Annotated in this window: 107 protein-coding genes, 2 tRNA genes and 1 pseudogene (1 of these 110 cut by a window edge); 42 read left to right on the top strand and 68 right to left on the bottom strand. The window is 66.4% G+C overall.

Annotated elements, in window-relative coordinates:
• The 8 genes from SLQ30_RS23000 to lepA form a co-directional block, all read right to left on the bottom strand.
• Positions 1 to 57, bottom strand: partial view of an acyl-CoA dehydrogenase family protein gene (locus SLQ30_RS23000; protein WP_319449058.1) — the start only. It extends 1182 nt beyond the left edge of the window; 57 of the gene's 1239 nt are visible here — the first part of the coding sequence; its start codon is at positions 55 to 57; its stop codon lies off the left edge, out of view.
• Positions 50 to 1048, bottom strand: a complete 999-nt coding sequence (locus tag SLQ30_RS22995) for a GNAT family N-acetyltransferase (protein ID WP_319449057.1) — start codon at positions 1046 to 1048, stop codon at positions 50 to 52. The genes SLQ30_RS23000 and SLQ30_RS22995 overlap by 8 nt, the downstream gene beginning before the upstream one ends.
• Positions 1045 to 2604, bottom strand: coding sequence for an APC family permease (locus tag SLQ30_RS22990; protein WP_319449056.1), 1560 nt, complete (start codon positions 2602 to 2604; stop codon positions 1045 to 1047). Before SLQ30_RS22990 ends, SLQ30_RS22995 begins: the two co-directional genes overlap by 4 nt.
• 136 nt (positions 2605 to 2740) lie before the next feature.
• Positions 2741 to 4093: an LLM class flavin-dependent oxidoreductase gene (locus tag SLQ30_RS22985; RefSeq protein WP_413468144.1), complete on the bottom strand. Its 1353-nt coding sequence runs from the start codon at positions 4091 to 4093 to the stop codon at positions 2741 to 2743.
• Positions 4094 to 4095: 2 nt separating this feature from the next.
• Positions 4096 to 5403: an NtaA/DmoA family FMN-dependent monooxygenase gene (locus SLQ30_RS22980; protein ID WP_319449054.1), complete on the bottom strand. Its 1308-nt coding sequence runs from the start codon at positions 5401 to 5403 to the stop codon at positions 4096 to 4098.
• Between the two features lie 99 nt (positions 5404 to 5502).
• Positions 5503 to 5709: a hypothetical protein gene (locus SLQ30_RS22975; RefSeq protein WP_319449053.1), complete on the bottom strand. Its 207-nt coding sequence runs from the start codon at positions 5707 to 5709 to the stop codon at positions 5503 to 5505.
• A 134-nt stretch (positions 5710 to 5843) separates the two neighbouring features.
• The gene (locus SLQ30_RS22970) at positions 5844 to 6563 is read right to left on the bottom strand and encodes a sensor domain-containing protein (protein ID WP_319449052.1); all 720 of its coding nucleotides are present in this window, start codon (positions 6561 to 6563) and stop codon (positions 5844 to 5846) included.
• Between the two features lie 26 nt (positions 6564 to 6589).
• Positions 6590 to 8542: a translation elongation factor 4 gene (lepA, locus tag SLQ30_RS22965; RefSeq protein ID WP_319449051.1), complete on the bottom strand. Its 1953-nt coding sequence runs from the start codon at positions 8540 to 8542 to the stop codon at positions 6590 to 6592.
• Here lepA and SLQ30_RS22960 point away from each other — a divergent pair.
• On the top strand, positions 8541 to 9152 hold the full coding sequence (locus tag SLQ30_RS22960; protein ID WP_319449050.1) for a type II toxin-antitoxin system PemK/MazF family toxin: 612 nt from the start codon (positions 8541 to 8543) through the stop codon (positions 9150 to 9152). The genes lepA and SLQ30_RS22960 overlap by 2 nt on opposite strands.
• A 33-nt stretch (positions 9153 to 9185) precedes the next feature.
• Here the strand turns inward: SLQ30_RS22960 and SLQ30_RS22955 are convergent, their stop codons facing one another.
• Together SLQ30_RS22955 and SLQ30_RS22950 are read right to left on the bottom strand one after the other, a co-directional pair.
• A complete protein-coding gene (locus SLQ30_RS22955) occupies positions 9186 to 9794 on the bottom strand; it encodes a GNAT family N-acetyltransferase (RefSeq protein ID WP_319449049.1) in 609 nt (202 codons plus the stop codon).
• 49 nt (positions 9795 to 9843) lie between these two features.
• Positions 9844 to 10272 carry a CBS domain-containing protein gene (locus SLQ30_RS22950; RefSeq protein ID WP_319449048.1) on the bottom strand — a complete coding sequence of 143 codons (429 nt, stop codon included), beginning with the start codon at positions 10270 to 10272 and terminating at the stop codon, positions 9844 to 9846.
• Between the two features lie 131 nt (positions 10273 to 10403).
• Between SLQ30_RS22950 and SLQ30_RS22945 the strand changes: the two genes are divergently transcribed.
• Both SLQ30_RS22945 and SLQ30_RS22940 read left to right on the top strand, forming a co-directional pair.
• Entirely contained in the window at positions 10404 to 11414 is a 1011-nt protein-coding gene (locus SLQ30_RS22945; RefSeq protein ID WP_319449047.1) for an aldo/keto reductase, read from the top strand.
• A gap of 46 nt (positions 11415 to 11460) precedes the next feature.
• Complete coding sequence (locus SLQ30_RS22940; protein WP_319449046.1) at positions 11461 to 12318, top strand: ribonuclease Z; 858 nt, start codon at positions 11461 to 11463, stop codon at positions 12316 to 12318.
• Here the strand turns inward: SLQ30_RS22940 and SLQ30_RS22935 are convergent.
• The 3 genes from SLQ30_RS22935 to SLQ30_RS22925 are packed head-to-tail and all read right to left on the bottom strand — an operon-like array spanning position 12302 to position 15742.
• Positions 12302 to 13141, bottom strand: a complete 840-nt coding sequence (locus tag SLQ30_RS22935) for a transglutaminase family protein (RefSeq protein WP_319449045.1) — start codon at positions 13139 to 13141, stop codon at positions 12302 to 12304. The genes SLQ30_RS22940 and SLQ30_RS22935 overlap by 17 nt on opposite strands.
• Positions 13141 to 14118 carry an alpha-E domain-containing protein gene (locus tag SLQ30_RS22930; protein ID WP_319449044.1) on the bottom strand — a complete coding sequence of 326 codons (978 nt, stop codon included), beginning with the start codon at positions 14116 to 14118 and terminating at the stop codon, positions 13141 to 13143. The genes SLQ30_RS22935 and SLQ30_RS22930 overlap by 1 nt, the downstream gene beginning before the upstream one ends.
• Positions 14119 to 14143: 25 nt before the next feature.
• Positions 14144 to 15742 carry a circularly permuted type 2 ATP-grasp protein gene (locus SLQ30_RS22925; protein ID WP_319449161.1) on the bottom strand — a complete coding sequence of 533 codons (1599 nt, stop codon included), beginning with the start codon at positions 15740 to 15742 and terminating at the stop codon, positions 14144 to 14146.
• Positions 15743 to 16035: 293 nt separating this feature from the next.
• On the opposite strand from SLQ30_RS22925, the gene rpsT reads away from it, so the two are divergent.
• Positions 16036 to 16296, top strand: a complete 261-nt coding sequence (rpsT, locus tag SLQ30_RS22920) for a 30S ribosomal protein S20 (protein ID WP_319449043.1) — start codon at positions 16036 to 16038, stop codon at positions 16294 to 16296.
• Positions 16297 to 16299: 3 nt separating this feature from the next.
• Here rpsT and holA read toward each other — a convergent pair whose 3' ends face one another.
• From holA to SLQ30_RS22905, 3 genes are read right to left on the bottom strand one after another with little or no spacing between them, the layout of a single operon-like run.
• Positions 16300 to 17253, bottom strand: a complete 954-nt coding sequence (gene holA, locus SLQ30_RS22915) for a DNA polymerase III subunit delta (RefSeq protein WP_413468134.1) — start codon at positions 17251 to 17253, stop codon at positions 16300 to 16302.
• Positions 17254 to 17266: 13 nt separating this feature from the next.
• Positions 17267 to 18808 carry a ComEC/Rec2 family competence protein gene (locus SLQ30_RS22910; protein WP_319449042.1) on the bottom strand — a complete coding sequence of 514 codons (1542 nt, stop codon included), beginning with the start codon at positions 18806 to 18808 and terminating at the stop codon, positions 17267 to 17269.
• Positions 18805 to 19632, bottom strand: coding sequence for a ComEA family DNA-binding protein (locus SLQ30_RS22905; protein WP_319449041.1), 828 nt, complete (start codon positions 19630 to 19632; stop codon positions 18805 to 18807). Before SLQ30_RS22905 ends, SLQ30_RS22910 begins: the two co-directional genes overlap by 4 nt.
• A gap of 162 nt (positions 19633 to 19794) precedes the next feature.
• Between SLQ30_RS22905 and SLQ30_RS22900 the strand changes: the two genes are divergently transcribed.
• The gene (locus tag SLQ30_RS22900; RefSeq protein ID WP_319449040.1) at positions 19795 to 20853 is read left to right on the top strand and encodes a dihydrodipicolinate reductase; all 1059 of its coding nucleotides are present in this window, start codon (positions 19795 to 19797) and stop codon (positions 20851 to 20853) included.
• Here SLQ30_RS22900 and SLQ30_RS22895 read toward each other — a convergent pair.
• The 9 genes from SLQ30_RS22895 to SLQ30_RS22855 form a co-directional block, all read right to left on the bottom strand.
• On the bottom strand, positions 20843 to 21457 hold the full coding sequence (locus SLQ30_RS22895) for a maleylpyruvate isomerase family mycothiol-dependent enzyme (protein ID WP_319449159.1): 615 nt from the start codon (positions 21455 to 21457) through the stop codon (positions 20843 to 20845). The genes SLQ30_RS22900 and SLQ30_RS22895 overlap by 11 nt on opposite strands.
• A 5-nt stretch (positions 21458 to 21462) precedes the next feature.
• Positions 21463 to 22302, bottom strand: a complete 840-nt coding sequence (locus SLQ30_RS22890; RefSeq protein ID WP_319449039.1) for a DegV family protein — start codon at positions 22300 to 22302, stop codon at positions 21463 to 21465.
• A 2-nt stretch (positions 22303 to 22304) separates the two neighbouring features.
• Entirely contained in the window at positions 22305 to 23117 is an 813-nt protein-coding gene (gene octT / locus SLQ30_RS22885; RefSeq protein ID WP_319449038.1) for a diglucosylglycerate octanoyltransferase, read from the bottom strand.
• Positions 23107 to 23775, bottom strand: coding sequence for a glucosyl-3-phosphoglycerate phosphatase (gene gpgP / locus SLQ30_RS22880; protein ID WP_319449037.1), 669 nt, complete (start codon positions 23773 to 23775; stop codon positions 23107 to 23109). The genes octT and gpgP overlap by 11 nt, the downstream gene beginning before the upstream one ends.
• The gene (gene rsfS, locus SLQ30_RS22875; protein ID WP_319449036.1) at positions 23772 to 24176 is read right to left on the bottom strand and encodes a ribosome silencing factor; all 405 of its coding nucleotides are present in this window, start codon (positions 24174 to 24176) and stop codon (positions 23772 to 23774) included. Before rsfS ends, gpgP begins: the two co-directional genes overlap by 4 nt.
• Entirely contained in the window at positions 24173 to 24787 is a 615-nt protein-coding gene (gene nadD / locus SLQ30_RS22870) for a nicotinate-nucleotide adenylyltransferase (protein ID WP_413468143.1), read from the bottom strand. The genes rsfS and nadD overlap by 4 nt, the downstream gene beginning before the upstream one ends.
• 80 nt (positions 24788 to 24867) lie before the next feature.
• Positions 24868 to 26316 carry a VWA domain-containing protein gene (locus SLQ30_RS22865; RefSeq protein ID WP_319449034.1) on the bottom strand — a complete coding sequence of 483 codons (1449 nt, stop codon included), beginning with the start codon at positions 26314 to 26316 and terminating at the stop codon, positions 24868 to 24870.
• A gap of 13 nt (positions 26317 to 26329) precedes the next feature.
• Positions 26330 to 27205 carry a MoxR family ATPase gene (locus SLQ30_RS22860; protein WP_319449033.1) on the bottom strand — a complete coding sequence of 292 codons (876 nt, stop codon included), beginning with the start codon at positions 27203 to 27205 and terminating at the stop codon, positions 26330 to 26332.
• 16 nt (positions 27206 to 27221) lie between these two features.
• Positions 27222 to 28514, bottom strand: a complete 1293-nt coding sequence (locus SLQ30_RS22855) for a glutamate-5-semialdehyde dehydrogenase (protein WP_319449032.1) — start codon at positions 28512 to 28514, stop codon at positions 27222 to 27224.
• A 56-nt stretch (positions 28515 to 28570) separates the two neighbouring features.
• Here SLQ30_RS22855 and SLQ30_RS22850 point away from each other — a divergent pair, with 56 nt between their 5' ends.
• Together SLQ30_RS22850 and SLQ30_RS22845 are read left to right on the top strand one after the other, a co-directional pair.
• Entirely contained in the window at positions 28571 to 29437 is an 867-nt protein-coding gene (locus SLQ30_RS22850) for a PfkB family carbohydrate kinase (protein WP_319449031.1), read from the top strand.
• Positions 29438 to 29444: 7 nt separating this feature from the next.
• Positions 29445 to 30269, top strand: coding sequence for an enoyl-CoA hydratase/isomerase family protein (locus SLQ30_RS22845; protein ID WP_319449030.1), 825 nt, complete (start codon positions 29445 to 29447; stop codon positions 30267 to 30269).
• Position 30270: 1 nt separating this feature from the next.
• Here SLQ30_RS22845 and SLQ30_RS22840 read toward each other — a convergent pair whose 3' ends face one another.
• Positions 30271 to 31077: a GntR family transcriptional regulator gene (locus SLQ30_RS22840; RefSeq protein ID WP_319449029.1), complete on the bottom strand. Its 807-nt coding sequence runs from the start codon at positions 31075 to 31077 to the stop codon at positions 30271 to 30273.
• 85 nt (positions 31078 to 31162) lie between these two features.
• Here SLQ30_RS22840 and SLQ30_RS22835 point away from each other — a divergent pair, with 85 nt between their 5' ends.
• Genes SLQ30_RS22835 through SLQ30_RS22810 form a run of 6 tightly spaced genes read left to right on the top strand, consistent with a single transcriptional unit; the run spans position 31163 to position 35822 of the window.
• Positions 31163 to 32587 carry an MmgE/PrpD family protein gene (locus tag SLQ30_RS22835; RefSeq protein ID WP_319449028.1) on the top strand — a complete coding sequence of 475 codons (1425 nt, stop codon included), beginning with the start codon at positions 31163 to 31165 and terminating at the stop codon, positions 32585 to 32587.
• 8 nt (positions 32588 to 32595) lie between these two features.
• Entirely contained in the window at positions 32596 to 33474 is an 879-nt protein-coding gene (locus SLQ30_RS22830; protein ID WP_319449027.1) for an isocitrate lyase/PEP mutase family protein, read from the top strand.
• Entirely contained in the window at positions 33474 to 34721 is a 1248-nt protein-coding gene (locus SLQ30_RS22825; RefSeq protein ID WP_319449026.1) for an aconitase/3-isopropylmalate dehydratase large subunit family protein, read from the top strand. Before SLQ30_RS22830 ends, SLQ30_RS22825 begins: the two co-directional genes overlap by 1 nt.
• Positions 34722 to 34729: 8 nt before the next feature.
• Positions 34730 to 35278, top strand: coding sequence for a 3-isopropylmalate dehydratase (locus tag SLQ30_RS22820; RefSeq protein ID WP_319449158.1), 549 nt, complete (start codon positions 34730 to 34732; stop codon positions 35276 to 35278).
• The gene (locus SLQ30_RS22815; protein WP_319449025.1) at positions 35275 to 35637 is read left to right on the top strand and encodes a YbhB/YbcL family Raf kinase inhibitor-like protein; all 363 of its coding nucleotides are present in this window, start codon (positions 35275 to 35277) and stop codon (positions 35635 to 35637) included. The genes SLQ30_RS22820 and SLQ30_RS22815 overlap by 4 nt, the downstream gene beginning before the upstream one ends.
• Entirely contained in the window at positions 35631 to 35822 is a 192-nt protein-coding gene (locus SLQ30_RS22810) for a hypothetical protein (RefSeq protein ID WP_319449024.1), read from the top strand. Before SLQ30_RS22815 ends, SLQ30_RS22810 begins: the two co-directional genes overlap by 7 nt.
• A gap of 156 nt (positions 35823 to 35978) precedes the next feature.
• On the opposite strand, the gene SLQ30_RS22805 is transcribed toward SLQ30_RS22810, so the two are convergent.
• Positions 35979 to 38021, bottom strand: coding sequence for an NAD(+) synthase (locus SLQ30_RS22805; RefSeq protein WP_319450771.1), 2043 nt, complete (start codon positions 38019 to 38021; stop codon positions 35979 to 35981).
• Positions 38022 to 38056: 35 nt separating this feature from the next.
• Between SLQ30_RS22805 and SLQ30_RS22800 the strand changes: the two genes are divergently transcribed.
• Positions 38057 to 38881, top strand: coding sequence for an NAD-dependent protein deacetylase (locus SLQ30_RS22800; protein ID WP_319450772.1), 825 nt, complete (start codon positions 38057 to 38059; stop codon positions 38879 to 38881).
• A gap of 35 nt (positions 38882 to 38916) precedes the next feature.
• Here the strand turns inward: SLQ30_RS22800 and SLQ30_RS22795 are convergent, their stop codons facing one another.
• On the bottom strand, positions 38917 to 40185 hold the full coding sequence (locus SLQ30_RS22795; RefSeq protein WP_319450773.1) for a cytochrome P450: 1269 nt from the start codon (positions 40183 to 40185) through the stop codon (positions 38917 to 38919).
• Positions 40186 to 40252: 67 nt separating this feature from the next.
• Between SLQ30_RS22795 and SLQ30_RS22790 the strand changes: the two genes are divergently transcribed.
• Positions 40253 to 40882, top strand: coding sequence for a TetR/AcrR family transcriptional regulator (locus SLQ30_RS22790; RefSeq protein WP_319450774.1), 630 nt, complete (start codon positions 40253 to 40255; stop codon positions 40880 to 40882).
• Positions 40883 to 40936: 54 nt separating this feature from the next.
• Here the strand turns inward: SLQ30_RS22790 and proB are convergent, their stop codons facing one another.
• From proB to SLQ30_RS22730, 12 genes are all read right to left on the bottom strand, one after another.
• The gene (proB, locus tag SLQ30_RS22785; RefSeq protein WP_319450775.1) at positions 40937 to 42040 is read right to left on the bottom strand and encodes a glutamate 5-kinase; all 1104 of its coding nucleotides are present in this window, start codon (positions 42038 to 42040) and stop codon (positions 40937 to 40939) included.
• The gene (gene obgE / locus SLQ30_RS22780; RefSeq protein WP_319450776.1) at positions 42037 to 43482 is read right to left on the bottom strand and encodes a GTPase ObgE; all 1446 of its coding nucleotides are present in this window, start codon (positions 43480 to 43482) and stop codon (positions 42037 to 42039) included. Before obgE ends, proB begins: the two co-directional genes overlap by 4 nt.
• A gap of 83 nt (positions 43483 to 43565) precedes the next feature.
• The gene (gene rpmA, locus SLQ30_RS22775) at positions 43566 to 43832 is read right to left on the bottom strand and encodes a 50S ribosomal protein L27 (protein ID WP_319450777.1); all 267 of its coding nucleotides are present in this window, start codon (positions 43830 to 43832) and stop codon (positions 43566 to 43568) included.
• Positions 43833 to 43846: 14 nt separating this feature from the next.
• Entirely contained in the window at positions 43847 to 44170 is a 324-nt protein-coding gene (rplU, locus tag SLQ30_RS22770; RefSeq protein ID WP_319450778.1) for a 50S ribosomal protein L21, read from the bottom strand.
• 178 nt (positions 44171 to 44348) lie between these two features.
• Positions 44349 to 47105, bottom strand: a complete 2757-nt coding sequence (locus SLQ30_RS22765) for an Rne/Rng family ribonuclease (protein WP_319450779.1) — start codon at positions 47103 to 47105, stop codon at positions 44349 to 44351.
• Between the two features lie 292 nt (positions 47106 to 47397).
• The gene (gene ndk, locus SLQ30_RS22760; RefSeq protein ID WP_319450780.1) at positions 47398 to 47808 is read right to left on the bottom strand and encodes a nucleoside-diphosphate kinase; all 411 of its coding nucleotides are present in this window, start codon (positions 47806 to 47808) and stop codon (positions 47398 to 47400) included.
• A gap of 10 nt (positions 47809 to 47818) precedes the next feature.
• Positions 47819 to 48214, bottom strand: coding sequence for a DUF4233 domain-containing protein (locus SLQ30_RS22755; protein WP_319450781.1), 396 nt, complete (start codon positions 48212 to 48214; stop codon positions 47819 to 47821).
• Positions 48211 to 49611 (bottom strand): bifunctional tetrahydrofolate synthase/dihydrofolate synthase, encoded by a 1401-nt coding sequence (gene folC / locus SLQ30_RS22750; RefSeq protein WP_319450782.1) that lies wholly within the window; start codon positions 49609 to 49611, stop codon positions 48211 to 48213. The genes SLQ30_RS22755 and folC overlap by 4 nt, the downstream gene beginning before the upstream one ends.
• Entirely contained in the window at positions 49608 to 52274 is a 2667-nt protein-coding gene (locus SLQ30_RS22745; RefSeq protein WP_319450783.1) for a valine--tRNA ligase, read from the bottom strand. Before SLQ30_RS22745 ends, folC begins: the two co-directional genes overlap by 4 nt.
• 86 nt (positions 52275 to 52360) lie before the next feature.
• On the bottom strand, positions 52361 to 52978 hold the full coding sequence (locus tag SLQ30_RS22740; protein ID WP_319450784.1) for a DUF937 domain-containing protein: 618 nt from the start codon (positions 52976 to 52978) through the stop codon (positions 52361 to 52363).
• 104 nt (positions 52979 to 53082) lie between these two features.
• Positions 53083 to 54339, bottom strand: a complete 1257-nt coding sequence (locus tag SLQ30_RS22735) for a trans-acting enoyl reductase family protein (RefSeq protein WP_319450785.1) — start codon at positions 54337 to 54339, stop codon at positions 53083 to 53085.
• 39 nt (positions 54340 to 54378) lie between these two features.
• Positions 54379 to 56367 (bottom strand): S9 family peptidase, encoded by a 1989-nt coding sequence (locus tag SLQ30_RS22730; protein WP_319450786.1) that lies wholly within the window; start codon positions 56365 to 56367, stop codon positions 54379 to 54381.
• 120 nt (positions 56368 to 56487) lie between these two features.
• On the opposite strand from SLQ30_RS22730, the gene SLQ30_RS22725 reads away from it, so the two are divergent.
• Genes SLQ30_RS22725 through SLQ30_RS22715 form a run of 3 tightly spaced genes read left to right on the top strand, consistent with a single transcriptional unit; the run spans position 56488 to position 58600 of the window.
• Positions 56488 to 56898: a helix-turn-helix domain-containing protein gene (locus SLQ30_RS22725; protein WP_319450787.1), complete on the top strand. Its 411-nt coding sequence runs from the start codon at positions 56488 to 56490 to the stop codon at positions 56896 to 56898.
• Positions 56895 to 57425: a PaaI family thioesterase gene (locus SLQ30_RS22720; protein WP_319450788.1), complete on the top strand. Its 531-nt coding sequence runs from the start codon at positions 56895 to 56897 to the stop codon at positions 57423 to 57425. The genes SLQ30_RS22725 and SLQ30_RS22720 overlap by 4 nt, the downstream gene beginning before the upstream one ends.
• A gap of 23 nt (positions 57426 to 57448) precedes the next feature.
• A complete protein-coding gene (locus tag SLQ30_RS22715; protein WP_319450789.1) occupies positions 57449 to 58600 on the top strand; it encodes an FAD-dependent oxidoreductase in 1152 nt (383 codons plus the stop codon).
• 17 nt (positions 58601 to 58617) lie between these two features.
• Here the strand turns inward: SLQ30_RS22715 and SLQ30_RS22710 are convergent, their stop codons facing one another.
• From SLQ30_RS22710 to SLQ30_RS22680, 7 genes and pseudogenes are all read right to left on the bottom strand, one after another.
• Positions 58618 to 59115 (bottom strand): transglycosylase family protein, encoded by a 498-nt coding sequence (locus tag SLQ30_RS22710; protein ID WP_319450790.1) that lies wholly within the window; start codon positions 59113 to 59115, stop codon positions 58618 to 58620.
• Positions 59116 to 59339: 224 nt separating this feature from the next.
• Positions 59340 to 59564, bottom strand: a pseudogene (locus SLQ30_RS22705) (transglycosylase family protein); the annotation flags it as partial.
• A gap of 1152 nt (positions 59565 to 60716) precedes the next feature.
• Positions 60717 to 61289, bottom strand: a complete 573-nt coding sequence (gene mobA, locus SLQ30_RS22700) for a molybdenum cofactor guanylyltransferase (RefSeq protein ID WP_319450791.1) — start codon at positions 61287 to 61289, stop codon at positions 60717 to 60719.
• 16 nt (positions 61290 to 61305) lie between these two features.
• Positions 61306 to 62388 (bottom strand): 2-oxoacid:ferredoxin oxidoreductase subunit beta, encoded by a 1083-nt coding sequence (locus tag SLQ30_RS22695; RefSeq protein ID WP_319450792.1) that lies wholly within the window; start codon positions 62386 to 62388, stop codon positions 61306 to 61308.
• Positions 62385 to 64325 (bottom strand): 2-oxoacid:acceptor oxidoreductase subunit alpha, encoded by a 1941-nt coding sequence (locus SLQ30_RS22690; protein ID WP_319450793.1) that lies wholly within the window; start codon positions 64323 to 64325, stop codon positions 62385 to 62387. The genes SLQ30_RS22695 and SLQ30_RS22690 overlap by 4 nt, the downstream gene beginning before the upstream one ends.
• Before the next feature lie 327 nt (positions 64326 to 64652).
• Complete coding sequence (locus tag SLQ30_RS22685) at positions 64653 to 65477, bottom strand: PfkB family carbohydrate kinase (protein ID WP_413468141.1); 825 nt, start codon at positions 65475 to 65477, stop codon at positions 64653 to 64655.
• Positions 65478 to 65612: 135 nt separating this feature from the next.
• Positions 65613 to 66617 (bottom strand): LacI family DNA-binding transcriptional regulator, encoded by a 1005-nt coding sequence (locus SLQ30_RS22680; RefSeq protein ID WP_319450795.1) that lies wholly within the window; start codon positions 66615 to 66617, stop codon positions 65613 to 65615.
• A 139-nt stretch (positions 66618 to 66756) separates the two neighbouring features.
• Between SLQ30_RS22680 and SLQ30_RS22675 the strand changes: the two genes are divergently transcribed.
• Genes SLQ30_RS22675 through SLQ30_RS22660 form a run of 4 tightly spaced genes read left to right on the top strand, consistent with a single transcriptional unit; the run spans position 66757 to position 70847 of the window.
• Entirely contained in the window at positions 66757 to 67920 is a 1164-nt protein-coding gene (locus tag SLQ30_RS22675; protein ID WP_319450796.1) for a phytanoyl-CoA dioxygenase family protein, read from the top strand.
• Positions 67917 to 68924 carry a Gfo/Idh/MocA family oxidoreductase gene (locus SLQ30_RS22670; protein WP_319450797.1) on the top strand — a complete coding sequence of 336 codons (1008 nt, stop codon included), beginning with the start codon at positions 67917 to 67919 and terminating at the stop codon, positions 68922 to 68924. The genes SLQ30_RS22675 and SLQ30_RS22670 overlap by 4 nt, the downstream gene beginning before the upstream one ends.
• Positions 68921 to 69826 carry a sugar phosphate isomerase/epimerase gene (locus tag SLQ30_RS22665; protein ID WP_319450798.1) on the top strand — a complete coding sequence of 302 codons (906 nt, stop codon included), beginning with the start codon at positions 68921 to 68923 and terminating at the stop codon, positions 69824 to 69826. Before SLQ30_RS22670 ends, SLQ30_RS22665 begins: the two co-directional genes overlap by 4 nt.
• Positions 69827 to 69857: 31 nt before the next feature.
• Positions 69858 to 70847, top strand: a complete 990-nt coding sequence (locus SLQ30_RS22660) for a Gfo/Idh/MocA family oxidoreductase (protein ID WP_319450799.1) — start codon at positions 69858 to 69860, stop codon at positions 70845 to 70847.
• A 10-nt stretch (positions 70848 to 70857) separates the two neighbouring features.
• Here SLQ30_RS22660 and SLQ30_RS22655 read toward each other — a convergent pair whose 3' ends face one another.
• Complete coding sequence (locus SLQ30_RS22655) at positions 70858 to 71040, bottom strand: hypothetical protein (RefSeq protein ID WP_319450800.1); 183 nt, start codon at positions 71038 to 71040, stop codon at positions 70858 to 70860.
• Between the two features lie 117 nt (positions 71041 to 71157).
• Here SLQ30_RS22655 and SLQ30_RS22650 point away from each other — a divergent pair, with 117 nt between their 5' ends.
• The gene (locus SLQ30_RS22650; RefSeq protein WP_319450801.1) at positions 71158 to 71934 is read left to right on the top strand and encodes a TIM barrel protein; all 777 of its coding nucleotides are present in this window, start codon (positions 71158 to 71160) and stop codon (positions 71932 to 71934) included.
• Here SLQ30_RS22650 and SLQ30_RS22645 read toward each other — a convergent pair.
• From SLQ30_RS22645 to SLQ30_RS22625, 5 genes are read right to left on the bottom strand one after another with little or no spacing between them, the layout of a single operon-like run.
• A complete protein-coding gene (locus SLQ30_RS22645; RefSeq protein ID WP_319450802.1) occupies positions 71931 to 72401 on the bottom strand; it encodes an SRPBCC family protein in 471 nt (156 codons plus the stop codon). The two genes, SLQ30_RS22650 and SLQ30_RS22645, sit on opposite strands and share 4 nt — an antisense overlap.
• Positions 72402 to 72427: 26 nt before the next feature.
• The gene (locus SLQ30_RS22640) at positions 72428 to 73624 is read right to left on the bottom strand and encodes an amidohydrolase family protein (protein ID WP_319450803.1); all 1197 of its coding nucleotides are present in this window, start codon (positions 73622 to 73624) and stop codon (positions 72428 to 72430) included.
• Positions 73611 to 74918 (bottom strand): aspartate aminotransferase family protein, encoded by a 1308-nt coding sequence (locus SLQ30_RS22635; RefSeq protein WP_319450804.1) that lies wholly within the window; start codon positions 74916 to 74918, stop codon positions 73611 to 73613. Before SLQ30_RS22635 ends, SLQ30_RS22640 begins: the two co-directional genes overlap by 14 nt.
• Positions 74915 to 76417: an APC family permease gene (locus tag SLQ30_RS22630; protein WP_319450805.1), complete on the bottom strand. Its 1503-nt coding sequence runs from the start codon at positions 76415 to 76417 to the stop codon at positions 74915 to 74917. Before SLQ30_RS22630 ends, SLQ30_RS22635 begins: the two co-directional genes overlap by 4 nt.
• 17 nt (positions 76418 to 76434) lie before the next feature.
• Positions 76435 to 77718: a glutamine synthetase family protein gene (locus SLQ30_RS22625; protein WP_319450836.1), complete on the bottom strand. Its 1284-nt coding sequence runs from the start codon at positions 77716 to 77718 to the stop codon at positions 76435 to 76437.
• Positions 77719 to 77884: 166 nt separating this feature from the next.
• Between SLQ30_RS22625 and SLQ30_RS22620 the strand changes: the two genes are divergently transcribed.
• Both SLQ30_RS22620 and SLQ30_RS22615 read left to right on the top strand, forming a co-directional pair.
• Positions 77885 to 78673 carry a class II glutamine amidotransferase gene (locus SLQ30_RS22620; RefSeq protein WP_319450806.1) on the top strand — a complete coding sequence of 263 codons (789 nt, stop codon included), beginning with the start codon at positions 77885 to 77887 and terminating at the stop codon, positions 78671 to 78673.
• The gene (locus SLQ30_RS22615; RefSeq protein ID WP_319450807.1) at positions 78670 to 79524 is read left to right on the top strand and encodes a MurR/RpiR family transcriptional regulator; all 855 of its coding nucleotides are present in this window, start codon (positions 78670 to 78672) and stop codon (positions 79522 to 79524) included. Before SLQ30_RS22620 ends, SLQ30_RS22615 begins: the two co-directional genes overlap by 4 nt.
• Positions 79525 to 79533: 9 nt before the next feature.
• Here the strand turns inward: SLQ30_RS22615 and SLQ30_RS22610 are convergent, their stop codons facing one another.
• From SLQ30_RS22610 to SLQ30_RS22590, 5 genes are all read right to left on the bottom strand, one after another.
• Positions 79534 to 80901, bottom strand: a complete 1368-nt coding sequence (locus SLQ30_RS22610; RefSeq protein ID WP_319450837.1) for an MFS transporter — start codon at positions 80899 to 80901, stop codon at positions 79534 to 79536.
• A gap of 125 nt (positions 80902 to 81026) precedes the next feature.
• Positions 81027 to 81842 carry an ATP-binding cassette domain-containing protein gene (locus SLQ30_RS22605; RefSeq protein WP_319450808.1) on the bottom strand — a complete coding sequence of 272 codons (816 nt, stop codon included), beginning with the start codon at positions 81840 to 81842 and terminating at the stop codon, positions 81027 to 81029.
• A gap of 5 nt (positions 81843 to 81847) precedes the next feature.
• Positions 81848 to 82906 carry an ABC transporter permease gene (locus SLQ30_RS22600; protein ID WP_319450809.1) on the bottom strand — a complete coding sequence of 353 codons (1059 nt, stop codon included), beginning with the start codon at positions 82904 to 82906 and terminating at the stop codon, positions 81848 to 81850.
• A gap of 31 nt (positions 82907 to 82937) precedes the next feature.
• Positions 82938 to 83924, bottom strand: a complete 987-nt coding sequence (locus tag SLQ30_RS22595; RefSeq protein ID WP_319450810.1) for a substrate-binding domain-containing protein — start codon at positions 83922 to 83924, stop codon at positions 82938 to 82940.
• 209 nt (positions 83925 to 84133) lie between these two features.
• A complete protein-coding gene (locus SLQ30_RS22590; protein WP_319450811.1) occupies positions 84134 to 84865 on the bottom strand; it encodes a GntR family transcriptional regulator in 732 nt (243 codons plus the stop codon).
• A 153-nt stretch (positions 84866 to 85018) separates the two neighbouring features.
• Between SLQ30_RS22590 and iolC the strand changes: the two genes are divergently transcribed.
• From iolC to SLQ30_RS22545, 9 genes are all read left to right on the top strand, one after another.
• Positions 85019 to 86020 carry a 5-dehydro-2-deoxygluconokinase gene (gene iolC, locus SLQ30_RS22585; protein ID WP_319450812.1) on the top strand — a complete coding sequence of 334 codons (1002 nt, stop codon included), beginning with the start codon at positions 85019 to 85021 and terminating at the stop codon, positions 86018 to 86020.
• Positions 86013 to 86894: an aldolase gene (locus SLQ30_RS22580; RefSeq protein WP_319450813.1), complete on the top strand. Its 882-nt coding sequence runs from the start codon at positions 86013 to 86015 to the stop codon at positions 86892 to 86894. The genes iolC and SLQ30_RS22580 overlap by 8 nt, the downstream gene beginning before the upstream one ends.
• A gap of 33 nt (positions 86895 to 86927) precedes the next feature.
• Complete coding sequence (gene iolB, locus SLQ30_RS22575) at positions 86928 to 87794, top strand: 5-deoxy-glucuronate isomerase (protein WP_319450814.1); 867 nt, start codon at positions 86928 to 86930, stop codon at positions 87792 to 87794.
• Between the two features lie 3 nt (positions 87795 to 87797).
• Complete coding sequence (iolD, locus tag SLQ30_RS22570) at positions 87798 to 89756, top strand: 3D-(3,5/4)-trihydroxycyclohexane-1,2-dione acylhydrolase (decyclizing) (protein WP_319450815.1); 1959 nt, start codon at positions 87798 to 87800, stop codon at positions 89754 to 89756.
• Between the two features lie 12 nt (positions 89757 to 89768).
• Positions 89769 to 90674, top strand: a complete 906-nt coding sequence (locus SLQ30_RS22565) for a sugar phosphate isomerase/epimerase (RefSeq protein WP_319450816.1) — start codon at positions 89769 to 89771, stop codon at positions 90672 to 90674.
• A 13-nt stretch (positions 90675 to 90687) separates the two neighbouring features.
• Positions 90688 to 91707 carry a Gfo/Idh/MocA family oxidoreductase gene (locus SLQ30_RS22560; RefSeq protein WP_319450817.1) on the top strand — a complete coding sequence of 340 codons (1020 nt, stop codon included), beginning with the start codon at positions 90688 to 90690 and terminating at the stop codon, positions 91705 to 91707.
• 1 nt (position 91708) lies between these two features.
• Entirely contained in the window at positions 91709 to 92596 is an 888-nt protein-coding gene (locus SLQ30_RS22555; RefSeq protein ID WP_319450818.1) for a sugar phosphate isomerase/epimerase family protein, read from the top strand.
• Positions 92597 to 92603: 7 nt separating this feature from the next.
• Complete coding sequence (locus tag SLQ30_RS22550; protein ID WP_319450819.1) at positions 92604 to 94097, top strand: CoA-acylating methylmalonate-semialdehyde dehydrogenase; 1494 nt, start codon at positions 92604 to 92606, stop codon at positions 94095 to 94097.
• A gap of 78 nt (positions 94098 to 94175) precedes the next feature.
• Positions 94176 to 95024 carry a sugar phosphate isomerase/epimerase family protein gene (locus tag SLQ30_RS22545; protein WP_319450820.1) on the top strand — a complete coding sequence of 283 codons (849 nt, stop codon included), beginning with the start codon at positions 94176 to 94178 and terminating at the stop codon, positions 95022 to 95024.
• Here SLQ30_RS22545 and SLQ30_RS22540 read toward each other — a convergent pair.
• The 5 genes from SLQ30_RS22540 to SLQ30_RS22520 all read right to left on the bottom strand — a co-directional run bounded on the left by SLQ30_RS22540 (position 95021) and on the right by SLQ30_RS22520 (position 100486).
• Entirely contained in the window at positions 95021 to 95638 is a 618-nt protein-coding gene (locus SLQ30_RS22540; RefSeq protein WP_319450821.1) for a TetR/AcrR family transcriptional regulator, read from the bottom strand. The two genes, SLQ30_RS22545 and SLQ30_RS22540, sit on opposite strands and share 4 nt — an antisense overlap.
• Complete coding sequence (locus SLQ30_RS22535; protein ID WP_319450822.1) at positions 95635 to 96708, bottom strand: dihydrodipicolinate reductase; 1074 nt, start codon at positions 96706 to 96708, stop codon at positions 95635 to 95637. Before SLQ30_RS22535 ends, SLQ30_RS22540 begins: the two co-directional genes overlap by 4 nt.
• A gap of 19 nt (positions 96709 to 96727) precedes the next feature.
• Entirely contained in the window at positions 96728 to 97588 is an 861-nt protein-coding gene (locus tag SLQ30_RS22530; protein ID WP_319450823.1) for an SDR family NAD(P)-dependent oxidoreductase, read from the bottom strand.
• Positions 97589 to 97675: 87 nt separating this feature from the next.
• A complete protein-coding gene (locus SLQ30_RS22525; RefSeq protein WP_319450824.1) occupies positions 97676 to 98095 on the bottom strand; it encodes a VOC family protein in 420 nt (139 codons plus the stop codon).
• A 216-nt stretch (positions 98096 to 98311) separates the two neighbouring features.
• A complete protein-coding gene (locus tag SLQ30_RS22520) occupies positions 98312 to 100486 on the bottom strand; it encodes a glutamine synthetase III (protein WP_319450825.1) in 2175 nt (724 codons plus the stop codon).
• Positions 100487 to 100696: 210 nt separating this feature from the next.
• Between SLQ30_RS22520 and SLQ30_RS22515 the strand changes: the two genes are divergently transcribed.
• The 6 genes from SLQ30_RS22515 to SLQ30_RS22490 all read left to right on the top strand — a co-directional run bounded on the left by SLQ30_RS22515 (position 100697) and on the right by SLQ30_RS22490 (position 108748).
• The gene (locus tag SLQ30_RS22515; RefSeq protein WP_319450826.1) at positions 100697 to 101221 is read left to right on the top strand and encodes an IS1096 element passenger TnpR family protein; all 525 of its coding nucleotides are present in this window, start codon (positions 100697 to 100699) and stop codon (positions 101219 to 101221) included.
• 106 nt (positions 101222 to 101327) lie between these two features.
• A complete protein-coding gene (locus tag SLQ30_RS22510; protein ID WP_319450827.1) occupies positions 101328 to 102908 on the top strand; it encodes a 13E12 repeat family protein in 1581 nt (526 codons plus the stop codon).
• Between the two features lie 208 nt (positions 102909 to 103116).
• Positions 103117 to 105438, top strand: a complete 2322-nt coding sequence (locus SLQ30_RS22505; protein WP_319450828.1) for an FdhF/YdeP family oxidoreductase — start codon at positions 103117 to 103119, stop codon at positions 105436 to 105438.
• Positions 105438 to 106262 carry a formate dehydrogenase accessory sulfurtransferase FdhD gene (gene fdhD, locus SLQ30_RS22500; protein ID WP_319450829.1) on the top strand — a complete coding sequence of 275 codons (825 nt, stop codon included), beginning with the start codon at positions 105438 to 105440 and terminating at the stop codon, positions 106260 to 106262. The genes SLQ30_RS22505 and fdhD overlap by 1 nt, the downstream gene beginning before the upstream one ends.
• 99 nt (positions 106263 to 106361) lie before the next feature.
• Positions 106362 to 107429 carry a methyltransferase gene (locus tag SLQ30_RS22495; protein ID WP_319450830.1) on the top strand — a complete coding sequence of 356 codons (1068 nt, stop codon included), beginning with the start codon at positions 106362 to 106364 and terminating at the stop codon, positions 107427 to 107429.
• Between the two features lie 14 nt (positions 107430 to 107443).
• Positions 107444 to 108748, top strand: a complete 1305-nt coding sequence (locus tag SLQ30_RS22490) for a glycosyltransferase (RefSeq protein ID WP_319450831.1) — start codon at positions 107444 to 107446, stop codon at positions 108746 to 108748.
• A gap of 60 nt (positions 108749 to 108808) precedes the next feature.
• Here the strand turns inward: SLQ30_RS22490 and clpX are convergent, their stop codons facing one another.
• From clpX to SLQ30_RS22465, 5 genes are all read right to left on the bottom strand, one after another.
• Complete coding sequence (gene clpX / locus SLQ30_RS22485) at positions 108809 to 110089, bottom strand: ATP-dependent Clp protease ATP-binding subunit ClpX (RefSeq protein ID WP_319450832.1); 1281 nt, start codon at positions 110087 to 110089, stop codon at positions 108809 to 108811.
• 289 nt (positions 110090 to 110378) lie between these two features.
• Positions 110379 to 111026, bottom strand: a complete 648-nt coding sequence (locus SLQ30_RS22480) for an ATP-dependent Clp protease proteolytic subunit (protein ID WP_319450833.1) — start codon at positions 111024 to 111026, stop codon at positions 110379 to 110381.
• Entirely contained in the window at positions 111023 to 111625 is a 603-nt protein-coding gene (locus tag SLQ30_RS22475) for an ATP-dependent Clp protease proteolytic subunit (RefSeq protein ID WP_319450838.1), read from the bottom strand. The genes SLQ30_RS22480 and SLQ30_RS22475 overlap by 4 nt, the downstream gene beginning before the upstream one ends.
• Before the next feature lie 121 nt (positions 111626 to 111746).
• Complete coding sequence (tig, locus tag SLQ30_RS22470) at positions 111747 to 113135, bottom strand: trigger factor (RefSeq protein ID WP_319450834.1); 1389 nt, start codon at positions 113133 to 113135, stop codon at positions 111747 to 111749.
• 39 nt (positions 113136 to 113174) lie between these two features.
• A tRNA-Pro gene (locus SLQ30_RS22465) sits at positions 113175 to 113248 on the bottom strand.
• A gap of 96 nt (positions 113249 to 113344) precedes the next feature.
• On the opposite strand from SLQ30_RS22465, the gene SLQ30_RS22460 reads away from it, so the two are divergent.
• Positions 113345 to 113418, top strand: a tRNA-Gly gene (locus SLQ30_RS22460).
• 722 nt (positions 113419 to 114140) lie between these two features.
• A complete protein-coding gene (locus SLQ30_RS22455) occupies positions 114141 to 114980 on the top strand; it encodes a hypothetical protein (RefSeq protein WP_319450835.1) in 840 nt (279 codons plus the stop codon).
• The last annotated feature ends 68 nt before the right edge of the window (positions 114981 to 115048 follow it).

Here is a 115048-nt window from a genome sequence, read left to right as displayed (position 1 = left end):
CAGTTCGTCGTCGGAGGCCGTGGGCAGCCGTAGGTAGGTGTTGGCGTCGTCACTCATGAACGTGATTCCTTGCTGCCGCGTCGATCCGGTAGGCGTACTGATTCTCCACGGATACGTATCCGAGTCGGCGATACAGCAGGTGCGCCTTGCTGCGGTTGTCGATGTCGGTGCCCAGCGACGCGACCGTGAGCCCACGGCGCAGGGCCGCAAGCCATATCTTGCGCAACAGCAGTTCTCCGATCCCCCGCTTGCGTTGGTCGCTGCGGACGCCGATGTAGTCGGTGTGTGCACTGCGCTCGTCGTCGGGGGCGGCTCCCGCGGAGAATGTGGAACCGAGCACGTAACCCACCACCTCCCCCGACTCATCCACGGCGCCGATGCTGAAATCCGGTGTGAACGAACGACTGTTGACGTGATGATGAAACGCTTCCGGAGACTTCGACATATTCCCGAAGTGCTCGAGGAACGTGTCGTACTGCAGCCGACGGACCTGTTCGGTCAGTCCGCGATCGACCAGCTCCGGCCAACTCAACACCGTAAGACCTGAGCTGGCTGCAGCGGCCAGTTCGACGACGTTCTCATGCTCGAGTGACTTACGGGTCCGGACGAATTCGGCCTCTTGGCCGGCGCCGCGCGCGATCAGCGCGTCGATGGCCGGCTGTTGGTCGGTGCCGATGATCGCCCGTAGGTAGGCCGCCGGGAGATCGGCGGTCTCGGCGTGGAAACGGGCGACGACCGATTCGACCAACCCGTCCACCACGTCGGGCGGGGTGCTCGGGTCGAACACGAAATCGGCCCCGAGCTCGTCGCCGTGCGGTGTGCGCAACAGGGTGTAGCCGCGAACGGTGCCCGAATCACCCCGCAGGACGGTGACCCCGCCGGGGTACACCCCGCCGAAGTGTTCCGCGACGTCGCGAGAGTCGGCTGCGAACTTGCGCCCGCCCAATCCGCCCGTGGTGGCCAGGAAGTCGGCGATGAGCGGATGATCCAGGGTGGTGGCCGCAGTCGCCGACCAGGTCCCCACCCCGCGGTCCTCGATCAGCGTCACGGTGCGACCGACTCCTTCTCGCGGGACGCGTCGGGATCCTCGCGGTCGGCCCCCGTCTGCTCACTCAGCACCGAGACGATGCCTGCGTCGACCAGCCGACGCTGTTCGTCTTCGGAGAGCGTCTGGATCGAGCCGATGCGCGCCGCCACTTCGGGTTTCGCCCATCGCAGGTAGCCGTACCACGCCAGTCCGGCGAGTAGGATCGCGCCATAGATGAACGGCAAGATGTTGAACGGGAACTCCGGCACCGGGTAGAAGTTGCTGAAGATTACGTAGCCCAAACCGATTGCCGCCGCGACCGACACCGCCAGTCGAAGCGGCGTGAGGGCCTTGATTCGGGCCAACCAGAGCGGCGTGGCGATGACCACTAGGAGGTAGGCGATCAGGAAACCCCACGTGGCGACGTAGCCGCCGTACACGTCGAAGACCAGTCGTCCTACCGAGCTGAACGTCGCAACGACCGAAAACACCAGTGCCACTGCACCGACGAAGAGTACGCCGACCCATGGCGTCTTGTGGGTGGGGTGCACCTTCGCGAACACCGACGGCAGTGCGCCTTCGTGCGCGAAGGTGAACAACGACCGCGCGGCCGATGTCGTCACGGCCGTGACGAAGACGATGAACGCGACGGCCACGGCGGCGCTCACCGCGTAATTGACCCAGCCCACACCGACGCTGTCCGCCAACTGCGGTAGCACCGCCTTGTCGCCGTCGATCTGGTTGAAGAACAGGATCTGCGGATATGTCGCGAAGATATAGAGCACACCGAGCAGCAGCACCACTCGGAGCAGCGACCGGGCGATGTTGCGATGAGCGTCCTTCGCCTCGGCGCCGAGCGAGGCGACGCTCTCGAATCCGGCATAGGACCCGACCGCCGTCACGGCGGCGATGAACGTGGCGCTGGAACCCAAATGAGCGGGATTCCACTGCTCCCAGTCAATGTGGAAGCCGTACGCGACGTACGAGCCGACGATGATCACCAGGATGGAGGTGATCGCGATAAGTTCGAAGACCAGTTCGTACTTGGCGGTCAACGCCACTCCGCGATACGGCAGATAGACCGCCGCGGCGACGATCACTGCGACCAGGACCAACTTGAACCACGTTGCCTGCGAACCCAACCCGATCGACTCGAGGAAGGCGTCGAGGTAGAGCACGCCGCCCAGCGTTCCCGTCGTCGCGAAGCCGATGTAGCCAAGCAACAAGCTGAACCCTGCGGCGTAGGCGAATCCGGGACCCAATCCATTGCCCGTATAGGTTCCCAAGGAGCCCGACGACACCGTGCGCTTGGCCTGAAAGCTGATGGTCGCCGCCAACAGCACGGTGATGACCAGCCCGACCAACGCGGCCCACGCCGCCCCCTTGCCCGCGGCAACGAACAACGAGAACGGAACGACCGCCACGGCGACGCTGGGGGCAGCGGCCGCCAGGCCCTGGGCAAACACGCCCCATGGTCCCAGTGCGCCACGCTCCAAGCCAGTGTCCTCGGCCGAGCTCAACGTTCGCCCTGAAAGGGTCACTCCTGCCGATTCTTTGGGCCGTACCGGTGCAGCCATGACTGTCGCCTTTCTCCCACCAATCATCACGGAGTGGCGTAATTCATTGCCACACCGCTCATTAACGCAAACTTGACGTGTAGTCAACGATGGAGCAACACGAGCAATCCTGGGAGGAATCTGATCGCAGAGATTCTTATCGCCGGTATCCTGCCGCCGGATGATCGGCGGGCAACCGGATCGAGTCATGTCCGAAGATTCGCTGCCGCAACGTCACCGGCTCCTCAGGGTCAGCCGCCCGACCTCGTCGCCGCAACTCGGGAATGAGATGTTCGGCGACATCCTGGAAGCTACCGGGCGTCACATGGTAGGCGATGTTGAATCCGTCCACTCCCGAGCGTTCCGCGTAGGCCTCCAACTCCGACGCCACGGTGGCTCCGGATCCGACGAACAACTCGCCGCCGAACCCCCCGAGCCCGCCCACGTAGTCGCGCAGGGTCAGTGGCTTCGAGGTCTGGACGGTCGCCAGAATCGAACGGCTGGCATCGGTGTCGAACTGTTCTATCGGGCGGTCCACCCCGTAGGTCGACCAGTCGACGCCGCTCAGTGCCGACAACAGCACCAGTCCGCCATCGAGGTCGTGATACCGGGCGAGCTCGTCGGCCTTCGCCCTGGCCGCGGAATCGGTTGCCTCGGTGACGATCTCGACGGAAGTGAGGAATTTGATCGAGTGCGGATCGCGACCGTGGCCCACCGCACGCCTACGAATGTCATCGATGTTGGCGCGCAGCACGTCCGGACGCGGATCACTGGAAAAGACCAGTTCAGCGTTGCGGGCCGCGAACTCGCGTCCTGCCGTGGAGGTGCCCGCTTGGAAGAGCACGGGCGTGCGCTGCGGCGACGGCTCCACCAGGTGTGCGCCTGGCACCCTGAAGTAACGGCCCACGTGGTTGATCGGGTGCACCTTGGTCGGGTCGGTGTAGACGCCGTGCCTGCGGTCGCGGACAACGGCGTCGTCCTCCCAGGAGCCTTCCCAGAGCTTGTAGGTCACGTCGACGAATTCCTGCGCCATCGCATAGCGCTCGTCATGTGGGACCTGCCGGTCCCGTCCGATGATGTTGCGGGCGGCGCTGTCGAGCAACGACGTCACGATGTTCCACCCGATCCGACCGCCGGTGAGGTGGTCGAGCGTGCTGAACTTTCGCGCCAGCAGGTACGGGCTCTCATAGGTCGTCGACACCGTGATGCCGAAGCCGAGCCGCTCGGTGACGGCGGCCATCGCCGATACGGCCAACAGCGGATCGGTGACCGGCGTCTGCACACCGCGGGCGAGTGCGGCCGACGCGTCACCGCCGAAGACGTCCAGCTGGCCCACCGCGTCGGCGATGAACAACAGGTCGAATCCGCCTGCGTCGAGCAGCGCGGCCAACTCCGTCCAGTACCGCAGGTCGGTGTACTCCGACGTGCGGTCGTCGGGATGCCTCCACAGCCCGAAGTTGCCGTGCGACGCGGTCGACATGGTGAACGCCGACAACACGAACGGTTGAATGGTCACGCGGGCACCTCGAAGCGCTCGGGTACCGCGAGGCCCAGATGGCTGCGCAGTGTTCGTCCGGCGTACTCGTGACGGAACAATCCGCGCTTGCGGAGCAGCGGAACCACCTCCTCGACGAACAGGTCGAGTTGCCCGGGCAGCCCGGAGTCACCGAGTACGAACCCGTCGGAGGCCCTGGTGTGGAACCACTCCTCGATCTCGTCGGCGAGCTGCTCGGGTGTGCCGACGACGGAGGCGCCCCAGCCATTCACCGTGCGGTAGAGGAACTCCCGCACCGTCGCGGTCTGCTCAGCCAGCGCACGGTAGCCGGCCAGCGCAGTCTGGTGGGTCTCGGTGCTTGCCGGAAACGCCGAAGCAGGCACCGGCCCGTCGAGCGCGGCGCCGGTGACATCGACGTCCACCTCGAGCAGCCAGCCGGCCTGATACTCCGGGCTGAAGTACTCGTATGCGGTGCGTTCGGCGCGCTGTGCCTCCTCCTCGGTCGACCCGACGACGAACCGCAGCGAGGGGGTGATCAGCGGCGGCACGGCACGGCCGAAGGCCCGCGCCTTGTCGTGGATCGAGCGGTAGAAGTCGGCCGCCTTGGCGCGGTTGCCCTGCCCGGTGAAGATCACCTCGGCGTGCCTGGCGGCGAACGCGCTTCCGGTGCCAGAGGATCCGGCTTGGAAGACCACTGGTCTGCCCTGCGGCGAGCGGGCCGCACCGATGGGCCCCGCCACGTCGAAGTAACGACCGTGATGGTCGGTGACCTGGATCTTGCTGATGTCGTTGAAGACTCCCGTCGCACGGTCGGCGACGATCGTGTCCTCACCCCATCCGTCCCAGAGCTTGGTCACCACCTCGATGGCCTCTTCCGCGACGCGGTACCGCTCGTCGTGGTCCACCACGCCCCGTGCGCTGAAGTTGTCTGCCGCCGCGGCCGCGAAGCTCGTCACGAGGTTCCAACCGGTGCGCCCACCGCTGAGGTGATCGAGCGAGAGAAATTGCCTGGCCAGGTGGTAGGGATGCTGCAACGTCGCGGAACCGGTCAACACGAAGCCGATGCGCTCGGTCACCGACGACAACGCCGCCGCGGAGGTGAGCGGTTCGAAGTCCTCCGTGGTCTTGTACGCCCACGTCGCCGGCGGGCCGTAGTTCAGACCGTCCGCGAAGAACAGCGCATCGAAGCCACCCCGCTCTGCAGTGCGGGCACGTTCAATGAGACTGCGCCGCACCCCTTCCGTGCTGTGGTCGACGGCAGGATGACGCCACGGCCCGGCGGAGCGGGTGTTGCCGAACAGCAGTAGATGTAGATCACGGGTCACGATACGACGTTAGGAACGCTGCGGCGGGGTGTCTCCGGTTAGACGCGACACGATCTGAAACCGACTGCCGGGCAGAGTGTCCGACGACTGGTTAGCGCATCACGGAGTTGCTACCGACCCCGACCCAGCGACTCGGGTTGGCCCCGTGTGGTCCTGCGGAGCATCGGCTGCGCCGCCGGAGAACACGACTCCGCCGACGACGATCACCGCCGCTCCCACCGCGACGAGCACCCACGGCCATCGACTGTGCCGGGGCACGTCGTCGGGAGCCGGGGTGAAGAACCCATCGGGCGCTGTAACGGACATGGAACCCTCAACTCTGGTCGAGTTGGACGGGGTGATCCAGGCGCTCCGACGGCGCGAACTCGCGCCACTGCGGAAGCGCCACTCCGATGAGCAGTGAAACTACTTGCAGACTAACGATATTCGAGTGAGCGCGTTCATTGGACCGCCGCCGCACAACTTGCGATCAGGCTGGTTCGAACGGTGCACACCTTGTCGAGCATCGTCTGAGCCACCGCTTCGGCGCGCGACCCAGGCTCGCCTTCGGGCGTGACCGCGAGCGAGACTTCGACGATGGTGTCGGCACGGACGCCGAGCACGCGCCGAGAGAGCGACGTCGGTCCGTCCGGACCGGGACTGGTGTGCAGCGTCGCCGAAAGCGTCGACCCCGCCGCCGCGACGTCGCTGATGTCTGCGTTCGTGGCGCCGCGCACGCGCTTGTCGACGGACTTGCCGTCACAACCTTGCCACTGCCGTACGGCATCGTCGAAGACCCGTTGCGCGTCGTTGGCCGACGCCATGCGGATGACACCGGCGTCGACCCCGGCGACAGCGACGCGCTGGTCCAGCGAGATGTAACTCTCCCGGGCGGCCTCCAGCATCGGCGTCGCTTCGTAGACCAGCCGCGTCGTCGTGTCGGTGACGCCGATGCAGGCGATCGGCGACGCCTGGGCATCGGTCCGAAAGCCGTCGGGCAGAATTTCGGGCCCACCGACGAACGGCCGGAAACCGAAGTTGTTCAACGCGTTTCCGACTGCGGCCGTGAGCTCGCCGTCGGTGGGCAGCACGTGTAGCGCCTTCGCTGCAGGGCTGGCCGTCCCGTCGACCACCTGGCTGCACCCCGCGAGGAGCACCGCCAGGCCCGCGACAGCCGTCATGACTCCTGCCGACCGAAGCAAGCCGGCTACTTCTTCGGCTTGTCGCTGGCCGCGTCGGAGGACAGCGCCGCGACGAAGGCCTCCTGCGGGACTTCGACCCGGCCGATGGTCTTCATCCGCTTCTTGCCTTCCTTCTGCTTCTCCAGAAGTTTGCGCTTGCGGGTGATGTCACCGCCGTAACACTTGCTCAGCACATCCTTGCGGATCGCCCGGATGTTCTCGCGCGCAATGATTCTGGCTCCGATGGCAGCCTGGATCGGCACCTCGAACTGCTGGCGCGGGATGAGCTCCTTGAGCTTGGTGGTCATCTTGTTGCCGTAGGCGGCGGCGCCATCCTTGTGCACGATGGCAGAGAACGCGTCGACCGCCTCGCCCTGAAGCAGGATGTCGACCTTCACCAGGTCGGCCTCCTGTTCGCCCGCCTCCTCGTAGTCGAGGCTGGCGTAGCCGCGGGTTCGCGACTTCAGCGAGTCGAAGAAGTCGAAGATGATCTCGCCCAACGGCATCGTGTAGCGAAGCTCGACGCGTTCGGGCGACAGGTAGTCCATGCCGCCGAGCTCGCCGCGACGGGACTGGCACAGCTCCATGATCGTGCCGATGAACTCGCTGGGCGCGATGACCGTCGTCTTGACGATCGGCTCGAAGACGGCGCGGACCTTGCCCTCCTGCCAGTCCGAGGGGTTCGTCACGATGAGCTCGGTGCCGTCGTCCCGCACGACCCGGTAGACCACGTTCGGCGCGGTCGAGATCAGGTCGAGGTCGAACTCGCGTTCCAGACGCTCGCGGGTGATCTCCATGTGCAACAACCCGAGAAAGCCGCAGCGGAAGCCAAAGCCGAGCGCGACCGAGGTCTCCGGCTCCCAAACCAGCGCTGCGTCGTTGAGCTGCAACCGCTCCAGCGCGTCGCGCAAGTTCGGGTAATCGGAGCCGTCCACCGGATACAGGCCCGAGTAGACCATCGGCCTGGGCTCGCGGTAACCGGTCAGCGCCTCGGTGGCGCCGTTGCGGAAGGACGTCACGGTGTCACCGACCTTGGACTGGCGGACGTCCTTCACCCCGGTGATGAGGTAGCCGACCTCGCCGACGCCGAGGCCCACGCTGGGCTTGGGGTCGGGCGAGACGATGCCGACCTCGAGAAGCTCGTGCGTCGTCCCGGTGGACATCATCTTGATCTTCTCGCGCGGGCTGAGCTTGCCGTCCACCACGCGGACGTAGGTCACCACGCCGCGATAGATGTCATAGACCGAGTCGAAGATCATCGCCCGGGCAGGCGCATCGGCGTCACCCACCGGGGCGGGGATCAGTCGAACCACCTCGTCGAGCAACTCGCGGACGCCGACACCGGTCTTGCCCGACACGCGCAGCACGTCGTCCGGTTCGCATCCGATGATGTGTGCGATCTCGCCGGCGTAGCGGTCCGGGTCGGCGGCGGGCAGGTCGATCTTGTTGAGCACCGGGATGATCGTGAGATCGCGGTCAAGGGCCAGGTACAGGTTCGCCAGCGTCTGTGCCTCGATGCCCTGGGCGGCGTCCACGAGCAGCACCGCGCCCTCGCAGGCCTCCAGCGCACGCGATACCTCGTAGGTGAAGTCGACGTGGCCAGGCGTGTCGATCAGGTGAAGGACGAACTCTTCGCCGTTGACCTCCCACGGCAACCGCACGTTCTGCGCCTTGATGGTGATGCCGCGCTCGCGCTCGATGTCCATCCGGTCGAGGTACTGGGCCCGCATATCCCGGTCCGCGACGACCCCGGTGATTCCCAACATCCGGTCGGCCAGCGTGGACTTGCCGTGGTCGATGTGCGCGATGATGCAGAAGTTCCGAATCTGCGCCGGCGCAGTGAACGTCTTGTCGGCGAAGCTGCTGATGGGAATCTCCTGGTGGGGTGGGGCCCAGACGTGTGTCGACCCATTTCCGAGCGCTACCAGCGTATCGACCAACCGTCGTGACGACACAATCGTGCCTATGCTCGAATCCATGGCGTCGCAGTGGAGTCCGTGGCAGCGGATTCTCAAGAACACCGGAAACGTGGTGTTCAACGAGGCGCCGAGGCTCATCCGCCACCTGCAGAAGCCCGAAAACGTGCCCCGCACCATTGGTCAGGGCATCAAGCTGGGCATCGACGTCGGCATGGCCGTGCTCAACGGCGGGTCCGCCCCGCCTCAGCAGGCAATCTCCGCAGGTCGGCCGGTTACCAAGGACAGTGTGCCCACCGCGCATCGGGCCCGCCGGATTGCCTACGCGCCGGACCTCGACGGCCGCGCCGATCCAGGCGAGATCGTGTGGACATGGGTGGTGTACGAGGAGGACGCGTCCCGCGGCAAGGACCGGCCGGTGCTGGTCGTGGGGCGTGATCGCAGCACGCTGCTCGGGCTGATGCTGTCCAGCCAGGAACGCCACGAGCACGACCGCACCTGGGTCCACATCGGGACCGGTGACTGGGACTACGAGGGCCGCGCAAGCTGGGTACGACTCGACCGCGTGCTCGACGTCCCGGAGGAGGGCATCCGGCGCGAAGGCGCGGTGCTGGCCAAGGAGACGTTCGAGGTCGTCGCAAAGCGCCTGCGGGCTGAATACTCGTGGAGCTAGCGGCGCGCCTCTCGCCGAGACTGCGCTGAGGGACTAGCGCGGTTTGCGCCACATGGGGATCAAGCTGGGCCCGCCGTCGGGCAGCTTCAACTCGCCGGTGACCTCGAAGCCGAACCGCTCGTAGTAGGGCACGTTGTCCGGATTGCTCGACTCCAGGTAGGCCGGCGCATACTCCGCATCGCAGCGATCCAGCCGAGAACTCATCAACGCCTGACCGAAGCCCTTGCCTCGCACGTCCGGATCGCTGCCGATGATCGCCAGATACCAATGTGGTTCTTCGGGGTGGGCCTTCTTCATCAACTCCTCGGCGACCAGGCCCTTGCGCAACGAGCGGCCGAACGCCCAGAGCAGGCCTGGCATCGCCCGCAGTTGCTCACCCTGGGTGTGCTTCCACTCGCCGGGCGGATCCCAGAGCGCGGCCGCGCCGACGCCGTCACCGTTGAGCGCGACCTCGACGCCGCCGCGGGACAGGTGGTGGTGCCGGGTGAGCGACGCAAAGAGGTGGTGCAGTTTGCGTCGGCGCAGGTCTGCGTCCGGCAGCATCCACCCCATCACCGGATCGTCGAAGAAGGCCTTGCCCAGCGTGCGCGACAGTCCCCCGACATCGGCGCGGGCGGCTGGACGAACCTCGACGGTAGTCACCGGCCCAGCCTAATTCCCGGGTCGCTCCGCTCCTGCCCACCGAACCTATTCACCCCTGGGTGATGTATGCCTCCAACGCCTCTCGTTCGGCTTGCAAGGCCTCCATCCTGGTCTTGACGACGTCGCCGATGCTGACGATGCCTGCCAGTTGGCCGTTGTCCACGACGGGCACGTGGCGCACGCGATGGGTCGTCATGAGTCCGCTGAGGCTGTCGACCGAGTCGTCCGGCGTACACGTGACCACCTCGCTGGTCATGATGTCGGCGACGGGGCGCCCGAGCGCGGCCGCGCCGTGTTCGTGAATCATTCGCACGACGTCACGTTCCGACACGATGCCCACAAGCCCATCGGGACCGACCACCACCATCGCCCCGACGTTGCGTGTGACGAGGCCACTCAGCAGGTCGCTGACCGTCGTGTCCGGCGTCACGGTGAGCACGCCTGCGCCCTTGTTCTTCAACACGTCCGCAATTCGCACCGGCGCCTCCGTTGTGAGCTGGCTCACACCAGAGTATGGCTAATTGCGGCGCGGTGAAAGCACTTGGAACAGATAGCCGATGTCGGCGGTTCATAGTGGCCATGGCGCCGGTCCGACAAGGAGAGCAATTGATGACGGAATCCGTTCTACTCGGCGATGAACTGACGGTCAGTGCAATCGGCTTCGGGGCGATGGCCCTGACTCCCGTCTACGGCGAGGTGGACGACGCCGAGTCGTTGGCCACACTTCATCGCAGCATCGACCTGGGGGTCACGTTCATCGACACCGCCAACATCTACGGCGGCGGCGCGAACGAGCGACTCATCGCGGGCCTGTTGGCTGACCGCCGCGACGAGGTCACGCTGGCGACGAAGTTCGGCGTCGTCGGGAACCCGGCGGACCGGGCGGCGGGCGGCGTCCTCGCCTCGCGCGGCGACGCCGCCTACGTACGCCAGTCCATCGACGAAAGTCTGGACCGCCTCAAGACCGATGTCGTCGACCTCTACTACATGCATCGCCGCGACCTGACGGTGCCGATCGAGGAGACCGTCGGGGCGATGGCCGAACTGGTGACCGCGGGCAAGGTTCGTCACCTCGGGCTGTCGGAAGTGACGGCCGACGAGTTGCGTGCCGCCGTGGCAGTACATCCCATCGCCGCGGTTCAGAGCGAGTGGTCGATCTGGAGCCGCGACGTCGAGCAGAACGTGGTGCCCGCCGCGGCCGAACTCGGCGTCGGCTTCGTCCCGTACTCGCCACTGGGCCGCGGATTCCTTACGGGCACCGTGCGGTCGGCGGCCGATCTGGCCGGCGGATCCGACTTCCGAAGCCGCATGCCGCGGTTCGCCGACGACGCGCTGAACGCGAACCTCGCGGTCGTCGACGCGATCCGGGCCGTGGCCCACGAGCGGGAGTCCACCGCCGCGCAGGTTGCGCTGGCGTGGTTGCGCTACCGCGCCGACGAGCTCGGGGTGGCGTCGGTGCCGATTCCCGGTACCCGCCGCGCGGCCCGTGTCCAGGAGAACCTGGACTCGCTGGACGTCGCACTGAGCGACGCGCAACTGGCCACGCTCGATGCGGCTGGGGCCTCCGTGGCCGGGAATAGGTCCCACGATCTGACGTGGGTGTCGGCCGGCCGCGAATAGCGGCCAAAGGCCACGGATTCCGGTTGCGGCCGGTATATCTGGGGCCATGATCGAGGTCACGCTGCTAGGTACCGGAAGTCCTGCCCCCGATCCCAACCGGGCCGGGCCAGCCACGTTGGTACGGGCCGGCGAACAGATCTTCCTCGTCGACTGCGGGCGTGGCGTACTTCAGCGGTTGGCCGCCGTCGGAGTTGGCCCAAGCGGGTTGACGGCGCTGCTTCTGACGCATCTGCACAGCGATCACATCGCCGATCTCGGCGACCTGATCATCAGCGGTTGGATCACGAACTTCGGGACTCCGAAACCGCTGGTGATCATCGGGCCGCCCGGTACCAAGACCGTCGTCGACGCCACGCTCGTCGCGTTCGGTTCCGACATCGGCTACCGCATCGCTCACCACGCGGACCTCAACGCTCCCCCCGAGGTTCAGGTGCATGAGTACACCGACGGGCAAGTGTGGAGCGACGGTGGCGTGACCATCCGGGTCGCACCGACCGACCATCGTCCGGTCGAACCCACCATCGCCTTCCGCGTCGAATACGACGGCGCTTCGGTGGTGCTCGCGGGCGACGGCGTGCCGTGCGCCAGCCTCGACGCGCTGGCATCGGGGGCAGGGGCGTTGGTGCACACCGTGATTCGCAAGGACATCGTGGCGTTGAGTCCGAACCAGCGGGTCAGAGACATCCTCGACTATCACTCGTCGGTCGAGGAGGCCGCCGCCACCGCGGCCCGCGCAGGCGTCGGGACGTTGGTGCTCACGCACTACGTGCCAGCCATCGCCCCCGGCCAGGAGGACGAGTGGCGCGCACTTGCCGCGACCGAGTTCAGTCGCCAGATCGAACTGGGCGACGACTTGCACCGCGTCGAGGTGCACCCGGGGATCGGCGTCAAGCCAGCCGGGTGATCTCCACGACGACGTCGAGATCGGTGGAGCCCTCCCCCGAGTAGATGCCCTTCAACGGCGTCACGTCGGCGTAGTCGCGCCCGACGCCCACGCTGATGTACTGCTCGTTGATCGCCTTGTCGTTAGTTGGGTCGTAGTGCCACCACCCACCCGTCCAGGCCTGAATCCATGCGTGGCTCTGCCCGTCGATCGTGTCGCCGACCTTGGCCCTCGCGTTCGGATGCAGATAGCCCGATACGTAGCGCGATGGAATTCCCATGCTGCGCAACAAGATCAGCGTCAGATGCGCGAAGTCCTGGCAGACACCCTTGCCCTCGCGGAGCGCGTCAAGGCCTGAGGAGTGCACCCCGGTGGTGCCTGGGACATAGGAGAGTTCATTGTGCACCCAGTTGGCCGCCTCGACGATCGCCTGCTGCGGGTCATGGTCTTTGGCGATCCGCTCGCCGACGCGGGAAATGCGTTTGCTTTCAGGCGTATACAGCGTCGCCGTGAGGTACTCATCGAATCGATCGATGACGGCCTCCGAACGCACGTCCTCCCAGCCGAACTTCTCCTTGGGCAGCGGGTCCTTGTCGGTCTCGACGATCGAAGACGACGTCACTTCGAGCTCGGTGTGCGGAGCATGCAAGTCGAATGTCGTGACCGCCGTGCCCCAATAGTCGACATACCGATAGGACCGGGTGGCAGGCACGGTCTCCACCCGGTTGAGCACGACGTTCTGCCGCGAGTCCGAACGCGGGGTGAGCCGGGCCTCGTTGAACGACGCGGTGACTGGCGATTTGTACGCGTAGCCCGTCGCGTGGATGACGCGCATGCGCCACATCAGACCTCACCCTCCTCGATCACCAGCGAGGCGCTTCGACCCGCATCGGTCCACGCCACCCATGGCGCGGAGTAGAAGTATTCCTGCGCCAACGCTTCGCCGACGTCGGCGCACGTGGTCTGCAGCGCCCCGAGCCGTTCTTCGAGGGATTCGAGCAGCACCCCGGGTCGTAGGAACTCCAGTTCGCTGCGGGCCCGACCCAGCAGCCGCTGCGCTTCGGCGGTCGCGCCGACGCGGTTGAGCCTGCGGTGGTGAAGTTCGTCCAGGCTGTGTTCAGCGAGTCTCAACGAGTACATGACCGACCGCGGGAAGAGCCGGTCGAGCATCATGAATTCGACGACACGGCCTGCGTCCAGCACGCCGCGGTACGTGCGCAGATAGGTGTCGTGCGCGCCGGCCGACCGCAACACCGTCACCCATGCCGGTGACGATGCGCTGTCCCCGACGCGGGACAACAGCAGCCGCACGATCATGTCGACGCGTTCGATGGCGCGGCCCAGCACCATGAATCGATACCCGTCGTCGCGCGACAGCGTCGAGTCGGCGAGGCCGGCGAACTGCGCGGCGCGGCCCTCGATGTAGGACAGGAATTCGTGCGGGCCGAGGCGCTTGGCGGCGCGTTCCCGTTCGGGCAGTGCGTTGTACGTGGTGTTGAGGCACTCCCAAATCTCGGTCGACGTGACTTCCCGTGCGCCGCGGGCATTTTCGCGGGCAGCCGAAATGGAATCGACGATCGAACAACCACCCTGGGTGTCCCGGCTGAACGCAACGAGATCAGTAAGGGACCACAAGTCGAGTGCCGTCTTCGGCGGTTCGATGCCGAGCACCTTCAGCAGCGTGCGCGACGCCTGGTCGGGGTCGACGCTGGAGTCCTCGAGCAGTTGGTGCACCGTGACGTCGAGGATGCGTGCGGTGTCATCTGCCCGCTCCACGTAGCGGCCGATCCAGTACAGCGATTCTGCGTTGCGCGCCAGCATTATTGGCTCCTCTTCGCGCAGGCGTTCATCGGCCGTCCATCACTGCCTGCTGTTGCTGCTGCTGTTGTTGACTCTCCAGCGGCCCCACGGCTTGGGACTGCTGCTGTTGTTGCTGCTGGGTCGGGCTGTCCTCGTCGTCCTCGGACTTGCCGTTCTTGTCAGCGGATTTCCCGTTCTTGGCGATCTTGGGCAGCGCACGCACGACTTCGGCGGCGGCGAGTTCGCGGTCGGCGATCGATGCGCGCGACGCCAGCACCCAGGTGTCCTTCGACCCGCCGCCCTGGCTCGAGTTCACCACCAGCGACCCTTCCGGAAGTGCGACCCGGGTCAGTCCGCCAGGCAGCACCCACACGTCGTCGCCGTCGTTGACGCAGAACGGGCGCAGGTCGACGTGGCGAGGCGCGAGTTTGTCGTCGATCTGCGTTGGAACCGTTGACAACTGGACGACCGGCTGGGCGATCCAACCGCGCGGATCGCTGCGGACCTTCTTGGTGATGGCGGCAAGTTCCTTCTCCGACGCGCTGGGGCCGAAGACGATGCCGTAGCCGCCGGAGCCCTCGACGGGTTTGATGACGAGTTCGTCGACCCGGTCGAGCACTTCCTCACGTTCTGCGTCGAGCCAACAGCGGAAGGTGTCGACGTTGGCCAGCAAGGGTTTCTCGCCGAGGTAGTACTCGATGATCGTCGGGACGTAGGTGTAGACGAGCTTGTCGTCCCCGACGCCATTGCCGACGGCGCTGGAGATCACCACGTTGCCTGCCCGGGCGGCGTTCAGGATTCCGGCCACGCCGAGCACCGAATCGGGCTTGAAGTGCATCGGGTCGAGGTACTCGTCGTCGATGCGGCGATAGACGACGTCGACCTGACGCTCACCCTCGGTGGTCCGCATGTAGACGGTGTTGTCGCGGCAGAACAGATCCCGACCCTCGACGAGCTCGACGCCCATCTGCCTGGCCAAGAGCGAGTGTTCGAAGTAGGCCGAGTTGTAGACCCCCGGCGTGAGTACGACGACGGTCGGATCGGCCTCGTTGGACGCTGCGGCGTTGCGCAAGGCGCGCAGCAGATGCGACGCGTAGTCGCCGACGGCGCGCACACGATGCGTGGAGAACAAATTCGGGAAGACCCGCGCCATGGTGCGGCGGTTCTCCATCACGTACGACACCCCGGACGGCGATCGCAGGTTGTCCTCCAGCACCCGGAAGGTGCCCTGAGCGTCGCGGACCAGGTCGATGCCCGCCACGTGGATCCGCACTCCATTGGGTGGCACGATGCCCGCCGCTTCACGGTGGAAGTGCTCGCACGACGTCACCAATCGGCGCGGAATCACGCCGTCACGCAGGATCTCCTGCTCGCCGTAGATGTCGTCGAGATACATCTCGAGAGCCTTGACGCGTTGGGTGATGCCGCGCTCCAACCGCGACCACTCGGCGGCGGAGATCACCCGCGGCACCAGGTCCAGCGGGAAGGGCCGTTCCTGGCCGGAGAGCGAGAACGTGATGCCCTGGTCGATGAAGGCGCGACCCAGCGCCTCGGAGCGGGCGGCGAGATCAGAGGCGTCCGATGGCGCCAATTCGGCGAAGATGCCCTTGTAGGGCCCGCGGACGTTGCCCTCGGCGTCGAACATCTCGTCGAAGGCCGCCGAGTAGTCGCCGGCGCCCCCGACGTTGTTGTACCCGTCGAATATGCCGGCATAGCGTTTCGAGCCCCGGACGTCAGCTCGCGATGGCTTTGCGGTATCGGACGGCACGGTTCGGAGGCTCACCATGGACATGCTGCCGTAACCGAGCCGTTTCGGCAGGCCAGCTGCCATCACTTTGGGGGATTCGTGACGTCGCTGGTAGTCTTACCGAACGCTGTCCGTTACCGGGCACTCATGAGCTTTTCCATCCCAGTACAGATTTAGAAGGAACTACACGCGTGGCCAACATCAAGTCGCAGCAGAAGCGGATTCTCACCAACGAGCGCCGCAGGCTGCGCAACCAGTCGGTGAAGTCTGCACTTCGCACGTCTGTCCGCGGGTTCCGCGAGGCCATCGACGCTGGTGAGAAGGAAAAGGCCGCCGAGTTGCTGGACGCGACCAACCGCAAGCTGGACAAGGCTGCCAGCAAGGGCGTCATTCACAAGAACCAGGCCGCCAACAAGAAGTCGGCGCTGACGGTCGCGCTCAACAAGCTCTGAGCTTCACTTTCCGCCGGCCAGTTCGGCAACCTTGCGGACGGCCGCTTCCAACGCGTAATCGGCATCGGCCGCGACACCCTTGACGTCGCCGTTGAGCGCTGCAACCACGCGGATGGCCTCTGCCACCGAGTCCCGGGACCACCGTCGCGCCTGCCTCTGCACTTTCTCCACCCGCTTCGGAGGCATTCCCAGTTCTGAGGCCAACCGATAGGGATCGCCTGACTGCGGGCCGATGCGGGCGATGGCATGCACGGCCTCGGCCAGCGCATCGGCCAGCACCACGTGTGGCTCGCCGCTGAGCATCGCCCAGCGCAGCGCTTCGGCGGCACCGGCGGTGTCGCCGACGACCGCCATGTCGGCGATATCCCATCCCTTCACTTCGGCCTTGCTCGAGTGGTAACGACGCACCGCGGCGGCATCGACCTGGCCGTCCGTGTCGGCTACCAACTGCGAGCAGGCCGATGCCAGTTCCCGGACATCGGAGCCAACGTTGTCAACCAGCACATTGACGGTCTCGTCGGAGACCTTCACCTTGAGCTCACGGAACTCGCGGCGCACGAAGTCGACGCGTTCGGAGGGCCACTTGATCTTGGGGCACTTGTGCTCTTCGGCGCCGAGCTTCTTCAGTTGATCAGCCAGTGCCTTGGCGCGCCCGCCGCCCGAGTGCACGACGACGAGCACGGTGCCTTCGGGCAGGTCGGCCGCCGTCGCTGCGATGAGCGCGACGGCATCCTTTCCGGCCTCGGCGGCGGCCTCGAGCACGACGAGCCGCGCGTCTGCGAACAACGACGGGCTCAGCAGTTCCGCGAGCTCGCTGGTTCCGACCTCGCCGGCGCGTAGCCGGTCGACGGGAATGTCGTCGGTCCCGGCCTGCAGGCGGGCCGCACGCAGCACGTCGGCGATGGCGCGCTCGATAAGCAGGTCTTCCTCACCCAGCACGAGGTGCAATTGGCTCACGCGCTTGATCGTGTCATGACGACCCGACAGGGCCGCCACCCCGGCCTGCCGACCAGGCCAGCAGACCAAGCAACGCGACGGCCACACATGCGCGGCCCCATCGCCAGCGCCACATCATCACGACGGCCACCCCGGCGGTCGCCAGGCACGCGACGCCGGCCCAGCCCGAAGGCACTGCCACGCTCGCACCAGGGATCGCGGCAGTCCAGTGCGCCATGTGCAAGAGCCACCACAACTCGGGTCCGGTGAATCGGACAAGCAACCGGGCCGCCGACGGCCACAGTGCCGACAGCGTGGCTGCGACGGTGCCGATCACGGTGATAGGCGGAATGACCACTGCAACAGCTAGATTCGCGATGACGGCGACCAGACTGAAGGTGCCCGACATGGCCGCCACGATCGGCGCGGTGACCAGCTGCGCGGCTAACGCAACCACGACGGCGTCCGCGAGCGGCTTGGGCCAACCGCGGCCGACCAGCCGCCGAGACCAGACCGGCGCAATCACGACGAGCGCGGCCGTGGCCGCCACCGACAGCGCGAACCCGAAGTCGACGGCCAACTCCGGCGCGACGATCATCAGCATGATCACACTGGCCGACAACGCAGGCACCGCCTGCCGTCGCCTGCGCGACACGATGGCGAACAAGGCGATGGCACCCATCACCGCCGCGCGCAGCACACTTGCCGACGGTTCAACCACCGCGACGAATGCAATCAGTGCCGCCGCGGCCGCCGCGGCCGCTGCGTGCGGTCCGATCACCGCAGCGCTGAACAGGACCGCCCCGCACACGATGGTGACGTTCGCGCCGGACACCGCAGTCAGGTGCGTCAGTCCGGCCGAGCGGAACTCGGCTTCGGTCTGCGATGGCAGCGCCGATGTGTCACCGAGCACCAGCGCGGGCAACATCGCGGCCTGATCGGCGGGCAGGACCGCACGGGCCGCCTCGCTGAATTCAGCCCGCACCCCCGCGGCCACCCGTTGCCAACCGGGCGCCTGACCGATCGTCGGCTCCCCCGTCGCCGAGAGCATCGCCACGGTGAGGTCGCGCCGCGTAGGCCGGCCGATGCGGGCCCGGAACGTCACGGGGCGGCCCGCGGTCAGCTCGTCGTAGGAGACCGCCGAGGCGAAGACGACCACCCGGCCGTACGCTTCGACGCCGTCCAACACCTGCAAGGAACCACGAAACATCAGCCGCGAGCCAGCAAGGAACCGCGGCGATTCGATCGGGCTGACGACGACGGTGGCCGTGCTGCCATAGCGGCCGACGATGGGATTCTGGGCGACGTCGTGCACCCGAAGACCGATGGAGATCGCGAATGCCACCCCGATCGTCACGACGGCGACGACGCCGGGCCAGCGCGCGTGCGCCGGCGGTGGGCCGGATCGGTTGGCCCACCACGTCGCGGACGTCGTCATGCCCACGGCCGCCAGCACCACCAACGTCGACGACCATGGCGGCCAGACGATTCCAGTGGCCGTCACCGCCCAGCTTGTCAGCGCCGCGGGTACCAGCCGCAGGTCGAGGCCGGTGGAGTGAGCTCCCGGGACGGTCACACATGGACCAACTCGCGTAGCTTCTCCAGCCGCGCCGGGCCGATGCCGTCGACCTCGCCAAGCTGGTCGACGTTGGCGAAGCGACCGTTGGTCGTTCGCCATGCCACGATCGCCGACGCGGTGACGGGTCCGACGCCCGGCAGCGCGTCCAACTGTTCGACCGTCGCCGCGTTGAGGTCGATCGGCGCGTCCGGCGCCGAGCTCGGTTGCCCCACCCCAGGGGTGGCAGGTGCGCCGCCCGGCGGCGTGCTGACCGAACTGCCCATTGCAGGCGGAGCGCCCGGCGCAGCGGCGAGGCCGACCACGAGCTGCTCACCATCGGCGACGCGGCGGGCCATGTTCAACCCCGTCAGATCGGCCCCATCGAGCGCTCCACCGGCAGCGTCGAGCGCGTCGGCAATCCGCGCCTCCGGTCCGAGTGTCACCAGCCCGGGTTCACGCACCAATCCCACCACGCTGACCACCACCTGAGTCTGGGCGGCAGGCGCCTGCCCGGCCGCCGTCGCGCCCGTGGACGAAACAGGCTGAACCGGAGGAAGATTGGCCGAGACGACCCGCGGTCCGTCGTCGTGCGCAAGCGTGAAGATGGTGACCAACACGGCCACCAGCCCGAGCGCACCGAGCGCGATGACGCCGGACCGCCCCGGGTCGGCCCGAATGGCGTCCATCCAGTTGGGTCTGGCGCCGCCGGTGTCGGGTAGCCACCGCGAGAGCGAGGTATCGGTGGGGTCGTCATCCTCGGCAACGGGGTCGACCTCCGCCTCGGCGGTGGCTTCCCCGGCGAGGCGACGGCGCACCCGGTCTGCGGGCAGTTCGGATCGCATGTACGCGACGGTAGGTACGGATACGGACCGAATACGTGGGTGAAGTCGCGATCACCTCGTGCCTGTGCACGAATTCGCGTCTGTGGATGAGCCCACCACGTCGCCCGGTATACATATTTACCAACGGTGTCTACTGATCCGGGCCGCAACGAGGAGGCGCACATGACGACGAACCCAGCTGACCGACCACTGAAGGTGATCCAGTGGACCACCGGGAACATCGGTAGGCGTTCGCTGCACGCGATCATCGGGCGCGACGACATGGAACTGGTCGGCGTGTACGCGCACGGAGCGGACAAGGTCGGTGTCGACGCCGCCGAACTGGCCGGTTGGCCCACACCGACGGGCATTGCGGCGACCAACGACATCGACGCGCTGATCGCGCTGAAGCCCGACGCCTGCTGTTACAACCCGCTATGGCCCGACATCGACGAACTTGCGCGGCTGCTCGAAGCAGGCGTGAACGTCTGCTCCAGCGCAGCCTGGATCACCGGCGGTAAGCAAACGCCCGAAGACCTCGAACGCATCCGGAAGGCTTGCGAGAAGGGCAATTCCACGATCTTCGGAAGCGGCGCGCATCCCGGCATGACGAACATGGTCGGCATGGTGCTGTCCGGGGCGTGCGAGGACGTCACCGAGATCCGGATCACGGAATCGGTCGACTGCTCGACGTACGAGTCGGCCGGGACGCAGGCCGCGATGGGCTTCGGCCGGGATCCCGAGACGCCGGGACTGGCCGAAAGTGTGCGCAGGGAGAGCGAGGTGTTCGCCGAGTCGGCCGCGATGATGGCCGACGCGATCGGCGCCAACCTCGACCGCATGACGTTCGACGTCGAGTTCACCACCGCAACGGGCGACAGCGACCTTGGCTTCATGCAGATTCCCGCGGGCACCGTTGGTGGCGTGTACGGCTACCACCGCGGCTGGGTCGGCGAACGCAACGTCGTCAGCGTCGGTTTCAACTGGACCATGGGCAGCCACGTGACGCCACCCAAGCCGCTCGAGCACGGGCACGTCATCCAGGTGTTTGGAACGCCGAATATGCGCACGGTGCTGCACTGCCTGCCGCCGCGGGACTGGACCGAACCGGGCTTCATGGGGCTGGGCATGATCTACACCGCGATGCCGGTGACCAACGCCGTCCCCGCCGTGGTGGCCGCGGCGCCGGGCATCGTGACGTTGAAGGACCTGCCCCCGGTGGCGGGGCGCTTCACCGGTTGAGCCGGCCCGCCACCGTCGCCACGCCCGGTCCGTCCAGGTCGCCCAGCGCATCTGCGCGCCCAGCCATGACCATGAGCAGCGCCTCGCCGGTGCCGTGCACTTCTGGCCCCTTGCCGTGGGTCCACTCGGGCTCCGTGGCGACCAGCCGCAGCCCACGCACTTGCCACGCACCCCTGATGGTCGGCGCATACCGCACGAAGTCCAGTGCGGCCCTGAGCCGGTCAGCTGGAATCGTCCGCGGCTGCCCCAGCGGGCGTCGAATGTCCTGCTGGTGAATCATGTTGTCGGTCAACGCGACCCGGCCGCCGAAGCCGGCACCGAGACCGTGCGGCAAGGCGTTGTCACGGAGCAGCCCGATCAGGTCGTCAGTCGAAGCCCCCGCGAGGTCCGCGACGGCGAGTGCGTTGATGCGATCCGTCTGCAGCCGACCCTTCAGAAATCGCGCCGCCAGCTGGCCGCCGGACAACCCCTCGAAGCTCACGCAGTGAGCCGCCACGTCGCGCACCGTCCAGCCCGCGCACAGCGACGGGGTGGCCCACTGTTCCGGCGTGAGCCCGGCCAGGAAGTCCGCGAACGCCAACCGTTCGTCGCGGGCCAATTCCAGGGTGGTCACGCCGCGTCGACCGTCACACACACGCCGATCGCGCCCGCACCGAGGTGTACGGAGAGCACGGCGCCCATGTCGCTCACGGTGAGTGACTCGACCTGAGGCAGCCGGGTGGTCAGCGCCGCACCGACGACGTCAGCGTCGTCGTGATTGTCCACGTGGTGCACGGCGATGGCAGCCCGCCGGTCGCCGACGAACTCTGCGACCGACTCGACCAGTGCCGCGTGGGCCTTCGACACAGTCCTGATCCGCTGCTCCAGCACCAGCCGGCCGTCCACGTCCAGACACAGCAGCGGCTTGAGCGACAACGCCGTACCCAACCAGGATGCGGCCGTGCCGATGCGGCCGCTACGGCGCAGGTTGTCCAGCCGGTGCACCACGATGAACGCCCGGGTGTTGGGAATCGTCGCCCTGGCCGCCATCTCGACCGCGTCGAGCGCGTCACCGCCGGCGGCCGCACGTGCCGCGGCCAGCGCGACGAAGCCGACTCCCATGCCCGCTGACCGCGAATTCACCACGCGCACAGCCGGACCGAACTCACGGGCAGCGGCGACGGCTGAACTGAACGTGCTGGAAAGGGGCGCCGACAGATGCACCGCGACCACGCCGTCGCCACCGCTCTCGGCCAGCGCCTTGCGATAGGCCTCGGCAAGCTCCACGGGTGCGGCGCCTGCAGTCGTCACGTGTCCGCGTGCGTGCACGTCGTACGGCACCTGATCGCTGCCGTCGCGCAGATCGGCTCCGTCGACTATGACGTGAAGCGCAACCTGCCCAATACCCCAGCGCTGCAATTCATCCGGGTCCAGTCGGGCCGACGAGTCAGTCACCACCTTGACGGCCACGGTCAGTCGCCGTCGCCGTCGAGTTTCACGCCGGCTTCGGCAAGCCCCTTCAACATCAGTTCCGCGACGGCCTGATGCGCCTCGAAATTCCAGTGAATGCCGTCGGGATTGCCGTGGCCGTTCATCACCTGATCGGCGACGGCGGCCTTCAGGTCGACGATCGGAACCCGCTGCGCCCGACCCCATTCGGTGATCGCGGCGACGGTGTCATCCCGCCAGCGGTGCGATTTTCCGTATGTCTCGGCGATGTGCACCGAAGGAATCGACGCCACGAACGGGATGCCTGGCCGGTTGAAGTCGATTGCGGCCCGGGTCTGTTCGAGATATTCGGCGCTCAGCTTGCCCGGCAGTGCGGGCCGGGCAATCGGCGACAGCCGTGGCTGTGCCCAGCCGTAGCCGTCTCGCACCCAGCGCCGCAACAAGGGTGGCCGGACGTATCGGATCAACTCGCGCAACGCCGTTGGCAACGGCGATGGCAGCGAGTCCATCCCGCTCGTCGCGAAGATCACCGCGCCTGCTCTTGGTAGAGCGGCCCACGCACGGGGATCGCCGATGGCTGCCCACCACACGTCGCGACACGTCCAACCGATCCGGCCGATGAGTTCTAGATCCCAGTCCAACTGGGAAGCAACGATGTTGGGCCAAATGCGCGGATCGTCGGAAGGCAGTCCACCTTTCGGCCCGTAGTAGGACAGCGAATCGCAGAAGACGAGCAGCGTACGGCGGGCAGGAGCGGAGCGACTCGGGGAATCAGTGCGGCGGGCAGGAGCGGAGCGACTCGGGGAATCAGTGCGGCGGGCAGGCTCAGAGGACATCGTTGGCGACCTGGGCCGAGGCGTTCCATACGTCGAGCCGCCACTTGACGTCACCCGGCGCCGCGTCGTCCGCCGAATGTCCAGACAGCTGGACCCAACTGGCGTTGCCCATGCCGCCGAGCACCGGCCAGTTATCGACGGGCAGGCCGAGCAGTGCCCCGGTCAGGGCGGCGATCAGGCCACCGTGTGCGACCAGGACGACGGGGCGCTCGGGATCGTCGACACCCCATTCATCATGTTGCTCAAGCAGTTCCGCCACCAATGGGATGCTGCGCGCGGCGACGTCGACCCTGCTCTCGCCGCTATGGGGAGCCCAGCGGGCGTCGTCGCGCCACGCCAGCCTGGCTCCGGGGGCCAGGGCGTCGACCTCGAGGTGCGTCAACCCCTGCCAGTCCCCCAGATGTGTTTCGCGCAAACGGGTGTCGACGGACACCGGAAGGCCTGCGCGCTCTCCAAGTGCGGTCGCGGTGTCGAGCGCGCGCCGGAGGTCGGACGAAACGATCATCAACGGTTGACGCTTGGCCAGCACCTCGGCGGCCGCAGCGGCCTGCTCACGACCGAGGTCGGACAGGTCGGTGTCGAGCTGGCCCTGCATGCGGTTGCCTGCGTTGTACTCGGTCTGCCCGTGCCGCAGCATGACCAGGCGCCGAATCGTCACTCCGACTCCTCCCGATCAACTTCCCGCGTCGCCTCCAGGCCTGCCTCGAGGTCGACGGCAATCACCGGGCAGTCCCGCCACAGCCGGTCGAGCGCATAGAAGTTGCGCTCGTCCTGGTGCTGAATGTGCACGACGATGTCGACGTAGTCCAGCAGGACCCATCTGCCCTCGCGGGTGCCCTCACGGCGCGCCGGCTTGTGCCCGGAGCCGCGCATCTTCTCCTCGACCTCGTCGACGATCGCGTTGACCTGTCGGTCGTTGGACGCCGACGCAATGACGAAGCAGTCGGTGATGACGAGCTGACCCGATACGTCGAGCACGACGACGTCGTCAGCGAGCTTGGATCCCGCAGCCTGCGCGGCGATCGTCGCCATGGCGATGGCCTCCTCGGACGCCGTCATGCTGGGCAACCCTTCTCCGCGGCGGGGTGCGCCATGTAGAGCCGCCGCTTCGAGACGTACTGCACCACCCCGTCGGGAACCAGGTACCAGATCGGCCTGTCGGCCTCCGCCCGTCGGCGGCAGTCGGTCGACGAGATAGCCAGCGCGGGCACTTCGACCAGCGAGAGCGCGTCGGGGGGCAATTCCTTCATGGCTGCGGCAATGTGTTGACCATCGAGTTCGTATCCAGGTCGGCTGACGCCGACGAAGCGGGCGAGCGAGAACATGTCCTCCCAGTTCTGCCACGACAGGATCGAGGCGAGAGCGTCGGCACCGGTGATGAAGAAGAGCTCCGTCCCGGGGTTGAGCGCAGCCAGGTCACGCAGGGTGTCCTTGGTGTAGGTCGGTCCGCCACGATCGATGTCGACGCGGCTAACCGAGAATCGGGGATTCGCCGCGGTGGCGATCACCGTCATGAGGTAGCGGTCCTCGGCGGCGGTGACGATGTGTTCGCGCTTCTGCCAGGGCTGGCCGGTTGGCACGAACACCACCTCGTCGAGCTCGAACTTGTCGGCGACCTCGCTGGCGGCGACGAGGTGTCCGTGGTGGATGGGATCGAACGTCCCACCCATCACACCCAGTCGTCGAGTCATGAACATGCAGCTTACGGGAGCGGTTCATACCGCCCCTCCCCGCGCCGAACGGCCGGAGATTAGACGGGCAGCAGCTGATCGATCACCGACGCGAGCTGTTTGGCCGACCGGCATTCGTGCATGGTGATGACGCCCTCGTAGCGCGCCGTCGCCGAGTCGCCGCTGCCCCACAGATGCTTGGGCTCCGGGTTGAGCCAGTGCGCGTGGCGACTGGCCGCGACCATGTGCGTCAGCAACTCGACTTCCGGGTTGCGGTAGTTGTTGCGGCCGTCGCCGAGCACCAGCAGCGAGCTGCGCGGTGACAGCGCGTTGGGCCACTTGTCCATGAACGACACGAACGCGTGGCCGTAGTCGGAGTGCCCGTCGCGTGTGTAGACGCCCGCCTCGCGGGTGATGCGCTGCACCGCGACCGCGAGATCGGCGTCCGGTCCGAACAGTTCGGTGACCTCGTCGGTGGTGTCGATGAAGGCGAACACCCGGACGCGGGAGAACTGCTGACGCAGCGCGCTGACGAGCATCAGGGTGAAATGGCTGAACCCGGCGACCGAGCCCGACACGTCGCACAGCACAACCAACTCGGGGCGGGCGGGATGCGGTTTCTTCAGCACGACGTCGATGGGCACGCCACCGGTCGACATCGACTTGCGCAGCGTCTTGCGCAGATCGATCTCGCCGCGACGTGACCTGCGCCGACGGGCCGCCAGCCGGGTGGCCAGGGTGCGCGCCAGCGGGGCGACGACGCGCCGCATCTGGCGCAGCTGGTCACCCGAGGCGCGCAGGAATTCAACGTTCTCGGCCAGCTGCGGAATGCCGTACATCTGGACGTGCTCGCGGCCCAGTTGCTCGGCAGTGCGGCGCTTTGTTTCACCCTCCACCATCCGGCGCAGTTGTGAAATTCGCTTCGCTGCAATGGCTTTGGCGATCTCTTCCTGTGTCGGAGTGGGGTCGTCGCCGTACATCGCGAGCAATCCGGCCAGCAACCGGCCCTCGAGTTCGTCGAGCGCCATGGCCTTGAGCGCCTGATATGACGAGTACGACGGCCCGCGACTGGAGTTGTAACGGCCGAACGATTCGACGATCTGCGCGATCATCGCCGCCAACCGATCGTCGATGTTCCCCAATTCCGGGTTGTCCGAAAGCATCTGAAGGAGCGCGTCCCGCATGGCCTCGACGTCCTGGGGTGGCAGCCCGTCGGGTGCGTCCTCAGCGTCGGCGGCATCGTCGTCGAGCACGGTTCGCGCGCCCAGCGCGGCCGGGAACCACAGGTCGAACATCGCATCGTAGGTTTCGCGGTGGTCGGCGCGGCGTAGCACGGCGCACGCCAGCCCCTCGCGCAGCACCTCCCGGTCGCCGAGCCCGAGCACGGTCATCACCCGGCCTGCGTCGACGGTCTCCGACGGTCCGACGTTGATGCCCACCCCACGGAGCGCCTCCACGAACTCCACCAGATGTCCTGGAAGTCCGTGTGGCGCAAGCGGTTGCGGAGGGCGGGTGCGTCGGATGGCCATCAGATTCGACTCCTCAGTTCAGCCGAAGCTCGCCTGAAGCGCGCACTTGATCGGATTGGTGCTTGAGCACGACACCGAGGGTGGCCGCGATCGTGTGGTCGTCGATGGTGTCGAGTCCGAGGGCCAGGATGGTGCGTCCCCAGTCGATGGTCTCGGCGACCGAGGGCACCTTCTTGAGTTGCATGCCGCGCAGCACGCCGATGATGCGCACCAGCTCCTCGGCGAGCTTCTCCGGCAACTCCGGCACCCGGGACAGCAGGATGCGCCGCTCCAGATCGGGGTCGGGGAAGTCGATGTGCAGGAAGAGGCAACGTCGTTTGAGCGCTTCCGACAGCTCGCGGGTGGCGTTGGATGTCAGCAGCACGAACGGCTTTCGCTCGGCGACGATGGTGCCGAGTTCGGGAACGGTGACGGCGAAGTCGGACAAGACCTCCAGCAGCAGGCCCTCGATCTCGATGTCGGCCTTGTCGGTCTCGTCGATGAGCAGCACGGTGGGCTCGGTGCGCCTGATCGCGGTCAACAACGGGCGGGACAGCAGGAACTCCTCGCTGAACACGTCCATCTTCGTCTGGTCCCAGTCCCCCGAACCGGACTGAATGCGCAAGATCTGCTTGGCGTGGTTCCACTCGTAGAGCGCACGCGCCTCGTCGACGCCTTCGTAGCACTGCAGACGCACCAACCCGGCCCCGGTGGCTTGCGCGACGGCGCGCGCCAGTTCGGTCTTGCCGACGCCTGCAGGCCCTTCCACCAACAGCGGCTTCCCGAGCCGGTCGGCGAGGAACACTGCCGTGGCCGTGGCCGTATCGGGCAGGTAGCCGGTTTCGGTGAGCCGCTTGGAGACATCGTCGATGTCGGTGAACAGCGGTGCCGGGATCGCGGGAACGCTCAAGGTCTTCGTACTCCTGTCAGGCCGGGCGGGTGTGGCCAGTGACAGGCGAGCCCCACACGATCCACTTGGTTGAGGTCAATTCGGGCAGCCCCATCGGGCCGCGGGCGTGCAACTTCTGGGTGGAGATGCCGATCTCGGCGCCGAACCCGAACTGCTCGCCGTCGGTGAACGCGGTGGATGCGTTGACCATCACGGCTGCGGCGTCGACCCGGTCGGTGAAGCGTTGAGCAGCAGCAAGATTGGTCGTCACAATGGCTTCGGTGTGCCCCGTGCCGTACTCGTTCACGTGGGCGATGGCGGCGTCGACACCGTCCACGACGGCCAGCGCGATGTCCATCGACAGGAACTCGGCCCTCAGCTCGTCCTCGCTCGGATCGAGGTGAACGGTCACCCCGGCATGCTGCAGCGCCTCGACCAGTCGGGGTACCGCGTGCTCGGCGATGGCCGCATCGACCAACACGGACTCCGCGGCGTTGCACACGCTCGGTCGACGGGTCTTGGAGTTCAACAGGATTCGCTCGGCGACGTCGAGGTCTGCCGCAGCGTGCACGTAAACGTGGCAGTTGCCGACGCCGGTCTCGATGGTCGGCACGGTGGCATCGCGAACCACAGCGTCGATCAGGCCGGCGCCCCCACGCGGGATCACCACGTCGACGAGCCCGCGGGCCTGGATCAGGTGTGTGACGCTGGCCCGGTCCGCGCTGGGCAGCAACTGCACCGCGTCTTCAGGCAGCCCCTCGGCCACCAGGGCGGCGCGCAGCGCGGTCACCAAGGCCGCATTCGAATGGGCCGCAGACGAACTACCGCGCAACAGCACCGCATTGCCCGACTTCAGCGTGAGTCCGAACGCATCGACGGTGACGTTCGGCCTGCCTTCGTAGACCATGCCGACGACGCCGAGCGGAACGCGCTGCTGCCGGATCTCGAGGCCGTTGGGCAGCGTGCTTCCGCGCAGCACCTCCCCGACGGGATCCGGTAGGCCGGCCACCTGTCGGAGTCCGGCGGCGATGCCGTCGACACGGTTCGGGTTGAGCGCCAGCCGGTCGAGCATCGACTCGGGCGTGTTGGCGGCGCGGGCCACGTCGAGGTCCTCGCCGTTGGCGCTCAGAATCTCGTGGACGCGTGCCAGCACGGAATCCGCCGCAGCGTGCAACGCCCGGTTCTTGGTCGTGGTGTTCAGCGTGGCGAGGGTGCGGGCCGCGACCCGCGCCCGGCGGGCAGCGTCGTGCACCTGCTGTCGAAGCTCGATGTCCGGTTCGATTTCCCGGGTCGCTTCGCTCCTGCCCTCCTGGTGCGCCTGCACACTCATTAGGCCAGCGTATCGAGGTATCCCGACCGCCGCCCCGTCGGGGCTACTGTAAACCCGTGGTGCGAGTGTGCGTGGTCGGCAGCGTGAACCTCGACCAATCGTTTACCGTCGACGCGCTGCCACGGCCGGGGCAGACGGTGTTGGCGTCCGCGCTGTCCTCCGCCCCCGGCGGGAAGGGCGGCAATCAGGCCGTCGCAGCCGCCAGGGCGGGCGCCTCGGTGCAGCTCGTCGCGGCGCTCGGGGACGATTCCGCCGCCACCCACCTGCGGGAGCATCTAGGCGATAACGGCGTAGCGCTCGACGGACTGATGACCGTGCCGGGTCCAAGCGGGGCGGCGGTGATCGTGGTGGACGCCGGTGCCGAGAACACCATCGTCGTCGCGCCGGGCGCCAACGCCCACCTGAGCATGACCTCGCCGCACGCGCAGACCGTCGTGGCAGCCGCCAAGGTGGTGTTGATCCAGTTGGAGATCCCGATCGCAACGGCGCTGGCCGCCGCACGGGTGGCTCGAGCCGCAGGCGCAGTCGTCATCGTCAATGCGTCGCCGGTCCAGGCGGACACCGATGACCTCGCCGCACTGGCCCGCACCACCGACGTCATCGTGGTGAACGACGACGAAGCACGCGAATGGCATTGGCCGGTACCGCATCTGGTGACGACTCGCGGAGCGCACGGTGTCAGCTACGTTCACGACGGCCGCAGCGTGGACGTCCCCTCTCCCGCCGTCGAACCCGTAGACACCACGGGCGCTGGCGACGTCTTCGCCGGAGTCCTTGCGGCGGAATGGCTTTCCGGCGCAGACCAGGCTCTGCGCCGCGCGTGTGCGGCAGGCGCCCTTGCCACCTTGGTAGCCGGGGCGGGCAACTGCGCGCCAACCGCCGAGGCCATCGACGACGTACTCAAGCTGACCTCGACAGATTAGGAGCTCCATGACGACCACCGAGCACGCCCCTCGTCCGCCGGAAGGCGACTGGCTTGGCACCCCGTTTCTGAAGTTCACCCGCGAGGGCGCGTTCGGCCTGTGCACGCTCGACCGCCCCGAAGCCCGCAACGCGATGACGCCTGCGATGTACTTCGGCATCAGATACGCGGTCAGGCACGTCGACGCCGACCCGGACCTCGCGGGGCTGTTGATCACCGGCACCGGCGACGTGTTCGCGCCGGGCGGGGACATGGGTGGCGGCGGCGCCGACAACTGGTTGACCTACGGTTCGGCGCTCGGCATGGACGTCACGCCGTTCGAGACGCTGCGGCAGTCGGTCAAACCCGTCGTATCGGCGGTCAACGGACTGTGCCAGGGCGGTGGCCTGCAGATCGCGATGTGCAGTGACATGGCCGTCGTCAGCGAGCGCGCCACGTTCCGCGTGCCCGAGCTCTACCGCGGCATCGCCGACACCTACTACAGCCACATGCTGACGAGGCTGATCGGGCCCGTCCGCACCCGCGACCTGATGTTCACCGGCAGGACGCTGACTGCTGAAGAGGCCAAGGACTGGGGCATGGTGGCGCGGGTGGTCCCGCACGACGAACTGCTCGGCGAGGCGCGCGAAGTACTGGCTCAGTGTTGTCGCACGGCGCCGAGGGCCAGGACCGTCGTCAAGTCCAGCATCGACAACTACCTCGGCCTCTACGACCGCATCGGCATGCAGGCCAGCCTCGGCGAACCCGAATCCATCGAGGGCTTCATGGCTTTCAAGGAACGCCGCTCCCCCAGCTGGGTACATCCGGAGTTGAGGCTCGACGGCCGGCTCTGAGTTACGACGCCGGCCGACGGACGTCGTGGGCAATCGCCAGTCCGGAATCTGCATCGAGGTCGACGGGCGACTGGTTCAACAGCACGCGACTGCGGTTCGGCGACAGGATGATTGCCATGACGTGGTGTGGCACGCCGCCGGCGAACGCCAGCCTGTTGACGCGAATGAGCGGCGCTCCGATGGACGTGCCCATGAGCTGCGCGTTTCGCGGACCCGCGATTTCCGCCGTCAGTTCATGGTCCATGCGGTCGAGCGTCACACCGGCCTCGGCCAGCAGGCGGTACAACGGCGCCTGTGCCATGGCGGCTTCGGTCACCATGTCGCCGAGCTCGACGGGCAACCAGACCTCGGTGATCATCAGAGGCTCACCCGTTCTGCGCTCACGGCGCAGCCTCAGCACGTGTAGCGCCCGGTCCGGTGAGCCCAGTCGCTCGGCGACGGAACGTGGCACCGAGCGCACGCCGTACTCGCGCACTTCGACCTCGGTCTCGAACTCGACCTGACGAAGCTCGTCCAGGTACGAGCCGCCGACGTCGCGCTGCCGCACCGAGGGGTGGTCGAGTACGAACGAGCCCACCCCGTGCTTGCGTTCGATGAACCCCGCGTCGGCGAGATCGGCGAGCGCCCGGCGAACGGTGATGCGGGAGACCCCGAATTGGTCGCACATCGACTGCTCGGTGGGCAGGGGGTCGCCCGGATCCAATGCGCCGCGCACGATCTCGTCGTGAAGCACTAGGAACAGCTGGCGGTGCAGCGGCACCCCGGCGGCCGTCGTCACCGAAGGCGCGCGGCCATTCCCCTCGAGCACGGTCGCCAATTCTGTCACCTCGGGGCTTGCGAGTCGTCGTTTTAGTTGTTATATGTATATTACAACAGACGAAACGGGAGTAGGGATGGACGACGATCTGGCTGCCACCGACCCGCTCGGGCCGACCGGCACGCTCGCGCACTGGGTGGCCGGATTGACACTGGTCGACGTCCCGACCGTCGTCCAAGAGCGGGCAAGGTACCTGCTGCTCGATGGCATCGGGTGTGCGCTCATCGGCGCTGGACTGCCGTGGTCACGGGTCGCCACCCAGGGCGTGCTCGACTTGGAGGGGCAAGGCGACACCGTCGTCATCGGCACCGGACGGACCACCAGCGCGCCCGCCGCCGCAGTGCTCAACGGCACGTTCATCCAGGGCTTCGAACTGGACGACTTCCACCCGCTGGCACCGCTTCACAGCTGCTCACTACTGATCCCTGCACTGCTGTCGACCGCATCGATTCGGTCGACGCCAACCAACGGCGCTGACTTCTTGCTCGCGGCGATCACCGGCTTCGAGGTGGGTCCGCGGGTCGGCTATACCTTGCACGGCGCCCAGATGCTCGACCGCGGATGGCATTCCGGCCCCGTCTTCGGTACGCACAGCGCCGCAATGGCTTCCGGCAAGCTGCGGGGACTGCCGCCGGCCCAGCTGGAGGACGCGCTCGGCCTCGCGGGCACGCAGTCGGCAGGGCTCATGGCCGCACAGTTCGAGGCCATGAGCAAGCGGATGCATCATGGCCTTGCGGCTCGCAACGGCTTCTACGCCGCCGGGCTCGCCGCGGCCGGCTACACCGGCATCAAGCGGGTCTTCGAGCGCGAGTACGGCGGCTTCCTCAGCGTCTTCGGTGAGGGACACCACCCCGACGCGGCGCTGCTGACCGGCCAACTGGGCGAGCGCTGGGAAACCGAGCTCATCATGGTGAAGTCCTACGCCGCGATGGGTGGGCTGCACGGCGCCATCGATGCAGCGCGCAACATCCGGAAATCGCTTTCCCCCGAGGACATCTCGCGAGTGGACATCACCGTCGGCGAGACCGTCTACAAGCATGGGTGGTGGCGGCCGGAACGGCCGCTGACGCCAATCGGCGCGCAGATGAACATCGGCTACGCCACCGCTGCGGCGTTGCTCGACGGCAAGGTGCTGCCCGAGCAGTTCACGCCAAGTCGGCTGGACGCCGACGACATCTGGCGCTTGATCGACGCGACCGACGTCCACCTCGACGAGTCGTTGCACGACGCACCCATCACGGAACGCTTCCGCACCGACGTCGCGGTCACCACGACCGATGGCACCGTCCACCGCGCCCGCGTCGACCAACCTCACGGCGCACCAAACGATCCCGTCACGAACACCGAACTGGTGGCCAAGTTCCACGCGCTCGCCGACCGGGTGACCAACCGCTCCCGCGCCGAGGCGATCGAACGCGCGGTCACCGGACTCGACGGGCTCGACGACGTCACCGACCTCATCGACCTGCTGGCCGATCCGGTCGCAGGCGCGCTGGACTAGGAGCAAGCATGCCAACCACATCCGCCCGAAACTCCCTGCGCGCGCTGCTCGACCGACGCGAGCTGATCGTCGCGCCGGGCGTCTTCGACGGTATCTCCGCACAGCTGGCCAAGCGCACCGGCCACGTCGGGGCCTATCTGACCGGAGCCGGTGTCGCGGCATCGGGGTTCGGACTTCCCGACATCGGGCTCGTCACAGGCAGCGAGATGGCCGAACGCGCGCGTGTGCTCGTCGAAGCCCTCGGTGACGTTCCGCTGATCGCCGATGCCGACACCGGATACGGCGCTCCGATCAACGTCGTGCGCACCGTGCGCCAGTACGACGCCGCAGGTGTGGCGGCAATCCAGTTGGAGGACCAGGCTTTCCCAAAGCGTTGCGGACACCTGCCGGACAAACAGGTCATCGACGCGGAGGTGTTCGAGCAGACCCTGGCCGCCGCACTGGACGCCAGGTCCGACGATGACCTGCTCGTCATCGCACGCACCGATGCTCGGGCCTCACACGGCTTGGACGTCGCCATCGAACGCGCGAATCGCTACGCCACCGCCGGTGCGGATGTCATCTTCATCGAGGCTCCCCAGGGCAGCGACGAGATCGAGCGCATCGCCCGCGAGGTGGAGGCCCCGCTGCTGATCAACCTGGTGCTGGGCGGCATGACACCGATCGAGTCGGCGGCGCGACTGCAGGAATTGGGTTACGCCATCGCCATTCACCCCAGCGACCCGCTCGGTCGCGCGACCTTCGCGATGCTCGAGGGCCTGTGCGCACTCAACGGCACCGACGTCGCGGACTTTGCGCCCACCAAGCCAGCCGAGTTCTTCAACCTGGTGGGGATGGCCGAGTGGTTCGCACTCGACACCAAGCTCGCAGCCAAGGAGCGCCACTGATGGCCATGACCATCATCGAGAAGATCTTTGCCCGCAAGGCCGGGCTGGAGTCCGTCGGCGTTGGCGACACCGTCGTCGTCGACGTCGACATGACGGTGTTGATCGACCTGCAGTTCGCCACGATGTGGCTGCAGCCCCTCAGGATTCACGATCCGGACAAGCTGGCGATCGTGATGGACCACGCAGTGCCCGCCCCAACGATCAAGGACGCCGAGGGCGGACCACGCGCCCGCAAGTTCGCCGCCGACTTCGGCATCGAACGCTTCTACGACGTCGGCAGGCATGGGATCTGCCACCAGGTGATCGCCGAGAACGGACTGGCCCGCCCCGGAGAAGTACTGGCCTGCACCGACTCTCACACGTGCGCGGGAGGCGCCTACAACACCGCGGCCCGTGGGCTCGGTCCAGCCGAGGTGTACTCCATCATGTGCACCGGCAGCACCTGGTTCCAGGTCGCACCGACCGTCCGCTACGAACTCGAGGGCGTGAAACCCGACTCGGTCAGCGGCAAGGACATCTTCTTGTTCATCGCCAACGAGTACGGCGACGCGGCCAACTTGAATCTCGAATACGGCGGACCCGGATTGTCGAGCGTGCCGATGCACGATCGCCGCACCATCGCCACGCAGGGCGCCGAAGTCTCCGCCGACTTCAGCACCTTCGAGCCAGACGAACTGCTCACGACGTTCCTCGCCGAACGCGGCGTGCGCGAATACCGCTCGGCATCGGCGGATTCCGAGGCGAGCTACCACGACGTCCGACACGTCGACCTGGCCGCTCTTGAGCCATACGTCGCCAAGCCAGGCACCGCGAGTCGCAACGGCGTTCCAGTCTCCGGGCTGGGCAAGCAGCGGGTGGACCAGGCCTTCATCGGCTCCTGCGCCAACGGGCAACTCGAGGACTTGGAGATCGCCGCAAAGATATTGCGCGGCAGGACGGTAGCGCCGGGCGTGCGCCTGCTCGTCACCCCCGCCTCGCAGGCCGTGTATCGCGACGCGATGCGCCTGGGCTACCTGCAAGACATCGCGGACGCCGGTGGTGTCATCACGAACTCGACGTGCGGCGCCTGCTTCGGCTACCACATGGGAGTGGTAGGGGCAGGCGAAGTGTGCATCACGTCGAGCACCCGCAACTTCACCGGTCGCATGGGTAGCACCGAAGCGGAGATCTTCATGGCCTCCCCCGCCACGGTGGCCGCATCGGCGGTCGCGGGCTACATCACCGACGCGAGGAGCGTGAGCGCGTGAGTCTCACCATGACCGGAAAGGTGTGGGTGTTCGGCAACGACCTCAACACCGACGCCATGTACCCCGCCTTCGCGATGAAGCTGGACCCACCGGAGGCAGCCAAACACATCTTCTACGAGGTGCGCCCCGGGTGGACGGACGAGGTGGCGCCCGGCGACATCGTGGTGGCGGGCCACAACTTTGGCGTCGGCTCGTCGCGGCCCGTCGCAACGCTGTTCGCCGAGCTCGGGGTCGCCGGGTTGGTGGCCGAGGAGTTCAACTCGCTGTTCTTCCGCAACGCGGTGAACGCCGGGCTACCCGCGATGACGTTGCCCGGTGCGACACAGTTGTTCACCGAGGGTGACACCGGCACCTTCGACCTGCCCGACGGCACGTGGCGCAACGAGACGACGGGGGCGTCGGGTTCGGTGCCGCGGCTGCCCGAACTGATCCTGGACATCATCGCGTCGGGCGGCGTCATGCCCCGGCTGGCCGCGCAGGGGTACCTGCCGGCCGAACTCGGCGAGCTATTGCGCTCCAGCGCGGTGGCGATGCGCGGTGAAGGCAGCGGCGCGTGAGCATCATCGGTCGGCTACTGCGCGGGTTGCGCGCCGACGCGAGCCGTAGCCCGTTGGCAGCCAAGGGCTTCGATGCGCCCACTACCATCATCGTCACCAGCCCGGCGTTCGTCGACGGCGGCCCGATACCCAGCCGCCACGCAGGCAGCGGCGTCGGCGAGAACGTGTCCCCCGAACTCCATTGGCAGGGCATCCCGTCGGGTACCGCAACGCTGGTGCTACTGGTGGACGACATCGACGTCCCCCTGCGCAAGCCGCTCTTTCACAACGCCGCAGAGTTGGACCCGGACCGCGATCGGTTGACCGAAGGTGAGTTCATGGTCGGAATGCCCGGGTTCGAAACATCGCGACGATGCTGAGCAAGTCTGGCTACTCGGGGCCACGGCCGATTCCTGGTCACGGCGCTCATCGCTACCGGTTCCACGTGTTGGCGCTCGCTCGCCGCTTGCCGGAGGACGCAACGACGGTCAAAGCGGTGCTCGCGGCGGCCTCCGGGCAGGTGCTGGCACGCGGCACGCTCACCGGGCACTACGAACGCACGTAGTGATTTGTGGGGGGGGGGGGGGGGGGGGGGGGGGGGCGAAGACACCCACAAACACCGGGGGGGGGCCCGCCGCCGCGGGGCGGGGCGCCCCCCCCCCCCCCCTTTTTGTTTTGGGGGTTTTTCCCGCCGGGCGCCGGCCCCCAAAAACCCCACAAATCACTCGGTGGGCACCTCACGCTCGATCTCGTCGAGCCACACCCGCGCCGACATGTCCGACGGCGCACGCCAGTCTCCGCGCGGAGACAACGCACCACCCGAGGACACCTTGGGACCGTTCGGCAGCGCCGACCGCTTGAACTGGCTGAACGAATAGAACCGCTGCACGAACACCGTCAACCAGTGGCGAATCTCGCTGAGCGAGTATGCCGGTCGCTTGTCCGGCGGAAAGCCCGTCGGCCAGTCGCCGCGCGCTGCGTCGCCCCAGGCGTGCCAGGCCAGGAACGCCACCTTGGAGGGCCTGAACCCGTAGCGCAACACTTGAAAAAGCGAAAAGTCCTGCAGCGCATAGGGGCCGACCTTGGCCTCGCTGCTCTGGACGGGCTGGTCCGCGGTGGCGGGCACGAGTTCGGGAGTGATCTCGGTATCCAGTACCGATAGCAGCACCTCATTGACGTCGGCTCCGAACAAGTCGGCGGAGATGACCCACCTGATCAGGTGCTGGATAAGGGTTTTCGGCACTCCACCGTTGACGTTGTAGTGCGACATCTGGTCGCCGACACCATAGGTCGACCAGCCCAGCGCCAACTCGGACAGGTCGCCGGTGCCCAGCACGATGCCACCGCGCTGGTTGGCCAGCCGGAACAGGTAGTCGGTGCGCAGCCCGGCCTGCACGTTCTCGAAGGTGACGTCGTAGACCTGCTCGCCCCGTGCGAACGGATGGCCCATTTCGGTGAGCATCAGCTTGGCGGTGTCGCGGATGTCGAGCTCTTCGAACGTGACTCCGAGCGTCTTCCCCAACGCGATCGCATTGCCCTTGGTGCGGTCACCCGTCGCGAAACCCGGCAGGGTGAACGCGAGAATGTCGCTGCGGGGTCGGCCTTCCCGGTCCATCGCACGGGCCGCGACGATCAGTGCGTGCGTCGAGTCGAGACCGCCGGAGACTCCGATGACGATCTTCGGGTAGTTGAGCGCGCGCAGCCGCTGCTCCAACCCGGAGACTTGAATGCTGTACGCCTCGTAGCAATCCTGTTGCAGCCGTTCCGGATCCGACGGGACGAACGGGAATCGCTCGACGTCGCGGCGCAATCCGAGGTCGCCAGCAGGTGGATCGACGACGAACTCGATGCGCCGGAACCCGTCGGTGCGTGCGGCATGAGTCCGGCGGTTGTCGTCGAACGTGCCCATCCGGATGCGCTCGGCCCGCAGCAATTCGGTGTCGACGTCAGCGACCGAGCGTCGCTCCCCCTTAGGGAAGCGCTCGGATTCGGCCAGCAGCGCGCCGTTTTCGTAGATCATCGTCTGGCCGTCCCAGGCCAGGTCGGTGGTCGACTCCCCCTCGCCACCCGCGGCGTAGAGGTAGGCCGCCAGACAGCGCGAGGACGCGGAGCGGGCCAGCAGCTTGCGCTCGTCGGCCCGCCCGATCGTGATGGGGCTGCCGGACAGGTTCGCGAGCACCGTCGCTCCGGCGAGGGCCGCCTCGGCGCTCGGCGGAATGGGCACCCACATGTCCTCGCACACCTCGACGTGCAGGACGAAGTTCGGCAGATCACTGGCGGCGAACAACAGGTCGGGACCGAACGGCACGTCCGCCCCCGCGATGCGGATGTTGCCGCGCACGTCGTCGCCGGGCGCCAGCTGCCTGCGTTCGTAGAACTCGCGATAGGTGGGCAGGTAGGACTTCGGCACCACGCCGAGCACGGAGCCACGGTGGATCACCAACGCGGTGTTGTAGATGCGGTTGCGGTGACGCAGCGGCGCGCCGACGACCAGCACCGGTAGCAGCTCCCGCGAAGCAGCGACCACGTCGGCCACGGCCGCCTCGACGGCGTCGAGCAAGCCGTCCTGCAGGAGGATGTCCTCGATGGAGTAACCCGACAGCGTCAACTCCGGGAACACCGCCAGTGCAACGCCCTCGTCGTGGCACTCGCGGGCTATGCGCAGCACCGATTCCGCGTTGGCCGCGGGGTCGGCCAGCGTGGTGTGGTGAGTGCACGCGGCCACCCGCACGAACCCGTGCCGGTAGGCGGAGAAGAAGTCCACGGCTCAATTGTCGCAGGCCGCCTACGCTGGGCACTGTGGAAGCCCCGGAACTGGTCAGTGTGCTCGCAGGTCAGCGCATCGCGGTGCTCACCGGCGCGGGCGTGTCCACCGACTCCGGCATCCCCGACTATCGCGGCCCGGACGCCCCGCCGAGCAACCCGATGACGATTCGGCAGTTCACCTCTGACCCGGTGTTCCGGCAGCGGTACTGGGCGCGCAACCACGTCGGTTGGCGGCACATGGATGCGACGCTGCCCAACGCCGGGCACCGCGCGCTGGCCAACCTCGAAGCGGCAGGCGCGGTCTCCGGGTTGATCACGCAGAACGTCGACCTTTTGCACACCAAGGCGGGCAGTCAATCGGTCGTAAACCTGCACGGCACCTACGCCCAGGTGGTGTGTTTGGCGTGTGGACACACGTTGACGCGGGCGGAATTGGCGGAGCAGTTGGAGGCGCTCAACCCCGGATTCGGGGAGCAGGCGGTTGGCGCCATCGCGGTCGCTCCGGACGCGGACGCCGTCATCGAGGAGACGGCGTCGTTCCGTTACGTCGACTGTCCGCAATGCGGCGGCATGCTCAAACCCGACATCGTCTACTTCGGCGAGAACGTGCCGAAAGAGCGTGTTGCCGAGGCATATTCGCTTGTCGATGGAGCCGACGCACTGCTGGTCGCGGGTTCGTCGCTGACGGTGTTCTCCGGGCTGCGATTCGTCCGGCACGCTGCGGCCAAGGGTAAGCCCGTCGCGATCGTCAACCGGGGGCCCACACGCGGCGACGCCCTCGCGACGGTCAAGGTCGACAGCGGTTGCTCGGAATTACTGGCCCTGCTCGCCGACGAACTCGCGGTTTGTGCACGCTGAGTCGCGGCCACGGCGACCGAGCGTGCACAAATCACTCAGAAGGTGACGGGCAGCGAGCGGACGCCGTGAATGAAGTTGCCTGCGACATAACTCGGATCCCCGGCCTCGAAATCGGGTAGTTGCGAGAGCAGTTCGCCGAAGATCGCCCGCAACTGGGCGCGCGCGACGTGTGCGCCTAAGCAGAAGTGAAGGCCTCCTCCGCCGAAGCCGACGTGTGAATTGGGCTTGCGGCCAAGCTCGAACCGGCGCGGTTGGTCGAAGGCGCGCTCGTCGAAATTGCCCGACGAATAGAACATCACGACCTTCTCACCGGCGCGGATCGACTGTCCACCGAGTTCGCAATCGACCGCGGCCGTCCGGCGGAACGTCATCACCGGGGTGGCCCACCGGACGAACTCCTCGACGGCGCTGCCGATGCGGTCGTCGAAGTCGGCGGCCAGCCACGTGCGCTGATCGCGAAAGTCGGTGAGCGCCTTGGCGGCATGGCTCATGGTCTGCCGCGTGGTGTCGTTGCCCGCCACCGCCAGCAGCACGAAGAAGGCGGCGACCTCGGCGTCGGTGAGCCGATCACCGTCGACCTCGGCTTCGACGAGGCTGCTGATCAGGTCGTCGCCGGGATTCGCGCGCCGGTCGGCGGCCAACGCTCCGGCGACCTGGTGCAGGTACATCTGGCTGCCGATCAGTACCTCCAACGGGTTGCGCCCGTCCAGGTAGACCGGATCGGCCCACGACACCAGCGCGTCGGCGGCGTGTGCCACCTGTGCCCGTTCGGATTCCGGGATGCCGACCATGTCCGAGAGCGTCCGGATGGGGAGTTCCCTTGCGCAGTGTTCGACGAAGTCGGCTCCGCTGCCCGCGTCGCGCAACTCCCCCACGATCGCGCGCGCGTTCGCCCTGATCGATTCCTCGATGCGCCGCACCTGGCGCGGCGTGAAGGCGGCGTGCGCGAGCTTGCGCAACGTCGTATGTCGAGGCGGATCCATCGCGAGGAACGACTGCGACGCCTCGAGCAGTTCCTCTGGCACGGTTTCGAACAGCACGCCCTTGCCCGACAGGAAGGTCTCGCTGTCGCGGCTGACGGCGACGATGTCGGCGTGACGCGTCACGGCCCAGTACCCAGGATCGCTCGGATCGGGCATCAACGAGTCTTCGACTGGCCGGTGCCAACTCACCGGCCGCTCGGCGCGCAGCACGGCGAAGGACTCCTCACGCTCGGCAGCTGTGGTGGTCCAGAAGGCACGCGAGGAGAGGTCGACCGGGTCGAAGTCGCGAGTCGCAGAAGGTGTGAGCGAGGGCACAGTCATGTGTGTGACGATAAGTCTAGACACTATGTCTAGTCAAGGTGCTAGCCGCCCAGCTAGGCTTGCCCACATGCCATCGGTCACCAGGAAGCCGCAGGCCAAACGCCAGGAGCGGCGCGAACAAATCGAGCGTCACCTGCTCGATGCCACCGAACGGCTGATGGCCGACGGGGCCAGCTTCACCGAACTCAGCGTCGATAGGCTCGCCACCGAAGCGGGGATCTCACGGGCCAGCTTCTACATCTACTTCGAGGACAAGGGCCATCTGTTGCGCCGCCTGGCCGGCCAGGTATTCGCCGACCTCGCCGACGCCGGCGACCGCTGGTGGAGCGTCGCGGGGCGGCGGGACCCCGCCGACGCCAGGGCCGCCATCAGTGGCATCGTCGCGAGCTACCGGCAACACCAACCGCTGCTCGTCGCACTCAACGAGATGGCGGGCTACGACCCGCAGGTCGGCACTGCCTATCGGGAGATCCTCACCGCCATCTCGGCGCGCTTCGCGGCCGTCATCGAGCAGGGCCAGCACGCGGGAACCATCCGCCCGGAGCTCTCGGCCGCGACGGCGGCGAACGCGTTGACATGGATGGTCGAACGGGCCACCCAGCAGAACCTGCCGGGATCGCCACCGTCCTTCGACGCCGAGCTGGCCGAGACATTGACCGAGATCGCCTGGGCCGCTCTGTATCTCGAGGCACCCTAGCCGCGATTTGTGGAGTATTCGCGGCGGTCAGCGCCGCAAATGCTCCACAATTCGCTATGTGGCGACCAGGTCGTCGGCGTGTACTGCGGGTCGACGCAGCTCGGCAGGCAGGTCGGAGGTCGAGCGGCCGATCATGGTGGCCAATTCGGTAGCGTCGTAAGCCACCACGCCGCGGGCCACCGTCACGGCATCGGGCCCGCTCAGTTCGACCACGTCACCACCGTGGAACTTCCCGGAGACTGCGACGATCCCAGCAGGCAAAAGCGACCGTCGCCGGTCGACCACCGCGCGGACCGCACCCTCGTCGAGGGTCAACGCGCCCGAGGCCTCCGCGGCGTAACGCACCCAAAACCGGCGCGCCGACATGCGTTCGGGGCGCGGTGCGAACACTGTGCCCACCGATGCGTCGGCGAGCGCACGTCCAGCGTCCGCGGCCGCGGCCAGCAATACCGGCACGCCCGCGTCGGCCGCCAGCAGTGCCGAGGACAACTTGGACGCCATGCCGCCGGTGCCGAGTTTGCTGCCGCCCCCGGCCACCACCCCGTCGAGGTCATCGGGTCCGTCGACCTCGGAGATGAAGCGTGCGCCGGACTTCCGTGGATCTGAGTCGTAGAGGCCGTCGATGTCGCTCAACAACACGAGGGCATCGGCACCCACCAGATGTGCGACCAACGCCGAAAGCCGGTCATTGTCACCGAATCTGATCTCGTTGGTTGCGACGGTGTCGTTCTCGTTGACGATCGCCACGGCATGCAAGCCGCGCAGCCGGTCCAACGTGCGCTGAGCGTTGGTGTGCTGCACCCGCATCGAGATGTCGTGCGCGGTCAACAAGACCTGGCCGACCGTGCGGTCATATCGGCCGAAGGCCGCGCTCCACGCATTGACGAGGGCGACCTGGCCAACACTGGCCGCGGCCTGCTTCGTCGCCAAGTCGGTGGGTCGCCGCGTCAGCCCGAGCGGTTCGATGCCCGCGGCGATGGCGCCAGACGACACGATGACGACGTCGGAGCCCGCCTTCATGCGCGCCTCGATGGCGTCGGTCAGTGCGGCCAGTCGTCCCGCGTCGAACATGCCCGTCGCGGTCGTCAGTGCGGTGGTACCGACTTTGACGACGACGCTGCGGGCGGTGCGCACCGCGGCGCGATGGGGACTGCTCATTCCTCGCCGTCCGGAAGCCGACGCGCCTTTCGTGCGGCCTTGCGCTCGTCGGCGCCGACGCGGTCGGTCTGCTCCAGCCGGATGTCGGTGCCACGCCCGGACATCGTGACATCGATACCCGCAGGCGTCTGCGGCTCCCAGTCGAACGTGACGTCACCGATGGTGACGGCGCAACCGGGCTTCGCACCCTGCTTGAGCAATTCGTCTTCCACCCCAAGTCGGGCCAACCGGTCGCCGAGGTAGCCGACAGCTTCGTCGTTCGTGAAATCGGTTTGGCTGACCCAGCGTTCGGGCCTTGTCCCGCGCACGGTGAAGCCACCGTCGCCGTCGGGCACAACCGTAAAGCCACTTTCCTTCTTCGCAATCGGTCGGATCACCGGCCGGCGCGGCGCTACGGCTGGCTGCGCGGCCCGGTAGGCCGAGACGATGTCCCACAGCGCAAACGTCAACGGTCGCAGTCCGTCCCGACTGACTGCCGACACTTCGAACACCGGCCACCCGTAACGCCGCTGAACCTCGTCGCGAACGAACTCGGCCAGTTCGCGCGCTTCCGGCACGTCGATCTTGTTGAGCACCACGGCCCTTGGCCGGTCGGCAAGGTCGACGAGCGTCGAATCGCCTTGCAGTGTCGGGGTATACGCGGCGAGTTCAGCCTCGAGCGCGTCGATGTCGGAGATCGGGTCACGGCCGGGATCCATGGTCGCGCAGTCGACGACATGCACGAGCACCGCGCAGCGTTCGATGTGCCGAAGGAAGTCCAAGCCGAGGCCGCGCCCCTCGGATGCGCCAGGAATCAGGCCGGGTACGTCAGCGACCGTGAACGTGTGCTCCCCCGCCGACACGACGCCGAGGTTCGGCGCCAGCGTCGTGAACGGGTAGTCGGCGATCTTCGGCTTGGCCGCCGATATCACCGAGACCAATGACGACTTGCCCGCGGACGGAAACCCGACGAGGCCGACGTCGGCGACGGTCTTGAGTTCGAGCGTGAGGTCGCGGGTCTCGCCCTTTTCGCCGAGTAACGCGAATCCCGGCGCCTTGCGCGCGCGGGATGCCAACGCGGCATTGCCAAGCCCACCGCGACCACCTGCCGCGGCGTCGAATCGGGTGCCAGCGCCGACGAGATCCGCAAGCAGCTTGCCGCGCTCGTCGAGCACCACCGTGCCGTCAGGCACCCGCAGTTCGAGGTCGGCGCCGTTGGCACCTTCGCGGTTGTTGCCCGCGCCGGGCTTACCCGACGGAGCATCGACGTGCGGATGGAAGTGAAAGTCGAGCAGCGTGTGCACCTGCGGGTCCACGACGAGCACGATGCTGCCGCCGCTCCCACCGTTGCCGCCGTCGGGACCGCCGAGTGGTTTGAACTTCTCGCGGTGCACCGATGCGCAGCCGTGACCGCCGTTGCCCGCCTTCGCGTGGATGACGACGCGATCGACGAACCGGGGCATCGGACTTCCTTCCTGCCGTGTGTGAAGCTATCGAGTCGAGAACTCGCGGCAGCTTCACATACGCGGGAAAGTCCTCTTCAGTACTAGCTCTCCGGTCGCGCGACGCGGACGATGTTGATCGTCTTGCGGCCGCGCTTGGTGCCGAACTCGACGGCGCCGGGCGCGGTCGCGAACAGCGTGTCGTCGCCACCACGGCCGACGTTGACGCCGGGGTGGAAGTGAGTGCCGCGCTGGCGGACGATGATCTCGCCTGCCTTGACGACCTGACCGCCGAACCGCTTGACGCCGAGTCGCTGTGAGTTTGAGTCGCGACCGTTGCGTGAGCTGGAAGCGCCCTTCTTGTGTGCCATTAGTTCGCTCCCTACTACTTGATGCCCGTGACCTTGACGACCGTCAGCTTCTGACGGTGGCCTTGGCGCTTGTGATAACCGGTCTTGTTCTTGAACTTGTGGATGCGGATCTTCGGGCCCTTGGTGTGCTCGAGCACCTCGGCCGTGACGGCGACCTTCTCCAGGTCCTTCGCGGCGGTGGTGACGTTCGCTCCGTCGACGACGAGGGCGACGGGCAGCGACACCGTGGCGCCGGCCTCGAGCTCGAGCTTCTCGACCTTGACTATGTCCCCGACCGCGACCTTGTACTGCTTACCGCCGGTCTTGACGATTGCGTACGTGACCTTCTCGGCTGCCATCGTTCTCGTGTTCCTCTACATCGGTGTTGCGGGCGCGCGCCACCCGAAGGCTGCGAGCGCGGGTCTGGGGTGCGGGACGTCCAAATTGCCCCACTGTCGCCGGCCCGGTTGTGCACAGAGCCGAAAGACAACTGCTCTAGGGTACGTGACCAGCACGTACGGGGTCAAACCGCCCCCGTTAGTCGACGTCGGACGGCGGTCCGGCCGGTCGCGCGGCTGCTCGGCGCCGAGGTCGACCCACTCTCACGGCCGCGACCTGCGGTTCCGGGACGTCATCGTCGTCGTCCTCGTCGTCATCTGAATCGTCGTCGTCATCGATGTCGTCGTCATCTTCGTCGTCGTCGTCGATGTCTTCTTCGTCGTCATCGTCGTCGTCGATGTCTTCGTCGTCATCGGACTCGTCGTCCGACTCGGCGTCGATGACCTCGATGTCGTCGTCATCCTCGTCATCGTCGTCGTCCTCGTCGAGTTCGACGTCGTCCTCATCCGACTCGTCGTCAGATTCGTCGGCGACGAGCCCGGCAGCAGCCTCCGCGCCATGCTCGGCGACCTGGCCGTCGGCTTCGTCGGTCGACACGTCGGTGGCGTCCTCGTCGAGCTCGTCGTCCTCGTCTTCGGGCTGAGCTGCCGCAGCCATCGCCTTGAACATCGGATGCTCACCGGACCCGTGGGAGGGCACCTTGGCCACCTGAACTTCGTCGGCCCGGCCACCCTTCTTGCCACGCTTGCTGCGGCGGCTGGTGGGCTCCGACTTGCGGTTCGCGGACGGTGCAGAGTCCACGGGATCGCCGTGCAGCATGATCCCGCGGCCACCGCAGTGCGTGCACGTGGTGGAGAACGCCTCGATCAGGCCAGTGCCGAGCTTCTTGCGCGTGAGCTGAACCAGCCCGAGCGAGGTCACCTCGGACACCTGGTGACGCGTGCGGTCCCTGGCCAGCGCCTCGGTCAGGCGCCGCAGTACCAGGTCGCGGTTGGACTCGAGCACCATGTCGATGAAGTCGATGACGATGATTCCGCCGATGTCGCGCAGCCGTAGCTGGCGCACGGTTTCCTCGGCGGCCTCGATGTTGTTCTTCGTGACGGTCTGCTCGAGGTTGCCTCCCGAGCCGGTGAACTTGCCGGTGTTCACGTCGACGACGGTCATCGCCTCGGTGCGGTCGATCACCAGCGTGCCGCCAGAAGGCAGCCACACCTTGCGGTCCATCGCCTTGGTCAGCTGCTCGTCGATCCGGTGGACCGCGAACACGTCGGGCCCGTCCGGTGAAGCGGGTTCGTACTTCGTCATCCGCGGCACCAGTTCGGGCGCCACGGCATTCACGTAGTCGTCGATGGTCTTCCAGGCATCGTCACCCGAGACGATGAGCCCGGAGTAATCCTCGTTGAACAGGTCGCGAATGACCTTGACCAGGACGTCGGGCTCCTCGTAGAGCGCCACCGCGGCACCCGCCGCCTTACCGGTGACGTCGGTGGCCTTGGCCTCGATCTCGGTCCAACGCTCCTGCAGCCGGTTCACGTCGGTGCGGATGTCGTCTTCCTTGACACCCTCCGACGCGGTTCGAATGATGACGCCTGCGTCGGCCGGGACGACTTCGCGCAGGATCTCCTTGAGGCGCTGCCGCTCGGTGTCGGGCAGCTTGCGGCTGATCCCGGTCGAGGATGCGCCTGGCACGTACACCAGGTAGCGCCCCGCAAGCGACACCTGGGTGGTCAGCCGCGCACCCTTGTGACCGACGGGGTCCTTGCTCACCTGCACCACGACGTAGTCGCCAGGCTTGAGGGCCTGTTCGATCTTGCGCTGTGCGCCGCCGAGTCCGGCGGCCTCCCAGTTGACTTCACCGGCGTAGAGCACGCCGTTGCGGCCACGCCCGATGTCGACGAACGCGGCTTCCATGGACGGCAGCACGTTCTGCACGATGCCGAGGTAGATGTTGCCGACCAACGACGCGGACCCGGCCGACGTGACGAAGTGTTCGACGACAACGCCGTCCTCGAGCACCGCGATCTGCGTGTAACGGGCGCCTTCGTGTGGCGGTTCGGAGCGAACCTTGTCATGTACGACCATCACCCGGTCGACGGCTTCACGGCGCGCCAGGAACTCGGCCTCGCTCAGGATCGGCGGGCGGCGCCTGCCGGCGTCACGACCGTCGCGACGGCGCTGACGCTTGGCCTCTAGCCGAGTCGAACCCGCGATGCCCTGGATCTCGTCGGACTTGTCGCTCTTGTCGGCCCTGCCCGCACTTCGCGGCGCCCGCTCGTGGACGACCGTATTGGGTGGATCGTCCGGCGAGGCGGCCTCGCCGCTCTCGCCTCCGCTGGACTTGCGACGCCTGCGGCGACGGCGCCGACGGTTGGCCGGGTCGCCTGAGCCACCGTCGTCATCGGCGCCCTCGTCGTCATCGGACTCATCCGCGTCGTCGTCGGACTCGGCTTTGTCGCCCGATTCTTCGTCGTCACCGTCTTCGTCGGCACTCTGCTCGCCACGGCCACGACCGCGACCGCGCCTGCCGCGCCGGCGCCTGCGGTTGGCCGGGCGCTCACCCTGGTCGTCGTCATCGTCGACGTCGTCGCCAGCGGCGTCATCGTCGTCTTCGTCGTCCTCTTCTTCGGCGCGCACCACTGGCACGAACGCGACGGGCTGAGGAGCGACGAACAACGGCATGTATGCGGCCGGTTCCGAAGTGCTGGGTGCGGCGGCCTCGAGCAGCAGCCGGGATTCGGGTTCGACCTCCACTTGCACGTCGTCCACCTGCACGGCGTCGTCCTCAGCGGGGGTCGCGTCGTCCACGGGCGCCGCGTCTTCCACGGCGTCTTCCACGGCAAATGGGTCCGAAACGCTGCGCTCCACTGGAGCGGAGTCTGCGCTCAGCTGAGCTGGCACGCCCCCGTCTTGCAGGGCGTTTTCGGATAGGTCTGCGATTTGGGCATCGTCGGCCACGTACTCTCCTCAAGCCCCCGGGCGCGTCTTGATCGACGCGGCCACGCGAGGGCTTCCGCTATGGGCCCGGGGACTTCTCCCGAGCTTGTTGTGGTCTCGCTCCGAGCGGCTCGTAGGGAACCCTCAGTGCCTGGCTGAATGATGGCTGGACTTCGCGCCGCACTCGGAATTGTTCCTTGGTGGTCGCGCTCGTCTTAAGTCTTCATCCGGGCGACAGCCCCACTGTGGAGCAGGTCACCCGAGGCCAGTATCCCACACCGCGGCGCTGAAACTGACGAACCGGCCGGTTCAGCTAACGACCGGGAAACCAGAGCTCGATTTCTCGGGCCGCCGAATCGGGCGAATCCGAGCCGTGCACGAGGTTGTCCTGGGTAACAAGTGCCAGGTCACCGCGGATGGTGCCAGGGGTCGCCTTCTCCACCGGATCGGTGGCCCCGGCGAGCTGGCGAAACGCCGCAACAGCCCGAGGACCTTCCACGATGGCGGCTACGACAGGGCCGGACGTGATGAATTCCAGCAGCGACGGAAAGAACGGCTTGCCCTCGTGCTCTGCGTAGTGCTGCCGGGCCAGGTCGTCGCTCACCGTCTTCAATTCGAGGGCCGCGATCGTCAGGCCCTTGCTTTCAATTCGGCCGAGAATCTCACCGACGAGGCGTCGCTTGACGCCGTCTGGCTTGACCAATACAAGAGTCCGCTCCGTCACGGCGCAGAGCCTACTCGTCAGTAGGCGGAGCCTGTTGCCCGGGCAACAGACCCTGCTTTTGGCGTCGGCTGACCTCGGCCCGCAGGTAGGCGATCAGCCCCCACACCACGGCGAAGACCACTCCTATGAAGCCAATGGCAGCGTGGATGAACCAGCCCGCGATCAACACGGCCTGCATCGCAAGATTGGCCCACAGCGCCCATGGCCGCCCCTGCATCCCCGCCAACAGCACCAGGACCGCCGCGAAGCCGATGAGGAACCCTCCGCTGAGCGGGGTCAACCCGCCCTCGGAATAGGAAACGACCGGCAGCGCGAGCAGCACGACGATGGCCTCGAGGATCAGCGTGCCTGCCATCACCCCTCGAAAGCTCTTCCACGGATCTGGGGGTGCGGGCTGCTCAGTCACGCGGGATCCCTTCCGAACAGGGTCCGCGCCGCACCCGCGGTGAACACCGACCCGGTGATGACCATCCCTGCGCCGGTGAAACCGTCATCGTTGCCGGCCTCCTCGACGAGTGCGGTCGCGGTCTCGATCGCATCGGGCAGGGTGCTGGCGGTGATGACCCGTTCGGGCCCGAACCGTTCCTCGGCCCGCCAGGCGAGCGCCTCGACGTCCATCGCGCGCGGGGATCCGTTGTGCGTGACGATGACCTGGTCGAAGGCGGGCTCCAGCGCGGCCAGGATGCCGTCGACGTCCTTGTCGGCCATCACCGATATCACCCCGACGAGGAAGCGGAAGTCGAACTCCTGATCGAGGGCCTGGGCCAGCGCCTCGGCTCCCGCCGGATTGTGCGCGGCATCGATGAATACCGTTGGCGCGCTGCGCATTCGCTCTAGCCGTCCCGGGGTGGTGACCGAGGCGAAGCCCGCCCTGATGGCGTCGATGTCCAATTGCCTGTCGGCGCCCGCGCCGAAGAACGCTTCGACTGCCGCCAGCGCCACGACCGCGTTGTGGGCCTGATGCTCGCCGTGCAGTGGCAGGAAGATTTCGGAGTACACCCCGCTGAGACCCTGCAGTTCGAGCAACTGGCCACCGACTGCGAGCTGCCTGTCGAGCACCGCGAACTCGGAATCCTCCCGCGCCACTGCAGCATCCGCCCGCACGGTCTCCGCGAGCAGCACCTCCATCGCCTCCGGCAGCTGCCGCGCGATCACCGCCACCGTGTCGATGGGAACCAGGTCGTCGCCTTGCCTGACGATGATGCCGGCCTTCTCGGCCGCGATGTCGGCGACGTGCTCGCCCAGATACTCGGTGTGGTCCAGCCCGATCGGCGTGATGACCGCGACGGGCGCGTCGACGACGTTGGTCGCGTCCCAGCGGCCGCCCATGCCGACCTCCACCACAGCGACGTCGACCGGCGCGTCGGCGAACGCCGCGAAGGCCATGCCGGTGACGACCTCGAACTTGCTCATCCTTGGGCCGCCTGCCGCCTCGGATTGCTTGTCGACGAGCTCGACGAACGGCTCGATTTCGCGATAGGTGTCGACGTACTGGGCAGGGGTGATGGGCACGCCGTCGATCGAAATCCGTTCCACCGCAGACTGAAGGTGCGGGCTGGTGGTGCGCCCGGTGCGGCGGTGCAGTGCGGTCAGCAGCGCATCGACCATGCGCGTCACCGACGTCTTGCCGTTGGTTCCCGCGACGTGAATGCTCGGGTAGCTGCGCTGCGGCGAACCCAGCAACTCCATCAGCGCGCTGATGCGGGTGGTGCTTGGCTCGAGTTTCGTTTCCGGCCAACGCTGGTCGAGCAAATGCTCGACCTGCAGCAGCGCCGCGATCTCGTCGGGCGTTGGTTCACTCATTGCAGGCCGGCCAGGCGGGCCGTGATCCGCTCGACCTCTTCCCCGGCGACCTGCTGGCGCCCCCGGATCTTGTCGACGACGGCGTCGGGCGCCTTGGCCAGGAACTCCTCGTTGCCCAATTTGGCCTCGCTTTGCGCAAGTTCCTTCTGGGCGGCGGCGAGGTCCTTCTGGAGCCTGCGCCGCTCGGCCTCCACGTCAACGGTGCCCGACGTGTCGAGCTCGACGAGCACGGTGGCGCGGGACAGCCGAACCTCAACGGCCGCAGAAGGATTGAATCCGTCATCGGGTTCGGTGAGCCAGGCCAATGATCTGACGGCGTCGACCTGGGTGTCCAAGTCGGCATCGGTGATCGCGGCCAATCGCGCGGGCACCCGCTGCCGGTCGTTGAGCCCTTGATCACTTCGGAATCGACGCACCTCGGTGACGAGCTTCTGCATGTCCGCGATGCGTGCGCCGGCAATGTCGTCAAGCGCGTAGCCGGAAGGTTGCGGCCAGTCGGCAATCACGACCGACTCGCCACCGGTCACGGTCTTCCACAGCGTCTCGGTGACGAACGGCATCACCGGGTGCAGCAGTTTGAGCAGCGTGTCAAGGACTGCGGCCAACACGGCGTTGGTAGGTCCGTTCGGCGCGCCAGCGAGTTGCACCTTGGCCAATTCCAGGTACCAGTCACAGAATTCGTCCCATGCGAAGTGGTACAGCGCCTCGCAGGCGCGACTGAACTCGTATGAGTCGAACGTCGAATCGACTTCCGCGCGAACCTCTTCCAGTCGGCCCAGGATCCACCGGTCGGCGTCGGTGAGCTCGTCGACACCGGGCAGTGGCGCGAGCGCCGCCCCGTTCATCAGCGCGAACCGGGTCGCGTTGAACACTTTGGTAGCGAAGTTACGCGAGGCCCTGGCGGCGTCATCGCCGATGGACATGTCGCCACCGGGGCTGGCGCCGCGAGCCAGCGTGAACCGCAACGCATCCGCGCCAAACGTCTGCACCCAGTCCAACGGGTCGATCCCGTTGCCCTTCGACTTGCTCATCTTGCGACCGAACTCGTCGCGGATCAGGCCGTGCAGAAAGACGTTCTCGAACGGCACCTGGGGACCCCGCTGACCGTCATGCGTGAGCACGGGGTCGTCACCGACGAACGTGCCGAACATCATCATGCGGGCGACCCAGAAGAAGATGATGTCGTAACCGGTGACGAGCACGCTTGTCGGATAGAACTTCTCGAGTTCGGGCGTGCGGTCGGGCCAGCCCATGGTCGAGAACGGCCAGAGTGCCGACGAGAACCACGTGTCCAACACGTCGAAGTCCTGTTCCCAGCCCTCCGGGGGCGTCTCGTCGGGTCCAACGCAGACCTGCTGGCCGTCTGGGCCGTGCCAGATGGGGATGCGGTGCCCCCACCAGAGCTGCCGCGAGATGCACCAGTCGTGCATGTTGTCCACCCAGGCGAACCACCTGGGCTCGAGGCTGGTCGGATGAATGACCGTGTCGCCGTTTCGGACCGCATCACCTGCAGCCTTCGCCAACGACTCGACACTGACCCACCACTGCAGCGACAGCCGTGGCTCGATGGGCTCTCCACTGCGCTCCGAGTGCCCGACGCTGTGCAGGTAAGGTCGCTTCTCCTCGACGATGCGGCCCTGCGCCGCGAGCGCCTCACGGACCGCGACCCGCGCCTCCAACCTGTCGATTCCGTCGAATTCGGTTCCCGTGCCGGTGATCCGGCCCTTCGTGTCCATGATCGACGGCATCGGAAGCTGGTGCCGCACACCGATCTCGAAGTCATTGGGGTCGTGTGCCGGCGTGACCTTTACTGCGCCCGTACCGAATTCGGGGTCGACGTGAGCGTCGGCCACGATGACGATGTCCCGATCCAAGAAAGGATGCGGCAAGGTCGAACCGACCAACGCCCGATACCGTTCGTCATCGGGATGAACCGCGATCGCGGTGTCCCCCAACATGGTCTCGATTCGGGTGGTGGCCACCACGATGTGGGGTTCGTCGTCCTTCATCGAGCCGTACCGGAACGACACCAGCTCGCCCTCGACGTCCTCGTATTTGACCTCGAGATCCGATATCGCAGTCTCGAGCACCGGTGACCAGTTGACCAGGCGCTCCGCCTGATAGATCAGCCCCGCGTCGTAGAGCCGCTTGAAGATGGTCCGGACGGCGCGGGACAGCCCGTCGTCCATGGTGAACCGGTCCCGGCTCCAGTCGACGCCGTCCCCCAGCGCGCGCATCTGCCAGCCGATGGTTCCGCCGGACTCGCGCTTCCAGTCCCACACCTTGTCGATGAACAGCTCGCGGCCGAAGTCCTCCTTGGTCTTGCCGTCGACCGCAAGTTGTTTCTCGACCACGCTCTGAGTGGCGATGCCCGCGTGGTCCATCCCCGGGAGCCACAGCACCTCGTAACCCTGCATGCGCTTGCGGCGGGTCAGTGCATCCATCAGCGTGTGGTCCAGCGCGTGACCCATGTGCAAGTTGCCGGTGACGTTCGGCGGCGGCAGCACGATCGAATACGGCGGCTTGCCGCTCGAAGCGTCGGCAGTGAAGTAGCCCGCGGCCACCCAACCCTCGTACAGGTCGGCCTCTACCGCGCTCGGATCCCACGTCTTGGGCAGCGCTGCTGCCTCGTCGTGTTCGGTGGGCTTGGAGGTGGCAGTCACCTCAACAGTCTAGGAACCACTTGGGTGGGCAAGCGAAAGCCCCCGAAGTCTCGGCGACTTCGGGGGCTCAACGCCGGATCGGGACGCTACTTCTTGCCGCCCAGCAGCCCGCCAAGGATGTCGCCGAGGGCGCCACCGGCACCGCCCTGGCCACCGCCGCCTCCGAGCACGCTGCCCAGGATGCTGCCGAGCGCGTTGTTTCCGCCGCCACCGCCGCCGAGGATGCTGCCCAATACGTCACCAAGACCGCCACCACCGCCGGCGGCCTGCGGCTGAGCCGGCGCCGCCGCGCCTCCGCCCTTGGTCAGCTGCTTGCCGATGTAGGCCAATACGATCGGCGCGAGGATCGGCAGCAGTTGCTTGAGCAGCCCGCTGCTACCGGCGCCACCCCCAGCCAACGCCGAAGCGACCTGGTTGCTGTCGTTGCCGCCGAAGATGTTGGCGACGATCTTGTCGCCCTCGTGCTGATCGACCTGATCGACGCTCACGCCGCCGTCGAGTAATCCGCTGGCGGCCTGCGTGCTGACGGCCGACTCCAGGTTGCTCGAATCGATGTCGTCCGATGCGACGTTGTGCTGCAAGCCACCGACGAGCGCGGGCACCAGGGTGTGAATGGCGCTGTTCACCTCGCCTTCATCAACCCCGAGCTTGCTCGCAATGTCCTTTACTGGGATCTCTGCAAAGAGATCGTCGAGACCAGCCATGCCGTGTCCACCTTCGTCGCTGAAATTGTTGCTATCGCGCCTGCGACACTAGTCGTTTCGATCTTGGCTGACAGGCGTTCCGCGCGCCCCGATGTGAATACCGGTCAGTTCAGCCGCTCGGTCTCCAACACCACTCCAGCAGCGGGCAATCTGGTCAGCAGGGCATCCCCCATGCAGGCTGCCGGGGTCAGTACGCCCCGGAGCTCGGTGAGCCGGTCGCGGTCGAAGGCGAGCGCCAACGCACACTCCCCCAACAACACCGACGTGGCCTTGTATCCGAAGTCGCCCTGCTGGGCCATAGTGGCGCGGTAGCGCACGCCTCGCGAGGTGGTGGTGTAGGTCTCCACCCGATAGTGGCCCTTGTCCCTCGTCCGTTCATTGGGACCGGTGCCTGGCGTCGGCGCGATGCGTTCGACGAGCCCACGCGGCAGCTTGTTGAAGTACCGGCTGCCCAACCCGAGCACCGCGGCGTTGCCTGCGGTTCCCATGGCCGCGGCTACCGGCGCCACCACAGACGAGCCCATGCTCATGTGCTCCGCGTAACGAAACTTGCGGCCGTAGGCCCAGTCGAGCAACGCGTTGCTGCGGCGGACGAGGCGCGAGTTGACCGCGCCCATCACGAAGGCACCCGTCCAGATGCCATCCAACTCGGGGGCGAGCTCGCGGCCGCGCCGCCATGGCGTGTCCGACTGCGGCCCCAGTTCGGGTTCGGCCGCGCGGTCGGTGGTCAGTGTGTAGGGATCGTTCATCAGTCGCCGCGCCTCGGGGTCGGCCGACATCATCGACATCACCTCGATCATCGAGGCGGCGGTACCTCCGGACACGCCGCCTGCCATGGCACGCATCACGAAGTCAGTCTCTCCGAGTTCGCCCGCCTGATCGTCGGACGCCCGCCGATGAAGCGCAAACACCGTGAGATCCGAAGGGATGGAGTCGAATCCGCATGAGGGCACGATGCGCGCTCCGCTGTCCTGCGCCTGCTTGTGGTACAGGTCGATGCTCTCGCGAATGAACAGCGTCTCGCCGGTCAGGTCCGCGTAGTCGGTTCCGGCCTCCGCACACGCGGCCACCAACGGCAACCCGTACTTGATATATGGGCCGACGGTGGTGACCACCACGCGCGTGCGCTTCGCCATGGCACTCAGCGTGGCGGGCGACGAGGCGTCCGCGACGATCAGCGGCCAGCTTCGCGCGGAGGCAGGCAGGCTGTCGCGCACCGCGCTCAGCTTGTCGAGGGACCGGCCCGCAAGGGCCATGCGGGCCGGGCCGCCCGCCGTTGCCAGGTAGTGCGCCGTCAGCTTCCCGACGAAGCCGGTCGCGCCGTACAGGACGATGTCGAATTCACGCTGAGCCTCGGACATGGCCCCAACCTACCGGTCGGTGGGCCCGCCCCAGGAGCGTCAGCCGAGGAGTTCCGGCACCTCGCCCGCGACCCCGCGCAGGTGCTGATCGAGGAATGCCGTGACCACCTGATACCAGATCTTGGCGTGCTGCGGCGCGAGCACCCAATGTCCCTCGGTCGGGAAGTACAGGAACTCGTGCGGGCTGGTGCCGTCGTCGGCAGCGGGCAGCGCGGACTCGGCCAGCAACTGGTACCACAGCCGCAGCCCCTCGCCGATGGGCACGCGATAGTCCTTGTCGCCGTGGATCACCAGCATCGGCGTGCTGATTGCGTCGACGTGGCGGTGCGGGGAATTCTGCTCGGCCATCTCCGACGTCATCTCGCGTCGCCACCAGTACGCGCCGTCGGTCGTCGGCCCGAATTGATCGAGCGCCCACAGGCTGGCGTGGGTCACGATGGCGTCGAAGCGGTCGGTCTGCCCGGCGATCCAGTTGGCCATGTATCCGCCGAACGACCCACCCATCGCCGCGGTGCGCGTCTCGTCCACCCGGGGGTGGGCGCAGGCGGCATCCGTCGCGGCCATCAGGTCGGTGTAGGGCGCGGCCCCCCATGCTCCCCAACCTCGTTGGATGAACTCCTGCCCGTAGCCCGTCGACAGAGCCGGGTCGGGCATGAGCACGGCATAGCCGTGCGCGGTCAGCAGCCACGGATTCCACCGCCAGTGCCACGCGTTCCAGCTGCCGAGTGGACCACCGTGGATCCACAGGACAAGAGGTGCCGGAGCTGTGTTCTCCGAGCCCGCGGGCAGCGTCAGCCAGGACCGGATGGTGGTGCCGTCGGCGGCGGTGGTGACGAGTTCGGTCAAGTCGCCTGGCAGCGTGGGCATTTCGACGCACGGGAGCGCTGAGACGAAGCCGGCCGCATCGATGCGCACCGGATGTGGCGGCACGGCATACGAATTGCGCAGTGCGTAGAGCACGCCGCCGGGAGCGGGCCAGACGTCGGTGTAGCCGTAGCCGTCGTCGACGAGCCCGCTAACCGTCGACGTAGCGGGATCGACCGCGAAGATCGGTCCGCGGCCGTTATCGTCGGCCGTCACGATCAACGTCGCACCGTTGGCGGACCAGCGGACCGAAGTGGGCCACCGGTCCCAGGAGTCGAGTTCGACGAAGGCTTCGCCGAAGTGCATCCAGCACAAGGTGATTCGCGGCGCCTGCAGTGGTGTGGACGTCGTCTCGCGGAGGAATGCGACAGTCGTTCCGGCCGGCGAGATAGCCGGGGCGTACAGGTCGGCGCCCGGGTCGTCGACCAGGACGGTCCGCTCGCCGGTCGCGACGTCGATGCGCATCAACACCGATCGGATCGACGCGCCGGGGCCGGGCACCTGCCACGAAGTGACGACGAACCGCCCATCGCTGCTGACGTCGATGCTCGCGTCACGTAGGCCCTGGGCCGGATCGGCAGTGAGGTCGCGGAGCTCCCCGACGTCGAGCAGGTGCGGCTGCGCCGGGCCGATGTCGTGATCCCAGTGGCGCACTGGATAACCCGTGTGGAGTACGGCAGAAACCTTCGCGTCCTTGCGCAGCGCGCGCAGGCGCTTGTCCTCCTCGGCATCGGCGGCCGACGGCAGCAAGGCCGCGGTGACGAGCGTGACGTCGGCGGCCCGCGCGACGTGGACGCCGTCCACCCCGCCGGCCAGGGCCAGCAATTCGAGCGCCTCACCTCCGGCGGCAGGCAGCCGCCACAGCGACTTGGCCGGTTCGTCGCCGCCCTTGGCCTCCGAACCGGGCCGCACCGCGACGAACAACAGGTCGCCGTTCGCGGTGAAGGTGGGCGCCGATTCGCCCTTCGCGCCCCGCGTGAGCCGACGCGCGGGGCGTTCGCCCGCCGGATCGAGCTCCCATATCGCGCTGATGTATTCGGTGCGCTGCTCGTTGAGTTCGGCGACCGTCGCCACCGCGCGGGTTCCGTCGGGTGACACCACCAGACCGGACACCCGAGGCAGAGCGAGGTAGGCGTCCAGGTCGTCGAACGGGGTAGAAGTCACGTTCCGTTCGTAGCACACGCTTCGGTTGCACTGAGGGTCGTCGGTTCCGCCCAGTCGCCGCCGTAGATGCAATCGAAGCGTCAGTTTGATTTTCAAACTCACTGCTGGCACGCTAAGAAGGTGCCCATCGCGCCGCTCGCCGAGCTCCCTGGACGGCCGTGCCCGATCGCGGCCGCACTCGAGGTCGTCGGCGAACGATGGGCACTGCTGGTCGTGCGCGAGCTCGCGCTGGGGGCCAACCGGTTCAGCGACATCGTGGCTGGCACCGGTGCGCCACGGGATCGCATCGCGGCCAGGCTCAAGACGCTCGAACACGCCGGAGTCGTCACCCGCGTGCCGTATCAGAGCGCGCCACCGCGCGACGAGTACCGGCTCACCGCCTCCGGTCAGGCCCTGATACCCGTGCTCGATGCCCTGCTGGCATGGGGCAAGGAGCACGCCGTCGCCGCCGATGACCCCGAAAGACCACGCCGATACCGGACCTTTGCCGAACAAGCCGAACACCCTTCAAGAAAGGTAAGGACGTCATGACCGCGGAACTCACCGAGGCCACCACCGACAAGGGTTGGGGCGAGCAGCGCTCGAAGGTCATCACCTGGCACGACCCGGCGCCCACCACGGCACGCGGGCTTTCGATGGCGGGCGTCGACTACCTACAGGCGATGATCGACGGCGAACTTCCGCCACCTCCGATCTCCGGACTGATGGAATTCACTATGGCCGCAGCCGAACCCGGCAAGGTCGTGTTCACCTGCCGTCCCGACGAGTCGGCGTTCAACCCCATCGGCGCGATTCACGGCGGTCTGGTCTGCACACTGCTGGACTCGGTGGCCGGTTGCGCCCTGCACAGCACGCTTCCGCAGGGCAAGGGCTACACCTCCATCGAGATCAAGGTCAACTACCTCAAGGCCGTCCGGCCCGGCAGTGGACTCCTGACCGCCACCGGGACAGTGGTCAAGGCCGGTGCGCGCGTCGGCTTCACCGAAGGTGTCGTCACCGACGCCACCGGTGCCGTGGTGGCCACCGCTACGAGCACGCTGCTCGTGTTCGACCTGTAGCCGCCGCACGCTAGTTTCACTATGTGAGCCAGCGGATCCTTGTCGTCGGGGCAGGCATCGCGGGGCTGGCAACGGCCGTCGGCCTGCAGCGAGCGGGCCGCCAGGTAACCGTCATCGAGGAGCGCGCCGACACGTCGCAAGGTGCAGGCATCAGCATCTGGCCGAACGCGCTGGCCGCGCTCGATGAGCTCGGCCTCGGGGACGCCGTACGGGATGCCGGCGGGCAGGTCGCCGCGGGCGCCATACGGTGGCACGACGGATCGTGGTTGCGTCAGCCCGCCCCCGAACGCATGGCCAAGGCCCTCGGCGAGCCCTTGGTGGTAGTGCGGCGGTCGGTGCTCATGGCGATCCTGACCGACGCGCTGGATGAAGGCACCATCGAATCCGGCGTGGCCGCGACTGGCCTCGTCGCCACCGCATCGGGAGTCCGGATCACGTTGTCGGACAACACGACACGCGATGCCGATGCAGTCGTGGGCGCCGACGGAGTGGGCTCGGTGGTGGCCGGTCACCTCAACGGCACCCTGAATCGGCGGTACGCGGGGTACACCGCGTGGCGTGGGGTCGCGGCGCACGCCTTGGACCCGCACCTTGCGGGCGAAACCATGGGCACCGGAACGGAATTCGGCCACGTCCCACTGGGACCCGACCACACCTATTGGTTCGCCACCGAGCGCGGACCTGAAGGCCGCACCGCGCCAGGCGGCGAACTGGCGTACCTGCGGTCGAAGTACGACTCCTGGTCGGACCCCATCCCCTCGGTGTTGGCGGCCACCGATCCGGATGACGTGCTGCGAAACGACCTCTACGACCGCGTCGCGGCCAGGCAGTGGTCACGCGGACCCATCGTGCTCGTTGGCGATGCAGCGCACCCGATGCGCCCGCACCTGGGCCAGGGCGGCTGTCAGGGGCTGGAGGACGCGGCGATCCTCACGCATTGCCTCGAGCACGCCCCCGACCCGGCGACGGCATTCACCCAATTCGTGATCGCGCGGCGACCACGCGCGCTGGCGTTGGCAAGGGAGTCGAAACTGATCGGCCAGGTCGTCAATGTCCGGCCCGCCTTCGTGAGCGCGCTGGCGATGCGCGCCTCACGGCTGGTTCCGGAACCGGTGCTGACGCGTCACCTGGCCTCCGTCGCCGCCCGGTCGGCATTCGTCCTGCCGTCACTCTGACGCTGGGGCCCTAGCGTTCAGCCACGCGGCTGGGCCAGCGTCGCCAGTGGGCTGAGGAACGTCGAGCAGATCTGACGGAGGTCGATGATCCCGAGGATGCCGCCGGGCCGGATCATGCCGCAACCGCCCGCGGCGACGGGTGCGCTCGGCGCGTCCCACAGCACTGGGCTGCCTCCCCGCGAGCCGCACGTGGGCCATGCGCCTGGCCCCTGGCTCGCCAGCACGTTTTCTGCGACGCGGATCTGGTCCTCCCGCGAGGCCATCGAGGGCGAACCGAATCCGCCGTTCGAGGACCAGGTGGACGGCTTGAACTGAAGGCCGCCGAAATGTCCGTTGCCGGTGTTGGCCGCCCAGTTGCCACCCGACTCACACTGGGCGACAGCATCCCAGTTCATGGTGTCGGCACTGGCGGGCGCTGTCGCGAACAGTGCGGACATCCCCATGGCCACCGCGGCGAATGCACCGATCAGAACTGCGAGCTTGATGGTTCTGCGAGTCGTGCTGCGAGCGATCATCTGCGGTCCTTCCCCGACCGTTTGACACGAGGACCGCTGCCAAGTTGCTGGCAATTGACGCGGTCACACGGTAATTCGTGTGACCGAGCTCACCTGTTACACAAGAGGTGGAAGTTCTTTACCGTTATGTGACGGGAAATCGAGAACAGTGAGGTAGAAGGGGAAAAAGAGAAAGCGGCGCCGGGCGTGTCACCTGGCACCGCTTGCTCGCTAGCTGGGAGAAATTACCCCCGACGGCCGCAAACCGGCCACGCCCGAATGCCCTGGGTCTTGAGCACGTTGTTGGCGACGCGGATCTGCTCCTCGCGGCTGGCCTGGTGAGGCGAGCCCGAGCCACCGTTGGCGTGCCAGGTGCCCATGGTGAACTGCAGACCACCGTAGTAACCGTTGCCGGTCGCGGTGTGCCAGTTGCCGCCCGACTCGCAGGCTGCGACGGCGTCCCAGTTCACGTCAGCGTTCGCGGTACCGGCGCCCAGCGCCATCGGAGCCACGACGAGCGCCCCGGCGATGGTGGCCAGTCCAAACGTCTTGCGGATGTTCTTCAACTTCTGTCCTTTCGCCACGCGCGCGCCAACAACGCCGCACTGAGCGGACGCAGGTGCCTGCCTGGGCAGGCGAATGATTTGGGTCGTGCCTTCTCGGTCGGGCTCGACAGCAGGAGGACGGATCGCCTCGCCGGGGAAAAAATGCCCGGCGGCCGCACGGCACCGAGTTCACCCGGACCGGCCGCAGCCCCACTCACACGCAGGTTCGTGGTAATGAAATTATTTGCTCCAATGGAGACGACAGGACGTTACAAATCTTTTGACGCAAAGTCATGTTTCGCGTGGGGCGTGTCGCGATCAGATAACAGATGGATCACGGTCGTGACATTGCGACATTGCGACATCCGTGCAGGTCACCGCAGCCTTTGTCCGCCAAACGGGGATCCTCGGATCAACACGCTCGGGTGAGCCATCTCACCACGATTCTGTGAGGTGGCACACAGGAATCGGACTCCACCTGCTACGACGCGAACGAAATTGCTTGTGCAACAACCCCAAAAAGTGAAATAACCCGATTTCGGTGGTATGGCTTCGCTCGAGCTGCGTTCAGGTGGAGTATCGCCGCGCAGAAGTCAATACCACTGTGGTGCAATCTATTTCGCCTCAAATCTGGATACTGCTCGCGGCCGGGCGGATATTGCTCGCGATCACACCGGACGGTGACTACGGGCGTTATGTCCTTGCGTGCCTGATGTTTTCGTCCTCTTGTTCCAGAAGTGGAGCGCCGCGAAGTCCTGGGCCACGACCCTTGGAACCGGGTTCCGACTGCTGAGCCGCCCATCGCTCGAGCCTGGACATCCCGACGCGGGCCCAGCGCAATTCAAGCCCGAGACCCGCCAAGGATGTTGGCCAAGTGCATCGGCCATCCGACTTGAAAGCGCAAGGGAAGCAACAGATTTGACTACAAGCTCCCGCATCCGCGCGACGACGCCGGGCATTATGCGGCGAATTATCACGTTAACAACACGCCACAAACGTCACATGAATTGCAAATTAGCGCAGCTAGCCATTAATTCACGGAAATTCGTGCACGAATTGACAATTTGCTGGAGAGAATTAAACGAGATCTGCGGCGGTGTTGACGTTGGTCAGCGCCCGTTGCTCCGCCATCACCACGCGCTGAGTGTCCGAGACCGTCACCAACGCCCGCATGCTGCGCTCGCCGGAGGTCACCAACTCGTCGGCCCGTGCGAAAAGGGACGTCCGATAGACGCCGGCCAGGTAGTGGTCGCGGCCATCCCACGGCAGCACGACCTCGGCGCCCAGCCGGAGCGCTGGACCGACGAGCGCATCGATCAGGTCGACGTCCAGATACGGCATGTCCACGGCACACACGAATGCCAACTCGACACCCGCCTCAGAGGCGGCGCGCAGCCCCCGCGCCGTCGCCAGCAGGGGCCCGACACCACGGATGTCGTCGCGGAGTACCTCCGCATCGAGCTCAGGCAACGGCTGGCCCGGCGCGGCGACCACGAACACGGGCGCACAACGGGCTCGCAGCGTCGTCACCGCGCGCTCGACCAGCGTCGTCTCGCCAGTCATCGGGTCGGAAAACGGCAAGGTGGCCTTGTCGCGGCCCATTCGTCGGGACGCGCCGCCCGCCAACACGATCGCGGCGAGCGGGGGCATTACGTGAGGCCGAGAGTTATTCGACGGTCCAGGTGTCTTTTCCACGCAGCAAGGATTGCAGAGCCGCGGTGTCGTGGGGCTTGGAATCCCTCGCAGAGCTGACCTGATCGCGCGCCATCTCGTCGTACGTCGGGCGAATCACCTGACGGAAGATGCCCATCACGGTGTGCTCGAGGTTCTGCTCCGAGATGCGCGACAGCGCGAACGCATAGGCGGGGTCGTCGACGTGAGCGTTGTGAACGACGATGTCGTCGGCAGCGGTGTCGGCCGTCTTGGCGACCTCCAGGCCGTAGCCGGACTTCACGACGCAGAACTCACCGTTGGCGCCGAAGGTGATCGGCTGGCCGTGAGCCACGTTGATCAGCCGCTCCTCGGCGCCTTCCTTGCGGAGCGCATCGAAGCTGCCGTCGTTGAAGATCGGGCAGTCCTGCAGGATCTCGACCAGCGCCGCCCCACGGTGCGCGGCCGCAGCGCGCAGCACCTCGGTCAGCCCCTTGCGATCGGAATCAAGCGCCCGGCCGACGAAGGTGGCCTCGGCGCCCAGCGCCAGCGACACCGGGTTGAACGGATAGTCCAGCGAGCCCATCGGAGTCGACTTGGTGACCTTGCCGACCTCGGACGTCGGCGAGTACTGACCCTTGGTCAGGCCGTAGATCCGGTTGTTGAACAGCAGGATCGTCAGATTCATGTTGCGGCGCAGCGCGTGGATCAGGTGGTTGCCGCCAATCGACAGCGCGTCGCCGTCGCCGGTGACAACCCAGACCGACAGGTCCTCGCGGGCCAGCGCGAGGCCGGTGGCGATGGTCGGGGCACGACCGTGGATGGAGTGCACGCCGTAGGTCTCGAGGTAGTACGGGAAGCGGCTCGAGCAGCCGATGCCGCTGACGAACACCATGTTCTCGCGCTTGAGGCCCAGTTCCGGCAGGAAGTTGCGGATGGTGTTGAGAATGACGTAATCACCGCAGCCTGGGCACCAGCGCACTTCTTGGTCGCTGGTGAAGTCCTTGGCCTTCTGCGGTTCGTCGGTGGTCGGTACCCCGCTGGTCTTCGTCAAACCGGTAGCGGTGATCCCGAGGTCGGACCCGATGAGGTCAGTCATGCGTCAACTCCCACGCCAGTGCCCACGATGGCCGCTGCCAACCGGGCGAACTTGGCCTTGTCAGTTTCCTTGTCGGCAAGCGTTCCGTCCAGCGCCGCGTCGATGATGCCTTCGACTTCGTCGGCGAGGAACGCCATGCCCTCGACCTTGGTGACCGACTGGACGTCGACCAGGTACTTGGCCCGCAGCAGTATCGCCAGCTGGCCGAGGTTCATCTCCGGCAGCACCACCTTGGAGTAACGATTCAGCACGTCGCCCAGGTTTGCCGGGAACGGGTTGAGGTGACGGACCTGCGCGTGGGCGACCTTGATGCCCTTGCGCCTGGCGCGTCGGCAGGCCTCGCCGATGGGGCCGTACGAACTGCCCCAGCCGATCATGAGCAGCTCGGCGTCGCCGGTCGGGTCGTCGACCTCGAGGTCGGGCACCGTGACGCCGTCGATCTTGGCCTGGCGCAACCGCACCATGAGGTCGTGGTTCTTGGGTTCGTAGGAGATGTTGCCCGAACCGTTGGCCTTCTCCAGTCCGCCGATGCGGTGCTCGAGGCCCGGGGTGCCGGGCACGGCGAACTGACGGGCCAGCGTCTCGGGGTCACGCGCGTATGGCTCGAACGGCTCACCCGCCTTGGCGAAGGTGTGCGCGATCGGCGGATACGCCGACGAGTCAGCGATGTCGGGGATGCGCCACGGCTCGGAACCGTTGGCGATGGCGCCGTCGGACAGCAGGATGACGGGCGTGCGGTAGGTCAGCGCGATGCGCGCGGCCTCCACGGCGATGTCGAAGCAGTCCGAGGGCGTCGCCGGGGCGAGCACCACCACGGGCGATTCGCCGTTGCGGCCGTACAGCACCTGCAAGAGGTCGGCCTGCTCGGTCTTGGTGGGCAGACCGGTGGACGGGCCACCGCGCTGCACGTCGACGACGATCAGCGGCAACTCCATGATCACGCCGAGGCCGATGGCCTCTGACTTGAGCGCGATACCGGGACCCGAGGTGCTGGTGATGCCGAGCGCGCCGCCGTAGGAGGCACCGAGCGCCGCGCCGATGCCCGCGATCTCGTCCTCGGCCTGGAAGGTCAGGACGTTGAAGTGCTTGTACTTGGACAGCTCGTGCAGGATGTCCGACGCAGGCGTGATCGGGTAGGTACCCAGCACGACCTGTGTGTCGGCCAACTGACCGGCCGCGACCAACCCGTAGGCCAGCGCGGTGTTGCCGGAGATCTGCCGGTAGTCGCCCGACTTCAGCTTCGCTGGGGCCACCTCGTAGGTGACGGCGAACGCCTCGGTGGTCTCGCCGTAGTTCCAGCCGGCCTTGAGCGCGAGCACGTTGGCTTCGGCAACCTCGGGCTTGCGGGCGAACTTCTCCCGGATGAACGCCTCACTGGCCTCAAGCTCGCGGCCGTACATCCACGACAGCAGGCCGAGCGCGAACATGTTCTTGGCGCGCTGGCCGTCCTTCTTGGTCGCACCGATGGGTTCGACGGCGCCCAACGTCAGCGTGGTCATCGCGACGGCCTGAACGACGTAGTCGGAGAGCTCGTCGCTTTCCAGCGGGTTGGACTCGTAACCGACCTTGGCGAGGTTGCGTTTCGTGAACTCGTCGGCGTTGGCGATGATCAGGCCGCCGCGCGGCAGGTCGTCGACGTTGGCCTTGAGTGCGGCGGGGTTCATGGCGACGAGTACGTCGGGCCGGTCGCCTGCGGTAAGGATGTCGTAGTCGGCAATCTGGATCTGGAACGACGAGACGCCGGGCAGCGTGCCCTGTGGCGCGCGGATCTCAGCCGGGTAATTCGGTTGCGTGGCAAGGTCGTTGCCAAACAGCGCTGCCTCGGAAGTGAACCGGTCACCGGTCAGCTGCATACCGTCGCCAGAGTCACCGGCAAAGCGGATGACGACCTTTTCGAGCTTCTGACGCGGGGTGGCACCGTTGCCGTTTTGGCCCACGACCCCTGCCTTTCAAACTAGTCGGGCTGCGTCACTTCGAGTCGCAAACTAGGCGTTGTATCGCACGATGCGCCGTCGGGCATGACGTCCACCAATTTTGTCTGTCACTGGTAGTACCGATTATTGCACTTCTCTTAGGCTGACCTGGTTCGGGCACGCCGGTTACTCGCAGGTAAACAACCGTGATGATTGCAGGTCAATGGCGTGTACGAGGGAAACATCCGAGCGGATTGTGGTTTTGGTCACTTTTTAGAGAATGTCGTTCTCTAAGGATTCGGTTACTCGCCAGTAGCTGACCGCTAGCAGTCGGTTAGCACTCAGCTAGCACTACACCTGGTCGAGCGACTCGCTCCGCAGTCGGCGCTCGAGTTCACGGGCGACGAGCGCGCTGGCCCGCTCTACCGCTCCTTCTGGGTCGATCCCGGCGGACCGGTGCAACGCGTACGAGGCTGTGAACATGTCGCCCGCCCCCGTCGTCTGGACCCCGTCCACCCGCCATGCCGCAGGCACCCTGACCACCGAGCCGTCGAGATACACGTCGCAGCCCTCGGAGCCGAAGGTCACCAGGATCTCGGGGACGCCCAGTCGGGCCGCGGTCGACGCGTCGAATTCGCCGTCGGCCACTATGACCGCCTCGTCCTCCGCGAGCTTCAGCACGGCGAGGTGATTGAGCATTTCCGGCGCGAAGTGCCGGTCCACGACCAGCGGGCCCACCTGATCGGCGCGCACCAGACCCTGGCCGTCGTAGACGATCCGATGTCCCCGGGCGGCCAGCTGGGCAAGCGTGTGCGCAGGGAAGTCCGTGCGCAACAGCGGTGCGAGATGCAGCCACGTCGTGTTGGGGTCGGCGGCCTCGACCTCGGCCGCACCCCACACCGGCCCAACGGCGTCCACCGACATCCGACGATGGTCGACGTCGACGTAGTCCAGCCGAAACGAACTCGTGCAGTCCGCGGGCAGGATCCGCAGCAGCCCACCCAGGTGCTCGGCCAACGGGTCGAACAGTGCGTGGTCGCGCTCGGCGGCCATCGCCACGATGTGGCCCGACACGTCGGCCGAGGCCAATGCGACGCCCGCGAACGACGCGCAGCCGCCCGGGCTGGGGGGCGCCCCGTTGATCACGTCGACGGCCAGGTTGCCCAGCACGGTCACACCGTTGACGAGCTCTCGCGGCACCTATCGATCTCCAGATCTACGTCGGCGCTTTCGTCGGCGCCGTGGGGCGAAATGGTATCCGGGGTGGCGCCGAACCGACGATTTATCGGCGGCGCGGGACTCACCAGGGCACTACGTGGGCACGTTGTACGGCGTGATGACCTGGATCGGCGTGGGCCGGACGGCCTCTGCCGGCAGTGCGCCATGCTGCGCCAGGATCGACCTGATGGCGACCCTGGCGTCGGCCCGCAAGTCGTTGTGCAAGACCACGGAAATGCGGCCGTCTCGCAGCAGCCGCCGGTTGTCGACGTCGAGGTCGTGGGCAACAAAGACCCTGCAGACGCGTCCGATGCGCTCGAAGGCGGCGACGGTCGCGCTGTTGCCCCCACCAGGCGAGTAAACGGCCTCCACGGTCGGATGACGCTGAAGTGCGTCGAGCACCAGATGTTCGTTGGTGGCGTCAATACCGTCACTGTCACTGACCTCGACGATGTCGCGGCCCGAGCCGCGCAGGCCCGACCGGAAGCCGACCTCGCGCTCACCCTCGCCGCGAAACACTGCGCGGCTCAACGTGATCAGCACGTCGGACCGCTCCGATCCGAGCCACTGGTCCATCAGATAGGCGGCGGTCAGTCCCGCGCCGTGGTTGTCGATGCCGACATAGGCACAACGCGAACTGGTCGGCACGTCGGTCGCGTAGGTGACGACAGGCACCCCGGCTCCGACGAGGCGGTCGACGACCTCGGCCACCTCGGGCTCGTCCTGCGCCTTGAGCACGACGCCGTGACTACCGCGGATCCGGGCCAGCGCGTCGACCATCTGACCCGACGAACCCGATTCCCATAAATGAAACCGCGCCCGCACCATCGCGGGCGCGAACGCGGGTAGCTCCGCCTCCACCGCTGCCCGGAACGCATCGGAGAAGCGCTGTGGCGTCTGCATCACCACGTCGAGCAGGTAGCGCCTGCCGTTGAGCCGCAATTGGGCACGTTGCTTGTCGAGGTCCGCGATCGCCTGCGCAACCTCGGCGCGAGTGTTCTCCCGAACTCCAGGGCGGTCGTTGAGTACGCGGTCGACGGTCGCCTCGCTCAGCCCGGACTGCTGGGCGATCTCGCGAACCTTGTAGCGGTGGGGCACGGCGTCTCCAGCTGTGCGATTTGTGCACCCGCAGTAGCGGTGCGCGCAACCCAGTGTGCACAAATCGCAAGGTGTGTGATGGATTTTTGATGGGTTTATGGTGTTGATTGCGGCGCAGATCACAACAAGACTAGCGGGCATGGCAACACCTCTGGACACAGCGCGCAGACCGTGGATCGAGGCGCCGGACTGCGAGCTCGACGACTTCCGCGCGCTCGTATCAACGGAAACGGACCTCGCCGACTACCCGTTCGCGGGCGACGTCCGTGCGGGCGTGCTCGTCTACTCCGCCGAGACCATGGCCCGCGCCGACCGGCGCGCGCTGCAGGCCGAGTTGATCCGAGCGCTCGCCGACGGCCCGGGCGTCGTGGTGTTCGAGGGCGCCTTCGACCACGATGCCGTCGACCGCGCCAGCGATGCGTTCACCGCGCTCATTGCGGCCCAGCGCGCAGAGGGTGCCGCCGCGGGCGACCACTTCGGCAAGGCCGGCGCCAACGACCGGATCTGGAACGCCGCGCAGAAGCTGGCGCTGCACGCGCCGGAGGTGTTCGCGGACTACTACGCCAACGACGCAACCGCGCTGGTCTCGCAGGCCTGGCTGGGTCCGCGCTATCAGGTGACGTCACAGGTCAATGTCGTCAATCCCGGTGGCGCAGCACAGGTTCCGCACCGCGACTACCACCTCGGCTTCGTCGACGTCGACCAGTTGGCCGACTATCCGGCGCACATGCACCGGATGTCGGCAGTGCTGACGCTGCAAGGCGCGGTCGCGCACTGCGACATGCCGCTGGAGAGCGGGCCGACGATGCTGCTGCCGCACTCCCAGAAATTCGTGGGCGGCTACGTGGCGTTCTACCGGCCCGAATTCATCGAGTACTTCGCCGAGCATCACGTCCAGGTGCCGCTCCGCAAGGGTGACGCGGTGTTCTTCAATCCCGCGCTGTATCACGGAGCGGGCACCAACCATTCGTCCGACATCCGCCGGATGGCGAACCTGCTGCAGATCTCGTCGCCCTTCGGGCGCGCGATGGAATCCCTTGACCGCACGGCGATGGTGCAGGCGGTCTACCCGGCGCTGCTCGCGATGCAGTCCGCTGGCCGGTCCGATCGCGAGCTCGTCAACGCCGTCAACGCGACGGCCGAGGGCTACCCCTTCCCGACCAACCTCGACCACGACCAACCCATCGGCTCCCTAGCGCCGCCAAGCCAGGTCGACACCGTGCTGGCCGCCCTGGCCGACGGACTCACCCCCGAAGCGCTCGACATCGCACTCGCAGCTCAAATCGAACGGAGAATTCCATGACCACCCTCGGCGTAATCGGACTGGGCCGCATCGGCGCATTCCACACCGAAACCCTCAGCGGCCTAGCCGGTCTCGACGGACTCGTCATCACCGACGAGCGCGGCGATGTGGCCGAGGCGGTCGCCGCCAAACACGGAGCCAAGTACGTCGCCACCGTCGAGGAACTGTTGTCCTCCGGCGTCGACGGGGTGGTCGTCGCCGCGGCCACGCCCGCCCACGCGGAGCTGACCCTGGCCGCCGTCGAACGCGGAATCCCGACGTTCTGCGAAAAGCCCATCGCCTCGACCGCCGCCGAGAGCGCGCGCGTCGCCGAGGTGATTCTCAAGTCCGGCGTACCCGTTCAGGTCGGCTACCAGCGCCGGTTCGACGCGGCCTTCGCCGCGGCCAAGCGCGCCGTGGACGACGGGTCGCTCGGCGCCCTGCACACCGTGCGCAGCACCACGATGGACCCCGCTCCCCCGCCACTGGATTACATCAAGGGCTCGGGCGGCATCTTCCGCGACTGCGCCGTGCATGACTTCGACGTGCTGAACTGGATCACCGGGCAGCGTGCGGTAGAGGTGTACGCGACCGGCACCGTCCAGGGCGATCCGCTGTTCGCCGAATACGGTGACGTCGACACCGCCGCCGTGATCGTGAAGTTCGATGGCGGTGCCTTGGGGGTCGTGTCGAACGCCCGCTACAACGCCCGCGGATATGACTGCCGGCTCGAGGTCCACGGTTTCGACGACAGCGTTGCCGCAGGGTGGGACCAGGGCGCGCCTCTGCGAAACACCGATCCTGCCAACGACTTTCCGCAGGGCCCGGCGCACCACTTCTTCATGGACCGCTTCACCGAGGCGTTCCGCACCGAGTTGGCCGCATTCGTCGAGGTGACCAAGGGCGGCCCCATCCCCGGTGCGACGGTCGCCGACGCGGTCGAGGTGGCCTGGCTGGCCGAAGCCGCCACCGAGTCGCTGCGCCGTGGGCTCCCGGTGACGATCGCGGAGGTGCGGAACGCATGAGCGCCATGAAGACCGGCGGGCAGGAGCGAAGCGACCGGGGAATCAAGATTGCGGGAGCACCGATTTCCTGGGGTGTCTGCGAGGTGCCCGGATGGGGCTACCAGCTGGACCGCGAGCGGGTGCTCACCGAGATGCGCGGTGCCGGGCTGACCGCAACCGAACTCGGGCCCGAGGGCTTCCTCCCTACCGACACCGACGAGATGAAATCCGTTCTGCGCGAACATGAACTGGCATGCGTCGGCGGCTTCGTCCCGGTCGTGCTGTTCAAGGCCGACCACGACCCGGTCGACGACCTGGCCGGCCCGCTCGAGTCGCTGGTCGCGGCGGGAGCGGGCGTGGTGGTGCTCGCCGCCGCGACGGGCGCCGACGGCTACGACACGCGTCCCGTGCTCGACGAGACCCAGTGGGCCACCCTGCTTTCCAACCTCGACCGGTTGGCGGGCATCGTCGCCGAGCGTGGGCTGCTCGCGGTGCTGCATCCGCACGTCGGAACCGTCGTCGAGAACCGCGCAGAGGTGGACCGCGTCTTGGCCGGTTCGTCGATCCCGCTGTGCCTGGACACGGGCCACCTGCTGATCGGGGGCACCGATCCGCTGGAACTGGCCAAGGCCGTGCCGAATCGCATTGCACACACGCACCTCAAGGACGTCGACGCGTCGCTGGCCAGCAAGGTGCAGTCCGGCGAATTGACCTACACCGAAGCCGTCAAGGCGGGCATGTACACCCCGTTGGGCACCGGCGACGTAGACGTTGCAGGCATCGTTTCCGTCCTGCGGGACAACGGTTTCGACGGGTGGTTCGTACTCGAACAGGACGCCATCCTGAACGGTGAGCCGACCGACGAGGGCCCGGTGCGCGACGTACTGGCCAGCGTTGGGTACCTACGACAAGTGACCGCATGACGGCCCAGCGAGAAGCAAAGCGGGATCGCGCATGACACTGCGCATTGGCGTACTGGGTGCGTCGCGGATCGCCGAGTCGGCGATCGTGGGGCCCGCTGCCGAACTCGGCCACCGACTGGTCGCGGTGGCTGCCCGCAGCCGCCCGCGGGGCGAGCTATTCGCCGAGAAGTACGGCGTGGAGCGTGTGCTCGACGGCTATCAGGACGTCATCGACGACCCCGAGGTCGACGTCATCTACAACCCGCTCGCCAACTCGCTGCATGCGCCGTGGAATCTCGCGGCCATCGCGGCGGGCAAGCCTGTGTTGAGCGAGAAGCCCTTCGCGCGTGACCAATCCGAGGCGCGCCGCGTCGCCGAAGCCGCGGACGAAGCGGGCATCACTGTGCTGGAGGGCTTTCACTACTTCTTCCATCCGGTCACCCGGCGGGCCTTCGAACTGGCCGCCGACGGCACTATCGGCGACGTGACCCACGTCGAGGTGCGGATGGCGATGCCGACCCCTGCTGACGACGATCCGCGATGGTCGTATGAGTTGGCCGGCGGCGCCCTGATGGACCTTGGCTGCTACGGGATCCACGTGATGCGGTCGCTTGGTCGGCTCGCGGTGCCCGGCCTGGAGGGACGTCCTTCGGTTGTCCGAGCCCATGCCGAGCAGCGCACACCCGACGTGGATGCCTGGTGCGACGTCGATTTCGGCTTCCCCGGCGGGGCAACAGGACTGGCGGCGCATTCGATGGTCGCCGAGGACTATTCGTTCACGATCCGCATCGTCGGCACGCGGGGCGACCTGCTGGTGCACGACTTCATCAAGCCCAACGAGGACGACCGACTGACGATCCGCACGCCCAACGGCACCACGATCGAGCGACTGGGCACCCGAGCTTCGTACACCTATCAACTGGAGGCGTTCGCGGCTCACGTTGAGCACGGCGCTGCGTTGCCGTTCGGCACCGAGGACGCCGTGGCGAACATGGCGATGGTCGATGCGGCATATCGCGCCGCCGGACTGAGCCCTCGGTGAGCCCCGCCGACTACGGACGCTTGCGGGCCCGGCGACCGGCGCGCAGCGGCCTACGGCGGCCGACCGCGTCGGGCTGGCGGCGTTCGTGCCACCGCAACCGCAGCAGCAGCACCTGTCGATGCGCCCGGAACGAGATCGACAGCGGATCACGCCACAGCGGCGTGATTAGCGACCCCTCGCGTTCGATGTCCACATCACCATTGTGGCGCGTTCGCGGTGACGCGCTACTTGACGCGCCCTCCCGTGTCGGTGTCGTGACCGTGAACAACCGCCTAACGTGCGCGAATGGCGCAGATGAATGGGAGCCCAGATGAGCGCGTTCGAACTGGCCGTCTGCGCCGAGATGGTGTTCACCGAACTCCCGTTCGTGGAGCGGGTACGCCGGATCCACGAGCTCGGATTCGCCGCGGAGATTTGGAGCTGGGACGACAAGGACCTCGACGCATTGGCCGCGACGGGCGCCAAGTTCACCTCGATGACCGGCTACCTGCATGGCGACCTGATCGATCCGCTGACGGCCGACGAGGTGATACGGACGGCCGAGCTCAGCATCAAGGCCGCTGAGACGCTTGGGGTTACCCGCCTGAACCTGCACACCGCCGAACTCGTCGACGGGCTCCCCGCCCGCCCGCGGCTGCGCGCGACGGGGACGATGTGGGCCACCGCCATGCGGACGCTGGCCAGACTCGGCGAACTCGGGGAATCCGCTGGCGTGACGTTCGTCGTCGAGAACCTCAACACCATCGTCGATCACCCCGGGGTGCCGCTGGCGCGCGCCAAGGACGTGCTCGCCCTGATCGAGGGCGTCGGGCACCCCCACGTGAAGATGATGCTCGACCTGTACCACGCGCAGATCGGTGAAGGAAACCTCATCGAACTGGTCCGCAGGTGCGGCGACGCCATCGGTGAAATCCAGGTCGCCGACGTACCGGGCCGGTGCGAGCCCGGTACGGGCGAGGTCTACTACCCCGCCGTGGCACGGGCGTTGCGGGACATGGGTTTCCGTGGCACGGTTGGCCTGGAGGGCTGGGCCTCCAGAGACAGCGTGGCGGCCCTCGATGCGTTCCGGGCGGCCTTCACCGTCTAAACGTCGAACCGGTCAGCCAGCGCCCGAAGCGTGGCCTCGATCCCGTCGGCGTTCTTCTTCTGAAATCCGCCAAGCTGGACAATCAACGGAATCTTCGCCGTCGAGTAGTCGAAGGTCTCGGTGACCTTCGTCGTCGCGGGGCTGACCTCGGCCAGTTCCCAACGCCACCGGTGGCCCAACGGATGCTGCCATTCGATGAGCTTGTTCTCTTCGACGGCGATGACCTTCGACGTGATCTTGTACGGCAGCCCGTACTGCGTCATGCCGACGGTGAACTTGTCGCCCTTGCTGAGGTGGTGTGGGCCCTTGACGTCGGCGTCGCGGACGGTGCCCGATCCGTCCAGCTCGGGATGACGATGCGGGTCGACGACGAGGGCGAACACGTCTGCAACCGGAGCAGCCACCTGAATGCTGCGACTGACGGCCTTCGGGCCTGCGTCTTCGGTCTTCAGAGTTGTACTAGTCATATGCCCTTCATACCCCGCTGGCCTCGTTACGACACCAGCGCATACACCCGCTCGGCATTGTGCACGCCGATCATGTCGACGATGCGGATCGCGTCGGCTTCGGTGCAGTCGCCGGTGCGTATCCAACCGCCGAGCACCAAGCCCATGGCGCGCCGCCACAACACCGAGCCCAACACGTGCAGTTCGGGCGGACCGAACGCATCCGACGAGTACAGCTGCTTGGCGAACGGCGCCGTCTCGAGCGCTTCGGCGACCAGTCCGGTCGACCGCACGCCCAGATAGTTGATCGCAAGTCCCACATCGAAGTTCACGTGATCGAACGCCTGCGCCAAATAGCCCGCCTGACGTTGGAACGGATAGCAGTGCAGCAGCAACACCGGCACCGGGCTCATCACGCGCAGCAGTGGCAGTAGCAGCATCGGGTCGCTGCGGTGCAGATCCATGTCGCGATCACCGAAGCCGACGTGCACCTGGATCGGTAGCCCGTGCGCCGCGGCCTCGTGCACGCCGAAGGCGATCAGCACCGCGTCGTCGACGCGCAGTGGCCGAGGCCTCGCGGCGAATTCGCGGGCATGGGCGACCACATCGGCATCGGAGGGTCGAGCCCAGTCGACGTCGAAGCCGATGCGGTAGGCCGCAATGGTCTTGGTGCCCACCACTTCCGGATTCCCGACCGCGGCCTGCAGCGCCGCTCGGAAGGCGTCGGGAAAGTCATCGGGCGACGTGCCGCCCTCCAGCAGATCCTCGGTCAGTCGTTCGAGCCTCAGGATCTCCGACGACGGCACGCCACTGACTTTGGTGAGCTGCTCGGGGGTGGTGATGAGATCGCCCTTGAACCCGGTGTCGACGACCCAGCGGGATACGCGTGCGGCGGGAAGCATGATCGTGGCCAGTTCATCGGGTGTGCACTCGCTGCGTCGCGCCCAGTAGGCGTCGGCGCTTGCCAATGCATCGAGGCCGAGCAGCGGTGCGCACCAACGCCGGATGGAAAGCCCTAGCGGCGAATCGAATTGAGTCATGAAACTTGGGACGGGATCGGTGGAGCCCTCGTTGATGGCGGCCTCGAAGCCCGCCCGGTCGACGGGCTCGTTGAAGGTGCCGTGGACGTGGTGGTCGATCAGCGCGATGGAGTTCAGGTGGTCGGCCAACGCGCCGGGCACCTGATCCTCGAGCCCGGCGAACGCACCGTCCGAAACGCCAAAGGGCAGTTCACCAGCCGGCATACCGTGCGACCTCCTCGGCGTTCACTCTCCCGGCAGCGGCGTCGGCGATGGCGGTCCCGAGTAGCTCCACCGCCCGGCCCGCCTCGGCTTCGGTCAGCACCAGCGGCGGCGTGATCTCCAAGACGTTGCCGCCGACGTAGTAGACCACCGCGCCCAACTCCCACGCACGGTAGACCACTTGCGCTGCAAGCCGATTATCGCGCTCCCCTGTCTCGGGGTCGACGAGTTCCAAGCCGATGGCCAACCCGCGTCCGCGTACATCCCCGATGCGCTCGGCGCCGGGTGAGCCGGCCAGCGCGCGCAGGCCATCGGCCAACAGTGCACCGACCTTGGCCGCGTGCTCGGGTAGCCGATCACCGACGATGGTGGCCAGCACTGCCCGCCCGGCCGCCGTACACACCGGATTGCCCGCGGTGGTCAGTAGGGCTGCCGCCGGCGGATTGTCGAGGATTTCCGCCGGCCCCACCGCCGCCGACAGTGGCAAGCCGCCACCGAGTACCTTGCCGAACGTGACGATGTCGGGTGCGACCCCGTCGTGCTCGAAGGCGTGCAGGGTGCCCGGCCTGCCGAGGCCCATCTTGACCTCGTCGCAGATCATCGGCACGCCGTGACGTCGGCACAACTCGTGCAGCCGGGCGAGGAACCCGTCGGGTGGCACGATCAGGCCGCCGTCGGACAGGATCGGCTCGACGATCAGGCAGGCGATCGAACCGCTGCCCAGCTGCTGCTCGGCTGCGTCCAAGCACGCGGTGACGTCGGCTTCGACATCGTCGCGAACCGGCCGAAAGGAGTTGGGATAGGCCAGGAACACCGCATCCGGGTCAGGTGGTGCGCCCGCGTCGACGTGCACACCCGAGACGCCCATCGCGACGCCGACACCGCCGTGGTAACTGTGCTCGAACGCGATGACAGTGCGTCGTCCGGTGGCATGCCTGCAGGCCCGCAGCGCGACGTCGTTGGCATCGGAACCCGCATGCCCGAGGTAGACCCGCCGGTCACCAGTACCTGGGACCAGGGCGAGCAGGTCTTCGGCCAGTCCCACCGAATCCGGGTGCACTGCGGACAATCCGCCAGAGCCCGGCGCGTCCCGCACCGCCCTGCTCACCGCCTCGACGACGGCCGGGTGGCCGTGACCGAGCCCACTCGCCGTCCACGTCGCCGACAGGTCCAACAGTTCGCGACCGTCGGGCGCGACCAGCGTCGAGCCGTGACCCGACACGACCTCCAAGGGAAAGAAGCGAAGCTTCTCGATCCCCGCGACGGAGCCGGCGTCGCGTTCGTAGAGCGTGCTCATTCTGGCTGCACCGGCGGCGTCTGCGCCAGCTCGGCAGCCAACGACTCCCCGACCCGTTTCGCGATACCGGAGGCCACGATCGCAATGACCAATCCGATTGCACACCAGTACAGTCCGAGCAGCGGGGCGTCCGACCAGGTGACGGCACCCTTGACGTTGAACCACAGCACGGTTGCGATCACGACTGCGCCGAGAATGGGCAGCACCAGCCCGAGCACCTTGCCCTTGCCGCCGTGCACCTCGAGGAACTTGGGTGCGCCCACGAACCACACCGCGGCGATCTCGACCAGCAGATAGCAGACCATCAGGCACACCGAACCGGCGACGGCGAACAGGAAGTAGGTGTTGATCGCAGCGTTGCCGGTGCCCATGTCAGGCCAGCCGATGGCACCGCAGATGAGGTCCACGACCAACGCGACGGCGACGACGAGCCAGGTGGCCAGGCGTGGGCCGCCAGTGCCCGCGTGGATCTGCGCCAATGCCTTCGGGCCGAAACCGTCGCGTCCGAACGCGTAGAGCATCCGGCCCGACGTCGCGGAGCAGGCCAGGTGGCAGCCGAATGCCGACACGATCGCGGTCAAGATGATCAGAAGGCTGAACCACTGCCCGACATAGCTACTACCTAAGTCCCCCAACGTGTTTCCGGAATTCTGGAACGCATCGAGGCCGGCCTGATCGGTTCCGAATCCGACGACCTGGGCGAACATCACGACGACGAAGAGCACACCGGTCAGGATGAGCGTCCCGGCCAGCGCCCGCGGGATGTTGCGCCCCGGATCGTCGGTCTCCTCCCCCATCGACGCGCACGCTTCGAATCCTGCCCAGGACAGGAACGCCGCGACCACGGCGCTGAGCACGGCCGAGGCGGATACCCCGTCGAACGAGAATGCGCTGAAGTCCACTCCGGTCGTCGGCGCCCCGCCCTTCCCGAAGATCACCACCACGAGCACGATCATGGACAAGATCCCGATGCCCTCGATGACGAGCAGAATCTTGGCCAAGAGCCGAATGTCTCGGCCCGACAATAGGAATGAGATCACGGCACCCACCACGACGACCGCCAGCCACGGCACTTGATAGGGGTTGTCGTTGCCTGGTTGCAGTTCGGCGATGAACGCGTTGACGAACGCGGCGGTCAGCGCCAACGTGCCGATGGCGAAGCCGACGTAGGCGCCGAGCATCGCGAAACCGGAGAAGAACCCCGTCCGCGGTCCGATGGTGCCGCCCACCAATCCATAGGCCGACCCGGCGTGGTTGAGGTGGCGGGTCAGCCGGACGAAGCTGTACCCAACCAACGAAACGCCGATCAGCCCGATGATGAACACCAGCGGAATAGCCTTGCCGACGGTGCCGATCAGACCCTGACCGTTGCCCGACATCGCCAGCGTCGGCCCGACCAGGGCGACCGACATCGCCAACGCCACCCAGAACGGCAGCCTCCGGTGGGGAAGCTGATCGGCTCCCTCTGACGGACCTGCCGACGACGTGCTAGTGCTCATCGATGACTCCTTCTCTGTCAACAACTCCACGCGAGGCGCAGCGCCTGGGTGGTCTCGGCCGGCGATAGTTCGCCGAAGGTGTTCAGCTCGTAACGCCGAACTGCGACAAGGCCTTCGACGATCTCCGGGGTGAGCAGTTCCGCCGCGATCGGCGAGTGCTCGAGCGCATCGATCACCGTGCGCTGGCGGGTGTCGAGTGGTGGCGGGGCCGCGGCCGAATCCGCTGGGTTCTCTGGTACCTCTGCCGGTAGCTCGAGCCCGAGGGAGATGCCACGCAAGGCGCTGCCCAGCAGCCCGGTGGCGGCGAGATAGGGGTTGGCGCTTGGGTCGACCAGTTTCAATTCGACGTTTGCACCGTGCGGGTTGCCGGGCGTGGCGGCCACGAACCGTACGGCCGCCTCACGATTCTCCAGCCCCCAGCACGCGGTGGCTCCAGCCCAGTTGCCTGGCTTCAGCCGCGCCGCCGACAACACCGAACCGGCGTACACCCCAAGCAGATCCGGTAGCGCTTCGACGACCCCCGCGATGGCGGACGCGCCTGCGGGGCGGATGCCGTGGGGCCCGTCGCCGCCGGAGAAGAGCGGGCCATCGTCATCGGACAGCGACAGGTGCAGGTGTGCGCCGTTGCCGGCGCCACCCTCGAACGGTACGGGCGAGAACGAGATTCGCAGTCCGTGCCTGGCCGCGGCCCGGCCAATGACGATCCGCGCGAGGATCACCGCGTCAGCGGTGGCGACTGGTGTCTCAGGGGCAAGCGAGACCTCGAGTTGATCGTGGCCGTACTCGGTGTGGAGCTGCTCGATTCGCAGTCCGGCCCGCTCGGCGCTGGTGGCGAGGTCGACCAGGAATGCCGAGCGGTCCAGCGACGTGCGGATGCCGTAGGGCGACCAGGGCTCGGTGGTGGCCGGGCCGCCGTCGGGCGCCAGCATCGTGCACTCCAGTTCCGCGCCGAGAAGTGCGGTGAGGCCGCGGTCGGCCAGTCCCGCTTCGGTGCGCGCCAGGAGCGATCGCACGCACAGTGGCGCCGAAACTCCCTGCTGATCGTCGAGATCACCTGGCGCCCAGGCGACTCCATCGTCGATGAGCCGAACGTCGATCGGGTCGATGCGGATCCGCAGGTCGCCGACGACACCGATCTTGGGGGTGAAGGCGATCCCGCTGTCGACGCAGAACACGCTCCACGACGGCGAAACCCCCATGCCCGAGCGCGCGAACGCTCCGATCCTGCGCAGCGGGACGTACTTGGCGCGAGTGACACCGCCCAGATCGGTGACGGATCCCGCCACCAGTTCGACGCCCATTTCGCGTAGTTCCTCGATGCGATCGTCGCTCGACACTCCGAACCTCCTCGTCCGCAGTTAGAGGGCACTGTGAGTCTGCGAGAAACGTATGTCATAAATGTTTCAGAATCTTTAAATTTCGCGATTTAGGACTCATTCATAAGATTTTGGATGGAGGATTGCCCACATGTGTCGGTTGCTGGGTGTCGTCTCGACCACCCCGGTCGCGGTCGTTGACGCCGTCGGTGACGACGTGCTGAAGGACTTCGTCGCACTGACCAAGGTCCACGGGGACGGGTGGGGCGTGGCGACCGTGGCCCGCTCCGGCGAGCATCCGAAGGCGCAGGTCTCGGCGGGCACCGCACTCGACGACCCCGCCTTCGCCGCCGCGACTCACGACGTGCGGTCGGCCGCCACGGTGGTGCACCTGCGGTGGGCCACCAACGGGCTAGCGGTCGCGCCCCAGAACTCCCATCCCTTCGTCGCCGACGGATTGGCGATGGCCCACAACGGCTCCATCAAGCCGATGGGCCCGCTGGACGACCTACTCGAACCCGACGTAGCGGCGTCGCTGCATGGCACCACCGACAGCGAGCGCTACTTCGCGGTCATCCGCCAATATCGCCGCACCACAACGAGTCTCGCGGAGGCGGTGCAGCAGGCGGTGGCGCAGCTGCGACAGCTCTACCCCGAGGCCAGTCTCAATGCGCTGGTGCTCGGCGAGGACCAGCTGATCGTCGTTCACGCCCATGCCCGCAGCACGCTGCTCGACGAAGACATCGAGGAGATCACGGCCGCGGAGTTGCCCGCCGAACACCTGGAGGACTACTTCTCGCTGCGGGTCGCCCGCCCCGACGACCACACGCTGGTGATCGGGTCCACCGGTTTCGGCAACCTGGCGTGGGAGCCGCTGCCGCCCGAGTGCGTCGTCGCCGTCTCGTTGCACGACCTGTCGATGACACTGCACCCGCTATGACCGACGAAAGCGTGGCTGTGCGCGCGAGTGCCGCCATACCTGCCCTTAGCCGGGCGGAGCGACGGGTCGCGCGGGCCTTGCTCGCCGACTACCCGAGTGCCGGACTGGCCAGTGCGGCCCGGCTGGCCGAGCGGGCCGAGGTCAGTCCGCCGACCGTGCTCCGGCTCGCGCAGTCGCTTGGTTATGACGGGTTCACCGACCTTCAGGTGGCGCTGCGGGCCGAGTTGACCGCACGCTCCAACGGGCCACTCACCCGGCTGCCATCCGCGCCCGCCGCCGACGGTCTGCTGGATCGGCTGTTACGGCAGGCCCGTAGCCAAAATGACCGCGCCGCAGAAACATTGGCCCAGCTGCCGGCCTCAGCGGTCGAAGCGGCCGTGGCACTGCTCTCGGATACCGCACGCCCGCTATACCTGCACGGCGGCAGGTTCTCACACCTGCTGGCGATGCACCTGGCCGCCCACCTCGAACAGCTGCGTGCTGGGGTGCGACTGCTAGCCGACCCCGGCGGCCGAGACATGGGCGCGATGATCGAGCTCACCCGCAAAGACGTCGTCGTGCTGTTCGACTACCACCGCTATCAACGCAGCGCCGCCGACCTCGCGGCTAGGGTGCACCGGGCCGGTGCGACGGTACTGCTGATCACCGACGACCTGGCCTGCCCGGTCGCACCGGATGCGGAAGTCGTACTCGCCGCCTCCAGCACGGTGGGCACCACGTACCAGAGCATGGCGGCAGGCTTCCTGCTCACCGAGTTGCTCATCCCGCTGGTGATGGACTCCGTCGGCGAGCCCGCCCGCACCAGAATGGCGTTGTGGGAGGAGCAACGGAGAGCCGAACTGCTCCCCTAACCTGGAGCGCTAGGCGTTGGTCGTCACCGCGGAGCCGGCGTCACGCGGGAGCCGGAGCGTCTCGACGATGGTCACCACCATCAGCGCCCCGAGCATCAGGAAGGTCAAACCGTATGCGGCACCTGGCCCGTGGCCGTGATCGGCGACCAGCGGCGTGAAGGTGCTCAGCGCCAGCGCGGCGACGGCGATGCCAAGCCCCGCCGCCAGCTCCTGCACGGCCGCGTTGAGGGTGTTGGCATGGGTCAACTCGTCACCGTCGACGTCGGAGAAGGCGAGGCTGTTGTAGGCGGTGAATCCAATCGATCGGAGTGCGCCGCTGACGAAAAGGATCGCCGCGATCACGGCGATCGGCATGGTCGGCGTCAGGACCGCCAGCAGTCCGAAGCAGCCGACCGACACGACGGCGTTGACAAGCAGCACCCGCCGAATCCCGAAGCGCCGCATGAGCGGTGTGGTCGCCGGCTTAATCGCGATGTTCCCTGCGAACAGCGCCGCGACCAGCAGCCCGGAGGCGAAGGGCGTCCATCCGAACACCAGTTGAAACTGCAGCGGCAACAGGAACGGCACCGCGGTGATGACCAGCCGATAGAGCGATCCTGCCGATACGGTGATACGCAAGGTCGGCACCCGCAGTACCCGCAGTTGCACCAGTGGATACCGATAGCGCAGTAGGTGCCACGCCGCAGCCGTCAGCAACACGGTCGCCACCGCCACCCCGGCGGCGACCAGCAGCCAGTCCGTCCCGGTGACCCGAATGCGCTCGAGCGCAAGCAAGGCCGCGGCAATGCCCGCCCCGAGTGCCGTGAGCCCACGCCAGTCCAGGGGCCGTGGCGACGGGATGGCCGCACCGCGTATCAGCTTGAGCGCCAACAGGAATCCGACGATCCCGATCGGGATGTTGACGACGAAGATCCATCGCCACGACCCCAGCGTGGCGATGGCACCGCCAAGGACCGGAGCGAGTACCGGCGCGGCCAACGCAGGCCACGTCAGCAGGGCGATCGCCCGCACCAGATTGGCCTTCCCGCTGAACCTCAAGACCGCCAGCCTGCCGACGGGCACCATCATCGCTCCCCCGACGCCCTGTAGGACACGCATGCCGACCAGCATCGGCAACGACACGCTGGCCGCGCACCCGACCGACGCAAGCGTGAAGATCGCGATCGCGGCGGCGAATACCGGTCGCGCGCCGAACCGGTCGGCCATCCAGCCGCTCGCCGGAATGAGCACCGCGACGGTCACCAGGTAGGCCGAGATGGCGACGCTGACGGACACCGGGTCAACCCCGAATGAGGTCGCCATCAACGGGATCGCGGGGGTGATGATCGTGGCGTCCAGGATCTCCATGAAGAACGCCCCGGCCACCAACAGTGCCATGGCCCTTGGAAATTGGACCGGCTCGGCGGCCGGCTCAGTCGACGACATGGTGGTCCTAGGTTACCGAGCGCGCACCGGCAAGACCCCGCCGACCTGTTCGGTCGACGGGGTCCTGGGTCTTGGGTCTATTTGCGCCCAAGCTCGTGGCTGAGCGCTTCGAGCTCGTTGCCGCCGGCCATCTCCTGGGTCAGGTGCTCCAGCGTGATCTCGTCGAACGTGCAGTCCAGCTTCTGCCGCCCGCGGTTCAGCAACACGAAATGATCGCCGACCATGTGCGCGTGGTGCGGGTTGTGGGTGATGAAGATGACCCCGAAGCCCTGCTCCTTGGCAGCGGTGATGTAGCGCAACACCATTCCCGACTGCTTGACACCCAGCGCGGCCGTCGGCTCGTCGAGGATCAGCACGCGCGCTCCGAAGAACACGGCGCGGGCGATGGCCACGCACTGGCGCTGACCACCCGACAGCGAGCCGATCGGCGCATCGACATCGGGGAGATCGATGCCCATCTTGTGCAGCTCGGAGATGGTCGTCGCCCTCATCGCATTGATGTCCAACGATTTCAGGAAGCCCTTGCGCAGCTCCTGGCCGAGGAAGAAGTTGCGCCACACCGGCATCAGGCCCACGACCGCGAGATCCTGGTACACCGTCGAGATCCCGCTCGTCAGCGCGTCCTTCGGCGAATCGAACGTCATCGACTTGCCGTCAACGAGCAGTTCGCCTTCGGTTTGCTTGTGCAGGCCGGCGATGATCTTGATCAGTGTCGACTTGCCCGCACCGTTGTCGCCGAGCACACCAGTCACTTGTCCGGCACCCACCCTGAGGTTGATGTCCTTGAGCGCGATGATGTTTCCGTAACTCTTCCCTACGCCCTTGAGTTCTATCAGCGGCGTATCGCCACCCGATGGAACGTCGGCGACCGGGGCCTCAACAGTTGTACTCATTCGGTCTACCTCTTCGCTGCGTAATTGCGGACGACGTTGTTGGCGATCACGGCAAACAGGAGCATGGCGCCAAGGAAGAACTTGAACCAGTCGGGATTCCACCCTGCGTAGACGATGCCCTGGTTGGTCATGCCGAAGATGAACGCACCGATCAGCGTGCCGATTGCGGTGCCGTAACCACCCGTGAGGAGGCAGCCACCGATGACGGCGGCGATGATGTAGAAGAACTCGTTGCCAACACCCTGTCCGGACTGAACCGTGTTGAACGAGAACAACAGATGCATTCCGACGAACCAGGCGCAGAATCCGACGAACATGAAGAGCCCGATCTTCACCTTGGTCACCGGCACACCAACCGCACGTGCACTGTCCTGATTGCCACCGACCGCGAATATCCAGTTTCCGGTGCGGGTCTTGAACAGCACGTACGTGGCGATCAGGGCGAACAGGATCCACCACAGCACCGTCACTCGAACGGATATCGGACCCAGCGGAATCGTGGAGGCAAAGACGGCGTGTCCGGAATCGAACCCCTGCATGTCGGACACGCTCGGCGTGGCCACCTGACCGGACAGCAGTTTGGTCACTGCGAGATTGATTCCAGCGAGCATGAAGAACGTGCTCAGCGTGATGAGGAAGGACGGGATCTTCGTCTTCATCACCATGTAGCCGTTGAAGAAGCCGACCGCCAATGACACCATGAGCGCCAGCGCGGCACCGGCCCATAGGTTCAGGTGCAGGTTGTACGCGAGCATTGACGCCGCAAGCGAACTGGTGGTGACCGCGACGCCCGTCGACAGGTCGAACTCGCCGCCGATCATCAGGAGCCCGACACCGACGGCCATGATGCCGATCTGCGAACTCGCGTAGAGCACGGTCGCCACCGATTCGGGTGACCGGAAGGGCGGGGCCACCGCGAGGAACAGGATCACGATGGCGATTGCGCCGACCAGTGCGCCCATTTCAGGGCGAATCAGCAAGCGTTGCAGACGATTCTGCTCCTTGACCCGTTCATCAGTGACGACCTGGTGGGTGCCGAGGTCGAGATCGGCCTGGGTAGACATCAGTTTTCTCCGTTCTTCCCACGAGTGCTCATCACCGAGTCCCGTTCTTTGCGTATTCGGCGACCGCCGCGACATTCGTCTTGTCGATGAACGCCGGCCCCGTCAGTACGGGCTGGTTACCGCCGATGATGTTTCCGTTGTTGAGGTACAGCCATAGCGAATCGACTGCGAGGTAGCCCTGCAGGAACGGCTGCTGGTCGACCGCCCACTGGACGTCGCCGTTTTTGATCGCGTCGACGAGCGCCGCGTTGGTGTCGAAGGTGGCGACCTTGGCGGTGCTACCGGCATTCTTGACCGACTGCACAGCGGTCAGCGCGAACGGTGCGCCAAGGGCAACCACGTAGTCGATGGACGGATCCTGCTGAAGCTTGGCAGTGATGGTCGCCTCGACGGAGGGCATGTCCTTGCCGTTGACGTTCAGGGTCTCACTGGCCGGGAAGGTGTTCTTCAGCCCTGCGCAGCGCGCTTCGAGGTCGACGTGGCCCTGTTCCTGAATCACGCAGACGACCTTCTTCGCGCCGTCGGCGGTCAACCGCTTGCCGGCCTCCTGGCCGGCGATGAATCCGTCTTGGCCGAAGTACTCCTTGACGCCCAACTTCTGCCAATCGTTCAGCCCGGCATTGAAGGCCACCACCGGAATGCCCTTGGCCGTCGCAGCGTCAACGCCAGGCTTCATGGCGTCGGGCTTGGCCAGCGTGACCGCGATGCCCTTGACACCACTGTCGATCGCGGTCTGGATGAGGTTGGCCTGGGCGGGCCCCTCGGGGTCGCTGGAATACCGCAACTCGATGTTGTCCTTCTTGGCAGCAGTCTCCGCGCCCTTGCGCACCAGGTCCCAGAACGTGTCGCCGGGCGCCTCGTGCGTGATCATCGCGATTGTCATCCGAGGGGTGTCGGCCGTGCCCGCCCCCATGCCACCGCCCGAGCTTGCCGGCTTTCCGCCGGTGCTGGAACACGACGCGAGCCCCAGTGCCAGTACCCCGGCTCCCGCGACTGCCGCCAACCGAACAAACTTCATCGTCTCTCCCGTCTATGGACATTCCCGTGTCGCTTCGCTCCTGCCCACCGGGCAAGTGCCGTGCGGCACGACCTTTAGACGATGTAATACGGGTCACAGACGAATGTCAAGACTTTGTTCGGACATTAGGACTGCAAGTCATATGCAACTTTGCGTGCAAAAGTTTGCCGGCTGTCCGAGGTTCGGAGAGCCGGGCGAATCAGAGTCGGTCAGCGGTCGACGAGCGTCGTCTCGAAGTAGTACCGCGACGCTCGATAGCAGTGGTCGCCGTACTCCACGGCCTTACCTGAGTCGTCATAGGCGGTGCGATTCATCGAAAGCAGTGGCGCGCCTGCCTTTTCGGTCAACAGCCGGGCCTCGACGCGCGTCGCCGGGCGGGCCCCGATGCGTTGCCTGGCCAGGCGAATGTGTACCCCACGCGCCCGCAAGGCCTGATACAGCCCGATGTTCTCCAACTCCTCGGGCTCCGGCGCCAAGTCGACGGGGAGGTAATTGTTCATCACCGCGAGTGGCTCGCCGTTAGCCGAACGCAGCCGTTGGATCGTCACGATCTCGTGCCCGCTGGCCAGATTCAGCTCGGCGGCAACCTCGTCGTCGGCCTTGCCGACCTGATAATCGAGCAACTGCGTGGTCGGGTCCTGGCCGGCGCGGGCCAGGTCGTCGAAGAGGCTGGTGAGCTCTACCCGCCGGTGGACCGGGTTCTGCACGACCTGCGTTCCGACTCCACGCTTGCGTACCAACAGGCCCTTGTCGACGATCTCTTGGATAGCCCGCCGGGTGGTGGGGCGGGAGAGGGTGAGCCGCTTGGCCAGGTCGAGTTCGTTCTCGAACCGGTCACCGGGGGCGAGGTGACCATCCCGGATGGCCGCCTCGATGGCCTGGGCCAGTTGGTAATACAGCGGTACGGGACTCGAACGGTCGAGTTCAACGTCCAACGGCACGTGGCCTCCGATCTCGGGTGACCAGACAAGACTGGCCCCAAGCGTAACATCCGCATGACCGCAAGTCAGAATGTCAGGACAAACTATTGACAGAGCGGAGTGACGCAGGGCACTCTCGTAAGCGAGCCCATCAACTACCGCCCGGGAGCTGAATTGTCCACCTCAGAGCCGTTCGACGTACTGGCCATCGGCCGGAGCGGCGTCGACATCTACCCACTGCAGATCGGTGTCGGCCTCGAAGAGGTGGAATCGTTCGGGAAGTTCCTGGGCGGAAGTGCGGCCAATGTCGCAGTGGCCGCGGCTCGGCTCGGCAATCGCACGGCGCTGATTTCCGGCGTCGGCGACGACCCGTTCGGCCGCTTCGTGAGCGCCGAGCTCGGCCGACTCGGGGTCGACAATCGATTCGTCGCCACGCATGACGCGTTCCCGACGCCGGTCACCTTCTGCGAGATCTTCCCGCCGGATGACTTCCCGCTGTACTTCTACCGCAAGCCGAGTGCCCCGGATTTGCAGATCGCGCCATCCGAACTCGACGCCGAAGCGATCCGGTCGGCCCGGCTGTACTGGTCGACGGTCACCGGGCTTTCCGAAGAGCCAAGCAGGAGCGCACATTTCGCTGCGTGGGAAGCGCGTGGGGCGAGCGAAGCGACGGGGGGACGTGGGGGCCGAGCACCCCTGACGGTGCTCGATCTCGACTACCGCCCCATGTTCTGGGACTCACCGGCCGCCGCCACCGAACAGGTGCAGAAGGCACTGCAACACGTCACCGTCGCCGTCGGAAACCGCGAGGAGTGCGAGATCGCTATCGGCGAGCGCAACCCGCACAAGGCGGCCGACGCCCTGCTCGACCTCGGCGTGGAGTTGGCGATCGTCAAGCAGGGGCCGCGCGGCGTGCTCGGCAAGTCCAAGCACAGCTCGGTGACCGTCCTGCCGAATGAAGTAGACGTCGTCAACGGCCTCGGTGCCGGAGACAGCTTCGGCGGCAGCCTGATTCACGGGCTGCTGCGGGGCTGGCCGCTTGAGAAGACACTCCGGTACGCCAACGCCGCAGGCGCCATCGTCGCATCCCGACTCGAATGCTCGACCGCCATGCCGACCGCCGCCGAAGTCGCGGAGTTGGCCGAACTGACCGCCGTGGAGGCCGTGAATGTCTAACCAACTCTGCGCCGACTACGCCGCAGTGACCGATGTCCGCGCTGCCGATCCCGGTGCCGTCGCCCGCGCCTGGGAGGCCCGCACCACCCGCCCGACCATTCAGGGCGACGGCCGACTGATGATCGTCGCCGCCGACCATCCCGCCCGGGGCGCGCTGGCCGTCGGCAACCGCCCGACCGCCATGAACAGCCGCACTGACCTGCTCGACCGCTTGCGCGCCGCGCTGGCCGACCCAGGCGTGGACGGTGTGCTCGCGACGTCGGACATCCTCGATGACCTGCTACTCCTCGGTGCGCTCGAGGGCAAGGTCGTGTTCTCGTCATTCAACCGCGGTGGCCTTGCCGGCGCATCTTTCGAGTTCGACGACCAGATGACCGCCGCCACCGCGGAGTCGACGGCCACCGCGAAGATGAACGGCGGAAAGATGCTGTGCCGCATCGCCCTCGACGATCCGGCCACGGTGACGACCATGGCGGCCTGCGCCAAGGCCATCGACGAACTCGCGGCGCGTGGCCTGATCGCGATGCTCGAGCCGTTCATGTCCTCGCGTGTGAACGGCAAGGTGCGCAACGATCTCAGCCCCGACGCGGTCATCAAGTCGGTGCACATCGGACAAGGCCTCGGGTCCACGTCGGCCTACACGTGGATGAAGCTCCCGGTGGTCGACGAGATGGACCGCGTGATGGAGTCGACCACGCTTCCGACGCTGCTGCTCGGCGGCGATCCGGCCGACCCCGACGAGGCCTTCGCCAGTTGGGAGAAGGCACTGGGGCTCCCATCGGTGCGCGGGCTCATCGTCGGGCGCACATTGCTCTACCCCAGTGACGACGACGTGAGCTCCGCCGTGGCGACTGCAGTCTCGATGGTGCGCTGATCATGGGCGAGCGAAGCGACGGGGGAAATTGAGATGCACAGCAAGCTCTACATCCCGGCCCGCAGCGCCACGCTGCCGTACACCGTCGACGTCACGCCGGAGTCGGCCGGCTGGACCGAATCCAGCTTGCAGGTGGTCGAATTCGAGGCGGGCCAGTCGCTCTCCCTGAACACCGGTGACACCGAAGTGATGATCCTGCCCCTGGCAGGCGGCGGAACCGTCGAGTGTGGAGGCACGTCGTTCGAACTCGCTCCACGCACCTCGGTCTTCGACGGCCCGTCCGACATGGTCTACCTCGGGATCGACCAGAGCTTCGTGCTCGGCGGTAGCGGCCGGTTCGCGATCTGCGGTGCGAGGGCCAAGCGGTCGTTCCCCAACCGCCGGGTCGCCGCAGCCGACGTGTCGGTGGAACTGCGAGGTGCGGGCAACTGCAGCCGTCAGGTCCACAACTTCGGCACTGCAGGCGTTTTCGAGGCCGACTCGCTGATCGCCTGCGAGGTCATCACACCCGGCGGCAACTGGTCGAGCTATCCCGCGCACAAGCACGACGAGAACACCCCGACCGAGTCGGAGCTCGAGGAGATCTATTACTTCGAGATCGCCGGCGGCCCGGACGGGTCGCGTGGATTCGGCTATCACCGCGTCTACGGCACGCCCGACCGACCGATCGAGGTACTCGAAGAGGTGCGGACCGGCGACGTGGTGCTGGTGCCGCACGGCTATCACGGGCCTTCTGTCGCCGCGCCCGGCTACCACATGTACTACCTGAATGTGATGGCCGGACCCGGCGCCGAACGCGCCTGGAAGATCGTCGACGACCCCGAGCATGCGTGGCTCCGCGGTACCTGGGACGACCAGGCCGTTGATCCGCGTCTACCACTTCACGAAACAGGAGCCTGAGCAATGGTTTCCACCGCGCCGAAGAAGGCCGAGAAGACTCCCGACACCGAGGCAGGAGTGCGACTCACCGTCGCGCAGGCCACCATTCGGTTCCTCGGCAACCAGTACGTCGAACACGACGGTGCCCGCACCAAGTTCTTCGCGGGCGCGTTCGGCATCTTCGGACACGGGAACGTGGCAGGTCTCGGCCAGGCGTTATTGCAGGATGAGGTCACCGCCATCGAGTCGGGCACCGAGCCGTCGCTGCGCTACGTGCTCGGCCGCAACGAGCAGGCCATGGTTCATAGCGCCGTCGCCTACGCGCGTCAGAAGGACCGGCTGCAGACGTGGGCCGTCACCGCCAGCGTCGGGCCCGGCTCGACCAACATGCTGACCGGCGCCGCGCTCGCGACTATCAACCGGCTGCCGGTGCTACTGCTGCCCGCCGACACGTTCGCTACCCGCGTCAGCTCCCCGGTGCTGCAGGAACTCGAACTGCCGTCCTCCGGCGACGTCACCGTCAACGATGCGTTCAAGCCCCTGTCGCGCTACTTCGACCGGGTCTGGCGGCCCGAGCAGTTGCCTGCCGCGCTACTCGGCGCGATGCGCGTGCTCACCGACCCCTGTGAGACAGGTGCAGCAACCGTGTCGATCCCGCAGGACGTCCAGGCCGAGGCTCACGACTGGCCGGAATCCCTGTTCGCCGAACGCACCTGGCACATCGCCCGCCCGCTTCCGGAACGCTCGGTGATCGCCCGCGCGGCCGACGTCATCCGGACTGCCCGCAAGCCGCTGATCGTGGCAGGCGGCGGCGTCATCTACTCCGACGCGACCGACGCCCTCGCGGCGTTCTGCGCGCAGACCGGCATCCCGGTCGGGCAGAGCCAGGCGGGCAAGGGGTCACTCCCCTACGACCATCCGCAGTCGGTCGGCGCCATCGGCTCGACCGGAACCACCGCAGCCAATGCGCTGGCCACCGAAGCCGATGTCGTCATCGGAATCGGCACCCGCTACAGCGATTTCACCAGCGCCTCGCGGACGGCGTTCAACAATCCCGACGTCCGGTTCGTGAACGTCAACGTGGCGTCCATCGACTCGGTCAAGCAGGGTGGCGTCAGCGTCGTCTCGGATGCGCGCGAGGCCATCGAGGCACTGAGCGCCGCGCTGGGCGACTACTCCGTCAGCGACGAATACCGCACCCGCACGGCCGAACTCGCCAAGGAGTGGGACGACACGGTCTCCGACGTGTATCAGATCGACGACGGCACTAGTTCTGTTGGCTTGAACCAGAACCAGGTCATCGGACTCGTCAACACCCTGTCCGACCCACGCGACGTGGTGGTGTGCGCGGCCGGCTCGATGCCGGGCGACCTGCACAAGCTGTGGCGCACCCGCGACCGCAAGGGCTACCACGTCGAATACGGCTTCTCCTGCATGGGTTACGAGGTCGCCGGCGGCATCGGCGCCAAGATGGCCGAGCCGGACCGCGACGTATTCATCATGGTCGGTGACGGTTCGTACCTGATGATGGCCACCGAACTGGTCACCGCCGTGCAGGAAAACGTCAAGGTCATCGTCGTGCTGGTGCAGAACCACGGATTCGCATCCATCGGTTCGCTGTCCGAGGCGCTGGGTTCCCAGCGGTTCGGCACGTCATACCGGTACCGCAGTGACGACGGCCGACTCGATGGTGCCAAGCTCCCAGTGGACCTGGCCGCCAACGCAGCCAGCCTCGGTGCCGACGTCATCCGGGTGGTCACGGCCGCCGAGTTCACCGATGCGGTCAAGGTCGCGAAGGCCAGCGACCGCACGACTGTGATCCACGTGGAAACCGATCCGCTGATCCCCGCTCCGGACAGCGAGTCCTGGTGGGATGTACCGGTTTCGGAAACGTCCACGCTGGAGTCCACCCAGTCCGCATATGCGACCTACGCGGACTGGAAGAAGATCCAGCGTCCCCTCATTCGTCCCAGCGACAGCTAAGGAAGCCCACCCATGAGCAGCATTCTGGTGGGGTCCGCCCCCGACTCCTGGGGCGTCTGGTTTCCCGACGACCCGGGTCAGACTCCCTACACCCGCTTCCTCGACGAGGTCGCCGCGTCCGGTTACGAATGGATCGAGCTAGGGCCGTTCGGCTACCTGCCTACCGATCCGAAGCAGCTGACCGACGAGCTCGCCGCCCGCAACCTGAAGCTCTCTGCGGGAACGGTTTTCGAGCACCTTCATCAAGACGATTCTTGGGATGCGGTGTGGAAGCAGATCGAGGACGTCGCGCGCCTCACCGCGGCTGTCGGTGGCACGCACGTCGTCGTCATCCCGGAGATGTGGCGCGATCCCGCCACCGGCGCCGTGCTCGAGGACCGCAACCTGACCCCCGAGCAGTGGGTCAAGAAGACCAAGGGCATGAACGAGCTCGGCAAGGCGATGTTCGAGAAGTACGGCGTGCGTGCGCAATACCACCCGCACGCCGACAGCCACGTCGACACCGAGGAGCACGTCTACCGCTTCCTCGACGGCACCGACGGTGAGTTCGTCAACCTGTGCCTGGACACCGGCCACATCAGCTACTGCGGTGGCGACAACATCGCGATCATCGAGCGGGCGCCGGAGCGCATCGGCTACCTGCATCTCAAGCAAGTCGACCCGGTGGTGCGCGCCAAGGTCGAAGCCGAGGATCTGCCGTTCGGCGAGGCCGTCAGGCTCGGCGCCATGACCGAACCACCACTGGGCATCCCCGACATGCCGCCGCTACTGGCCGCCATAGAGCGGCTCGGCATCGACGTGTTCGCCATCGTCGAGCAGGACATGTATCCGTGCGCCGTCGACGCTCCCCTTCCGATCGCCCAGCGCACCCAAAAGTACCTGGGGTCCTGTGGCATCCCGTCCGTCCGATTCAGTTAGGAGCTCAAAAGCCATGTCTGACTTGCGTGTAGCCGTCCTCGGGGTGGGCATCATGGGCGCCGATCACGTCGCCCGCCTGAGCACCAGGATCTCCGGCGCCAAGGTGACGGTGGTCAACGACTATCTCACCGAGAAGGCGGAGCAGGTGGCCACCACCATCCCCGGTTGCCGGGCCATCAGCGATCCGTTGGACGCCATCGCCGATGCGGGAGTGGACGCCGTCGTGCTCGCCACCCCCGGGCCCACCCACGAGAAGCAACTGCTGGCGTGCATCGAGCATGCCAAGCCGGTGCTGTGTGAGAAGCCGTTGACCACCGACGTCGACACCTCGCTCGAGGTGGTCAAGCGCGAGGCCGAGCACGGCACGCGGCTGATCCAGGTCGGCTTCATGCGCCGCTTCGACCACGAGTACGCCCAATTGAAGGCATTGCTGGACAGCGGCGACCTGGGTCGCGCACTGGTGCTGCACTGCGTCCACCGCAATCCTGCCGTGCCGCCGAGCTTCGACAGCGCCATGGTGGTGCGCGACTCGCTGGTCCACGAAGTGGATGTCACCCGGTTCCTCTTCGACGAGGAGATCGTCTCGATTCAGATCGTGAAGCCATCGGCGAATCCCGGTGCGCCCGAAGGGCTTGCCGACCCGCAGATCGCCATCCTGCGCACCGCGTCCGGCCGCCACGTCGACGTCGAACTGTTCGTCACCACCGGTGTGGCCTACGAGGTGCGCACCGAGGTCGTCGCCGAGAAGGGCAGCGCGATCATCGGACTCGACGTCAACATGATCAGCAAGACCGCCTCCGGCGCCTGGGGCGGGCAAATCACGCCCGGCTTCCGGGAACGGTTCGGCCAGGCCTATGACACGGAATTCCAGCGCTGGGTGGACGCGGTCAAGTCCGGAGTGAACGTCGACGGCCCTGGCGCCTGGGACGGCTACGCCGCGTCAGCGGTGTGCGAGGCGGGCGTCGAGTCGCTGAACAGCGGCCTGCCTGTCGAGGTGAAGATGGTGTCACGCGACTCGATCCCTGGAGCATGACATGAAGATCGCACTGGACCCGACGCCGTTCCACCACGACTACGAGCTGCTCGAATTCCCGGCGCTGGTAGCCGAACTCGGATATGAGCACCTGCAACTCACACCGCACCGGGACTTCATCCCCTTCTACAACCACCCCCGCGCCGACGACGATCTGGTGGCGAAGTTCCGCAAGGCCTGCGCCGATGCCGGCGTCGGGATCGCCTCGGTGCTCCCGGTGCTGCGCTGGTCGGGCCCCGACGAGGACGCCCGCGAAGCCGCTGTGCGAAATTGGAAGCGTGTCATCCACATCACGGTGGATCTCGGCGTCAACGTCATCAACACCGAGTTCTCCGGCAGGCCGGAACGGGCCGAGGAGTCCGAGCGCGCGTTCTTCCGCTCGATGGAGGAACTGATCCCCATCTTCGAGCGCGAGGGCATCGACGTCCGGATCGACCCGCACCCAGACGATTTCGTCGAGGACGGCTTCGAGGCGGTACGGATCATCCGTGGCGTCAACTCCCCCAACCTCGGCATGGTTTTTGTGGCCTGCCACGCTTTTCACATGCTGGGCACGATGGGCTCAGACATGACCGAGATCATGCGCGCTGCAGGCGACAAACTGCGGCTGGTGCACGTCGCCGACACCATGGACCACCACCGCAGCCACGGCCTGCGGTACATCACCAACCCCCCGGGCAACAGTGCCCGGGTGCACCAGCACCTGAAGATCGGCGACGGCGACGTCGACTGGGACGAGTTCTTCTCCGGACTCGCCGAAATCGGGTTCTACGACCGCCCCGACACCGTCATGGTTTCGTCGGTGTTCGCGGAGGACGAGAATGCGCAAGAGGTATCGCGCTACCAACTCGCCACCATGACCAACTACGTCTCCAAGTACAAGAATTGAGGATGAGATGACCAACACCATCGGCCACTGGATCAACAACAAGGTCTACCCGGGCACCGCAGGCACCACGGCACCGGTGACCAATCCCGCGACCGGCGAGATCACTGGAGAGCTCTCGCTGGGCAGTGTCGAGGACGCCCGTGCCGTGATCGATGCCGCCGCCGCGGCGTTTCCGGCCTGGCGCGACACCTCGCTGACCAAGCGCACGCAGATCCTGTTCAACTTCCGCGAACTGCTCAACACCCGCAAGGGTGAGCTCGCCGAGATCATCACCAGCGAGCACGGCAAGGTCGTCTCCGACGCCCTCGGCGAGGTCAGCCGCGGCCAGGAGGTCGTCGAATTCGCCTGCGGTATCCCGCATCTACTCAAGGGCGGCTACACCGAGAACGCCTCGACGAAGGTCGACATCTACTCGATCCGCCAACCCCTGGGCCCAGTCGCTGTCATCTCACCGTTCAACTTTCCGGCCATGGTGCCGATGTGGTTCTTCCCCATCGCCATCGCCGCGGGCAACACCGTCGTGCTCAAGCCCTCGGAGAAGGATCCGTCGGCCTCGCTGTGGCTGGCCAACCTGTGGGCCGAAGCCGGCCTTCCACCCGGGGTGTTCAACGTGCTCCAAGGCGACAAGACCGTCGTCGACGAACTGCTGACCAACCCGGCGATCAAGTCGATCAGCTTCGTCGGATCCACCCCGATCGCCCAGTACGTGTACGCCACCGGCACCGCCGCGGGCAAGCGCGTGCAGGCTCTCGGTGGCGCGAAGAACCACGCGGTGATCCTGCCCGATGCCGACCTGGACCTGGCTGCCGACTCGATGGTCAACGCCGGCTTCGGCTCGGCGGGCGAACGCTGCATGGCGATCTCGGCATGCGTGGCCGTCGGACCCATCGCCGACGAGTTGGTCGCCAAGATCGCCGAGCGCACCACGCCGCTGAAGATCGGCGACGGCACCAAGGACTCCGACATGGGTCCCCTGGTCACCAAGGCTCACCGCGACAAGGTCGCCTCCTACATCGACGCCGGTGAAGCCGACGGCGCCAAGATCGTCGTCGACGGACGGACCGTGAACGCCGACGGCGGACAGGACGGCTTCTGGTTGGGCCCCACCCTGATCGACCACGTCACCCCGGACATGAGCATCTACACCGACGAGATCTTCGGCCCGGTGCTGGCGGTCGTGCGCGTCGAGTCCTATGACGAGGCCCTGGAACTCATCAACTCCAACCCATACGGCAACGGCACCGCGATCTTCACCAACGACGGCGGGGCCGCGCGGCGCTTCCAGAACGAGGTCGAGGTCGGCATGATCGGCATCAACGTGCCCATCCCAGTGCCGATGGCCTACTACAGCTTTGGCGGCTGGAAGGCCTCGCTGTTTGGCGACACCCACGCCCACGGCACCGAAGGCGTCCACTTCTTCACCCGCGCCAAGGCCGTCACCAGCCGCTGGCTAGACCCCAGCCACGGTGGCATCGAGTTGGGCTTCCCGCAAAACCAGTAGCGGAACGCATCGAAACTGCGGTGAGCTCGTCGATTTCGCTGATGCGACGATCTCACCGCAGTCTCGAGAAGGACTGAAATGACAAAAGCACACCTCGTTGCGACGGCGTGGACAAGCGCCGGTGACACGTCGCCGATGCGATCACCTGCGACCAGTCCGGTCCCGATCGCGACACGCGTGGCGGCAGTGGCCGAAGCGGGTTTTGTCGGGATGGGCCTCATTGCTGACGATTTGAGCGCCGTCCGCGACTCGATCGGCTTCCCAGCGCTTCGGGAGCTGATCGCCGATCACGGGCTCACCCATGTCGAGATCGAACTGTTGGAGCGCTGGTGGATCCCGCGCGGCGAGCCGGGGCACAGCTACGCCGTGCGCGAGTTGTTGTTCGAGGCGGCCGACGTGCTCGAGCCAGCCTTCATCAAGATCGGCTCCGACCTCGGTGCACGCACGCTCCACCCTGAGCGGCTCGTCGAGCCGCTGCGTGAATTGGCCACGCAGGCAGTCGATCACGGCACCCGAGTGGCCATCGAGACCATGCCGTTCTCCATCATCACAACCGTGCCGATGGGGGCCGAGCTCATCGAGGCAACCGGACATCCTGCCGTCGGCCTGCTGGTGGACGCCTGGCATGTCTTCCGGGCGGGCACCTCGCTCGACGAGTTGCGGGCAGCGTTGCCTCCGGAATTGATCTTCGGCGTCGAACTCGACGATGCCGCCGCCACGGCGGTCGGGTCGGTGTTCGAGGACACCGTCGACAACAGATTGTTGTGCGGAGACGGCTCTTTCGATCTGGTCGGCCTGGTGACCGTGCTGCGTGAGCTCGGGTTCCACGGTCCGTGGGGCATTGAAATCCTGTCGAAGACGCACCGCAAGCGGCCGGTGGCCGAAGCCCTCAAGCTTGCCGCGGAGTCGGCGTTGACGGTGCTCTAGCTGCGCTCGCGGACGAACAAGCTCTCCGCCGAGAGGTACAACGTGAGCACGTCGACCAGCGCCTCCCGCTGTCGCGCGCTGTCGTAATCGGTCGGCGAAACCAGTTGTGGCAACGTCAATCCCCGCAGACACGCCCAGATCAGGTCGGCGATCGCGGTGCCATCCCGGTCAGGAACCAATTTGGCGCCCAGTGCGGTGAGCCCCGCATTCATGTCGACGAGGTGCCGGTTCAGCTTCTTGTTTCGGGTGACGCGCGTGGCCACCAAGATTTCCTGCGCAGCCATCGACGTCGGGTTGCTGAACGCCGACCAGGCCGCCTCCACGACGGCAGCGACGCGTGCTCGCAGCGGGCCAGCTGGGAGCTCCACCTCGGCGAGCGTTTGTTGAAGTCCCGCGAAACCCTGGTCCACCACGGCCATGAGGAGTTGATCGCGGTCGCCGAAATGGTATTGGATGACACCCCAGCTGACGTTGGCGCGTTCGGTGATGTGCTTGGCGCTGGCCGCGGCGAAGCCCTCCTCGAGAATGCAGGCCACGGTTTCGACGATGATCGCCGCCCGGGTTTCGTCGCCGCGCTGTTGCCGCGTCTCGCCGCGCCGGGTTGGTGCCGTCATCGCATCAGCCCGTGAACTTGAGCGATCGGGAGATCCCGCAGTGACGGCATGCCAGGAGGCGCCGCGCACACCGCTGGGATCGCGTTGACCACTTTGGCCGCGGTCGCAATGACACCGCCCTCATTCTGGTCGATGTCACCGGAGCCCACGTGAGCGTTGATCTCGACACCGGGCCTACCCGCCACCACGACACGGTGCACGCCACCGCGCCCCTCCGGCGGATAAGGCCAATCCGGGGCCGCGGCCTGGGTAAGACGATTGACGTGCTCCATCACGATGACGGGCGCGCCGTCCTTGATGCCCTCGACCGCGAATCGCACGGCGGCCACCTGACCAGGCTCGACGTGCATCATCGTGCAGTCGATCGGCTTGGGGGTCACCCAGGTCTCGTGGCGCTCGCGGACCTCGTCGAGCTCGACGCCAAGACACTCCGCCAGGTGCTTCACGGGGCCACCCCAGATCGAGCGGAGCACGCCGGGTAGGAACATCAGCGGCGGATCCTGGTCGGGTGTGAAGCCGAAACCGAAACTCACACCAGTGAACTCGGCGTCGTCGTAGGTGCCGTAGTCGAAGACCTCCTGAACCAGGATCGACGTGGCGGACTGGCATAGGCTGAGCGCGGCGAAAGGCAGCATGTCTCCGGAGAATCCGGGATCGATGCCGTTGACGTACATCGTGGTGCCGCCCTCGTGGCAGGCGGCGAGCAGCGGCTCCCGTAGCCACGCGTCGGCGGTGTCGGGATTGATCAGCCACACCATTGAGGTGGCGACGACGTTGGTGCCCGCGCTCAGAAATGCCGTGAGCTCGGCGAGCGCCTCGGTCGGTCGCGTCTCGCCCTGCGACGTGTAGACGACACAGTCGGCGCGCAGCGCCACCAGGGCGTCCACGTCGTCGGTCGCCGTAACGCCCGTCAGCTCGCTCAGCCCGCACAGTTCGGCGGCGTCACGGCCGATCTTGGCCGGGCTACTGGCGTGGACTCCGACGAGCTCGAGGTCGGGGTGCTCGATGAGCTGCCTCAGCGCGTGCTGCCCGACGTTGCCAGTCGAGAACTGGATTACTTTGAGCGTCAAGGGAACTCCAGAGTTCGAGTCACAACAGGTCGGTGATGGTCTTCAGCCCTGCGTCGTACAACACGCCGGGCAACATTCCACCGTCGATCTCGACGGTGGTGCCGTTGATGTAGTCGGCTTGTCCACTGCACAGGAAGACGCACGCCCGACCTACTTCGTCGGCCCCACCCGCCCGCTTGAGCGGAACCTTCGCGAAGTACTTGGTGCCGTCCTTGTCGTCGGAAGGCAGCACGAAGTCGTGAAAGTTGGCGGTCATCGTCGGCCCCAAGGCGAGGCAGTTGACGCGGATGTCCGGACCCCACTCCTGCGCCAGCGAACGCGTCAGGTGGTTGAGTCCGGACTTCGCGGCGCCGTAGGAGACCAACGTCGGTGATCCAGCGGGATGTCCTGCGCCACTGGAGATGTTGACGATCGCTCCCCCACCGCCGCGCTTCATCTCGGGGCAGACACGAATGGCGAACCACAGCGGGCTGATCAAGTTCATCTGGATCGCGAACGCGTGGAACAACACGCTGCGCTCGTAGTCATCGGCGCCGCGTGGACTGCCCTGAATCCGTTGCACCAGTTCGGGCACCGCCTCGACGCTCGGGCTGGGTACCGTCCCGCCCGCGTTGTTGATCAGGATGTCGATGCGGCCGTAGGTGTCAACGACCCTGCCCACGAACGCGTCGATGGCGTGGTAATCGCCTTGGTCACAGACCCATTGGGCCGAGCGCTCCCGACCGCCTTCCACTCGGGCCGCCGCGGGGAGTTCGTCGAGCGGGGAACGTGAGCAGCCGATGACAGTGGCGCCGGCGCGTAACAACTCCTCGGCTATCCCGTCGCCAACGCCGCGACTGGTCCCGGTGACGATCGCTACCTTGCCGTCCAGACTGCCCACCGTCAGCTCCTCACGTTCGCCGCCAAGCGCTCAACATGTAAGCACACAAACATAGATCATTCAATGATTCATTGGACGCCGGCCGCTTCACGGCAAGTTCGTGGACAACAACGTCAGCGGCATGCCGAAGATGGTTGCCAGCTGGACCTCGACGAGGTCGAGCCCGTCCCCGCTCCGGTCCTGTCGGAAGTCGACCGTTGCGCCGTACCGCTGCGCGAGTTCCGTCGCGGCGTCGGCGTCTTCCACGCGGATCACCACGGAGAACACCCCATCGCCATTGCGTGCCAGGAAGTCGGCCACTGGAACCTGATTGGCATTGCCAGCGTCGGTCGGCGTGACGAGCTCGACACCGCGGTCCCAGTCCAACGTGACCCGAAGGCCGACGTCATCGAGTACATGGGTCTGGAACCTGAATCCGAGTGCTTCAAGGAACGCCGTCGCCTGGTCGAGCCGCTCGGCCGCGACGGCGAACACGACGTGATGCATCATCGGAAGCTTGGAGGACACGAGGAAAACATTAACTCAACTATGCTTCGTTGAACCGACGAATGCTGCGAGCCCGAGATTGGCAATCGCCAACACGACAGCCGGCGCCCCGCATTCGCAGAGCGCCGGCTAATCGTCGAGTGTGGGGGTTGCGGCTACCAGTACCGAAGATTTCGGACGGAAACCCCCACACTCGACGAGGTCTACTGTCGCCGCACCGGGGCGGCTCCAGGCTGATCAGAGGATGTAGAGCATCTCCTGGTAGGTCGGAAGCGGCCAAAGATCGTCGGCCACAACGCCTTCCAGCGTGTCGGCCGCCCCACGCACCGCGTCCATCAAGGGCAACAGACCCTGCGCATGGGCAGCTTCCTCGGCGGCCGAGTCGCCACCATGCTCGCCCATCGCCGTCTTGAGCGCCGTAAGCGCCGCAGACAGTTCCGAGATGGGGGTGGACACGGCCGTCAACAGCGTGGTCTCCGGTTCCATCCCCGCGGCCTTGAGCGTCGCGACGTTCTGGGCGAGCTCCGTCTGGTACCGGATCGCCGCGGGCAGGATGACCGTCGACCCCACTTCCAGCGTCAGCTTGGCCTCGACGTTGACGGTCAGGGCGTACATCTCGTAACGGACCTCTTCGCGGCTGTGCAGCTCGCGCGCATTGAAGACGCCGTACTTCTCGAAGACCTCGATCGCCTCCGGCTTACCCAGCTCCGGAATGGAGTCCAGCGTCGTCTTGAGGTTCGGCAAGCCACGCGTGGCGGCCTCGATCTGCCAGTTCTCCGAGTATCCGTCACCGTTGAAGACCACCGCGCCGTGCTCGGTGATGATCTCGGTGAGCAGCTTCTGCACGGCCATGTCGAAGTCCTCGCCGTCGCCGACGGCCTTCTCCAGCCACGTGGCCATGTAGTCCAGCGAGTCGGCCATGATCGTGTTGAGGATGATCATCGGCACGTTGATGGTCTGCCCCGAGCCCGGCGCACGGAACTCGAAGCGGTTGCCGGTGAACGCGAACGGGCTGGTGCGGTTGCGGTCGCCAGGGTCGGTCGGCAGCACCGGCAGCGTGTCGACGCCGATGATCATGCTGCCCTTGCCCTTTGACGACGTCGCCGCACCCTTGGCGATCTGCTCGAACACGTCGGCCAGCTGATCGCCGAGGAAGATCGAGATGATCGCGGGCGGAGCCTCGTTGGCGCCGAGCCGGTGGTCGTTGGTGGCTGAGGCCACCGACACCCGCAGCAGGCCGGCGAACTTGTGCACCGCGCGGATCACCGCGGCGCAGAACACCAGGAACTGAGCGTTCTCGTGCGGGGTGTCGCCCGGCACCAACAGGCTGCCGAACTGCGCGTTGCCCAGCGAGAAGTTGACGTGCTTGCCCGAACCGTTGACACCGGCGAACGGCTTCTCGTGGAACAGGCACTCCATGCCGTGCTTCTTGGCGATGGTCTTGAACGTCGTCATCAGCAGCTGCTGGTGGTCGGCGGCGATGTTGGCCCGCTCGAACATCGGCGCGATCTCGAATTGTCCTGGCGCGACCTCGTTGTGGCGAGTCTTGGCCGGGATGCCGAGCTTGAACAGCTCACGCTCGGTATCCATCATGAAGCCGAGCACCCGATCGGGAATGGCGCCGAAGTAGTGGTCGTCGAATTCCTGACCCTTGGGCGGCTTGGAGCCGAACAGGGTGCGGCCCGCGTTGATCAGATCGGGACGGGCCAGGAAGAAGTGCCGGTCGATCAGGAAGTACTCCTGCTCGGGACCGCAGAACGACACGATGTGGTCAAAGTTCTCATGCCCGAACAACTTCAGGATGCGCTCGGCCTGGGCGCCCATCGCCTGCTGGCTGCGCAGCAGCGGCGTCTTGTAGTCCAGGGCCTCACCGGTCATCGAGACGAACACCGTCGGGATGCACAGCGTGTTGCCGTTGGGGTTCTCGAGGATGTACGCCGGGCTGGTGACGTCCCAGCCGGTGTAGCCGCGAGCCTCAAAGGTGCTGCGCAACCCGCCAGACGGGAAGCTGGACGCGTCGGGCTCGCCCTGGATCAGGGTCTTGCCCGCAAACTCAGCGAGCGTGGTCCCGTCGCCGACAGGATCGAGGAAGCTGTCGTGCTTCTCGGCCGTGAGCCCCGTCATGGGGTAGAAGACGTGGGCGTAGTGGGTCGCGCCCTTCGACAGCGCCCAGTCCTTCATCACTGAGGCGACGGAGTCGGCTACGGCCGGATCCAGCTTCGCGCCCTTCTCGATGGTCGCGACGACCGACTTGTAGACGGACTTGGGCAACCGCAGCCGCATCTCGGCATTGGTGAAGACGTTGGCACCGAAGATCTCGCCGGGCGCCTCGCCTGGGTCGAAGCTGACGGGGGGAGGCACGTAGCCCTCGACATTGTTGATCGCCTGCAGACGGACCGCATTTCCGCTCAATGGAGTTCCTATCGCCCTGTTCGCCCGCAACCGTTTCGCGGACGTGACCGGCCCACACTAAGAACGTCCTGTTCCGGGACTGTTACGCGCGCGTCAACGGCAGAATGCGGGTAACCGGGAGTGATGAATCGCATTCTGCTCTCGGTTCCGGTCACGGGCGACGCAGTGGCGGTCGTTCAACTCGCCGATCCGGCAAAGTAGATCGCTGACATGGCTGCCGACTGGTTGTCGATTCGGGTCGAATTGGTCACGGGACGCGGAACCGATTTCTGGCCGCGGCCGGGTCGCGACATCGCGGTGGCTTCTACACATATGTTCAGCCAACTCGCCGACGCTATCGACGCCGCGTTCGCGCGGTGGGATCGCGCCCACCTACATCAGTTCGAGATGGCGGACGGCCGCCTGATCGGCATTCCCGACGAGGACGACGAGGACGACGAGGACGACGAGGACGAAGTCACGGACGAGGCGACGGTCTCACTCGCCACTCTCGAACCCGGAGAGCAGTTTTCGTACGAGTTCGACTTCGGCGACAGCTGGAAGCACCTGTGCACGGTCGGACCCGATCTGATCGACCCGCAGGACGTGCTTGGAATCCGGCCGCGCACACCGCTGCCCTACCTCGGGTGGGGCGACCTGCCCGATCAGCACGGGCGTCGGTGGGCTGACGATGACGGCGTCAGCGCGCCACCGCCCGATCCCGGCGGCGCAGACCTGCCGCCGGGCTTTCGATAGGTATCAAAGGCCAAAACTCAGTCGTATACCTGCACCGCTGTTCACTCAAAACTCTTCTGTCACTTCAGTTTCAGTGGTCACATCGCGGCTATTTGTCGGTAGTCGAATGTATGTTCGAAGTATGTTGGACGCGGAGGCGGAGGTCGACGAGGGCATCGCGATGATGCGCGCCGGCTACGCCAAGATCGCCGCCGCCGGACCGGACGGCCTGTCGCTTTCCAAGAAGCTGACCCTCGGCGACGACCTGCAGACGCTGACCTGCCAACTACCCACCCAATTCCACCACCTGCTGGCCAGCCTGCAAGCCGAACACACCCCGAGGGAATTGGGCGCCAAGTCCTGGAACGAAGTGCTGCGCACCCGCTGGCGCATCTCGAGTGCCGAAGCCGGGCGCCGCCTGGCCGACGCCGCCGCACTGGGACCACGGCGCACCCTGATCGGGCAACCCCTGCCCCCGCTGCTACCGGCCACCGCGGCCGCTCAAGCCCAGGGGGTGATCAACGGTGAACACGTCGAAGTGATCCGCAAGGCCATCAGCCGCCTGCCCGACGCCACCGACCCCACCACCGCAGCCCAGTTCGAAACCGACCTGGCCCGCACCGCCCAAGGCGTCGGCCCCAAAGAACTCAAGGACGTCGCCGAGCTCACCCTGTTCCTGCTCGATCAGGACGGCCCCGAACCCGACGACACCGAACGCGCCCGCAAACGCGGACTCTCCAAAGGCAAACAGGGCCGCGACGGGATGATCCCAGTGAAGGGCGAGCTCACCCCCGAAGCGTGGGCCACCTGGGAAGTGATCTTCGCCAAGTACGCCGCACCCGGCATGTGCAACCCCGACGACGAGCAACCCTGCACCTGCGGCACCCCTTCCCAGGCTCAGATCGACGCCGATCACCGCAGCCTGGCCCAACGCCAACACGACGCGCTGGTCGCGGTCGGGCGCATCGCCCTGATGAGCGGGGAACTCGGTCAACTCAACGGACTGCCCGTCTCGATCATCATCCGCACCACCCTGCAAGACCTCGAATCCCGCGCCGGGGTGGGTGTCACCGGCGGCGGCACCGTCATGCCCATCCGCGAGGTCATCCGCCTCGCCGCCCACGCCAACCACTATCTGGCGGTGTTCGACCGGGCCACCGGATCGGCCATGAACCTCTACCGCGCCCGCCGGGTCGCGTCCCCGGCCCAACGGATCATGCTCATCGCCCGCGAGGGCGGGTGCACCAAACCCAGCTGCACCGTGGGCGCCTACGGCGCCCAGGTCCACCACGCCCGCCAAGACTGGATCGAGGGCGGCCACACCAACGTCGACGACATGACGCTGGCCTGCGGCGTCGACAACCGCATGGTCGGCCCCGACGGCTGGACCACCACCGTCAACGACCAGCACGAAGTCGAATGGATCCGCCCACCCCATTTGGACACCGGCCAAGCCCGCACCAACTTCTACCACCAACCCGAAAAACTGCTCCAACCACCCGACGACCCGCAACCCCCACCAACAGACCCAACACCCAAGCCCGACAACACCACCCGCAAAACCACACCACTAGAAGACCCCTGGGCACCCGACAACCACCCCGGACACCCCGCAACACCCGGCGGACCCGCACCACCACCACTAGACGACCCATGGGGCGACGACGACAACCCCGAACCCGCACCACCCGACAACCAAGCAGTCTGACGCGCCAACCGCACCAGGCAAGCAGCGCGGGCGACTGACCATTTCCGATCAGTCGAAGAGTGGCACCGTCGCGAGCCCGCAATGCTCTGCGATGCCGGCGGCGTCCTCCGAATCACGCAACGCAGCGAGTGGCTCGAGGTCGAAGCGCTGCAACAGCTGACGCCATGTATCCGCATGCTCAGCCAGTCCGTCGGCCTACCCTGGAGGCATGTCCACCCGCCGCCATCCCGAGAAGGACATCGACGCAGATATCGACGAGCACGACGTGGTCGTTTCCGGGGTGGAGCACGAGGCGGCCGGGGTCAAGGCGGTGATGGTGTCGCTGCATCGCGGGCTGGAGCAGATGGGGCCGGTGCGCACCGCGGCGACGTTGACTCGGCTGAACCAGCGCCACGGGTTCGACTGTCCCGGGTGCGCGTGGCCCGAGGAGCACGGCGGGCGCAAGGTGGCCGAGTTTTGCGAGAACGGCGCGAAGGCCGTCGCCGAGGAAGCGACCAAGCGGCGCGTCACACCGGAGTTCTTCGCACGGCATGCCATCAGTGACCTCGCCGACCGACCTGAGTACTGGCTGTCCCAACAGGGCCGCATCACCCAACCGATGGCGCTGGCGCCTGGCGACACCCACTACCGGCCCATCGAGTGGGACGACGCCTACCGGTTGATCGCTGAGCACCTCAACGGCCTCGACAGCCCCGACGAGGCGTGCTTCTACACCTCGGGCCGTACCAGCAACGAGGCCGCGTTCCTCTATCAACTACTGGTACGCAGCTTCGGCACCAACAACCTGCCCGACTGTTCGAACATGTGCCACGAATCGTCGGGCACCGCGCTCAGCGAATCCATCGGCATCGGCAAGGGTTCGGTGACCGTCGACGACGTCGCCCACGCCGACTGCATCCTGATCGCAGGACAGAACCCCGGAACCAACCACCCGCGGATGCTCTCGATCCTGGAAAAGGCAAAGGCGAACGGCGCCAAGATCATTGCCGTCAACCCGCTGCCAGAGGCCGGTCTGATGCGGTTCAAGGACCCGCAGAAGGTCAATGGCGTCGTCGGCCATGGCATCCCGATCGCAGACGAATTTGTGCAGATCCGGCTCGGCGGCGACATGGCGCTGTTCGCGGGGCTTGGCCGACTGCTGGTGGAAGCTGAGGACGCCGCCCCGGGCACCGTGGTCGACCGTGACTTCATCGCAGGCCACTGCGCTGGCTTCGACGAGTACGAGAAGCGCACCCGCGCAATCGATCTCGACACGGTCATCGAGGCCACCGGCATCGATCGGGAGCAGTTGTATCGGGTCGCGGGGATGTTGCGCACCTCCCAGCGGACGGTGTTCTGCTGGGCGATGGGCTTGACCCAACACCGGCACGCGGTCGCCACCATCGGTGAGGCCACCAACCTGCTGCTGATGCGGGGCATGATCGGCAAGCCCGGCGCGGGTGTTTGCCCCGTGCGCGGACATTCGAACGTTCAGGGCGACCGGACGATGGGCATCTGGGAGCAGATGCCCGAGCAGTTCTTGGCCGCGTTGGACACTCGGTTCGGCATCACCAGCCCCCGCAAGCACGGGCACGATACCGTCGACGCGATCCGGGCGATGCGCGACGGTCGCGCCAAAGTATTCATCGGCATGGGTGGCAACTTCGCGTCCGCAACCCCCGACACCGAGGTCACCGAGGCCGCGCTACGCAGTTGTGCACTGACGGTGCAGATCTCGACCAAGCTCAACCGCAGCCACGTCGTCCACGGCCGCACCGCGCTGATCCTCCCGACGCTCGGTCGCACAGATCGCGACATCCAGGCCGGCGCCAAGCAGCTGGTCTCCGTCGAGGACTCGATGTCAATGGTGCACCTCTCCCGTGGCAGCCTTCATCCGCCCAGCGAGTACCTGCGCAGCGAGGTGGCCATCGTCTGCGAATTGGCCAGAACGCTGCTGGGCCATACTCATCCAGTGCCGTGGGAAGCGCTGCGCGCGGACTACGACCTCATCAGGGACGCCATCGCCGACGTGGTACCGGGGTGCACCGACTACAACACCCGGGTGCGCCAACCCGACGGATTCCAACTCCCCCACCCGCCGCGAGACGCCCGCGAATTCCCCACCGCCACGGGCAAAGCCAACTTCGCCATCAATCCGCTGGAATGGCTGCCGGTGCCACCGGGGCGACTGATCCTGCAGACGCTGCGTAGCCACGACCAGTACAACACCACCATCTACGGCCTCGACGACCGTTATCGCGGGGTGAAGGGCGGCCGCCGCGTGATCTTCGTCAACCCGGCGGACATCGCGTCGTTCGGGCTATCCGAGGGCGCCCGCGTCGACCTGATCTCCGAATTCACCGACGCCACTGGCCATGTCGAAGAACGTCGTGCCAAGGACTTCCTGATCGTGCCGTACTCGACGCCGATCGGAAATGCGGCGTCCTACTACCCGGAGACCAACCCGCTGGTGCCACTGGATCACACTGCGAAGAAGTCGAATACGCCGGTGTCGAAGGCGGTCGTCATCAGGCTGGAAGCGGCCAACTGATGGGCAGGGTGACCGCACGCCGGAAGGCCAACCATCTCACGGCCGACACGATGACGACTCGGCCCGAGACGCTCGCCGTCGAGGAGCCGCTGGAGATTCGCATCAACGGAAGCGCCATCAGCGTCACGATGCGCACCCCGGGCTCCGACGTCGAACTGGCGCAAGGCTTTCTGCTCACTGAGGGCGTCATCGGCCATCGCAACGACATCGCCACCGTGCAGTACTGCCGCGGTGCGGGTGAAGACGGCATGAATACCTACAACGTGCTCGACGTGACCCTCGCTCCGAGTGTTCCGACGCCAAGCCTCGACGTCACCCGAAACTTCTACACCACTTCATCGTGCGGGGTTTGCGGCAAGAGCTCCATCGACGCCATACGGCTCATCTCCCGCCACGCTCCTGGTGACGACCCGACCGTGGTGCCCTCGGAAACGTTGTCGGCCATGCCCGATCAGTTGCGCGGCGCGCAGAAGGTGTTCGCCAGCACCGGTGGTCTCCACGGTGCGGCCCTGTTCGACGCGGATGGCACCATGCTCGTCGTCCGCGAGGACATCGGCAGGCACAACGCCGTCGACAAGGTCATCGGCTGGGCGGTGGAGCACGACCGCATTCCGTTGTCGGGGACCGTCCTGCTGGTCAGCGGACGCGCCTCCTTCGAGCTCACCCAGAAGGCCGTCATGGCGGGCATCCCCGTCCTGGCGGCGGTTTCGGCGCCGTCGTCACTGGCCGTCGACCTGGCCAGCCAAGCCGGGCTCACGCTGGTCGCGTTCCTTCGTGGCGAATCCATGAACGTCTATACGCGTCCGGACCGCGTCAAGCACTGACGCGGCATGACGCGATCGGACCGTACGATCCACACAGTCTCCACGTGATCTCCACGCGATCTCCACGCTGCGCTCCGATGAATCAACAATGATGAGCACATGACGGAAGACGATGTAAACGAGAATCATTCGGCCGAAGCGGCGTGGCGGTGGGCGGCGTCGGAGGACCCGCACCAGCGAATGGCGGACATGATCTACGGATACATGGTCAGCCAGACGGTTCGCGCCTTCGCCGAGTTCTCGGTCGCTGATCACCTCGCCGAAGGCGCGCTGACGTCCGCGCAGATCGCCGCGCGAGAGGGATCAGCCCCCGAGACCACCGGTCGACTGCTGCGAGCCGGAATCGTCTACGGCCTCGTCGAGGTGGACGACGAAGGTCGATTCCATCGCACCGAACTACTGGACACCCTGCGCTCCGATGCATCTCGATCGCTGCGCGGAATGGCCCTCGGCGCGACGAATACATCGCATTGGGCGCCGTGGGCGGCCTTGCCTTACGGGGCGCGGGTTGGGACCAGCCAGGTGCGGCAGACGCTCGGGATGCCCGCCTTCGACTATCTGGTGCACAACCCTGAGCAAGCGCGAGAGTTCACGGCGTACATGGAGAGCGTGACGTCACTGTGGGCATTCGACGTGGTGCAGGCCATCGACACTCGTGGTGTCGGTCTCGCGGTCGACATCGGAGGGGCCAACGGAGCCTTGCTGCGTGAGCTGCTCAGTGCAAACCCGGAGTTGCACGGTGTCGTCTTCGACCGGCCGGACGTGGCCGACGCCGTGGGTCCCGTGTTGGCCGAGTCTGAATTCGCCAGCCGTGCCAGCGCATTCGGTGGCGACTTCTTTGAAGCGGTCCCCAGTGGCGACCTCTACTTGCTCAAGTTCATCCTCCACGATTGGGATGACGATGACTGCGTTCGGATCCTGACCAGTTGCCGGGAAGCGATGCGTCCGGGCGCGCGCGTGGCCATCATCGAGATGGTCGTCGGGGAAGGGAACAATCCCGGCGTCGCAGCGGTGATGGACCTCAATATGCTGGCCGTCACCGACGGCAGGGAGCGAACACTCGCGCAGTACGACCGACTGCTTGCCGAGGCCGGCTTCCGGCGCTGTTCGTTCTGGAGCAACGGATCGCCTCAAGGGGTCATCGAGGCCGTGGCGACCACCCACTGATGGCGAGGTGGGCCATGCCTGAAATCCTCATTGCCGCACTGTCGCCCACCGGTCACATCGGTCCGTTGCTCACCGTCGCACAGGACCTCGTCGCACGCGGTCACCGGGTCACGGTGATGACCGGGTCCGACCACACCGACGCCATCCTGGCCGCGGGCGCCGATCCCCACCCGCTTCCGAAGGAGGCGGACTTCGACCAGTCGCCGTTCGACGCGGAGAGTCGTGGCAACACCTCGAAGGTCAGGGCGCTCAATCTGGCGATCATCCGGCTGTTCCTCGCGCCCATGCCTCACCAGTACGCCGAACTGACTGCGGCGCTTGCCGCTACGCGATTCGACGCGATCATTGCCGACTACGGCTTCTTCGGGGTCATCCCGCTGCTGCTGAGCGATCCCGCGGCGCGGCCCCCGATCCTGCAATACACCCCGACGCCGCTGATGCTGTCCAGCCGCGACACCGCACCCAACGGAATGGGGCTGCCGCCAGGCACCGGATGGCTGGCCCGGCTGCGCAACCGCGCGCTGACGTGGTTGTCGCAGCACGTCATCCTGCGCGAATCGCAGCGCGCCACCAACACGATGCTGGAAGCGCTTGGGATGCGCCGCCTTCCGGTCTTTCTGCTCGACGTCGGCGTACTCGCCGACCGGTTCTTCGTGCCGACCGTGCCGAGCTTCGAGTACCCGCGCCGCGATCTAGCGCCGAACGTCCGGTTCGTCGGCGCCGTCCACCCGCAGGCGTCGCGAGAGTACGAACCACCGGACTGGTGGTCGGAGTTGGACGGAGGCCGACCCGTCGTCCACGTCACCCAGGGCACCGTCGACAACGAGGACATGTCCCGGCTGATCGAGCCCACCATCGAGGCGCTCGCAGCCGAGGACGTCACGCTGGTCGTCACCACCGGCGGCCGCGACGTGCGCGAGCTCAGGTCTCCCCTGCCCGCGAATACCCATGTTGCCGAGTTCATTCCGCACGACGTGTTGCTACCCAAGGTCGACGTGATGGTCACCAACGGCGGATACGGGGCCGTCCAGCGGGCGCTGTCAACGGGCGTTCCGATGGTGGTCGCCGGGAGCACCGAGGACAAGCCTGAAGTCGCCGCGCGCGTCGGGTGGTCGGGTGCGGGCATCGACCTCAAGACGGGAACGCCGAGCGCGACGATGATCCGCGACGCCGTACGCAAGCTCCTGGACGACGGACGCTACCTGAGCCGCGCTCGCGAGCTCGAGACCGCGTTCGCACAGCGGGACGGCGTCGCCGAGATCGTCGCACTGGTCGACGAAGTTGTCGAGGAACGCAAGTGCAACTCCGCCTCAGAGTGAACCGAATGCACTGAGGGCCGCGAATCACGTGGATTCACGGCCCTCAGCGCTATCGGAAAGCTAGGCGCTCTTCTCCCGGCGCTCGCTGCGAGTCGGCTTGCGCGGCACGATGGTCGGCAGCACGTTGTCCTCGACGGTCTCCTTGGTCACCACGACCTTGGCGACGTCGTCGCGGCTGGGGATGTCGTACATCACCGGCAGCAGGACTTCTTCCATGATGGCGCGCAGTCCGCGGGCTCCGGTGCCACGGTGGATGGCCTGATCGGCGATGGAGTCGAGCGCGTCCTCGTTGAATTCGAGCTCGACGCCGTCCATTTCGAACAGCCGGGTGTACTGCTTGACCAACGCGTTCTTGGGCTCGGACAGGATCTTGACCAACGACTCCTTGTCGAGGTTGGTCACCGATGCCACGACCGGGAGCCGGCCGATGAACTCGGGGATCAAGCCGAACTTGATCAGATCCTCGGGCATGACTTCGGCGAAGTGATCCTGAGTGTCGATCTCGGCCTTGCTGCGCACCTCGGCACCGAAGCCAAGACCACGCTTGCCAACACGATCCGACACGATCCGCTCGAGCCCGGCGAACGCACCCGCCACGATGAACAGCACGTTGGTGGTGTCGATTTGGATGAATTCCTGATGCGGATGCTTGCGACCGCCCTGGGGGGGCACCGACGCCTGCGTGCCTTCGAGGATCTTCAGCAGCGCCTGCTGAACGCCCTCGCCGGACACGTCACGCGTGATCGACGGGTTCTCGCTCTTGCGGGCGATCTTGTCGACCTCGTCGATGTAGATGATGCCGGTCTCGGCGCGCTTCACGTCGTAGTCGGCCGCCTGAATCAGCTTGAGCAGAATGTTCTCAACGTCCTCACCGACATAGCCGGCTTCGGTAAGCGCCGTCGCATCCGCTATCGCAAACGGGACATTGAGCATCTTGGCCAACGTCTGCGCCAGGTACGTCTTGCCGCAGCCCGTCGGGCCGAGCATCAGAATGTTGGACTTGGACAGTTCGACGGGCTCAGCGCGCGAATCGCGCATCTTTTCCTGAGCCTGAATGCGCTTGTAATGGTTGTAGACGGCCACGGCCAACGTCTTCTTGGCGGTGTCCTGACCAATGACGTATCCCTCGAGGAAATCGCGAATCTCGGCCGGTTTCGGAAGCTCGTCGAGTTTCACGTCATCGGCGTCAGCGAGTTCCTCTTCGATGATCTCGTTGCAGAGGTCGATGCACTCGTCGCAGATGTACACGCCGGGACCCGCGATGAGCTTCTTGACCTGCTTTTGGCTCTTGCCGCAGAAAGAACACTTCAGCAGATCACCGCCGTCTCCAATGCGTGCCATGTCCCTGCGGTCCTACTTCCTTGGTTTCCGTCGGTATGGGTCTGCCGTGCGGGTCGCACCGGGTGTGTTCCCGACGCTACCCGTATGGTCCGGCGCCATGCGACCGATAAAGCCGAATCGCGTCGGTGAGATTTCCTGCGTGGTGCAGAACATATCCCCTGTTTTCCTCCACGACCCGTCGGAACGCGTATCGGCTTTGTCGTGTCGCCGCTTCGTGTTACCGCCGTTACCGGTCCGGGAGCCGTCCGTCACCAAGGTAGCGCGCAAACCTGCCAGCTGACGGCGGGAGTTACGCGCTCTGCGCCGAAAGCTTGCGGTACTCGAGCACGGTGTCGATGATCCCGTACTCCTTGGCCTGAGCGGCGGTCAGGATCTTGTCGCGGTCGGTGTCCTTGCGAACCTGCTCGGCTGACTTGCCCGTGTGAGTCGCCAGCGTCGTCTCCATGAGCGTGCGCATCCGCTCGATCTCGGCAGCCTGGATCTCGAGGTCCGAGAACTGCCCCTGGATGACACCACCCAGTGACGGCTGGTGGATCAGGATCCGCGCGTTCGGCAGCGCCAACCGCTTGCCCGGGCTGCCCGCCGCCAACAGCACCGCCGCGGCGGAGGCCGCCTGGCCCAGGCACACCGTCTGGATGTCGGCACGCACGTACTGCATGGTGTCGTAGATCGCCATCAGCGAGGTGAACGAGCCACCGGGCGAGTTGATGTACATGGTGATGTCGCGGTCGGGATCCAGCGACTCCAGCACCAGCAGCTGCGCCATGACGTCGTTCGCCGAGGCGTCGTCGACCTGCACGCCGAGGAAGATGATGCGCTCCTCGAACAGCTTGTTGTACGGGTTCGACTCCTTCATACCGAAGCTGCTGTGCTCGATGAACGACGGGAGGATGTAGCGCGCCTGCGGAGCGAGGCGGGGATCGGTGTGATCGGTCATTTGTCTAGTCCTGCCGTCGGTCCTTGGCCGTTGAGATTGGCACTGGTGATGATGTGGTCGACGAAGCCGTACTCCAGGGCCTCCGGCGCCGTGAACCAGCGGTCGCGATCCGAGTCGGCTTCGATGCGCTCGAGGGTCTGACCGGTGAACTCGGCGTTGAGCCGGAACATCTCCTTCTTGATGACCGCAAACTGCTCGGCCTGGATGGCGATGTCGGCGGCGCTGCCTGTGACCCCGCCCAGCGGCTGGTGCATCAGGATGCGCGCGTGAGGCAGGGCGTAGCGCTTGCCCTTGGTGCCCGCCGCGAGCAGGAACTCGCCCATCGAGGCGGCCATGCCCATCGCGTAGGTGGCCACGTCGCACGGCGCGAGCACCATCGTGTCGTAGATGGCCATGCCGGCGCTGATCGAACCGCCCGGCGAGTTGATGTAGAGGTGGATGTCCTTGGTGGGGTCCTCCGCCGAGAGCAGCAGGATCTGCGCGCACAGCCGATTGGCGATGTCGTCGTCGACCTGTGAGCCCAGGAAGATGATTCGCTCGGAGAGCAACCGCTCATAAACCGAGTCGACGAGGTTGAGCCCCGACGTGCTCGCACGCATTTCAGTCACGACTGGTTCCCTGCTTCCTCGAGTATTCGTACTCGACATTCATGTTCACCGACACTAACCAAACCGCACGGCGTCCGAGTCCCCGGAGCGCGCGCTTTCGCTCACAGCGTCACTACGCGTCGTCGTCCTCGGCGTCGTCGGCAGCGCTCGCAACGTCGTCCGACCCCTCGGCCTGCGTGGCCGGCGGACCGAAGAATTCCGTTGTGTCGATCTCGTTGCCGTCGGTGTCGGTGACGGTCGCGCCATGCACGACGGCGGCGACGGTCAGGCCGCGCCGCACGTCGGCGAACATCGTCGGCAGCTGGTTCTGCTGCTGCAGGTAGGCCAGCAGCTGCTGCGGCTCAAGGCCGTACTGCCGCGACATCAGCACCAGCCGCTCGGTGAGGTCGTTCTGACCGACCTGGACGTCCAGGTCGTCGGCGATCTTGTCCATCAGCAGCTGGGTCTTGATGGCCTTCTCGGCCTCCGAGCGCGTGTTGGCGTCGAATTCTTCGCGGCTGCTGCCCTGTTCCTTGAGCTGCTCCTCGAACTTCGCCTCGTCGTGGTCGAGCCCGTGGATGGCGTTGTGCACGGCTTCGTCGACCTGCGCCTGCACGATGTTCTCCGGCAGCGGGACGTCGACCCGCTCGAGCAGCACGTCCAGCGACTTGTCGCGGATCTGCTCGGCCTGCTGGACGCGCTTGACTCGCTTGACCTGCTCGACGAGGCTCTCCTTGAGCTCGTCGATGGTGTCGAATTCGCTTGCCAGTTGCGCGAATTCGTCGTCGGGCTCGGGAAGTTCGCGTTCCTTGACGGACTTGACGGTGACGGTCACGTCGGCGTCTTCGTCGGCGTGGTCACCGGCGACGAGCTTGGTCGTGAAGGTCTTGCTCTCGTCGGCCTTGAGCCCGATGATCGCGTCGTCGAGGCCCTCGATGAGCTGGCCGGAGCCGACCTCGTGCGAGAGGCCCTCGGTCTTGGCCTCGGGGACGTCCTCGCCGTTGACGGTCGCCGACAGGTCGATGGACACGAAGTCGCCGTCCGCGACGGGGCGCTCGACGCCGGTCAGCGTGCCGAACCGGGCGCGCAGGTTCTGAAGCTCCGCGTCGACCTCTTCGTCGTTGACCTCGATGGGGTCGACCGTGATCTTCAGCGCCTTGAGGTCCGGCAGCGTGATCTCGGGGCGGACGTCGACCTCGGCGGTGAACGTCAGGTCCTGGCCGTACTCCTTGTTGGTGATGTCGATCTCGGGCTGCCCAATGGGCTGCACCTCGGAGGCCGTGACGGCCTCGCTGTAGCGGGCGGGGACCGCTTCGCCGACGACCTGATCGAGCATGGCCTGCTTGTCGATGCGCGCCTCGAGCAGCTTGACGGGCACCTTGCCGGGCCGGAAGCCGGGCAGCCGCACAGTCTTGGCCATCTCCTTGAAGGCGACGTCGAAGTCGGGCTCCAGTTCCGTGAAGGGCACCTCCACATTGATGCGAACCCTTGTCGGGCTCAACTTCTCCACGGTGCTCTTCACGGCATGTACTCCTTGCATGTCTCTACTAGTGACGTCCGGTCGGGGTGACAGGATTTGAACCTGCGGCCTTCCGCTCCCAAAGCGGATGCGCTACCAAGCTGCGCTACACCCCGTGTCTCGCTGCGGTCGAGATGATACGGGCTGAACACGCGACACAATCAATTGGATTTGATTACGTCGGCGCCGGTACAGTCTGCGGTGCAGTGCACGCGGGCGTAGCTCAATGGTAGAGCCCTAGTCTTCCAAACTAGCTACGCGGGTTCGATTCCCGTCGCCCGCTCCAAGATGCCTGGCTTGGCCTGGGCGATCCCGGGCTAAGCCGGGACTTCGATCTAGTCGGCGGTACCGCCGCTTTCGTCACTCGAGCGGTGCTTTCGAGATCCGTCAGGTCACCCGCTTCCGACGCTCGCGGGCACCCGACACCGTCCTGAGCACCTCGCACTCCCAGACTCGCTCATGTGGCTCGACGGCGCGCACCCACCCCGGAGCTTGAGCTAACTCATGACGCGGAGCGTCACATGGGTGCGGCTGCCCACCGTACGGAGTCGGACGGCCAGCCGAGCGCGGCCGGACGAAGCGCCGTGTCGCCCACTGCGTGTCGGACCGCGTCGAGAGCAACATTAACTTTCGCCTACGCCAATATTTTGCGGAGTTTGCCTCGGCGGTTGGCAGTTATCGTTCAGTTCGTGTCACAGTGTTTGCTGTTGTCAGATCTGAACCCCGCGGCTTGGGAATTATCCTCAAGATATATGCGCACTGATGTCGCTCAACCCGATAGGTTCCCCACTCGGCGCCGTTGTCGGGCCAAGGTAGCCACTGTAGCTAGACCACAGTGAGACGACGCCCTAGCCAATGACGGAGTCGTAAATATTGGGTCGCCTACGGTAGCAAAGCGATTGCAAACGCAACGAACTGCCCGCTAACACGCCCCAGAAGTCGCGCCCTTGTCGGGGATTGCCTATATATTTCCCGTGACCTAACTGAGATTTTCCTGAGGGGGACTACGTGGCAAAGCATCGGCAGAAGAAGACGAAGAAAGCGGCGATCGCGGGGGCGGCCGTTGCGACGGCGGTTTCGGTGGCCGTGGCGCCCGGGGTGGCGCAGGCACTGTCATCGCAGACCTACTTCGTCGGCTTCCCAAGCTGGCTGCCGATCGGCGCTGGCTCGACGCTGCCGTCGGATCCGGTGGCGATCAACAACGCAATCGTGGGGGCTAAAGACACCGATCCGCTCATCGGTTGGGGCATCGTCCCCGGGGGCGTGGATCTGAAGCCGGCGTGGGTGACGTGGATCGACGGCCTTCCGTCCTACACCGTTGGAACCTACGGCCAAACGGGGTCTCACGTCGTGACTGAGACCGGGGTCGCCAACCCGACGTATGCGACGACCTACGCATCCGCGTACGCCACTGCCTACGCCAAGGCCTATGGAGCCGCCATCGTCGGCTGTGGATTCAAGGCTAGTTGCGCAGATGCTATTGCCGGCCCTAAGGCCACGGCCGCCGCGCTCGCGGCCGTGGTGGGCATCCCTCAGTACGTGGATGTCAACCAGACGGTCCCCGACTACGGCTGGATCACCGACGGCTTTTGGACCGCCAAAGGCGATGGCGAGTGGACGTCACCTACTGACCTGAGCGGGCTTCCTGCGACTGCGCAGGCCGCTTACCTCCTTGCCGCCGCGCAGAACGGTGACATAAGCGCCCTGGCGCCGTTGCTGAATTGGACCGCATACCTCACTAACGTCAATCTCATCGCATACGGCGATGGAGCGATTTCGGCCGGCGCGGCGTATCAGGCGTTCATCTGTCGACCGTCGCGTAATTCCCCCGGGGTGTCCGTCACGTAATTCCGCCACCCGGTGGGCCTCGGTGTAGGTCTACCGGGTGGGTTTGGTGTTGTCTACTGGCGCGCTAG

Source organism: Mycobacterium sp. RTGN4, from assembly GCF_033804635.1.
Classification (GTDB): domain Bacteria; phylum Actinomycetota; class Actinomycetes; order Mycobacteriales; family Mycobacteriaceae; genus Mycobacterium.
The sequence above is the reverse complement of the archived record's forward strand: the minus strand, read 5'-3'. Positions and strand labels throughout refer to the sequence as shown.

Bases quoted from the DNA above. Each gene is read 5' to 3' on its own strand.
- SLQ30_RS22990 (WP_319449056.1), bottom strand. From the start codon at position 2,604: ATGGCTGCACCGGTACGGCCCAAAGAATCGGCAGGAGTGACCCTTTCA.
- SLQ30_RS22975 (WP_319449053.1), bottom strand. From the start codon at position 5,709: ATGTCCGTTACAGCGCCCGATGGGTTCTTCACCCCGGCTCCCGACGAC.
- SLQ30_RS22970 (WP_319449052.1), bottom strand. From the start codon at position 6,563: ATGACGGCTGTCGCGGGCCTGGCGGTGCTCCTCGCGGGGTGCAGCCAG.
- SLQ30_RS22960 (WP_319449050.1), top strand. From the start codon at position 8,541: ATGGCGTCGCAGTGGAGTCCGTGGCAGCGGATTCTCAAGAACACCGGA.
- lepA (WP_319449051.1), bottom strand. From the start codon at position 8,542: ATGGATTCGAGCATAGGCACGATTGTGTCGTCACGACGGTTGGTCGAT.
- SLQ30_RS22945 (WP_319449047.1), top strand. From the start codon at position 10,404: ATGACGGAATCCGTTCTACTCGGCGATGAACTGACGGTCAGTGCAATC.
- SLQ30_RS22940 (WP_319449046.1), top strand. From the start codon at position 11,461: ATGATCGAGGTCACGCTGCTAGGTACCGGAAGTCCTGCCCCCGATCCC.
- SLQ30_RS22935 (WP_319449045.1), bottom strand. From the start codon at position 13,141: ATGTGGCGCATGCGCGTCATCCACGCGACGGGCTACGCGTACAAATCG.
- SLQ30_RS22930 (WP_319449044.1), bottom strand. From the start codon at position 14,118: ATGCTGGCGCGCAACGCAGAATCGCTGTACTGGATCGGCCGCTACGTG.
- SLQ30_RS22925 (WP_319449161.1), bottom strand. From the start codon at position 15,742: ATGTTCGACGCCGAGGGCAACGTCCGCGGGCCCTACAAGGGCATCTTC.
- SLQ30_RS22905 (WP_319449041.1), bottom strand. From the start codon at position 19,632: ATGCGATCCGAACTGCCCGCAGACCGGGTGCGCCGTCGCCTCGCCGGG.
- SLQ30_RS22900 (WP_319449040.1), top strand. From the start codon at position 19,795: ATGACGACGAACCCAGCTGACCGACCACTGAAGGTGATCCAGTGGACC.
- octT (WP_319449038.1), bottom strand. From the start codon at position 23,117: ATGTCCTCTGAGCCTGCCCGCCGCACTGATTCCCCGAGTCGCTCCGCT.
- rsfS (WP_319449036.1), bottom strand. From the start codon at position 24,176: ATGACGGCGTCCGAGGAGGCCATCGCCATGGCGACGATCGCCGCGCAG.
- nadD (WP_413468143.1), bottom strand. From the start codon at position 24,787: ATGGGTGGGACGTTCGATCCCATCCACCACGGACACCTCGTCGCCGCC.
- SLQ30_RS22865 (WP_319449034.1), bottom strand. From the start codon at position 26,316: ATGGCCATCCGACGCACCCGCCCTCCGCAACCGCTTGCGCCACACGGA.
- SLQ30_RS22855 (WP_319449032.1), bottom strand. From the start codon at position 28,514: ATGAGTGTGCAGGCGCACCAGGAGGGCAGGAGCGAAGCGACCCGGGAA.
- SLQ30_RS22845 (WP_319449030.1), top strand. From the start codon at position 29,445: ATGACGACCACCGAGCACGCCCCTCGTCCGCCGGAAGGCGACTGGCTT.
- SLQ30_RS22835 (WP_319449028.1), top strand. From the start codon at position 31,163: ATGGACGACGATCTGGCTGCCACCGACCCGCTCGGGCCGACCGGCACG.
- SLQ30_RS22830 (WP_319449027.1), top strand. From the start codon at position 32,596: ATGCCAACCACATCCGCCCGAAACTCCCTGCGCGCGCTGCTCGACCGA.
- SLQ30_RS22825 (WP_319449026.1), top strand. From the start codon at position 33,474: ATGGCCATGACCATCATCGAGAAGATCTTTGCCCGCAAGGCCGGGCTG.
- SLQ30_RS22820 (WP_319449158.1), top strand. From the start codon at position 34,730: ATGACCGGAAAGGTGTGGGTGTTCGGCAACGACCTCAACACCGACGCC.
- SLQ30_RS22810 (WP_319449024.1), top strand. From the start codon at position 35,631: ATGCTGAGCAAGTCTGGCTACTCGGGGCCACGGCCGATTCCTGGTCAC.
- SLQ30_RS22795 (WP_319450773.1), bottom strand. From the start codon at position 40,185: ATGACTGTGCCCTCGCTCACACCTTCTGCGACTCGCGACTTCGACCCG.
- SLQ30_RS22790 (WP_319450774.1), top strand. From the start codon at position 40,253: ATGCCATCGGTCACCAGGAAGCCGCAGGCCAAACGCCAGGAGCGGCGC.
- proB (WP_319450775.1), bottom strand. From the start codon at position 42,040: ATGAGCAGTCCCCATCGCGCCGCGGTGCGCACCGCCCGCAGCGTCGTC.
- obgE (WP_319450776.1), bottom strand. From the start codon at position 43,482: ATGCCCCGGTTCGTCGATCGCGTCGTCATCCACGCGAAGGCGGGCAAC.
- rpmA (WP_319450777.1), bottom strand. From the start codon at position 43,832: ATGGCACACAAGAAGGGCGCTTCCAGCTCACGCAACGGTCGCGACTCA.
- rplU (WP_319450778.1), bottom strand. From the start codon at position 44,170: ATGGCAGCCGAGAAGGTCACGTACGCAATCGTCAAGACCGGCGGTAAG.
- folC (WP_319450782.1), bottom strand. From the start codon at position 49,611: ATGAGTGAACCAACGCCCGACGAGATCGCGGCGCTGCTGCAGGTCGAG.
- SLQ30_RS22740 (WP_319450784.1), bottom strand. From the start codon at position 52,978: ATGGCTGGTCTCGACGATCTCTTTGCAGAGATCCCAGTAAAGGACATT.
- SLQ30_RS22735 (WP_319450785.1), bottom strand. From the start codon at position 54,339: ATGTCCGAGGCTCAGCGTGAATTCGACATCGTCCTGTACGGCGCGACC.
- SLQ30_RS22720 (WP_319450788.1), top strand. From the start codon at position 56,895: ATGACCGCGGAACTCACCGAGGCCACCACCGACAAGGGTTGGGGCGAG.
- SLQ30_RS22710 (WP_319450790.1), bottom strand. From the start codon at position 59,115: ATGATCGCTCGCAGCACGACTCGCAGAACCATCAAGCTCGCAGTTCTG.
- mobA (WP_319450791.1), bottom strand. From the start codon at position 61,289: ATGCCCCCGCTCGCCGCGATCGTGTTGGCGGGCGGCGCGTCCCGACGA.
- SLQ30_RS22695 (WP_319450792.1), bottom strand. From the start codon at position 62,388: ATGACTGACCTCATCGGGTCCGACCTCGGGATCACCGCTACCGGTTTG.
- SLQ30_RS22675 (WP_319450796.1), top strand. From the start codon at position 66,757: ATGGCAACACCTCTGGACACAGCGCGCAGACCGTGGATCGAGGCGCCG.
- SLQ30_RS22670 (WP_319450797.1), top strand. From the start codon at position 67,917: ATGACCACCCTCGGCGTAATCGGACTGGGCCGCATCGGCGCATTCCAC.
- SLQ30_RS22665 (WP_319450798.1), top strand. From the start codon at position 68,921: ATGAGCGCCATGAAGACCGGCGGGCAGGAGCGAAGCGACCGGGGAATC.
- SLQ30_RS22660 (WP_319450799.1), top strand. From the start codon at position 69,858: ATGACACTGCGCATTGGCGTACTGGGTGCGTCGCGGATCGCCGAGTCG.
- SLQ30_RS22650 (WP_319450801.1), top strand. From the start codon at position 71,158: ATGAGCGCGTTCGAACTGGCCGTCTGCGCCGAGATGGTGTTCACCGAA.
- SLQ30_RS22645 (WP_319450802.1), bottom strand. From the start codon at position 72,401: ATGACTAGTACAACTCTGAAGACCGAAGACGCAGGCCCGAAGGCCGTC.
- SLQ30_RS22640 (WP_319450803.1), bottom strand. From the start codon at position 73,624: ATGCCGGCTGGTGAACTGCCCTTTGGCGTTTCGGACGGTGCGTTCGCC.
- SLQ30_RS22635 (WP_319450804.1), bottom strand. From the start codon at position 74,918: ATGAGCACGCTCTACGAACGCGACGCCGGCTCCGTCGCGGGGATCGAG.
- SLQ30_RS22630 (WP_319450805.1), bottom strand. From the start codon at position 76,417: ATGAGCACTAGCACGTCGTCGGCAGGTCCGTCAGAGGGAGCCGATCAG.
- SLQ30_RS22625 (WP_319450836.1), bottom strand. From the start codon at position 77,718: ATGGGCGTCGAACTGGTGGCGGGATCCGTCACCGATCTGGGCGGTGTC.
- SLQ30_RS22620 (WP_319450806.1), top strand. From the start codon at position 77,885: ATGTGTCGGTTGCTGGGTGTCGTCTCGACCACCCCGGTCGCGGTCGTT.
- SLQ30_RS22615 (WP_319450807.1), top strand. From the start codon at position 78,670: ATGACCGACGAAAGCGTGGCTGTGCGCGCGAGTGCCGCCATACCTGCC.
- SLQ30_RS22610 (WP_319450837.1), bottom strand. From the start codon at position 80,901: ATGGCACTGTTGGTGGCCGGGGCGTTCTTCATGGAGATCCTGGACGCC.
- SLQ30_RS22605 (WP_319450808.1), bottom strand. From the start codon at position 81,842: ATGAGTACAACTGTTGAGGCCCCGGTCGCCGACGTTCCATCGGGTGGC.
- SLQ30_RS22600 (WP_319450809.1), bottom strand. From the start codon at position 82,906: ATGTCTACCCAGGCCGATCTCGACCTCGGCACCCACCAGGTCGTCACT.
- SLQ30_RS22595 (WP_319450810.1), bottom strand. From the start codon at position 83,924: ATGAAGTTTGTTCGGTTGGCGGCAGTCGCGGGAGCCGGGGTACTGGCA.
- SLQ30_RS22580 (WP_319450813.1), top strand. From the start codon at position 86,013: ATGTCTAACCAACTCTGCGCCGACTACGCCGCAGTGACCGATGTCCGC.
- iolB (WP_319450814.1), top strand. From the start codon at position 86,928: ATGCACAGCAAGCTCTACATCCCGGCCCGCAGCGCCACGCTGCCGTAC.
- iolD (WP_319450815.1), top strand. From the start codon at position 87,798: ATGGTTTCCACCGCGCCGAAGAAGGCCGAGAAGACTCCCGACACCGAG.
- SLQ30_RS22565 (WP_319450816.1), top strand. From the start codon at position 89,769: ATGAGCAGCATTCTGGTGGGGTCCGCCCCCGACTCCTGGGGCGTCTGG.
- SLQ30_RS22560 (WP_319450817.1), top strand. From the start codon at position 90,688: ATGTCTGACTTGCGTGTAGCCGTCCTCGGGGTGGGCATCATGGGCGCC.
- SLQ30_RS22555 (WP_319450818.1), top strand. From the start codon at position 91,709: ATGAAGATCGCACTGGACCCGACGCCGTTCCACCACGACTACGAGCTG.
- SLQ30_RS22550 (WP_319450819.1), top strand. From the start codon at position 92,604: ATGACCAACACCATCGGCCACTGGATCAACAACAAGGTCTACCCGGGC.
- SLQ30_RS22545 (WP_319450820.1), top strand. From the start codon at position 94,176: ATGACAAAAGCACACCTCGTTGCGACGGCGTGGACAAGCGCCGGTGAC.
- SLQ30_RS22540 (WP_319450821.1), bottom strand. From the start codon at position 95,638: ATGACGGCACCAACCCGGCGCGGCGAGACGCGGCAACAGCGCGGCGAC.
- SLQ30_RS22515 (WP_319450826.1), top strand. From the start codon at position 100,697: ATGGCTGCCGACTGGTTGTCGATTCGGGTCGAATTGGTCACGGGACGC.
- SLQ30_RS22510 (WP_319450827.1), top strand. From the start codon at position 101,328: ATGTATGTTCGAAGTATGTTGGACGCGGAGGCGGAGGTCGACGAGGGC.
- SLQ30_RS22505 (WP_319450828.1), top strand. From the start codon at position 103,117: ATGTCCACCCGCCGCCATCCCGAGAAGGACATCGACGCAGATATCGAC.
- fdhD (WP_319450829.1), top strand. From the start codon at position 105,438: ATGGGCAGGGTGACCGCACGCCGGAAGGCCAACCATCTCACGGCCGAC.
- SLQ30_RS22495 (WP_319450830.1), top strand. From the start codon at position 106,362: ATGACGGAAGACGATGTAAACGAGAATCATTCGGCCGAAGCGGCGTGG.
- SLQ30_RS22490 (WP_319450831.1), top strand. From the start codon at position 107,444: ATGCCTGAAATCCTCATTGCCGCACTGTCGCCCACCGGTCACATCGGT.
- clpX (WP_319450832.1), bottom strand. From the start codon at position 110,089: ATGGCACGCATTGGAGACGGCGGTGATCTGCTGAAGTGTTCTTTCTGC.
- SLQ30_RS22480 (WP_319450833.1), bottom strand. From the start codon at position 111,026: ATGACCGATCACACCGATCCCCGCCTCGCTCCGCAGGCGCGCTACATC.
- SLQ30_RS22475 (WP_319450838.1), bottom strand. From the start codon at position 111,625: ATGCGTGCGAGCACGTCGGGGCTCAACCTCGTCGACTCGGTTTATGAG.